Below are 115343 nucleotides of genomic sequence, written 5' to 3'. Positions count from 1 at the left end.
CAACGCTGTCCTGGCGGACGCGAGTTCGGCCGCCAGCACCTCCACCAGCTGCCCGGCCGGCAGCTCACGGGCGAGCCGGTGGCCCTGTCCCGCCCACAGCGCCATCCCCTGCGCGTCCCCGGCCTTGGCGGCCGCCTTGCGCAGCCCGGAGGTGAGGTGGTGCACCTCCGGGTAGGCGGCGGGCGCGTACGGCCCGTGCTCACGCATGAAGCGGTTCATCAGCCCCCGGGCGGGCCGGCCGGAGAACGCCCGCGTCAACTGGGTCCGTACGAAGAGGGGGTTGGTCAGCGCCTGCTTGTGGAGGGGGCTGGCGCCGGACTCCGGGGTGGCGAGGAAGGCCGTGCCCAGCTGGGCGGCGCTCGCGCCGGCGGCGAGCACGGCGGCGATCTGGCTGCCGCGCATGATGCCGCCGGCCGCGACGATCGGGATCTGCACGGTCTCGCGGACCAGCGCGACGAGCGACAGCAGCCCGATGCCGGAGCCGTCGGCCTCGGGGTTGTCGCGGTGGGTGCCCTGGTGCCCGCCGGCCTCGACGCCCTGCACGATCACGGCGTCGGCGCCCGCCCACTGCACGGCCTGCGCCTCCTCGGCGGTGGTCGCCGTGACCAGGGTCAGCGTGCCGGCCCGGCTCAGCGAGTCCAGGACGTCGCGCGTGGGGCAGCCGAAGTGGAAGGAGACGACCGGCACCGGGTTGTCGAGGAGGACGGCGAGCTTGGCGTCGTAGCCGTCGTCGCGTCCGCTGTCGGGATCGCCCAGTTCGGTCTGGTACCAGGAGGACTCACCGGCGAGCTGGTGGGCGTACACCTCGACGGCGGCCCGGTCGGCCTGCTCCGGCTGCGGCATGAACAGGTTCACGCCGAACGGCCGGCTCGTGGCCGCGCGCAGCTGCTTGATGTCCTGGTACATGCCGTCGGCCGTCTTGTACCCGGCGGCGAGGAAGCCGAGCCCCCCGGCCTCGGACACGGCCGCGGCGAGCTGCGGCACCGAGACGCCGCCGGCCATCGGGGCCTGCACGATCGGGAGGGGGAGGAGATCGGTCAGCGCGGAGGACATGACGGCATGTTGTCACGTCCTCCGTACAAGTCCGAATCCGGCCGACCGCCGGGCATAAGCCACGGGAGCCGTCCCGCGCCGAGCCCGGCGCCCGCCCCTCAGGAACGGCCGTTGAAGGCGTCCTTCAGCCGGGAGAACAAGCCCTGCTGACCGGGCTGGAACTGCCCCGTGGGCCGCTCCTCGCCGCGCAGCTGGGCCAGCTCCCGCAGGACGCGCTCCATCTCGGGATCGAGCTTCGTCGGCGTCATGACCTCGACGTGCACGATGAGGTCGCCGCGCCCGCCGCCGCGCAGATGCGTGACGCCGCGCGTGTGCAGCGGGATCGACTGCCCCGACTGCGTACCCGGACGGATGTCGACCTCTTCGAGCCCGTCGAGCGTCTCCAGCGGCACCTTCGTGCCCAGCGCCGCCGCGGTCATCGGGATGGTGACCGTGCAGTGCAGATCGTCGCCGCGCCGCTGGAACATGTTGTGCGGCAGCTCGTGGATCTCGACGTACAGGTCGCCGGCGGGGCCGCCGCCGGGGCCGACCTCGCCCTCGCCCGCGAGCTGGATCCGGGTGCCGTTGTCGACACCGGCCGGGATCTTCACGGTCAGGGTCCGGCGCGAGCGCACCCGTCCGTCGCCCGCGCACTCGGGGCACGGCGTCGGGACGACCGTCCCGAAGCCCTGGCACTGCGGGCACGGCCGGGACGTCATGACCTGGCCCAGGAAGGACCGCGTGACCTGGGACACCTCGCCGCGGCCGCGGCACATGTCGCAGGTCTGCGCGGAGGTGCCCGGCGCCGCGCCCTCACCGCTGCACGTGGTGCAGACGACGGCCGTGTCGACCTGTATGTCCTTCGTGGTGCCGAAGGCCGCCTCGTCGAGTTCGATCTCCAGCCGGATCATCGCGTCCTGGCCGCGCCGGGTGCGCGACCGCGGACCCCGCTGCGACGCCGTGCCGAAGAACGCGTCCATGATGTCCGAGAAGTTCCCGAAGCCGCCCGCGCCGAAGCCGCCCGCGCCGGCGCCGCCCGCCTGGGACAGCGGGTCGCCGCCGAGGTCGTAGACCTGCTTCTTCTGCGGGTCCGACAGGACCTCGTACGCGGCGTTGATCTCCTTGAAGCGCTCCTGCGTCTTGGGATCGGGATTGACATCCGGGTGCAGCTCGCGGGCGAGCCGCCGGAATGCCTTCTTGATCTCGTCCTGGGACGCGTCGCGGCGCACGCCGAGTACGGCGTAGTAGTCCGTGGCCACTTACGACTCCGCCAGGATCTGTCCTACGTACCGTGCCACCGCTCGTACCGCTCCCATCGTTCCGGGGTAATCCATGCGCGTCGGTCCGACCACGCCGAGTTTGGCGACTGCTTCGCCGCCCGAACCGTAGCCGACCGAGACCACAGAAGTGGAGTTGAGTCCCTCATGGGCGTTCTCGTGACCGATCCGTACGGCCATGCCCGAATCATTGACCTCACCGAGGAGCTTGAGGAGCACGACCTGCTCCTCCAGCGCCTCGAGCACCGGACGGATGGTGAGGGGAAAATCATGTCCGAAGCGCGTCAGGTTGGCGGTACCGCCGATCATCAGCCGCTCCTCGGTCTCCTCGACGAGGGTCTCCAGCAGGGTGGAGAGCACCGTCGCGACCGTCCCCCGGTCCTCCGCCTCGAAGGCGTCGGGGAGATCCTGCACCAGTTGCGGGACATCCGCGAAACGGCGCCCCGTGATCCGGCTGTTGAGCCGCGCGCGCAGATCCGCCGCGGAGGCCTCCCCGAAGGGGGCCGGGCAGTCCACCATGCGCTGCTCGACGCGCCCGGTGTCCGTGATCAGTACGAGCATGACGCGGGCCGGGGCCAGCGACAGGAGCTCCACGTGACGCACGGTCGAGCGGGTGAGCGAGGGGTACTGGACGACGGCCACCTGCCGGGTGAGCTGCGCGAGGAGCCGCACGGTCCGCCCGACGACGTCGTCGAGATCGACGGCGGCGTCCAGGAAGTGGTGGATCGCCCGCTTCTCCGGCGCGGTCATCGGCTTGACGCCCGCGAGTCTGTCGACGAAGAGCCGGTAGCCCTTGTCCGTGGGGATGCGGCCGGCACTGGTGTGCGGCTGCGCGATGTATCCCTCGTCCTCGAGGACCGCCATGTCGTTGCGGACGGTCGCCGGGGACACGCCCAGCCGGTGGCGCTCGGTGAGCGCCTTGGAACCGACCGGTTCCTCCGTGCCCACGTAGTCCTGGACGATGGCGCGCAGCACTTCGAGTCTGCGTTCACTGAGCATCGCGCACACCTCCCGTGGTCTTCCGCGCGGTCGTCGGTCGTCTGTCGGTCGTCTTCGGTGTCCTCGTCTGGCACTCAGCGAGCGCGAGTGCCAGCATCCCCGCGCCAAGTGTACGGCCGGTGGGTACGGCACGGGCAAGGGCGGGCCTGCGATGTGGTGACGCCGGGCACATCGGGGACGGCGACGTGTACGAGGCTGTCCCGCTCTGTCGGGAACATGCGGGTGCGCTCTGCCGCTAGCGTCGGCCCATGAGGGTGACATGGGAAGAGGGCGGGCGCGGCGGGTCCGGCTGGGAGGGGCTCTCCCCGGACGTGGGGCGGTGCCGGCTGCCGGTCTGGGACTGCACCGCCGGACTGGTGGCGGGCGAGGACGCGGCGCTGCTGGTCGACGCGGGGTCGAGCGTGCGGGAGGGCGCGTGGCTGCGCGCGCGGGCGCGCCGCCTGCTGGGCGGCGGGCACGTCACGCATCTCGCGCTCACCCACCCGCACTTCGACCACGTCTTCGGGGCGGCGGCGTTCCCGGGCGCCGAGGTGTTCGGCGCGGCGGGCATCGAGCGCGTCCTCGGCGACGGGCGGGAGGAACTGCGCGCGGACGCCGTGCGCAACGGCGCCGATCCGCGCGGGGCGGCCGACGCGGCCGGGCTGCTGGTCCGGCCGCGGCACCTCGTCGCCGACGAGCACGCGCTCGACCTGGGCGGCGGTCTGCGGGCCCTGCTGGCGAACGTGGGCCCCGGGCACACCGGCCACGACCTGGCGGTCCTGGTGACCGGCGGTGGTTCGCCGGCGATCGTCTTCTGCGGCGACCTGGTCGAGGAGTCCGGTGAGCCCCAGGCGGGACCCGACGCCGTGCCCGCCCACTGGCCCGCGGCGCTGGACCGCCTGCTGGCCCTCGGGGGCGAGGACGCGGTGTACGTGCCGGGGCACGGGGCGGTGGTGGACGCGGCGTTCGTCCGGGCCCAACGCGACGCGCTGGCACACCGCTTCGACGTGCCGTGAACCGGCGGCGCGGCATCGCGTGAGGCGGCGCCGCGGCGTGCCGTGGACGTCGCTCCGGCGTGTCGCGGGGGGTGTCGGCGCACCCGGCCGCGCACTTCTCCTATCGTCATCAGAATGCGCCAGTACTCAGCGGACCTGACCCCCGCGTGGAAGAAGTCCCGGCCCGTGCCCGAGGTCGCGGCGGAGCCGGGACTCGTGGTCGAGGAGCCCGGGACCGGGTTCTGCGGTGCCGTGATCCGCTGCGAGGCCGGCACGGTCACGCTGGAGGACCGCTTCGGCAAGCACCGGGTGTTCCCGCTGGAGCCCCGCGGCTTCCTCCTGGAGGGCCGCGTGGTGACCCTCGTGCGCCCGGCCGCCGCCGCGCCGGTACGCCCCACGCGCACGGCGTCGGGTTCGGTCGCCGTGCCCGGGGCGCGGGCCCGGGTGGCCCGCGCCGGGCGCATCTACGTCGAAGGCCGCCACGACGCCGAGCTGGTCGAACGGGTGTGGGGCGACGACCTCCGCGTCGAGGGTGTCGTCGTGGAGTACCTGGAGGGCGTCGACGACCTGCCCGCGATCGTCGACGAGTTCGGCCCCGCGGCGGACGCGCGGCTGGGGGTGCTCGTGGACCACCTGGTCCCGGGCACGAAGGAGTCGCGGATCGCGCAGGCCGTGACGAGCGAGTACGCGCTGGTCGTGGGCCATCCGTACATCGACGTGTGGGAGGCCGTGAAGCCGGCGTCCGTGGGCATTCCCGGGTGGCCGCGGGTGCCGCGGGGGCAGGACTGGAAGACGGGGGTGTGCCGTGCGCTGGGATGGCCTGAAAACACGGGTGCGGCGTGGCAGCGGATCCTCGGCTCGGTCCACTCCTACCGGGATCTGGAGCCGGAGCTTCTCGGACGGGTCGAGGAACTGATCGACTTCGTGACGGTGCCGGGGTGAGTGGCCGGGCCTTTCCTCGCCCCCGCCGCCCCTTCGGGGGCGCGGGGAACTGCGCGACCTGCCCCCGCCGGGGCCGCGGACGAAGTACCCGGCGGGGGTTCGGGGGCGGAGCCCCCGGGCTCGGGACGGGAAGGGGCGGCGGGGGCGGAAAAGCCCCTCAGTCCACCAGGTCGCGGACCACCGCGTCCGCCAGCAGCCGCCCCCGCAGGGTCAGGACGGCACGCCCCTCCTCGTACGGGCCGGCCTGAAGCAGCCCGTCCGCCAGCGCCCGGCGCGAAGCCGCGAGTCCCGCCGGCAGAAGCAGCGACAACGGACACCCCTCCAGAAGCCGCAGTTCCAGGAGGATGCGCTCGACCCGCCGGTCCTCCTCGGACAGCAGTTCCCGCCCGGCCCCGGGCGACCGCCCGGCCGCCAGCGCCCCCGCGTACGCCCCCGGGTGCTTGACGTTCCACCACCGCACCCCGCCCACGTGGCTGTGCGCCCCGGGCCCGGCCCCCCACCAGTCGGCCCCCCGCCAGTACAGCTCGTTGTGGAGGCACCGCCCGGCCTCGGAGGTCGCCCAGTTGGAGACCTCGTACCAGGAGAAGCCGGCCTGCGACAGACGTTCCTCGGCCATCAGGTACCGGTCCGCGTGGACGTCGTCGTCGGTCATCGGCACCTCCCCGCGCCGGACGCGCCGCGCGAGCTGCGTGCCCTCCTCGACGATCAGCGCGTACGCCGACACGTGGTCGGGCCCGGCGCCGACCGCCGCGTCGAGCGAGGCCCGCCAGTCGTCGTCGCTCTCCCCGGGGGTGCCGTAGATGAGGTCGAGGTTCACATGGTCGAAGCCGGCCGCGCGGGCCTCGGCGACGCAGGCCTCGGGCCGGCCGGGGGTGTGGGTGCGGTCGAGGATCCGCAGCACGTGCGGGCGGGCGCTCTGCATGCCGAAGGAGATCCGGTTGAACCCGCCGGCCCGGAGCGTGGCCAGGTAGGCCGGGTCCACCGACTCCGGGTTCGCCTCGGTGGTGATCTCCGCGTCGTCCGCGAGCCCGAACTCGTCGCGGACCGCCCCCAGCATCCGTACGAGGTCGTCGGCGGCGAGCAGGGTGGGCGTACCGCCGCCGACGAAGACCGTGCGGACGGGCCGCGGGTCGTCGCCGAGGACCTTGCGGGCGAGGCGGACCTCGTCGGCCAGGGTCTCGGCGTAGTTGTCGCGGGAGGCCAGTACACCGCCCGAGCCGCGCAGCTCCGTCGCTGTGTAGGTGTTGAAGTCGCAGTAGCCGCAGCGGGTCGCGCAGTACGGGACGTGGAGGTAGAACCCGAGCGGACGGTCGGCCGCGCCGGCCAGGGCGTGCGCGGGCAGCGCCCCGTCGTCGGGGACGGGCTCGCCGTCGGGAAGTGCGGAAGGCATGTCCTCCATTGTCCCGTACCCCCGGCGGTACCTGTTCCGCCCGGCCCCGTCGGCTCCGCCTGCCCCGTCTACTGCGCCTGCAGCACCAGCAGCGCCAGGTCGTCCTCCGGCGGTTTGCCGCCGAACTCGTGCACCAGGCGTCGGATGCGCTCCGCGATCAGTTCGGCGCTCAGCCCGTCGCAGCCGGCGAGCGCGGCCGCGAGTCCGTCGTCGTCGTCGAACTGCCGGTGTCCGTTGCGCCGCTCCGTCACGCCGTCCGTGACGCACAGGATGCTGTCGCCGGTCCGCAGTTCGAAGGTCCCGCAGCCGTAGGTGGCGTCCTCGAAGACGCCGAGGAGGGACTGCGGCGTGGCCACCTCGGAGACCTTCCCGCCGGCCTCCAGGAGCAGCGGCAGCGGGTGCCCGGCGGAGGCCATGGTGCAGCGCACCCCGCCCTCGACGGGCACGAGCTCGCCGTACAGGAGGGAGAGGAAGCGGGTCTGCGGGCCCTCGTCCGCGGGCCCCGCGCCGCCGGCGGCCACCAGGGCGCGGGCCGCCGCGTCGGCGGTCTCGGTGGCGTCGTCGAGGAGGAGGCGGTTGAGGCGGTCGAGGACCTCGGGCACCGCGTACCTCTCGCGGGCCAGCAGCCGCAGCCAGGGCCGGGCGAGGCCGATGACGACGGCCGCCTCGGGCCCCTTGCCCTGGACGTCGCCGAGGGCGAAGCACCAGCGCCCGTCCCCGGCGGGGAAGAGGTCGTAGAAGTCGCCGCTCGGTCCGCCCTTGTCGCACGGTTCGTAGACGAGCGCGCTGCGCACCCCGGGGATCTCGGCGACCGCCCCGGGCAGCAGCCCGCGCTGGAGCACGCGGCTGATGGTGGCCTGGCGCGCGTACTGGCGGGCCGCTCCGACGGCGAGCGCGACCCGGCGGCTGAGGTCCTCGACGAGCCCGGTGATCTCGTCGGGGAAGTGGTCCTGCCCGGCCCGCCCGATGACGAGGGTGCCGAGCGGCCTGCCGCCCGCGACCAGCCGGTACGCGAGGGCCGAGCCGACCTGCGCCCCCGGGCCCAGCGCCTCGGCGGGCCAGGGCACGGGGACGGGCCCGGAACGCGCCGACTCGGGCGGCTCGGGCGGTTCCTTCTCCAGGAAGCGGCGCAGTTCCTCCATGCGGTTCTCGCTGCCGTGCCAGACACGGGCGAGCCGCGGTCCGCCGACGGCACCCCCGTCGGAGCGGCCCGGCGCCTCGTCCTCGAGCCACACCGCGCACCAGTCGGCGAGGCGCGGCACGACCAGCTGGCCGGTGAGAGCGGCGACCAGGTCCTCGTCGAGCTGCCCGCCGAGCAGGTCGGAGGCCTCGGCGAGGAAGGAGAGGGCGCCGCGGTTGAGCCAGTCATGGTGCTGCACGTGGTGCCGGGGCGCGGGGGCGAGGATCTCGGCGGCCCGCTGTCCCCGCCGCAGGGCGTGCTCGCCCTCGTAGGCCTCCGTGGCCTCCGTCTTCCCGGCGGCCGCCCGGCCCTCGGCACCCTCGGCTTCCTCGGCGCCTTCGAGGGGCAGCCGCGCCCACACGGTCTTGACGCCGGTGCGGTAGGTGATGCCCCAGGCGTCGGAGAGCGCGGAGACGAGCCGCAGTCCGCGGCCGTACTCGACGGAGTCGCGCGGGCGTTCGGCGCCGTCGTCGCGGACGGCGCGTTCGGGATGGTGGTCGGAGACCTCCACGAGCAGGGCCCGCGCGACGGCGGGCCCGGCCTCGGCCGCGGTGCCCGCCGGGGAGGCCGTGCGGGCGGTCTCCGGAGCCGTCGCGGGAGCGCCCCTGCTGCCCGGGACGACCGCCGGGCACTCCTGGGAACAGGTGTCGAGGCGGCACAGCAGTTCGACGTCCGTGCCGGCGTGCACCACGGCGTTCGTCACGAGTTCACTGACGACCACCAGCACATCGGCCACGAGCTGATCGGTAATCAACTCCTGTCCGTCCAGGCCGAGTTCGGCCCATCCGGCGAGTGCCGAACGGACGAACCTGCGCGCCGCACCCGGCGCGAGAGGGTTACCCGGCAACGAGGTACGCGCCACCGCGTGCGGGCGTACCGTGGTGTCAGGAGCACGGGACTCGGACTCCCGTTGCGTCGGAATGGCCCCCACTGTGCGGCTCCATGAGCAGTTCGGACGAATAGGCCTCGGGCGATGCCGCCACAGTGACAGACTGGCTACGCCCATAAGCGCCGAGTTACCGAAGTGGGCCACCATGAGCGATAACAGTGCTATGCATGTGCTAGAGGACGGACAGGTCCGGGCATCCGATCTGCGGCCGCTCCTCGCCGCCATGACCTCCGCCCGGGACGGTGACTTCAGCAAGGTGCCCGAGACGGGGCACGGCATAGTGGCCGAGCTGGGCTCGGTGTTCAACCAGATCCTGGACCGGAGTGTGCACTTCAACACGGAGGCCCAGCGGGTCCGCCGGGAGATCGTGCGCCACGGCCGGCTGGACGAGCGGTTCTCCGCGAGCCCCGGCCAGGGCCACTGGACGACCCGCGTCGACAACGTGAACCAGCTGCTCGACGCCCTGGTGGCGCCGGCCGCCAACGCGACCCGGGTACTGGACGCCGTGGCGGGCGGCGATCTGACGCAGCGCGTCGACCTGCACGACGGCAATCGTCAACTCCGCGGCGATCTGCGCCGTATGGGTCAGGCCGTCAACAAGATGGTCGACCAGCTCTCCCTGTTCACCGGTGAGGTGACCCGGGTGGCGCGGGAGGTCGGCACGGAGGGGCGGCTGGGCGGCCGCGCCAAGGCGGCCGGCCTGTCGGGAAGCTGGCGGGACGTGACCGAGGCGGTCAACACGATGGCGGCCCGGCTGACCGCCCAGGTGCGTGACATCGCGCTGGTGACCACGGCGGTGGCGCGCGGCGACCTGACCCGCACGGTGACGGTCGAGGCGACCGGTGAGCTGCTCGAACTGAAACTGACCGTGAACACGATGGTCGACCAGCTCTCCGCCTTCGCCGACGAGGTCACCCGCGTCGCCCGCGAGGTCGGCACGATGGGCCAGCTGGGCGGCCGGGCCCAGGTGCGCGGCGTGTCCGGCGTCTGGAAGGACCTCACCGACAACGTCAACTTCATGGCCTCGAACCTCACCTCGCAGGTCCGCAACATCGCCCAGGTCACCACGGCGGTGGCCAACGGAGACCTGAGCCAGAAGATCACCGTCGGCGCCCAGGGCGAGATCCTGGAGCTGAAGTCGACCATCAACACCATGGTCGACCAGCTCTCCGCCTTCGCCGACGAGGTCACCCGCGTCGCCCGCGAGGTCGGCACCGAGGGCAACCTCGGCGGCCGGGCCCAGGTGCGCGGCGTCTCCGGCGTCTGGAAGGACCTCACCGACAACGTCAACTTCATGGCCGACAACCTGACCTCCCAGGTCCGCAACATCGCCCTGGTGTCCACGGCCGTGGCCCAGGGCGACCTCGGCAAGAAGATCACGGTGGAGGCGAAGGGCGAGATCCTGGAGCTGAAGTCGACCATCAACACCATGGTCGACCAGCTCTCCGCCTTCGCCGACGAGGTCACCCGCGTCGCCCGCGAGGTCGGCACCGAGGGCAACCTCGGCGGTCAGGCCCAGGTGCGCGGCGTCTCCGGCGTCTGGAAGGACCTCACCGACAACGTCAACTTCATGGCCCTGAACCTGACCTCCCAGGTGCGCAACATCGCCCAGGTGACGACGGCCGTCGCCAACGGCAACCTCTCCAAGAAGATCACCGTCGACGCGCGCGGCGAGATCCTGGAGCTGAAGGACACCGTCAACACGATGGTGGAGCAGCTGCGCGCCTTCGCCGACGAGGTGACGAGGGTGGCCCGCGAGGTCGGCACCGACGGCAGGCTCGGCGGGCGCGCCCAGGTCCTCGGCGTCTCCGGTGTGTGGCAGGACCTCACCGACAACGTCAACTACATGGCCGACAACCTGACCTCCCAGGTGCGCAACATCGCGCAGGTCGCCACCGCGGTGGCCCAGGGCGACCTGTCGAAGAAGATCGACGTCGACGCGCGCGGCGAGATCCTGGAGCTGAAGACCACCATCAACACCATGGTGGACACGCTGTCGTCCTTCTCCTCCGAGGTCACCCGGGTGGCCCGCGAGGTGGGTTCCGAGGGCCGGCTCGGCGGCCAGGCCCGGGTCGAGGGCGTCTACGGCACCTGGAAGCGCCTGACGACGAACGTGAACGAGCTGGCGTCCAACCTCACCACCCAGGTCCGCGCGATCGCCGAGGTGGCGTCGGCGGTGGCCCAGGGCGACATGTCCCGCTCCATCACGGTGGAGACCCAGGGCGAGGTCGACGAGCTCAAGGACAACATCAACCTGATGGTGGCCAACCTCCGCGAGACCACCCGCGCCAAGGACTGGCTGGAGTCGAACCTCGCCCGGCTCGCCGCGCTCATGCAGGGCCACCGGGATCTGATGGAGGTCGCCGACCTGATCCTGCGCGAGCTGACCCCGCTGGTGAACGCCCAGTACGGCGCCTTCTTCCTGGCCGACCCGGAGGAGGACAAGACGACCCAGCAGACGGCCCTGCCCACCAAGGGGCTCGCCTTCATCGCCGGGTACGGATCGGCGCAGAGCGCGACGGTCGACACGGTCAGCATGCCGGTGCACGGGCTCGTGCGGCAGGCCGCGCGCGAGAAGAAGCGGATCCTGGTGGAGGAGGCCCCGCCGGACTACATCAAGATCAACAGCGGGCTGGGCGAGGCGGCCCCCGCGAGCGTCGTCATCATCCCGATCCCCTTCGAGGACAAGCTGCTCGGCGTGATCGAGCTCGCCTCGTTCTCCCGCTTCTCCGACGTCCACCTGGCGTTCTTCGACCAGTTCGTGAACACCATCGGCGTCGCCATCAACACCATCATCGCCAACTCCCGCACGGAGTCCCTGCTGGGCGAGTCCCAGCGCCTCGCCATCCAGCTCCAGGACCGCTCCGACCAGCTCCAGTCCCAGCAGGCCGAGCTGCAGCGCTCGAACGCCGCGCTGGAGGAGAAGGCGGCGCTGCTCGCGACCTCCTCGCAGTACAAGTCGGAGTTCCTGGCGAACATGTCGCACGAGCTGCGCACCCCGCTCAACTCGCTGCTGATCCTCGCCCGGCTGCTCTCCGACAACCCGGACGGCCACCTCTCCGACCAGGAGGTGCAGTTCGCGACGACGATCCACCGGTCGGGCTCGGACCTGCTCCAGCTCATCAACGACATCCTCGACCTCTCGAAGATCGAGGCCGGCCGGATGGACGTGCGCCCCAAGAAGCTGCCGCTGATCAAACTGCTCGACTACGTGCACGCCACGTTCCGTCCGCTCACCATCGACCGCGGTCTCGCCTTCGAGGTGGCGGTCGGCGAGGACGTACCGCGCGAGATGTTCTCCGACGAGCAGCGCATCCAGCAGATCCTGCGCAACCTGCTCTCCAACGCGATCAAGTTCACCGCGTCGGGCCGGGTCGAGCTGCGCGTCAACCGCGTCAAGGACCCCGAGCCGCACTTCCCCCGGGAGGACAGCGACGACATGATCTCGTTCTCGGTCTCCGACACCGGCATCGGCATCGCCGCGGAGAAGCTCCCGGTGATCTTCGAGGCGTTCCAGCAGGCCGACGGCACGACGAACCGCAAGTACGGCGGCACCGGCCTCGGTCTCTCCATCAGCAGGGAGATCGCGGGTCTGCTGGGCGGCCGCATCGTCGCCGAGAGCATGCCCGGCAAGGGATCCACCTTCACCCTGTACGTGCCGGTCGTCAGCCCGGGGCACCCGACCGGGTCGAACATCGAGGACCGGCCCCTGCTCCTGCCCGAGCAGTTGTCGGACGAACCGTTCAGCGTCCACGACCAGGACGACAGCTGGCCGACGCCCACCAAACTGGAGGAGTGGAAGACGGGCCGCGCGGGGCAGGTCCTGCCGGGGCGGCGGGTGCTGATCGTGGACGACGACATCCGCAACGTGTTCGCGCTCACCCATGTCCTGGGCCGGGTCGGGATGCCCGTGCTGTACGCGGAGAACGGCCGCGAGGGCATCGAGTCCCTGGAGCGCAATCCCGACGTCGAACTCGTCCTGATGGACATCATGATGCCGGAGATGGATGGTTACGAGACCATCTCCGTCATCCGCCGCACCCCGCGCTGGGCCGGACTTCCCATCGTCGCCCTCACCGCCAAGGCGATGCCGGGCGACCGCGAGAAGTCCATCGCACGGGGCGCGAACGACTACGTACCCAAACCTGTGGACGTCGATCAGCTGCTGACCGTCGTCTGCGCCCTCCTGGACCCCGAGGGGACGGACGCCGAGGGGACGGACGCCGAGGAACAGGACCCGAAGGAGCCGGAGGGCTCCGCCCCGGCCGTCGTCGCGGGAGCCGGCACACCGGCGGAGCCCGCTGTCCCACCGCCCGATGAATGAGGCAGGCAATCGATCACCATGAGCTTTGAGGCATCGACCGACGAGCGCGCCAGCATCCTCCTTGTCGACGACATGGAGGACAACCTGGTGGCGCTGGAGGCCGTCCTGGGGTCCCTCAACGAACCGCTCGTACGTGCCCGTTCGGGTGAGGAGGCGATGAAGGCGCTGCTGCGGCAGCGGTTCGCGGTCGTCCTGCTCGACATCCGTATGCCGGGCATGGACGGGTTCGAGACCGCCGCGAACATCAAGCGGCTCGACCAGACCAAGGACGTACCGATCATCTTCCTGACCGGTACGGACTCCGACGCGGGCTACGCGTTCCGGGGGTACGCCACCGGGGCCGCCGACTATCTCACCAAGCCGTTCGACCCCTGGGTGCTGCGCGCCAAGGTGACCGTCTTCCTCGATCTGCACCGCAAGAACCGGCAGCTGGAGCGGATGCTCGCCCGTGAGCAGGCCCAGTTCGACGAGCTGGCCGACCGGCTGCGCGCGATCGAGACGCAGCTGGCGGCCGGCGGTGTCGCCGACGCGGCCGACCTGCACCGGCACGTGCGCCACATGGAGGACCTGCTCCGCGAGATGCGCAGGGGACGGGGCCTGTGACCCCGTCCCCGCACCAAACCGCCGCCCGGACGTCCAGGGCGGCGGCCGCACCGCCTACGCCTCCCGCGCGCCCGCGTACATCTCGTCGATCAGGTGCCCGTACTCCCGCTCCACGACCGGGCGCTTGAGCTTGAGGCTCGGGGTCAGTTCGCCGTGCTCGATGTCGAGGTCCCGGGGCAGGAGCCTGAACTTCTTGATGGTCTGCCAGCGCTGGAGGCCCTCGTTGAGCGTCCTGACGTAGCCGTCGATCAGCTCGACCGTCGCGGGACGGGCGACGACCTCGGCGTAGGACATGCCCTTCAGGCCGTTGTCCTCGGCCCAGCCGAGGATGGACGGCTCGTCGAGGGCGATCAGCGCGGTGCAGAAGTTCCGGTCGGCGCCGTGCACGAGGATGTTGGAGACGTACGGGCAGACGGCCTTGAACTGGCCCTCGACCTCGGCGGGCGCGATGTACTTGCCGCCGGACGTCTTGATGAGGTCCTTCTTGCGGTCGGTGATGCGCAGGTAGCCGTCCACGGACAGCTCGCCGATGTCCCCGGTGTGGAACCAGCCGTCGGACTCCAGGACCTCGGCGGTCTTCTCGGGCAGCCCGTGGTAGCCCTCCATGATGCCGGGACCGCGCAGCAGGATCTCGCCGTCGTCCGCGATACGCACCTCGGTGCCGGGCAGCGGCTTGCCGACCGTGCCCGTGCGGTACGCCTCGCCGGGGTTCACGAAGGAGGCCGCGGACGACTCCGTGAGCCCGTACCCCTCCAGGATGTGGATGCCGGCGCCCGCGAAGAAGTAGCCGATCTCCGGCGCGAGGGCCGCGCTGCCGGAGACGCAGGCGCGCAGCCGGCCGCCGAAGGCCTCCCGGATCTTGCCGAAGACGAGCGTGTCCGCGAGCTTGTGCCGGGTGGCCAGCGGGAAGGGCGCGGAGGCCACACCGGTACGGCGGAAGTTGTCCTGCGTGACCTTCGCGTACTCGCGGCCGACCCCGGCCGCCCACTGGAAAATCTTGTACTTGGCGCCGCCGCCGGCCCGGGCCTTGGCCGCGACCCCGTTGTAGACCTTCTCGAAGATGCGCGGCACGGCCGCCATGTACGTCGGCTGCACGACCGGCAGATTCTCGATGATCTTGTCCACGCGGCCGTCGACGGCGGTGACGTGCCCGACCTCGATCTGGCCGGAGGTGAGCACCTTGCCGAAGACGTGCGCGAGCGGCAGCCACAGGTACTGGACGTCGTCGCGGCTCACCAGACCGGTCGCGGAGATGGCCTTCGCCATGTACGACCAGTTGTCGTGCGGCAGCCGGACGCCCTTGGGGCGGCCGGTGGTGCCGGAGGTGTAGATGAGGGTCGCGAGCTGGTCCTTGGTGATCGCCCCGACCTTCGCCTTGATCAGGTCGGGGTTCTCCTCCAGGTACGCCGCGCCCCGCCGCTCCAGCTCGGCGAGACCGAGCACCCAGTCGCCCTCGTCGTCGAGGGACTCGGCACCGGCCGGGTCGATGACCACCACACGGGTGAGCTCGGGCAGCTCGGCGCGCTTCTCGCGGGCCTTGGCCAGCTGCTCCGCGTCCTCGGCGATCAGCACCCTGCTCCCGGAGTCGGAGAGGATGAAGGCCGACTCGTCCGACTTCGTCGACGGGTACACGGTGGTGGTCGCCGCGCCCGCGCACATGATGGCGAGGTCCGCGAGGATCCACTCGACGCGGGTGGAGGAGGCGAGCGCGACCCGCTCCTGCGGCCGCACGCCCAGCTCGATCAGACCGGCCGCGATCGCGTAGACCCGGTCGGCCGCCTGCGCCCAGCTCAGCGACCTCCACTCGTCGGGCCCCTCGCCCGAGGCGGCGGGTACCGGATAGCGGTACGCCTCCGCGTCCGGCGTGGCCGCAACGCGCTCCAGGAAGAGGGCCGCCACGGACGGCGGACGGTTCTCGATCAGGGTCTGTGTGTCGCTCACGACATCCTCCGGGGCCCGCGACAGCGCGTGTGACCGGCTCGTTGCGGTTGGCTGCGGTCGTTGTTTAACTCGCGAGTAACGTCGAGTGGTGATCAGCGTAAAGCCCGTCCGCCCGGTACGTAAGAGGCGGCGGCCTGTCACTTCGTACAGAGCGTGGCCGGAGCGAGGCGGTCCGTGGACGCCGCGGGCCCGCCGCACGGAAGCACGACGGGCCCACGATTTCGGGCCTGGCCCGATGGTTGCTGGGGGCTACTTCTTCCCCTTGGCGGCGGCGCCGTTGTCGTCACTGGACAGCACGGCGATGAAGGCCTCTTGCGGAACCTCCACAGAGCCCACCATCTTCATCCGCTTCTTGCCCTCCTTCTGCTTCTCCAGCAGCTTCCGCTTGCGGGAGATGTCACCGCCGTAGCACTTGGCGAGGACGTCCTTGCGGATGGCGCGGATGGTCTCGCGGGCGATCACCCGGGAGCCGATGGCCGCCTGCACGGGGATCTCGAAGGCCTGGCGCGGGATCAGCTCACGCAGCTTGGCCACCAGCCGTACGCCGTACGCGTAGGCGGCGTCCCGGTGCGTGACGGCGGAGAACGCGTCCACGCGGTCGCCGTGCAGCAGGATGTCGACCTTCACCAGCTGCGCGTCCTGCTCGCCGGTGGGCTCGTAGTCCAGGGAGGCGTAGCCGCGGGTCTTGGACTTCAGGTTGTCGAAGAAGTCGAAGACGATCTCGGCGAGGGGCAGCGTGTAGCGGATCTCCACACGGTCCTCGGAGAGGTAGTCCATGCCGAGCAGGGTGCCGCGACGGGTCTGGCAGAGCTCCATGATCGAGCCGATGAACTCGCTGGGGGCGAGGATCGTGGCCCGGACGACCGGCTCGAAGACCTTGTCGATCTTGCCCTCGGGGAACTCGCTCGGGTTGGTGACCGTGTGCTCCTTCCCGTCCTCCATGATCACGCGGTAGACCACGTTGGGCGCGGTGGCGATGAGCTCGAGGTTGAACTCGCGCTCCAGGCGCTCCCGGATCACGTCGAGGTGCAGCAGGCCGAGGAAGCCGACGCGGAAGCCGAAGCCGAGGGCCGCGGAGGTCTCGGGCTCGTAGACCAGGGCCGCGTCGTTGAGCTGGAGCTTGTCCAGCGCCTCGCGCAGGTCGGGGTAGTCGGAGCCGTCCAGCGGATACAGACCGGAGAAGACCATCGGCTTCGGGTCCTTGTACCCGCCGAGGGCCTCCGTCGCGCCCTTCTCCTTGCTGGTGATCGTGTCGCCGACCTTGGACTGACGGACGTCCTTCACGCCGGTGATGATGTAGCCCACCTCGCCGACGCCGATGCCGTCGGCCGGGGTCATCTCGGGGGACGAGACGCCGATCTCGAGCAGCTCGTGCGTGGCGCCGGTCGACATCATCTTGATGCGCTCGCGCTTGTTGAGCTGGCCGTCGATGACACGGACGTACGTGACGACGCCCCGGTAGGAGTCGTAGACCGAGTCGAAGATCATCGCGCGGGCGGGGGCGTCCGCGACACCGACCGGCGCCGGCACGTCACGGACCACCCGGTCCAGCAGCGCGTCCACGCCGACACCGGTCTTCGCCGAGACCCTGAGCACGTCCTCCGGCTGGCAGCCGATGAGATTCGCCAGCTCCTCGGAGAACTTCTCGGGCTGCGCGGCCGGAAGGTCGATCTTGTTCAGCACCGGGACGATGGTGAGGTCGTTCTCCATCGCCAGGTAGAGGTTGGCGAGGGTCTGGGCCTCGATGCCCTGGGCGGCGTCGACGAGGAGGACCGTGCCCTCGCAGGCGGCGAGCGACCGCGACACCTCGTACGTGAAGTCGACGTGCCCGGGGGTGTCGATCATGTTGAGGATGTGGGTCTCGCCCTTGCTGTCCCCGGCGGTCGGGGCCCAGGGCAGTCGCACGGCCTGGGACTTGATCGTGATGCCCCGCTCGCGCTCGATGTCCATGCGGTCGAGGTACTGAGCGCGCATCTGCCGCACGTCGACCACTCCGGTGAGCTGGAGCATCCGGTCGGCGAGCGTGGACTTGCCGTGGTCGATGTGCGCGATGATGCAGAAGTTGCGGAGCAGGGCCGGGTCGGTACGGCTCGGCTCGGGCACATTGTTAGGGATCGCGGGCACGCAGGGTCCTGTCTCTTGAGGCGCCTGTCGCCTCGGGTCGGATCGATACGTAGGCTCCATGGTCCCACGGGCGGCGACGTGCGACCGGTTTGGGCCGTCCGCGGGGTGACTGCTACCGTGGACAGCTGTGTCTCATGCCCTCTCTGCACGGGACACGCAGGACACGCACCATTCGGTTAAGAGAAATCACCGGCGCGCGAGACCTTCCGTCCCGTGCGCCTGAACCTGAGAAGGCTCATTTCGTGGCGAACATCAAGTCCCAGATCAAGCGGATCAAGACCAACGAGAAGGCCCGGCTGCGCAACAAGGCCGTCAAGTCCTCCCTGAAGACCGCGATCCGCAAGGCCCGCGAGGCCGCTGCCGCGGGTGACGTCGAGAAGGCCACCGCTGCCGCGCGCGAGGCGTCGCGGAAGCTGGACAAGGCCGTCTCCAAGGGCGTCATCCACAAGAACCAGGCCGCCAACAAGAAGTCGGCGCTTGCTTCGAAGGTCGCCACCCTCCAGGGCTGATCCCCTGCCGAGTCGCCGGGCTCCGGCCCAGCGCTCACTTGATCGAAAAGATCGAATCGCCGGAAGGACCCGAGCGGGCCCTCTCTCTCCGCTCCCGGCCGGCACCCCGACTCGTACACGACTGCGTTCGCCACGCGGGTACGGGTCCCCAGCGTGACCCGAGCCCCGGTTGCCGCCCTTTCGCAGGGCGGCCGACCGGGGCTTGTTCTTTCAGCCCGTCCGGCGTTCGTTCTTTCAGCCTGTCCGGCGTTTGAGGACGAGCGCGCCAGCGCGACAGGGGGGGGTCTGGGGGTCTGGGGCGCAGCCCCGGGAACGCGACCGGATCGGATCGGGTGGGGGCGGCAGGGGCGAAACCCGGTGGCGGGGGCTAGCCCCGGCCGGAGCGGGCCGCCCGGACGATCGCGACGACCGCCTTCTCCAGCGCGTACTCGGGATCGTCGCCGCCCCCCTTCACCCCCGCGTCCGCCTCGGCGACCGCCCGCAACGCGGCGGCGACCCCGTCGGGCGTCCACCCCCGCATCTGCTGCCGGACCCGGTCGATCTTCCAGGGCGGCATCCCCAGCTCCCGCGCCAGGTCGGCCGGCCGGCCGCCCCGCGCGGAGGACAGCTTCCCGATGGCCCGCACCCCCTGCGCCAGCGCGCTCGTGATCATCACGGGCGCGACGCCGGTCGACAGGGACCACCGCAGTGCCTCCAGGGCCTCCGCCGCCCGCCCTTCGACCGCCCGGTCGGCCACCGTGAAGCTGGAGGCCTCCGCCCGGCCGGTGTAGTACCGCCCGACGACGGCCTCGTCGATGGTGCCCTCGACGTCCGCGACGAGCTGCGTCACCGCCGAGGCCAGCTCCCGCAGATCGCTCCCGATCGAGTCGACGAGCGCCTGGCACGCCTCCGGCGTCGCCGACCGCCCCAGCGTCCGGAACTCACCGCGCACGAAGGCCAGCCGGTCCGCCGGCTTGGTCATCTTGGGACAGGCGACCTCCCGCGCCCCCACCTTGCGCGCGGCATCGAGCAGCCCCTTGCCCTTGGCCGCCCCCGCGTGCAGCAGCACGAGCGTGATCTCCTCGGCCGGAGCGCCCAGGTACGCCTTCACGTCCTTGATCGTGTCGGCCGACAGGTCCTGCGCATTGCGCACCACGACGACCTTGCGCTCGGCGAAGAGCGACGGACTGGTCAGCTCGGCGAGCGTGCCCGGCTGCAACTGGTCCGAGGTGAGGTCCCGTACGTCGGTGTCCGCGTCGGCGGCGCGCGCGGCGGCCACCACCTCCTGCACGGCACGGTCGAGCAGGAGGTCCTCCTGCCCCACGGCGATCGTGACGGGAGCGAGTGGATTGTCGTGTGCAGAGTTCCTGGCCATCGCGCCCAAGCATCCCACGCACCACCGACAACGGGCCCGCGGCTACGGTCTCCCTACGGCTCCTCGCGCCACCCGTCCCACTCCCCCGCGAACCCGTCCAGCTCGTCCGCGTCCAGCCGCCCGTTCTCGTCCCGCAGCACGAGGAGCCACTGGGCGTCCTCGGCGTCGTCCTCGCCGGCCAGGGCGTCCCGGACGAGCTGCGGCTCCTCGTCCAGGGCGAACCGTTCCCCGATGGCTTCCGCCGCCTCCCGCGCGGCATCGCGGTCGGGCAGCACCAGTACATGTCTCACGTCGCTCACCCGCCCATTTTCCGGCACCGGGACGAGACCCCGCACCGGGGGCACCCGGCACCGGAGGCCCGGGCCGGCGCGGGGCCGGCGCGGGGCCGGCGCGGGGCCGGCGCGGGGCCGGCGCGGGGCCGGCGCGGGGTCAGCCCTTGGGGACGATCTGGATGTCCAGGTCGACCGTGATGCTCGTGCCGACCATGGCGATGCCCTTCGCCAGCATCGACCGCCAGCTCATCGTGAAGTCGTCGCGCCGCAGCTCGGTGGTGGCCCGGCAGGCCGCCCGCACCTCGCCCTCCGCGCCGTTGCCGACCCCGAGATACTCCGTGTCGAGCGTGACCGTCCGTGTCACCCCGTGCAACGACAGCGCCCCGGCGACCCCCCACCGGCTGCCGCCCCGGTGCGTGAACCGGTCGCTGTAGAACTCGATCGTCGGAAACCGGTCCACGTCCAGGAAGTCCGCGGACTTCAGGTGCCCGTCCCGCATCCTGACGTTGGTGTCGATCGACGCGGCGTCGATCACCACGTGCATGGCCCACTGCTCCATGTCCTCGCCCATCCGGACGATCCCCGCGAAGGTGTTGAACCGGCCCCGCACCCGGGCCAGCCCGATGTGCCGCGCGGTGAAGCCGATCGAGGAGTGGGTCGGCTCTATCTCCCAGTCCCCCGGCCCGGGTAACGCGGGCGGTCTGGCGGGATTCAGCGTCACGTCACCGAGCGCCGCCACCTCGTTCTCGGGCACCGTGACGTTCGCCCGGTACGGGGCGTGCCCCTCCGCCGACACCGCGAGCCGGTACTCCCCTGCGGGGACCGTCACCAGGAACGACCCGAACGGATCGAGCTCCCCACCGACCACCTTGCGCTCCGCGGTGTCCGTGACCACGAACTCCGCGTCCGACACCGGCCGGCCGACCGGATCCAGCACCCGACAGCCGAGCCCTCCGGCACCGGCCGGCATGGACACGCTGGCGAGATTGCCCGCCTGCGCCCGGTTCGTACGGTTCCCCAGCCAGCTGCCGGCCATCTGCGACCCACCCTCGCGTCAACACACCGTGAAAACACTCGTTGTCGGGGAGGTATTCGACCACTGATGCGACTTTCGAGGCAACAGACGACCACATCGCAGTAAACCAGCGCATGTGCTGGTACTACGCACGAGTAGCCCGAATTCGCCGCTCCGTTTACGTTTTCCCCTCAGGCGTCCCCTTTCCCGACCACCGGGACGCGCTCCAGCACGATCCCGAACCGCTCCCGGTACGCCGCCAGCACCTCCTCGTCCGAAGCGAGCTCCGTCGTCCCCTTACCGCCCTCGGGGGCCGTGACCGTCAGCGTGCGCCCGCTGAGCGTGACCCGCCCGCCGTCGTCGGTGACCCGCGAGCAGACCGTCGACCGCGTGAAGTGCGACGCCGGCGAGGTGCTGTGCCACCAGGCGCCGGCCACGAAGTCCCCCAGCACCCGCGGCCTCGTCTCCAGCCGGTACCTCGACCCGCCGTCCCGCACCACCTCCAGGTCCCCGAACTCCCCGGCGCTCCCCCGCACCCCGGCCGGATCCGCCCCGGCCACGATCACCCGGAACGTACCCGCCGGATCCGCCTGCTCGCCCCGCTCCCCGAAGGCCAGCGGATAGTGGCTGTGCGCCCCGAACCCGACGTCGGCCAGCCAGTCACCGCCGTCCACCGTCCTGACCCGCAGCGCGAGATGGTCGTACGGGATCCCGAGCCGGTCCCCCTCCCCGTACACCCGGCCCGCGAGCAGCGTCACGTCGAAGCCCAGTGCCTTGAGCAACGCGCCGAACGCCCCGTTCAGTTCGTAGCAGAAGCCACCTCTGCGGGCGCCCACCACCTTGTCCAGGAGCCGTTTCTCATCCAGCGCGATCTCCTCCCCGAGATGGATCGACAGGTTCTCGAACGGCACCGTCAGCAGGTGTCGCAACTGCAGTTCACGGAGTACGTCGGTGGTGGGCCAGGCGGGGTGGGTGACGCCGATCCGGCGGAGGTAGGCATCGACCTGTGCGGGTTTCATACCTTCAGTCTCGCGTGACCAGCAGCCGATCGTCTCCTCCTCCCACCGCCACCGCCCCGTCCACATCAGTGCGCAGCACCTGCGCGCCCCCCGCTTCCAGTGCCAACACCGTGCTCGGTGCGGGATGTCCGTAGGGGTTGTCGGCGCCGCAGGAGATCAGCGCGAGGCGCGGCGCCACCCTGCGTATGAACTCCGGATCCTGATGGGCCGACCCGTGATGGGCGACCTTCAGGACGTCCACGGCCGCCAGGGCGGCCCCTGCCTCAGACCTCGACAACGCCTGCTGGGCAGGTGGTTCGAGGTCTCCGAGCATCAGCATCGTCAGTCCGGCCGACCGGACGAGCAGGGTGACGCTCGCGTCGTTCGGGCCCTCCGGCCGCAGAACCGGGCTCGGGCTCGGGCTCGGGCTCGGGACCGGGCTCGGGGCCGAGTCCGGAGGCGGGCTCGGGGGCGGCCACAGCACCTGCCAGTCGAGCCCTCCCGTACGGCGCCGTTCCCCCGCCGCCGCCCGCGTCACCGGGATGCCTCGGACCGCCGCCTGCCGGCGCACGAACTCCGCCTGAGCGAGCGGCTCCTCGAAATCCGTCGTCTCGATCGCCCCCACCGACCGGTCCCGCAGCACACCCGGCAGCCCCGCCACATGGTCCGCGTGGAAGTGGGTCAGCACGACGAGCGGGATCCGGGTGATGCCGAGTGCGCGCAGACAGCGGTCGACCAGTACCGGATCCGGCCCCGCGTCGACCACCACCGCGCTGCCGTCGCCCGCCGCGAGCACCGTCGCGTCCCCCTGGCCGACGTCGCACATCGCGAACCGCCAGCCGGGCGGCGGCCACCCGGTGATCACCCGGGTGAGGGGCGGCGGCTGCACCGTCACGAGCAGGAGCAGCACCCCGCAGGCACCGCACAGCCAGGGATTCCGCAGGACCCTGCGCCCGATGAGCACGAGGACCGCAATGACGCAGGCGAGCGACAGCGCCCCGGTCCAGCTCCCCGGCCAGTCCACGCCCGAACCCGGCAGGGCCGCACCCGCCCGGGCGATGTCCGCGATCCACCCGGCGGGCCAGCTCGCGCACCGGGCCAGCACCTTCGCGACCGGCATCGCCCAGGAAGCCGTCACCAGCGTCGCGAAGCCCAGCACCGTGGCCGGCGCCACCGCGAACTCCACGAGCAGATTGCAGGGCACCGCCACCAGGCTGACCCGCGCCGAGAGGACCGCGACGACCGGCGCGCACACCGCCTGCGCGGCCCCGGCAGCCGCCAGGGCCTCGGCCGCCCTCGGGGACACCCCTCGCGCACGGAGCGCCGCGCTCCACCTCGGGGCTAGCGTGAGCAGCGCGCCGGTGGCGAGCACGGAGAGCAGGAAGCCGTAACTCCGGGCCAGCCAGGGGTCGTACAGCACCAGCACGAGCACCGCCGTGGCCAGCGCCGGGATCAACGTCCTGCGGCGCCCGGTGGCGACGGCCACCAGGGCGATCGATCCGCAGGCCGCGGCCCGCAGCACGCTCGGGTCCGGCCGGCACACGATCACGAAGCCGATCGTGAGCGCCCCGCCGCACAGGGCCGTGGCCCGCAGCGGGAGACCGAGCCGGGGCGCCAGTCCGCGGCGCTCGATCTGCTGGGCCCGGCCCGCCGGCCCGATGAGCAGGGCGAGCACGATCGTGAAGTTGGCGCCGCTGACGGCGAGGATGTGCGTGAGATCGGTCGCTCTGAAGGCCCCGTCCAGCTCCGGGGTGAGCCGCGAGGTGTCCCCGACCACCAGCCCCGGCAGCAGCGCCCGCGCGTCCGGCTCCAGTCCGCCGGTCGCCTCGCGCAGCCCGCTCCGCAGCTCGCCGGCGAACCGCTGGGGGGCGGACGGCTGCCCGACCACCCCCGGTGGCCCGCTGCCGCGTACCCGGAGCACCGCAGCGATCCGGTCGCCGCCCCCGAGCGCGGGCACGACCCGCGCCGTCACCCGCACCCGGGTGGACGGCAGGAGGGAGAGCCAGGGCGACCGCGCCTTCCCCCGGGCCAGCCCCGGACCCGCGTCCACGATCAGCAGTACCGGTGTACGGATCCGCGCCTGTGCCCCGCCCGGCTCCTCGACCTGCCGGACCTCGGCGTCGAGCAGGACCGCGGTCGGAGCGGCGTGGTTCCCCTTGATCCGGGGGCGGGTGAGCCGGGGATCCGAGGTGACCTCCACCTCGGCGGTCACCTGTGCGTACCGTTCCGCCAGCTCGGGGATCGGCCCTCTGCGCAGATCGGCGCCGTGCAGCCCGGCGGAGGCGGCCGCGCCCGCGGCGCAGAGCAGCACGGCCGCGACGGAGGCCCTGGACCAGGGATGCCGACGACCTCCCCACGAACCGGCACGTCGGTCACCGGTCCGTCGGTCACCGGCACGGCCCCGCGCGGTGCCGCGTACCGTGATCAGGAGCCACCCGGCCGCGGCCACGCAGACACCCACCAGAGCGGCGGTCCACCCCGGCGGCATGTCCGGCGTCACCGCGGCCGTCGCCCATGCCGCCAGCGCCGGCGGGACCAGCCGCAGATCCGTGGGACCTTCCTGACGGGGATGCGCGGCCCCGAGCGGACTGCCGGCGCCCACGTGCACGGCCGGCCGGCCCGCGGAGAGCGTCACGCCCGTACGCGATTCTGCAGATCGGCGAAACGGCGGTCGCCGATCCCGTTCACCTCACGGAGCTCGTCCACCGAACGGAAACCGCCGTGCTGGGTTCGGTAGTCGATGATGTGCTGCGCGAGTACGGGTCCGACACCGGGCAGCGTGTCCAACTGGTCCAGGGTGGCGGTGTTGAGGGCGACCGGAGCCGTGAGAGCGGCAGCGGCTCCACTGCCGCCGGCGCCGCCCGGTGGCCCTGCGGCGCCGGGTCCTGCCACCGGCGGCGGCGCGCCGACCACCACCTGCTCGCCGTCCACCAGGAACCGGGCGCGGTTGAGGCCCTCGGTGTCCGCGCCGGAACGCAGCCCGCCCGCGGCCTCGATCGCGTCCGTGACCCGGGAACCAGCAGGCAGCCGATGGACACCGGGCTCGCGCACCTTGCCGCTGACGTCCACCACGATCACGGCCCCAGCACCGCTCCCGGCTCCTGCTCCGCTCCCGGCTCCTGCCCCGATGCCGGTCGCGCTCGCCGGGGTCCGTGCCGCGGCGTCGGTCCCGGCGGCGGTCCCGGCCGCCGTCCTCCGCCCGCCCTCGCCCTCCTTCCCGTACGGAACCGCGGCCCGTACGACCTCCGGGGCCCGCACCGGCTGGGTCCGTCCCGTCCAGAAGTGCTGGGCGGCGAAGGCAGCGGCGACGACCAGCACCACCGTGAGCGCGGCCACGCTCCTGCGCTCCAGCCCGCACCTCGACTGCAGCCACAACGGCAGCCGCTCCCGCACGGCCAGCCCGGCCCGCGCCCGCCACGCGCCCCAGGCGCCTCCGCCCCCGTCCTCACTCCCGCTCCCACCGGAACCGGAACCGGCATCGGCACCGGCACCGGCACCGGCAGCGCTCTCGTCCCGAACCGGTGGCCCGTGCCTAGAGTCCCCGCGCACCCTCGTCCGCTCGGCGGCGAAGAGCGTCTCGGCGCGCAGGCGCAGCACCTCCGCCGAGGCCTCCCGGCGCCGGCGTCGGTACCGGGACCTGCCTCGGCAGGGCAGGCGGCGGTGTCGGATACGGCCGTCGGAGGCCGGGGCGCGGCCCGGCCCACTGCTGACCGTCGTGGTCCGTGAACGTGATCGAAGTGCCATGCCACGAGGATCGGGCACAACTCCGATGCGCGATGATCTTGCTCGATTCCGGTGGATCACCGCCCAGTTGTGGACAACCCCACCACTCGTTCGAGTCACCGCGCATACAGGTCACCGTGTCCACGAGTCACCCCGCACAGGCACCTCACCGAGGTGAGACGACCGCCGCCAGCAGCCCCGGCCCGGTGTGCGCCCCGATCACCGCTCCGACCTCGCTCACATGCAGGTCGGCCAGTGACGGGATCCGCAGCCGCAGCCGCTCCGCGAGCGCCGAGGCGCGGTCGGGCGCGGCGAGATGGTGGACGGCGATGTCGACCTGGGCGCTGCCGGCCCGGTCGGCCACGATCTCCTCGAGACGGGCGATCGCCCTGGTGGCGGTGCGCACCTTCTCCATCATCTCGATGCGCCCGCCCTCCAGTTGCAGCAGCGGTTTGACGGCCAGGGCGGACCCGAGCAGCGCTTGGGCCGCCCCGATCCGCCCGCCCCGGCGCAGATAGTCGAGGGTGTCGACGTAGAAGTAGGCGTACGTGCCCGCGGCCCGTTTCTCCGCGGCGGTGACCGCGTCGTCGACCGTGCCGCCCGCTTCCGCGCACTCGGCGGCGGCCAGCGCGCAGAAGCCGAGGGCCATCGCGACCATCCCGGTGTCCACGACGCGCACGGGCACGGGGGCCTCGCGCGCGGCGAGGACCGCCGCGTCGTACGTGCCGGAGAACTCGGCGGACAGGTGCAGCGAGACGATGCCGGTGGCGCCGGAGTCGGCGACACGGCGGTAGGTCTCGGCGAAGACCTCGGGGCTGGGCCGCGAGGTCGTGACGGACCGGCGTTTCTGCAGCGCCAGGGCCAGGGAGCGGGCCGAGATCTCGGTGCCCTCTTCGAGTGCCTGGTCGCCGAGGACCACGGTCAGGGGCACCGCGGTGATGCCGTGGCGCTCCATCGTCCGTGGCGGCAGGTAGGCCGTTGAATCGGTGACGATCGCGACATGGCGGGACATGAGCTGGAGGTTACCCGTCGGCGGACACGGGCGGCAGCCCGGCCCCTTCCGCCCGCGGCCGGACCGGCGGGATCAAGTCGTGCCTCCGCGGGATCAAGTCGTGCTCTCCGGGCGGGGCTTCTTCTCCCAAGGGTAGGCGGGCCGTCGCGTGGGCGCGTCGATCGCGGGCCGGGTGGGCTCCTCGGTCCTGCGCGACTCGGCGTTCTCCGGCCAGGTCTGCCGGCCGGCGGCGGGAGCGGCCGGCGCCTCCGGCCACGGCGACGGGGATGGCGTCGAGGACGGCTGCGGGGACGACGCGGCGGCGGCCGGTCCCGTGGTCCGCGCGGTCCCGGGTTCCGTCGTCGGCCGCGGCGTCGGCGTGGGAGCCGGCTCCGTCGTCCAGTGCCGCAGCGCGCCCGCCTCCATGTCGATCTGGGTGCTCAGCGAGTCCAGGTCGTCGCCCCCGAAGCGCTGGGCACGGTCGCGCGCGGCCCAGCGCAGGGCGTCGGACGACTTCGTGATCTGCTCGGTGCGCTCGCGCAGCGCGGGCAGCCGCTCGGCGAGGCGCGCCCTGTCCGGTTCACGCTCCAGGCGCCGCAACTCGGAGTCCAGTTCCTGGCCGTGCGCGCTGAGCCGGTTGAAGAGGGCCAGGGACTCCTTCAGCGACTCGTCCTCGGTGACGCCCGCGTCCAGCGCGTCCTGGGTGGCCCGCATCGATGTGCGCAGGGAGAGCCGCAGTTGGGCGAGCTGGCCCTGGGCCCCCGGCTGGGCGAAGGTCTTTGCCCTGAGGGTGTGGTCCTCCACGGTGCGGCGGGCCTGTGCGACGGTGCGGTCCACACCGCGCTTGGCGGCGCCGACCGCCTTCACCGTGGCATACACGCCCAGTGTCACGAACAGCACGAAGATCAGCGCGACGATGGCGACCACGGCTTCCATGAAGGTCCTCTCGGGTGCTGCGTCCAGTGCCGGTCGGCTCCTTTCACGGTAAACGGAAAAGGCAGGCCGAGGGTTCCGACGGAACCCCCAACCTGCCCGTAGGGGACTACCCTGAGCCGGCCGGTCCGAGTGTCACCTACGCCGGAACGATGTTCACCAGCTTCGGCGCCCGCACGATCACCTTGCGGATGCCCGCCCCGTCCAGCGCCGCGACCACCTTGTCGTCGGCCAGTGCCGCCTTCTCCAGCTCCTCGTCCGAGATCGACGGGGAGACCTCCAGGCGCGCCTTGACCTTGCCCTTGATCTGCACGACGCAGGTCACGGTGTCGTCCACGACGTACGCCGGGTCGGCCACGGGGAAGTCCCGGTGGACGACCGAGTCGGCGTGCCCCAGCTTGCGCCACAGTTCCTCGGCGATGTGCGGGGCCAGCGGCGCGACCAGCAGCACCAGTGACTCGGCGACCGACCGCGGGACCGGGCCGCCCACCTTGGTCAGGTGGTTGTTCAGCTCGGTGACCTTGGCGATGGCGGTGTTGAAGCGCAGGCCCTGCAGGTCCTGGCGTACGCCGTCGATCGCCTTGTGCAGGGCGCGCAGCGTGTCCGGGTCGATGTCTGCGTCCGCCACGTCGACCACGGTGACGTCACCCGTCGTCTCGTCGACCACGTTGCGCCACAGCCGCTGCAGCAGCCGGAACTGGCCCACCACCGCGCGCGTGTCCCACGGCCGTGACACGTCCAGGGGGCCCATCGCCATCTCGTACAGGCGCAGGGTGTCCGCCCCGTACTCGGCGCAGATCTCGTCCGGGGTGACCGCGTTCTTCAGGGACTTGCCCATCTTGCCCAGCAGCCGGGAGACCTTCTCGCCCTCGAAGTAGTAGGCGCCGTCGCGCTCCTCCACCTCGGTGGCCGGTACGGCGATGCCACGGCTGTCGCGGTACACGAAGGCCTGGATCATGCCCTGGTTGTACAGCTTGTGGAACGGCTCCGCGGAGGAGATGTGCCCCAGGTCGAACAGCACCTTGGACCAGAAGCGCGCGTACAGCAGGTGCAGCACGGCGTGTTCGGCGCCGCCGACGTACAGGTCGACGCCGCCGTGCGGCCGGCCCTCGCGCGGGCCCATCCAGTACCGCTCGACCTCGGGGTCGACCAGCTTCTCGGAGTTGTGCGGATCCAGGTAGCGCAGCTCGTACCAGCAGGAGCCGGCCCAGTTGGGCATGGTGTTGGTCTCACGGCGGTACACGCGCGTGCCGCGGCCGTCGCCCAGGTCCAGGCTGACGTTCACCCAGTCCCCGTTGCGGGACAGCGGGGTCTCCGGGGAGGTGTCCGCGTCGTCCGGGTCGAAGGTGCGCGGCGAGTAGTCCTCGACCTCCGGCAGCTCCAGGGGCAGCATCGACTCGGGCAGCGGGTGGGCGATGCCGTCCTCGTCGTAGACGATCGGGAAGGGCTCGCCCCAGTACCGCTGGCGGCTGAACAGCCAGTCGCGCAGCCGGAAGTTGACGGTGCCGCGGCCGACGCCTCCGCGCTCCAGCCACTCGGTGATGCGCGCCTTGGCCTCGACCACGCCCAGGCCGTCCAGCGAGATCTCGTCGTTCGCGGAGTCGATGATCTTCGCGTCGTACGAGCCGAAGGCGTTCTCCCAGGTCGACGTGTCGGTGCCGCGGCCGTCGGTGGGCTCGACCACGCAGCGGATCGGCAGTTCGAAGGCGCGCGCGAACTCGAAGTCGCGCTGGTCGCCCGCCGGGACCGCCATGATCGCGCCGGTGCCGTAGCCCATCAGGACGTAGTCGGCGATGAAGACGGGGACCTGCTCGCCGTTGGCCGGATTGGTCGCGTACGCGCCGATGAAGACGCCGGTCTTGTCCTTGGCCTCGGCCTGCCGCTCGACGTCCGACTTCGAGGCGGCCTGCGCGCGGTAGGCGGCGACGGCCTCGGAGGGGGTGGCGTGGCCGCCGGTCCAGACGTCGTGGGTGCCCTCGGGCCAGGCGGCCGGGGTGAACTTCTCGACCAGCGGGTGCTCGGGGGCCAGCACCATGTAGGTCGCGCCGAACAGGGTGTCCGGGCGGGTGGTGAAGACCGTGATGGCCTCGTCGCCGACGGGGAAGTCGACGCGGGCGCCCTCGGAGCGGCCGATCCAGTTGCGCTGCTGCAGCTTGATGGCCTCGGGCCAGTCCAGCGCGTCCAGGTCGTCCAGCAACCTGTCGGCGTACGCGGTGATCCGCATGTTCCACTGGCGCAGCTTGGACTTGAAGACGGGGAAGTTGCCGCGCTCGGAGCGGCCGTCCGCGGTCACCTCCTCGTTCGCCAGGACCGTGCCCAGGCCGGGACACCAGTTGACGGGCGCCTCGGAGGCGTACGCCAGGCGGAAGTCGCTCAGGACGTCGGCGCGCTCGGTGTGGGACAGCTCACTCCAGGGACGCCCGCCGGGGACCTCGCGCTCACCGCTCTCGAACAGGGCGACCAGTTCGGCGATCGGGCGGGCCCGGTCGGCGTCGGCGTCGTACCAGGAGTTGAAGATCTGCAGGAAGATCCACTGCGTCCACTTGTAGTACTCCGGGTCGATCGTCGCGAAGGACCGGCGCTTGTCGTGGCCCAGGCCCAGGCGGCGCAGCTGGACCTTCATGTTGGCGATGTTGGCCTCGGTGGACACACGCGGGTGCGTGCCGGTCTGCACGGCGTACTGCTCGGCGGGCAGGCCGAAGGCGTCGAAACCCAGGGTGTGCAGGACGTTGTGGCCGGTCATCCGCTGGTACCGGGCGTACACGTCGGTGGCGATGTAGCCCAGGGGGTGGCCGACGTGCAGGCCCGCACCGGAGGGGTACGGGAACATGTCCATGATGAACTTCTTGGGCCGGGCGGCCAGCTCGGGGTCGCCGGCCAGGTCACCCTTCGGGTTGGGCGCCGCGTAGGTGTCGTCCGCGTCCCAGACGTCCTGCCAGCGTGCCTCGATCTGCTCGGCCATGGCGGCGGTGTAGCGGTGCGGCGCGACCACCTCGGAAGCGGCAGCGGTGTTCGTCTCGCTCATGATCCTCAAAGCTCCATCGATCGTCTCTGCCAGCGGCTCAGGAAATGAAAAAACCCCTCGCACAGGAGGGGGCGCCGCGCCGATGCCGGTCGCGGTTTTCCGGCGACCGGGTGTGATCAGCGCGGCTCACTAAGCAGAAGGCGTACGGCACGCATGACGTCAGGGTACCGCAGCGGCCGAGCGGGGCGCGACGCGGTTTCGGCTACGCTCCGGCACTGAGTGTCGCTCCCCGCGCCGCGTCGACACACGCTGGACAAAGGTCAAAGGTTACTTCGCGTAAGGGCCGCTAAGGGACATCACCACTCCCTCACCGCCCTTTGATAACAGCGAGATAACTCAAACCTCGTACTCCTCGGTATGGCTCGACCTAGAGTGCGGCAGCGGGACCGCTTTCCCGAACTGTTCGGAGTTGCCCCATGAACTCTCGCCGCAACAACAGCACGCTCTCCCGGCCGAGTCGCTCGGTCCAGGGCGGAGTGATGGCTGCCGTTCTGCTGCTCATACCCGTCAGCGTCGTGGTCGGAGGTGACGCATTCCGCGACTTCATCAACTTCGGCGCGGGCGTGCTGTCCCTCGTCGCCCTGACCTGCTCGGTGCTCTGGGGACTCGTCGCCACCGACCGGGTCTTCCTCAACACCCGTCAGCGCCTGATCGCCCAGGCCGTGCACCGCACCACCGCGGTGAGCTCGGTCGGCTTCCTGCTGCTGCACGTCTCGGTCAAGCTCTTCCTCGACCACGTCTCCGCGATCGCGGTCTTCGTCCCCTTCGGCCTGGGTGTCACCGGCACGGGCCAGCTCATCGGATTCGGCACCCTGGCCGGCCTCCTGATGATTTTCACCGCCCTCACCGGCGCGCTGCGCAGCAGGTTCGCGTCCCCCGCGGAGGTCGCCGCCCGCTGGCGCGCGGTGCACATGCTGGCCTACCCCGCCTGGTGCGCGGCCCTGGTCCACGGCCTCTTCGCGGGCCGCGAGGCCAAACCGGTCTTCGTGATCCTCTACAGCCTCGCCCTGGTCGCCGTCATGGGAGCGCTGGCCCTGCGGGCGGCCCCCCTGCCGTTCAAGCGGAAGTTCGCCAAGCGCGTGCTGGCCCTGCTCGACAACGGCAACAACAGGGCGTTCCGCGAGGAGCCCCCGGGGCGCCGCGCCGCCGAGGCCCCGCGGGGCGGCGGCAGGGGCGGCGGCCGGCCCGGCTTCCCCGACCAGCCGATCCCCCAGCAGCGGGGCGCGTCCCAGCAGCGCTCCCCCTTCCAGGACACCGGCGCTTCCTTCACCGACACCGGGTCGCTCACCGACACCGGCGGCTTCGCGGCCGCCTACCGGGCCACGTCCAGCCCGCGCGCGCAGGACCCGCTGGACGTCGACCCGGCCCGGCCCATGCAGTTCCCGATGGACATGCAGCCCACGCAGGCGGTACCGCGCGTCGACGGCGGCGACGGGTCCCGCTGGCCGTCCCCCTCGCCGCCTCTCTACGAGGCCCCGCCGCGCCCCGCCCAGACACCGAACTACGACACGGGCGCCTTCATCCCCGTCTACGACGGTTCTCCCCCCGGCAACGCCTCGTACGGCGGGAGTGACTTGTACAACACCGGTGAGACGAACGACCCTCTCGGTACGTACAACCCGAACGACACGTACAACAGCGGTCCCGCCACTGAAACGCTGCCCGGTTCCTTCGACGCACCGAGCAACGGCGAACCCTGGAACGCGCCTTCCGGAGGCTATTAGTGAACGAGGCCCTTCCCGACGTCCCCGAAGTCCGAGTGGTGGGCCTTCCCCAGCTCACCTCCGGATTCGACCTCGTCGAGAGACTCGACCTGCCCATGCACCTGAAGGTGCACGGGCCGCTCGAGCCCATGGGCGGAGAGCAGCTCGCGCAGCTCTCCGAGCGGATCAACCTGAAGGGCCGCGGGGGCGCGGGCTTCCCGTTCCACAAGAAGCTGCGGTCGGTCGCCGAGGCCGCGATCCGCCGGGGCGTACGGCCCGTGGTCGTCGTCAACGGCAGCGAGGACGAGCCCGCCTGCCGCAAGGACACGGTGATGATCAACCGTGCCCCGCACCTGATCCTGGACGGCGCCCTGCTGGTCGCGGAGGCCCTGGGCGCCCGCACCCTGGTCATCGGCGTGACCCGTGAATCCACCCAGCGGTCGATGGAGGCGGCGCTCTCCGAGCGCGGGCTGACCAACCGGCGCGGGGCCACCATCCGCGCGCGGGTGCAGCGCAATCCCGTACGGATGGTGACCGGGGCGGCCGCCTCGCTGGTCCGTTCCATCGACGGCGGCCCGGCGATCCCGCCCGGCCGCAAGACCAGCGCGTCGCAGAACGGTGTCGGCGGCGCTCCCACGCTGCTGTCGAACGCCGAGACCTTCGCCCAGCTGGCCATCGGCGCCCGCATCGGCGCCGAGCGCTACGGGAACACCGGCCTGTACGACGAGCCCGGCACCGTCCTGCTCACCGTCTCCGGGGCGGTCGCCCGCCCGATGGTGATCGAGGCCCCGACGGGCGTACCGCTGCGCTACATCCTGCAGCTGGCCGGCGCCCCGCCGGTCCCGCAGGGCGTCCTGACCGGCGGCTACCACGGCAAGTGGCTGGACTCCGCGACGGTCAACGAGGCGATCGTCTCGCGCAACTCCCTGGACGCGGTGGGCGGGGCGCTGGGCGCCGGCGCGATCCTGCCGATCAGCATGAACACCTGCCCGCTGGGCGAGTCGCTGCGCGTGGCCCAGTGGCTGGCCGAGGAGAGCGCCGGCCAGTGCGGTCCCTGCTACCTCGGTCTGCCGGCCGCGGCCCGCGGCATGGAGGACATCCTCAACGGCGGCGGCCCGGCCGCCCTCGAAGCGCTCAAGCAGGTCGCCAACGCCGTGAAGCGGCGCGGCGCGTGCTCCCACCCGGACGGCTCCGCGATGTTCCTGGAGTCGACCATCAAGGCGTTCACCGACGACCTCGCGGCGCACGTCCTCGGCAACGGCTGCGGCCGGCCCGTGGAGGGTGTCCTGCCGCTCTTCGAGGGCGGCCAGCAGCCCACCGGCATCCCGGGCGGCCAGCCGCCGGAGGAGGAGCAGGGCGCGCCCCGTCAGAAGATCTTCGTGGACTGGACGCTGTGCCGCGGGCACGGCCTGTGCGCGGACATCCTCCCGGAGGTCTTCCAGCTGGGCGGGGACGGCTTCCCGACCGTCGCCCAGGCGTCGGTGCCCCGCTACGCGGAGGCGAAGGCGATCCGGGCGGTACGGCGCTGCCCCGCGCTCGCCCTGCGTCTGGAGGAGGACACCCGCGGAGCGGCTCCCCGGCAGAACCTGCCCGCCGTGCGCGAGGGCGGCGGGGGCGGCCGTCGCGCCCTGGGCCGCGGCCGCTGACCGACACGAAAGAGCGGGCCGTCCTGATCGGACGGCCCGCTCTTGTCTGTTCCGCAGCCGGCTTGCGTGAAGCCGACTTCCGTGGAGCTAAGGAGAATTGAACTCCTGACCTCCTGCATGCCATGCAGGCGCTCTACCAACTGAGCTATAGCCCCTCGCGGTGTTCCACCGGGTTTCCCCGGCGGCGACGCCAACATTACCGGTCTCCCCGGCGCTCCACCAAATCGTTTCCGGCCGCCGCCGGCGGCGCCGCGTCCGGGCCGTACCCGGGCGGTACGCCGGCGGTGCTCAGGCGGTGGCGAACGAGTAGAAACGCTTGAGCGTGCAGTGCTCGTCGAGGAGCCGGCCGTAGATCGGCTCGCCCTCCAGCTCGCGGTACGTCTCGATCGGGTCGCCTTTTATGATCAGCGCCCGCGCGCATTCCTCGCACCAGTACTGATAGTCGTGGTTGACCGGTTCCATGTCGCGCACGATGGGCGTACCACTGCCGCACCAATCGCACTTGCGCCTGTGTGCACCCATCGATCAGCTCCAGCTGCGGCCGCAGGCCGTGCACACGTAGGAAACTCCTCCGTCGTCTCCGGACACGGGGGCTCGGAGGGCCTCGGACCCGGGGAGGTCGCCGACCTTCCCGAGCATGCTCGCAGGCATCGCCACTCCCTCCCGTCGGGCCGCGCTCCCTTCCGGTCGTTTGATTCTGCCACGGCCGGAGCGGGACGGTCAGCGACGCCTTCGTACCAGTCCGGACACGTCACCCGTCGCACCGCTCGTCGCGCCGGCCGCGGCCGGCGTCCGCACGCGGACGAGCAGCACGTCCGAAGAGGTATACGCCCGCGGAGCCCAAGTGACTCAACCGGGAGGAAGATGAGGATGACGAAAGATCCCGCCCCCTGAGGGGACGGGATCTTCGATGTGTGGAGCTAAGGAGAATTGAACTCCTGACCTCCTGCATGCCATGCAGGCGCTCTACCAACTGAGCTATAGCCCCTTGTTGCGTCCCGGCCGCTTTCCCGGCGGCGGAACAAGAAGAACTTTAGCCTGCGACCAGCCGGAAAGTGAAATCCGGTGCCGCGGGCCGCCGGGGCCCTCGACCGGAAGGACCACCGGGATCCTCCAGGGCCACCGGAATCCTCCGGCCGGTGCGGCGGCCCGCCCGCCGGGCGCACGCACGTCCTGCCGGCCGGAGGTCCTAGTCGTCGTCGCCCAGCACCGGCTCGGGCAGGGTGCCCGCGTTGTGCTCCAGGAGCCGCCAACCGCGGGCGCCCTCGCCGAGGACGGACCAGCAGCAGTTGGAGAGGCCGCCGAGGCTCTCCCAGTGCTGGGACTCCAGGCCGAGGAGGCGGCCGATGGTGGTGCGGATGGTGCCGCCGTGGCTGACGACCACGAGCGTGCCGTCGTCCGGCAGCTTGTCGGCGTGCCGGAGCACCACGGGGGCCGCACGGTCGGCGACCTCGGTCTCCAGTTCGCCCCCGCCCCGGCGCACCGGTTCACCGCGCTTCCACGCCGCGTACTGGTCGCCGTGGCGCGCGATGATCTCCTCGTGCGTCAGGCCCTGCCAGACACCCGCGTAGGTCTCGCGCAGACCCTCGTCGTACGTCACGTCGAGGCCGGTGAGCGCGGACAGCTCGCCCGCGGTGTTCGCCGCCCGCTGCAGGTCGGACGCGACGATCGCGTCGGGCTGCAGGGACGCGAGCAGCCGGGCGGCGCGGCGGGCCTGGCCCACGCCGGTCTCGGTGAGCCCGACGTCCGTGGTGCCCTGGAAGCGGCGCTCCACGTTCCACAGCGTCTGGCCGTGGCGCCAGAGGATGACGCGGCGCCCCCGGCCCGCCTTCTTCCCGGCCCCGGACGGCGGCCCGCCGTCCGCCGCGGGACGGTCCTCGCCCGCGCCGTCGGTCATCGCAGTTCTCCGCGCAGCTCGGCGGCGTCCTCCGTGTCCTGGAGCTCGGCGTGCTCGGCCGCCTTGCCGCGGGTGGCCTTGGCGTCCTCGGGCAGGTCGAGCTCGGGGCAGTCCTTCCAGAGCCGCTCCAGCGCGTAGAACACACGCTCCTCGCTGTGCTGGACGTGCACCACGATGTCGACGTAGTCCAGCAGGATCCAGCGGGCGTCGCGGTCGCCCTCGCGGCGGACCGGCTTCGCGCCGAGCTCCTTGTTCAGCCGCTCCTCGATCTCGTCGACGATCGACTTGACCTGGCGGTCGTTGGGCGCGGAGGCCAGCAGGAAGGCGTCCGTGATCGACAGCACGTCGCTGACGTCGTACGCGATGATGTCGTGCGCGAGCTTGTCGGCGGCCGCCTGCGCGGCGGTGGTGATGAGCTCGGTGGAGCGGTCAGTGGCGGTCACTACAAGGCTTTCCGTAGACGGTCAGGAAACCCCGGGGGGTCGTACCCCAAGGGTCTCACGTACCGCCGACAGCACCCCACGCGACGGATGGATCACCCCGCGGGCCCGGCCGGGCGGCCTACTCGTCCGTCTTGTAGTCCTGGCCCAGCACCACCGACACGTCGGCGTTCGAGGTGACCTCGCCCTTCTTCACCGCGCTCGTGGGCAGTCCGAGTGTCTTGGCGACCTCCACCGCGTCCCCCTTCTTCGCGGTGTCGGCGTAGGTGACCTCGGACACCGCCTGCGCGAGCTGGGCCGTACCGCCGTCGACGAAGGTGTAGCCGCCGTTGAGCAGGACGACGCGGGCCTGCTCGGTGGCGTCCTCATCGGCCGTGGCGTTGCGGATGCCGACCTGGACGGCCGCGCCCTTCCCGGGGCTCCTGGCGGCGCCGCCGAGCACGTCCTTGACCACGCTGTCGCTGGCCTCCGTACTGAGCCGGCCGTCCGTCCGGACCGGCAGCAGCGCCGTCTTGAAGTCACCCTCCTTGGCGCGGTCCGCGAGCTTGGCGAGGAACGTGCCCAGGTCCTTGTCGGTCAGCGAGGGGTCGAGAATCTGCGCGAGGGTCTGCACGGTGGTCGTCGCGGCCTGCGCGTCGGACGACAGCTTGCGCAGCACGCCCTGCACGACCTGACCGAACCGCTGCAACTGGGCGTTCTGCAACTCCCCGGAGGCGCGGTACGTGGCGTACGCGACGGCCATCCTGCCGCTCAGCGTCCGGTCTTCGCCCTTGTTGACGAGGGGGGCCTCGCCCTTCTTCTTCGCCTCGGGGTCCGGCACGTCCGTGTCGGTGTCGATCTCGATGTTGCCGACCAGCTCGACCAGGTTGTCGAGGTACGGGGTGTCCAGGCGCCAGGTGCCCTCGATGTCCGTCCCGAGGACGGTGTCGAGCTCGTCGCGCGTCCCCGAGGAACCGTCGTCGTCGACCGACTTGGAGAGCGTCGTGGCGGAGCCGTCGTCGTCCGTCAGGGCGAGGGAGTTGGGCAGCAGGACCGTGGTGCCCTGCTTGGTGGTGGTGTTGTTGACGAGCAGGACCGTGGAGGTGCCGCCGCCCTTGGTGTTGTGCAGGTGGACGACGATCACGTCGCGCTTCTGGGCGCCGGCCGCGGTGGTCGTGCCGGAGTCCTGGTCCGCGTGCGAGCCAGGCAGCTTCTGCGCGTACCAGAGGTAGCCGGCCCCGCCGACCACGACCAGTGCGAGGACCACGACGAGGGCGACGACCCGGCCGCGCGCCCGGCGCTTGGCCTCCTCGCGCCGCTCGGTGCGGTTCTCGGTGAACTTCAGCCAGTCGATGACGTCTTCGGAGTTCTCGGGCGGCTCCTCGACGAACGCGAACTGCTCGGTGCGGTAGTCGGATTCGCCCTGCTGCCCGTCCTGCGGCCCGTCCTGCGCAGGCGTCCGCTCCGGTGCCGGCGGGGACGGCTGCGCGGGGCCCGCCTGCTGCGGGATGTAGGCGGTCTGCTCGGCGACGGGGGCCTGTCGGCGGCCGGTGTCGTACGACCCCGCGGGCGGTGCCTGCCGACCCGTTCCGGCCGGGTCGCCCGCTTCCGTCGTCCCGGTCGTCCCTGCCGTCCCGGTCGCGTACGGGTCGTAGCCGTAGCCCTGCCCGTGATCCACCGGGCCGCTCCGGTCGTAGTCCTGCCCGTATCCCTGGCCGTAGTCCTGCCCGTACCCCGGGTCGTAGCCCTGCCCGTATCCCTGTGCGTGCGGCTGCCCCTGGGGCTGTCCGCCGTAGGGATCGTACGATCCGTACTCGTCCTGTCGCGCAGAGTGCTGTGGTGGCTGCGAGGACTGCCCCGGCTGCGGCACCTGGCGGTACACGGGCTGTCCGAACTCGTCGTAGCCGACGAGTTCGTACTGGTCGCCCCCGTACCCAGCGTCGTATCGGTCGTTCACCGGTGCCCCTCTCGGCTCACTCGCCGCGGTACAGCTCTCGCTTGTCGATGTAGCGCACCACACCGTCCGGCACCAGGTACCAGACCGGATCGCCCTTCGCGACCCGGACCCGGCAGTCCGTGGACGAGATGGCGAGCGCGGGGACCTCGACGAGCGAGACACCGCCCTCCGGCAGACCGCTGTCGGTCAGTATGTGGCCGGGCCGGGTGACCCCGATGAAGTGCGCGAGGGAGAACAGCTCGTCGGCGTCGCGCCAGGTGAGGATCTGGCCGAGCGCGTCGGCGCCGGTGATGAAGAACAGGTCCGTGTCGGGGTTGAGCATCCGCAGGTCGCGCAGCGTGTCCGTGGTGTAGGTGGGGCCGCCGCGGTCGATGTCGATGCGGCTCACGGAGAACTGCGGGTTCTCGGCGGTCGCGATGACCGTCATCAGGTAGCGGTCCTCGGCCGCGGACACCTTGCTGTCGGACTTCTGCCACGGCTGGCCGGTCGGCACGAACACCACCTCGTCGAGGTGGAACCGTACGGCGACCTCACTCGCGGCGACGAGGTGTCCGTGGTGGATCGGGTCGAACGTTCCGCCCATGACGCCGAGGCGGCGCCGGCCCGGGTTCGACGGGCCGTTTCCGGTGCCCCGTCGCAGACCGTGCGCCATGGCGCCCGCCGGACCGGTAGGCATGTCCTGCTCTCCCATGCGTGCAGACCCTACCGGCCCGCGCGGCGGGCCCGGTCGAACGGGCGTCAGCGGTCGCGGTTGAAGCGGGTGGTGACCCACAGCAGCAGCAGGAGCGCGACGAAGGCTCCGCCGCCGACGAAGAGGGGATTCAGGCTTTCGTGGTTGCCACCGTGCTCTCCGCCCTCGGCGGCGAGTGTGACCAACTGGGCAGCGGTGCTGTGGAGGCTCATCTTCGGCGGGACCTATCCGATGGAGGGCGGGACAACGACTTGCGCACATCGTAAGCGGGGGGCCCCTTGCGCATCACTTCGACTCCGCCGTTGGGGAATTCGGCTCCATCGGGCGGCAGGATGCGGAACGCCGGCGTCCGCCGGTCCGGCCCACCGGGCCGGGAACCTTCTGCGGGGTCTCAGTCGTCCCGCTTGTAGCCGCGCAACAGGAACCAGGCCGCCAGTCCACAGCCGACGACCATCACGATCAGCACGATGCGGAGGAGATTGCCCGCTCCTTGCTGCTGGGCGGCGCTCGCGGCCTCGGTGAGCCAGGGCCCGGGGACATGCTCCATGACGTACCACTCCTTCGCTGTACTGCCCGTCCACGGTATCTCCGCCTACGCTGGACCCCGTCCCGGGGGCAGGCAAGGCGACCAAACGCATGGGGGACCACATGCCGGAAGACAGCCACGAGAACGTACCGAGCAGGCAGCGCAGGCGCTTCGAGGGGATCTCCTCCCGGGCGTACGAGCACCCCGCGGACCGCTCGGCCCTGGTGGCCCTGCGCAAGCTCAGCGGCTTCGACACGGTCTTCAAGGCGCTCAGCGGCCTGCTCCCGGAGCGCAGTCTGCGGCTGCTGTTCCTGTCGGACTCGGTACGCGTCTCGGACGCCCAGTTCGCCCACCTGAACGTGATGCTGCGCGACGCCTGCTACATCCTGGACCTCGACAAGGTCCCGCCGATGTACGTGAACCAGGACCCTCAGCCGAACGCGATGTGCATCGGCCTGGACGAGCCGATCATCGTCGTCACCACCGGCCTCGTCGAGCTGCTCGACGAGGAGGAGATGCGGGCGGTCATCGGCCACGAGGTGGGCCACGCGCTGTCCGGGCACTCCGTCTACCGCACGGTCCTGCTCTTCCTGACCGGACTCGCGCTGCGCGTGGCGTGGATCCCGCTCGGCAACCTCGCGATCATGGCGATCGTGACCGCCCTGCGCGAGTGGTTCCGCAAGTCCGAGCTGTCCGCGGACCGGGCGGGCCTGCTGGTCGGCCAGGACCTGCGGGCCTCGATGCGCGGCCTGATGAAGATCGCGGGCGGCAACCACCTGCACGAGATGAACGTGGACGCGTTCCTCGCGCAGGCCGAGGAGTACGAGGCCGGCGGCGACCTGCGCGACTCGGTGCTCAAGATCCTGAACGTGATGCCCCGCTCGCACCCCTTCACCACGGTCCGGGCGGCCGAGCTGAAGAAGTGGGCGGAGTCCCGCGACCACCAGCGGATCATGGACGGCCACTACCCGCGCCGCGACGAGGACGGCGACACCTCGGTCACGGACTCCATCCGCCAGTCGGCGGCCAGCTACGCCAACGGCATGAAGAACAGCAAGGACCCGCTGATGAAGCTGGTCAGTGACATCGCGGGCGGTGCGGGCGACCTAGGCGGCCGGGTGCGGCGCGGCTTCGGCGGTTTCGCGGGCGGCGGCACCGCGGGGGGCGCCGACGGGGGGAATTCCGGCACCGCGACCAAGGAGCAGCCGCGCACCGACCGCCCGGAGGACGAGGGCCCCGGCGGAAGCGCCTGATCGCGGGCGGACACGTCCGCCCGGGACCGGCTGCGCCGCCGCCCGGGGCCGGGAGCTACAGCCTGGGCTGGGCACTGGCCGCCAGCGACCCGCACAGCGCCGTGGCACTGCCCGTGGCGAACGGGTCGGTGCCGGCCGGCCCGCCCGCCCTGGCCGTCTCGCCCGCCAGGAGCGGGCGCAGCCGGTTCGTGGCGTCCTCGGCGCAGGCCAGCGGCCCGGCCTGGAGGTAGGAGACGACGAGCTCGGTCTGGTGCATGCGCAGGTCGTCGCGGTCGAACCGGAAGTGCAGCTCGCGCCGCACGGTGAACAGCGAGGCCTCGGCCTTCTCGTCCGTGCCGGTCGGCCGCAGCGCGTAGACGAAGGTGTGGTCGGAGCTGACCTCCAGGGTGTCGGAGTCCGTCTCGGCGGCGGTCAGCGTGCCCTGCACCCGGATCCTGGCGTCGGCCAGCTCGCTGCGCGCCGGGTCGAAGCGCACCAGCCAGCCGGTGGGCGCGTGCCGCCCGTCCGCGGTGGGGTGCTGGAAGCTCTGGTCGAACTGGTCGAGCTGCTGCGGGTCGAGCAGTATCCGCACCGGCCGGTCGGCGCCGCCGGTGAGGACGTCCGGGTCGAGCGAGGACTCGACGAGGTAGTCCTTCGCCGTGGTCAGCGCGGTGACGACCTGGCTGTCGGAGAAGTGCGCGGTGCGCCGGGAGGCGGGCAGGGTGATGCCCTCGGCGCCCGTGCGGAACTGGTCGGCGGGGCTGTGCGCGTACAGGGCGTCCACATCGGCCGTGCCGGGCACCCGGCTCTGCGGCGCGAGCGGGATCACGGTCATCCGCAGCGGTTCGGGGTGCTTGGCGACGGGGGTCTGGTACGGATGGCGGACGCCCATGTAGATCGCCGTGCCGAAGGCCACGGTGATCAGGACGATGAGGACCAGCGCCTGCCGGGACAGCAGGCCGCGGCGCACCGGGGGGCGGCGGCGGACGGCCGGGGTGTGGTCGCCGATGCGCTCCCGCGCGGAGAATTCCTGGAGGCGGGCAGCGCGGACGAACGATTCGTCGAAGACGACGGATCGGTACTCCTCCTCGCCACCGCCGGGAGCACCTTCTGACGTTCCCTCAGGTGGCTCTCCAGGACCGTCCATACTTTCAGAGTAGGTCTCCCGGACCTCAGGTAAACGCCCGGCCGCAGGACAAGTTCTGACAGGCCCTCACCGGAATTCGCCACAAGGTGCCGAACCAGCCGTGACGGCGCCGTCACGGAGTGCGGGGCACCGCCGGGACGGCCGGCCGGGAGTAGTCGGCGGAGACCGAGGGCCCCACGCCGCCGCCCTGCTCGAGACCGGTGGAGGCGGGCGCCGGAACGTGGTCCCGGCTGCTCGACGAGGCGCCCCGGTAGACCGCCGCGAAGGCCAGCGCGACCATGCCGACACCCATCACGAGGGCGAGCATCCAGGCCACCGGCCGGTGCCAGCGGGCCTGCTTCCCGTACATGCCGGGGTGGGTGCGGCCGCCGTGCAGGACATCCCGGTCGTCCAGGTCGTCCAGGTCCGGGTCGTGGCCGAAACCGCCGGGGCCGAAACCGTCCTCGTAGTACTCGTCGTCCCCGTGCAGGCCCCGGGCCCGTCCCCGGCGCGCTTCGGCCTCGGAGGCCTCCGCTCTCGCCTGTGCGGCGGCCAGGAGGCGTTCGACGGCGGTCGGTTCGTGGAGCGTGGCCGCCTTGACGAAGGACTCGTCGAAGACCACGGAGGCGAACTCTTCGTCCGCACCCCCGCGGTCGCGGTCGTCGTCGGGCTCCCAGCCGTCAGGGAACGGCGCGCCCCCCACGTCCTCCGGCACGGTTCCAGGGTAGACCGGGGTGGTCGATTTGGGCAGACCGTACGGAAATTCTCCCGCCTGCCGAGACGGTCAGCGCCGGATGTGCCCGTCGCCCGTGACGATGTACTTGGTGCTCGTCAGCTCCGGCAGTCCCATCGGTCCCCGCGCGTGCAGCTTCTGCGTGGAGATCCCGATCTCGGCGCCGAACCCGAACTGGCCGCCGTCGGTGAAGCGGGTGGACGCGTTCACGGCCACCGTCGTCGAATCCACCAGCTGGGTGAAGCGGCGGGCCGCCTGCTGCGAGGTGGTGACGATCGCCTCGGTGTGCCCGGAGGTCCACAGCCGGATGTGGTCGACGGCCCGCTCCAGCGAGTCGACGACGGCCGCCGCGATGTCGTACGACAGGTACTCGGTCTCCCAGTCCTCGGTCGTCGCCTCGACGACCGTGGCCTCGGAGTCCTTCGCGTACGCGAGGACGCGCTCGTCGCCGTGCACCGTGACGCCGGCCTCCGCGAGGGCGTCGAGGGCGCGCGGCAGGAACCGGGACGCGATGTCCTGGTGGACGAGGAGCGTCTCGGCGGAGTTGCAGACGCTGGGCCGCTGCGCCTTGGAGTTGATCAGGATGTCGATCGCCATGTCGAGGTCGGCCTGCGCGTCGACGTACACGTGGCAGTTGCCGGTGCCCGTCTCGATGACCGGGACGGTGGACTCCTGGACGACCGTGCGGATCAGCGAGGCGCCGCCGCGCGGGATGAGCACGTCGACCAGGCCCCGGGCGCGCATCAGCTCCCGCACCGACTCACGGCTGTCGCCCGGCACGAGCTGGACGGCGTCGGCGGGCAGGCCCGAGCCGCCGACGGCGTCGCGCAGGACACGCACGAGGGCCGAGTTGGACTCGTACGCCGAGGACGAGCCGCGCAGCAGCACCGCGTTGCCGGACTTCAGGCACAGGGCGGCCGCGTCGACCGTCACGTTCGGGCGGGCCTCGTAGATGATGCCGACGACGCCGAGGGGGACCCGGACCTGGCGCAGGTCGATGCCGTTCGGGAGGGTCGAGCCGCGGACGACCTCGCCGACCGGGTCGGGCAGCGCCACCACGTCCCGTACGTCGGAGGCGATCGCGCGGATCCGCTCGGGCGTGAGCGTGAGCCGGTCGATGACGGTCTCGCTGGTGCCGGCCTCGCGGGCGCGGGCGGTGTCCTTGGCGTTGGCCTCAACGATCTCGCTCGTACGGACCTCGAGGGCGTCCGCGATCGCGAGCAGCGCGTCGTCCTTCTCGGCCCGCGGCAGCGGAGCGAGGTCGGCGGCGGCGCTTTTGGCCCGGTAGGCGGCCCGGGTGACCGGGGACATCGAGTCGTACGGCGAGAGCGTGGTCATAACCGGCAGGGTAGTGCGCCCGCGAGAGGTGTTCAGCCGTTGTCCCACAACGCGAGACAGGTCCCGAAATGGCCGCAGAAAGCGTGTCCCGGCGGCCCGGTGCCGGTGGCTCGGAAGTGGTGGTTCGCACCCGGAGGCCTAGAACGGATGTACGCCTACGGGGGTGGCGGGCAACGGCCCGTACCCCTCCGCGATCCGCTGGTGGTAGGTCTCGCGGTCGATGACCTCCAGGCCGACGATCTCCCACGGCGGCAGCTTCGCGGTCTGGCGGTGCTCGCCCCACAGCCGCAGCGCGACCGCGGCCGCGTCGTGCAGGTCGCGGGCCTCCTCCCAGTACCGGATCTCCGCGTGGTCGTTGGCGTACCGGCTGGTCAGCAGGAAGGGGTGGTCGTGGGCGAGCTGCTCCAGACCGCGCCTGACCTCTTTCAGCGGGGCCTCGCCGCCCGAGACGCTCAGCGTGACGTGCCACAGCCGCGGCAGGTCCTGGGGCTCCTCGGCCTCGTACGTGTCACCGGCCGCGACGCTGGTGAGCGTCCGCTCCTCGCCGGCCGCGCGGGGGCTTGCGACACCGCGGGACACAGCCGCCCCAGGGCGCACTCGTCTCACGACGGCCTCCTTTACGCAATGGGTCCGCTCGGACTCAGGGGGGTCTCCCTGAGACAAAGTTGAGCAGGTGGGAAGGCGCCGCGTGGCACTTTTACCGAAGGTCCACCTCCGGACCGGGGCTTTGTCCGGCGTTCCGCCCTGTTTTCGGCCGGGCTCGGGTACCCGGCCACCGCCGTGACCGGGCAGGGCTCCTCCGGCACAGGCGCACCACCGGGCGTACGCCGGCGTGGGCGCCCGCGCGCCTCATGGGTGCAGCAGCACCAGGTCGTCGCGGTGGACGACCTCGCGTTCGTACGCGGGGCCCAGTTCGCGGGCCAGTTCGTGCGTGGAGCGCCCGATCAGCTGGGGGATCTCCTTGGCGTCGAAGTTGACCAGGCCCCGGGCGACCGCCCGCCCCGTAGCGTCCCGCAGTTCGACGGGGTCGCCCGCGCCGAACTCGCCCTCGACGGCGGCGATGCCGGCCGGCAGCAGGGACGTACGGCGCTCGACGACCGCGCGCACCGCGCCGTCGTCCAGGACGAGGGCGCCCTGCGGGGTGGACGCGTGCTGGAGCCACAGCAGGCGGTCGGCGGAGCGGCGGCCGGTGGCGTGGAAGTACGTGCCGGTGTCGCGCCCCGCGAGGGCGTCCGCGGCGTGCACCGCGCTCGTGAGCACCACCGGGATGCCGGCCGCGGCCGCGATCCGGGCCGCCTCGACCTTGGTGACCATGCCGCCGGTACCGACACCCGCCCGGCCCGCGCTGCCGATGTCGACGTGGGCGAGGTCGGCCGGGGTGTGCACGTCCGCTATCCGCGAGGTGCCGGGCCTGCCGGGGTCGCCGTCGTAGACGCCGTCCACGTCGGAGAGGAGCACCAGCAGGTCCGCGCGGACGAGATGGGCGACGAGGGCCGCGAGGCGGTCGTTGTCGCCGAAGCGGATCTCGTCCGTGGCGACGGTGTCGTTCTCGTTGACGACCGGCAGGGCGCCCATCGCGAGGAGCTTGTCGAGGGTGCGCGAGGCGTTGCGGTGGTGGGCGCGGCGGCTCATGTCGTCCGAGGTGAGCAGCACCTGGCCGACGCGGATGCCGTAGCGGGCGAAGGAGGCGGTGTAGCGGGCGACGAGGAGTCCCTGGCCGACGCTGGCGGCGGCCTGCTGGCGGGCGAGGTCCTTGGGGCGGCGGCGCAGGCCCAGCGGGGCGAGGCCGGCGGCGATGGCGCCGGACGAGACGAGGACGACCTCGTGCGCGCCCTTGCCGCGGCTCTTGGCCAGCACGTCGACGAGGGCGTCCACCCGGTCGGCGTCGAGGCCGCCGGACGCGGTGGTCAGGGACGAGGAACCCACCTTGACGACGATCCTGCGGGCTTCCACCACGGCTTGCCTGCTTGCCCCTGACACGCTGTACCCCTATGTTCCGACCTGCCCGGTCCGTGCAATCTACGTGACGGTGGGTGGTCGCCGCCTTCGCGTTCCGAGTGGCGGACGCGGCGTGGACGCGCAGTGGCGGATCCATGGAGAACGGAAGAGGGGCCGTACGGGCTTTCGTCGTTTTAAACCCAAATCCGGTGATAGTTCTCACGCAAGATTGCTAGGCGGCCCGCAGAAGTCATACGGTCAGGGATCGGCCTCTTCCGTACGAGCCTCCAGGGAGGTACGGCGAGGTCCGACCTCCGCGCTTCCCCCCATCCGCCGCATCCCTCGCAGGAGCCCATTCCGTGCCCTCCGCCGGACTTGCCACCCGCCGCATCGTGCAACTGTTCGCACTGTTCTCGATGTTCGCGCTCTTCACGGCTCAGATCGTCTCCGCTCTGCTGCCGAACGTCCCGGTGTTCATCGTCGCGAGCGCCGCGGGCCTGGCCCTCGACGTGCTGCTGCAGTACCGGGACCCCGGGCTGCTCTCGCTGCTCGGCAAGGTCCGCTTCGACGCCACGGTCCGGCAGCTGCTGCGCGACATGATCATCCTGGTGGGGCTCCTGCGGATCGACGGGATCAGCCCGACGCACGAGCAGGCACCGCTGATGGTCGGGCTCTGCGTCTTCTACGCCCTGCACTTCGCCTGCCAGGCCGCCGCCGTCATGGTCCGCCGCACCCGCACGCTGCCGATCGTCACCCGGAACATCGACGCGTCCGCGCTGCGCCTGAGCGCCGCGCCGCCGCGCATACTGGCCCGCCGCCCCGGCCACCGGCTGCTCAGCTTCTCCGTGCCGACCACGGTGGGCCTGATGGTCACCGCGGCCACCGAGGACGCCCTGTTCGGCGCCGTCGGCCTCGGGATCGGCCTCGTGCTGATCGGCGGCGGCACGGCGTACCTCGCCACCTGGCTGCTGCCGAAGAAGCGCGCCCTGGGCGAGCAGCAGGTCATGGAGTGGCTGGACGCGTGGCTGGCCGACTACCGGCCGACCGTGGCCATGTACTTCTCCGGCGGCACGACCTCCGCGTACCAGGCGAACATGTGGCTCTCCACGGTCTCCGCCGTCGACGCGAAGCCGCTGATCGTGCTGCGCGAGCGGTTCATGGTGCAGAAGATCGACGCCACCGACGTGCCGGTCATCTGCTTCCCGAAGGTCGCGACGATGTTCTCGCTGGAGAACTCGACGCTGAAGATGATGCTGCACCCGGCGAACGCCGCGAAGACCTCGCAGGTCCTGCGCATCCCCACGGTCAAGCACGCCTTCATCAACCACGGCGAGAGCGACAAGCTGTCCTCCTGCAACCCGTACGCGAAGGCGTACGACCAGGTGTGGGTGGCCGGTCCCGCGGCCCGCGAGCGGTACGCGCTGGCCGAGGTCGGCGTCGAGGACAAGGACATCGTGGAGGTCGGCCGCCCGCAGCTCGCGCCGATCCGCCCGTACTCGGGAGCGCCGACGGGCGCGTTCACGAACGTGCTGTACGCCCCCACCTGGGAGGGCTGGGACGGCAACCCCGGCAACACGTCGGTGGTGCTGGCCGGCGAGAACATCGTGCGGCAGCTGCTGGCCGACGACGGTGTGCGGCTCCTCTACAAGCCGCACCCCATGACCGGTTCCGTCGACCCGCGCGCGGGCGCCGCGAACGAGCGCATCAAGGCGATGATCCGCGAGGCCGCCGCCAAGCGGTCGGGGGCCCGGCCGGCCGCCGGTGCGGCCGCCGAACTGGCGCGCCGTACCGCCGAGCTGGACAAGCTGACCTCCACCCACTTCCGTAAGAGCGCCGACGAGATGGAGCGGATGCTGCTCCAGGGCGCGCCCCGGGACGACCGCGAGGCCGCCATCGCCGAGGCCACGCTGGCCTGGGAGAAGGCGTACTGGGCGTCCTTCCCGGAGTGGGAGCACCAGATCGTCACGGAGGCGCGGCCGGCCATCTTCGCCTGCTTCAACCAGGCGGACCTGCTGGTCAGCGATGTCTCCTCGGTCGTCTCCGACTGGCTGTCGAGCGAGAAGCCGTACGCGGTGGCCAACACCTCGGGGATGTCCGAGGCGGCGTTCCGCACGGGGTTCCCGACGGTGTCCGCCGGCGTGGTGCTCACGCCCGGCGCGGAGGGGGTCGCGGCACTGCTGGAGTCGGTGCGCCGCCCTGAGAAGGACCTGTTCACCGCCGCCCGTGCCGCGCTGAAGGAACACCTGCTCGGTCCGTCCGACCCGCCGTCGATGGTCCGCTTCAACGCGGCGATCGAGGCGCTGTGCACGGCGGCCGACGAGCGCCGGGGGCGGATGGAGTCCCGGCTCGCGGCCGAGATTCCCTCACCGCGGTCGGCGGCGGAGGACGCGGCCGAGGAGGCCGCGCAGGATCCCAGCGAGGCGGAGGACGCGGTCAGCGCGTAGCGCTGCCGCGCGGCGAGCGACTTGCCGGTGAGGGCCCGGGAACACTCCCGGGCCCTCACCTTTTCGCTTTTTGCGGGCGCGTGTCCGGCTGCGGCCCGGTGGGGGCCGATCGCGCAGTTCCCCGCGCCCCTTCAGGGGCGCGGCGTACGTACGCGCCTCAGGGTGTCGGCGTCGGCCTCGGCTTGGTGTGGAGGATGTCGCGGGCCTGCTCCGCCGCGCGGGCCGTGCTCTCGGCGACGAAGCCGAGGAAGCGGGCGATGTTCTCCAGCCGGGTGGCCGCGGGCGTACCGGCGCCGAGGACCCCGACGCCCTCGCGCGCGGTGTCGACGACCTGCGTGATGGAACGGGCGCTGGCCATCATGGCCCGGTAGTACACGTCGTCGTCGACGACATAACGCTCACGCCGCCCCTCACCCCGCTCCCGGCGCACGAACCCCTGGCTCTCGAGGAACGCGATCGCCTTGGAGACGGCCGCCGGACTGACCTGGAGCCGCTGGACGAGTTCGGCGGCGGTGAGGCTGCCGGTGTCGGTGAGGATCAGACAGGCCATCACCCTGGCCATCATCGTCGGCATGCCCGACGCGATGATGACGGTGGTGAACACCTCCTCGTACACCCGCACCGCGTCGGCGTCGCGCCCGTAGGGCTGCGGAGGCGTCCGCGGATCCGGGGACGCGGCCGTCCTGCGGCGATGGGCCCGGTGTTCGGTCGCGCGGTGGGCCGCTTCGGCGCGGTACCCGGCCGGGCCGCCGTTGCGCGTCACCTCGCGCGTGATCGTCGAGGTCGGCCGCCCCAGACGGCGGGCGATCTCGGCGTAGGCGAGCCCGTCGGCCAGTCCCAGCGCGATCTGGCGGCGTTCCTGCTGGGTGAGCCTGCCTCCCGGCATCGCGGTCTCCTTCATGGCCTGCGGCGGCCCGTGGTGTCCCGGTGTCGGCCCGGTGGCGGCCGACGCTCCGACCATAGCGTTCACCCTCAACTCATTGCAACAATCCGCAATGAGGGCGTTGCATTTAGCGTGAAGCCATTGCATCAATATACCGGCGTCTAGCTGCGGTGATTAATTTGTGACGCAACAAGTTCGTTGCCAGCACTGTGAATGCAACGTAGCTTTTCCTTCATCGGAAACAGCGGGCCGAAGGGGTCCGCGCCACCGGAGAAGGAGTACGCCGTGCAGAAGTTCGACACCCCCGCCCCCGTCCGGGCCGTCCTCGACATCCCCGCGGGACGCATCCAGATCATCGCCGCCGACCGCACCGACACCACCGTCGAGGTCAGGCCGGCCGACCCCGCCAGGAGCCGTGACGTGGGGACGGCCGAACGGACCGAGGTCACCTACGCCGACGGCGTCCTGCGGATCAGGACCCCGGAAGCGACGAGCCGACTCGTCGGCGCCTCCGGCTCCGTCGAGGTCACCGTCCAGCTGCCCGTGGACTCCCGTGTGCAGGCGAAGGCCGCCGCCGCGGAGTTCCGCGGTGTGGGACGGCTCGGCGAGGTCGCCTTCGACGGCGGCCACGGTTCGGTCAAGCTCGACGAGGCCGCGAGCGCCCGCCTCACCGGCCTCGACGCCGACATCACGGTCGGCCGGCTGAACGGCCCCGCCGAGATCAGCACCCAGCGGGGCGACGTGCGCATCGCCGAAGCCGTACGCGGCGCGCTCACGCTCGACACCCGGCAGGGCAGCATCACCGTCGGCGCCGCCCACGGGGTCTGCGCCGCCCTGGACGCCGGCACCGGCCACGGCCGGATCGACAACTCGCTGAAGAACGCCGACGGGGCCGCCGTCCTGACCATCAGGGCGACCACCGCGCAGGGCGACATCACCGCCCACAGCCTCTGAGGCCCCGCACCCTCCCAAGCCCCGCAGCCCCGCGTCCCCGCAGCCCTGCATCCCCGTAGCCCGTAACGCCCGGAACCCATCGCCCCCAGAAGGAGCTCCCCTCATGACCGACCTGGCCGTCGCGGCGTACGGACTGCGCAAGTCCTACGGCGACAGGACCGTCCTCGACGGCATCGACCTGGCCGTCCCCGAAGGCACGGTCTTCTCCCTGCTCGGCCCGAACGGCGCCGGCAAGACCACCGTTGTCAAGATCCTCTCCACCCTCGTGTCGCCCGACCCGGACTCCGGACGGATCCACGTCGGCGGCCACGACCTCGCCACCCGCGCACAGGCCGCCCGCGCGGCGATCGGTGTCACAGGCCAGTTCTCCGCCGTCGACGGGCTGATCACCGGCGAGGAGAACATGCTCCTCATGGCCGACCTGCATCACCTGCCCAAGACCGAGGGGCGACGCGTCGCCGCCGGGCTCCTCGAACGCTTCGACCTCACCGGGGCCGCGCAGAAACCCGCCTCCACCTACTCCGGCGGCATGAGACGACGCCTCGACATCGCCATGACCCTGGTCGGCGGCCCGCGGATCATCTTCCTCGACGAACCGACCACCGGCCTGGACCCCCGCAGCCGTCACACCATGTGGGGCATCATCCGCGAACTCGTCACCGACGGGGTGACGGTCTTCCTCACCACCCAGTACCTGGAGGAGGCCGACGAACTCGCCGACCGCATCGCCGTGCTCCACGACGGCAGGATCGCCGCCGAGGGCACGGCCGGGGAGCTGAAGCGGCTCGTCCCCGGCGGGCACGTACGGCTGCGCTTCACCGATCCGGCCGCGTACCGGTCGGCCGCCTCCGCGCTGCACGAGGTGACGCGGGACGACGAGGCGCTGGCCCTGCAGCTCCCCAGCGACGGCGGTCAGCGCGACCTGCGCTCGATCCTCGACCGGCTGGACACGGCCGGCATCGAGGCCGACGAGCTCACCGTGCACACCCCGGACCTCGACGACGTCTTCTTCGCCCTCACCGCCACCTCCGTACCGGCCCGGTCCACCGCGGCCACCAGGTCCGCCGCGTCCACCGCGTCCACCGCGTCCGCCCAGCCGAACAAGTCCGAGGAGACCGTCCGATGAGTTCCCTGCCCCTGGCCGTGCGCGACTCCTCCACGATGCTGCGCCGCAACCTCCTGCACGCCCGCCGCTACCCGTCGCTCACCCTGAACCTGCTGCTCACGCCGGTGATGCTGCTCCTGCTGTTCGTCTACATATTCGGCGACACCATGAGCGCGGGCATCGGCGGCGGCGACCGCTCCGCCTACATCGCGTACCTCGTGCCCGGCATCCTGCTGATGACCATCGGCTCCACCGTCATCGGCACCGCCGTCTCGGTCTCCACCGACATGAACGAGGGCATCATCGCCCGCTTCCGCACCATGGCCATCCACCGCAGCTCGATCCTGCTCGGCCATGTCGTGGGCAGCGTCCTGCGGACCGTCGGCAGCGTCGTCCTGGTCGGCGCGGTGGGCGTCGCCATGGGTTTCCGCTCCACCGGTGCCGGCGTCCTGGAATGGCTCGCGGCGTTCGGGCTGCTCGTACTGGTCGCCCTCGCCTTCACCTGGATCGCGGTCGGCATGGGCCTGAGCAGCCCCAACGCCGAGGCGGCCAGCAACAACGCCATGCCGCTGATCCTGCTGCCGCTCGTCTCCAGCGCCTTCGTCCCGCTCGGTTCGATGCCGGGCTGGTTCCGGCCGATCGCCGAGTACCAGCCCTTCACCCCCGCCATCGAGACGCTGCGCGGACTTCTCCTCGGCACCGGGATCGGCAACAACGGCTGGATCGCCCTGGCCTGGTGCCTCGCCCTGACGCTCCTCGGCCACCGCTGGTCCAGGGCCCGGTTCGGCCAGGACCCCGAGTGAGCACCGTGCCCCACCGCACCGGCGGCCTCCCCGCGTCCCCGAAGGGGCGCGGGGAACCGCGCGACGGGCCCCCGCCGGAGCCGCGGTGGATTCCCGCGGCCCGGGACGGTGGCCGTCAGAACGGGTTGAACTCGTCGAACTCCTCGTCCGACTCGTCCCGCTCCGCCTGCTTGTCGCGACGCCGCTGCGAAGCGGGGCGCGGCGCGTCGAAGCGGTGGTCCTCACCACGGCGCCCGAGCATCTCGGCCCCGGCCATCACGGTCGGCTCCCAGTCGAAGACGACCGCATTCTCCTCGGGACCGATCGCGACGCCGTCGCCCGACCGCGCCCCCGCCTTCATCAGCGAGTCCTCGACCCCGAGACGGGCGAGCCGGTCGGCGAGGTACCCGACGGCCTCGTCGTTGCTGAAGTCGGTCTGGCGGACCCACCGCTCCGGCTTCTCGCCCCGTACGCGGTACAGCCCGTCCTCCTCCGGAACCACCGTGAAGCCGGCGTCGTCGACCGCCTTCGGGCGGATGACGATCCGGGTCGCCTCCTCCTTCGGCTTGGCCGCACGCGCCTTCGCGACCAGCTCGGCCAGGGCGAAGGACAGCTCCTTGAGGCCCATGTGGGCCACCGCGGAGATCGCGAAGACCTGGTAGCCGCGGGCCTCGAGGTCCGGGCGGACCATCTCGGCCAGTTCCTTGCCGTCCGGCACGTCGATCTTGTTGAGGACGACCAGCCGCGGCCGGTTCTCCAGCCCGCCGCCGTAGTTCCTCAGCTCCTCCTCGATCGTGTCGAGGTCGGAGAGGGGGTCGCGGTCCGACTCGAGGGTCGCCGTGTCCAGCACGTGGACCAGCACCTCGCAGCGCTCCACGTGCCGCAGGAACTCCAGGCCCAGGCCCTTGCCCTGGCTGGCCCCGGGGATCAGCCCCGGTACGTCGGCGATCGTGTAGACCGTCGAGCCGGCGGTGACGACGCCGAGGTTGGGGACGAGGGTGGTGAACGGGTAGTCGGCGATCTTCGGCTTCGCGGCCGACAGGACCGAGATCAGCGAGGACTTGCCCGCGCTGGGGTAGCCCACCAGCGCCACGTCCGCGACGGTCTTCAGCTCCAGGACGATGTCCTGCATGCCGCCGGGGACACCCAGCAGCGCGAAGCCGGGCGCCTTGCGGCGGGCCGAGGACAGCGCCGCGTTGCCGAGACCGCCCCTGCCGCCCTCCGCGGCCACGTACGTCGTGCCGTGGCCCACCAGGTCCGCCAGCACGTTGCCGGCCTTGTCCTGGACGACCGTGCCGTCCGGCACCGGCAGGATCAGGTCCTGCCCGTCCTTGCCGGACCGGTTGCCGCCCTCGCCGGGCCGGCCGCTGGTGGCCTTGCGGTGCGGGGAGTGGTGGTAGTCGAGGAGCGTGGTGACGGACTGGTCGACGACCAGGATCACGTCACCGCCACGGCCGCCGTTGCCGCCGTCCGGGCCACCGAGGGGCTTGAACTTCTCCCGGTGGACGGAGGCACAGCCGTGACCTCCGCTACCCGCGGCGACGTGCAGCTCGACGCGGTCCACGAAGGTGGTCATGGAATGTGCCTCCAGTTACGTACGGAAATCTCTCATCGATGACCACCGTCCGGTCGTCGGCAGTCGCCGTCGGACAATGATCACTACTCAGTTGAAACACGCGAAAGGCGGACCCGCTTCCCGTACGGGAAGTGAGGTCCGCCTCGCGAAAGATCCGGTCAGGCGACCGGAACGACGTTCACGACCTTGCGGCCACGGTGCGTGCCGAACTCGACCGCACCGGCGGCCAGCGCGAACAGCGTGTCGTCCTTGCCACGGCCGACGCTCGCGCCGGGGTGGAAGTGGGTGCCACGCTGGCGGACCAGGATCTCACCGGCGTTGACGACCTGACCGCCGAAGCGCTTCACGCCGAGCCGCTGAGCATTGGAGTCGCGACCGTTCCGGGTGGACGATGCGCCCTTCTTGTGTGCCATCTCTCCTCAGTCCCTTACTTCGCAGCCGCGGGGATCTCAGTGACCTTGATCGCCGTGTACTGCTGGCGGTGGCCCTGACGACGGCGGTAGCCGGTCTTGTTCTTGTAGCGAAGGATGTCGATCTTGACGCCCTTGTGGTGATCCACGATCTCGGCCTGGACCTTGATCCCGTCCAGCACCCACGGGTCGCTGGTCACGGCGTCGCCGTCGACCACGAGCAGGGTCGAGAGCTCGACGGTGTCGCCGACCTTGCCGGTGGAAATCTTGTCAACCTCAACGATGTCGCCGACAGCAACCTTGTGCTGGCGACCACCGCTGCGCACGATGGCGTACACGCGGATCTCACTCTCACTCGAAATCGGAATCCCCGCAGTCCAGCCGCCGAGGAAGCAGACGGCCTCTCCCGGGGCGCGAGCCACCGGGAGGAAGAGGTTTACGGGAATGCGGTGCGTCTACAAACACACCGATGGGCAAGGTTACGGGGCCCCGTCCCGGGGGTCAAACCGGGCTCCTGCAGCCCCGCGGCCCCTGCCCGGCCGGGCAGGAGAACTACGTGGGCTCGCCGTCCGCCGGCAGCGGCTTCACGCCCTTGCACAGGTCCGTGGTGTCCTTGGTGCCCGGGTAGGCGACCTTGGTCACCCGGTCGAAGTGGATCCTGTACATGTCGTGCACGGCGTCGTCGTCGACCTTCACGATCGACTCGTCGTTCTCGCGCAGCGCGGGGCCGGTGTAGTTGCCGGAGCCGGTGAAGCTGATCTTGTTCCGCACGCCGTCGTACACGCCGTCCACGAGGATGTACTTGGAGTGGATGATGTACGGCGTGACCAGTTTCGCGCCGGGGTTCAATGGGTCCCGGTCGTCGTTGTAGCAGCGCACGGTCGGGCCACCGGAGGTGTGCATCTTCTCCCAGGTGCCCTTCGTGCCGCCGCTGCTCCTGGCGCTGTCCGACTCCGCGTAGACGATGCTCACCGAGCAGCCCGCCTTCTTCAGGTCGACCAGCTTCTCCGCGATGGCCAGCCGCGTGATCTTGAAGATCGCCACCCGGACCTTGGTGGACTGCGTGACGCCCGCGGTGTCCTTGTACCTGCAGGTGACGTTGTTGAGGGTCGAGTACACCGTGTCGGTGGCCCGGGAGTTGCCCGTGCGGGGGAAGAAGTATGCCTTGTAGAGGCCGTTGCTCACCGTGCGGTAGTTCCAGGACTTCCAGTCCCGCGTGACCATCGTGTCGAAGTAGTCCGCGTACGCGTCGTACATCGTCGGGTTGTTCGGCAGCAGCAGCGCGTCGTTGAAGAAGCGCGTGTGCGCGGACGGCGTCGAGTTCGAGGTGGTCTCGACGACCACGTTCGTGGCACCCCGCACCGCCGAGAACAGCCAGAACTTGTTGTGCATGATCGACTGCCCGAACTGCGGGTCGCCCAGGCACGACTTCTTCTTCGGGCAGGTCGCCACGTACGAGCCCTGGGTGCGGTCGGTGCCGAGACCCGAGGCGAGCGTCCCGTACGCGGTGTTGGCCGGGCGGTCGCTGACGCTGGACTCGTCGAGCAGCACCTGCACGCGCACACCGCGGTTCTTGGCGGCGACGAGCGCGTCGACGACGCCGGCCTCCCAGACGTGGTAGACCGCGACCTTGATCGTGGAACCGGGCAGCGCGGAGTCCGTCAGCTCGATCAGCCGCGTACGGATCACGGCCTGCTGGTCGGCGGTGCCGAGCGGGTCGTTGAAGATCGGCCCCTCGGTCCACGTCGGGTTGTCGACGGCCTGCGCCGTCCCCGCCGACGCGACGCCCTGGACGCCCGCCGCGGACAGGACCGTCGCCAGCGCCACGGCCTGGCGGCCGCCCCTGACCGGCTTCACAGCACGGTGCCGCCCGGTGCCCTGCAGGCGCACGCGCGCCATGTGATCCCCTCCCCTGACACGTGCGAGCGTCTCCCCGACGCGCGCCCGCGTGTGCGTATCCATGTGCGTACCAACGATTGCATGAGTTTTACAGGTAAGTGATCGCCTTCCAAGAAGCAGGGGAGGAATGTGACGTCCCCGACGCCCCGAGAAACCGTCTCACGCCCCGTCAAAACGGGCGCCCGAAAGGCCGTTGCGGTAACCGCGCAGGTCGTACGGGTGACGGCGGCGCCTCCTCCTGACGGGCCGGCACCTTCCGGCGGATGCACGGACGCCCCCTCGCCCGGCTGTGAATCAGCCGGGCGAGGGGGCGTCCTCGGTACTACCTGACCCCCGTCAGTCCTCGTCGGTGGAGGCCGTGACGGTGGACGGCGTCAGCTGCTCGGCCGCCGCGGTCTTCTTGGACGTCGACTTCGCGGCCGTCTTGGCGGTCTTCGTCGCCTTCTTGGCCGTGGTCTTCTTGGCAGCCGTCTTCTTGGCGGCCGTCGTCGTCTTCTTCGCGGCGGCCTTCTTCGCCGGCGCCTTCTTGGCCGTCTTGCGGGCCGCCGTCTTCTTGACCGGCGCCTCCCCGCCCTCGCCGGACGACTCCGGCGACGGTTCGGCAGAGGCCTCGGCGGCCTGCGCCGGGGCTTCCGACGGCGTCGACGGGACGACCACGACGGCGGTCTCCGCGGACGAGGTCGGCGCGGTGGCCTTGCGGACCGCACGGCGCCGGGGACGGGCCGGGGCGGCGCTGTCGGCGACGGGCTGCTCCGCCGGGGCGGCGGCCCCGGACGCGGCGTCCTGCTGCACCGCGGACTCGGGCTGGGCCTCGGGCTTCGGTTCGGCGGGCGCGGCCACCGGCTCGGTGACCGTCACGACGGCCTCCTCGGCCGCGGCGGGCGAACCGGCCGGCGCGGACACCTTGCGGGTCGCCCGACGGCGCGTACGGCCCTTGGGAGCCGCGTCGTCGACGGCAGGGGCCTCGGTCTCGGGCTCAGCGGCGACCGGGGCCTCCACCACCGGGTCCTCGGCGGCGGCGGGCGCGGCCTGCGCGACCGCGGCCGGCTCCTGCCGCACGGGCCGCTCGGCCTCCTCCTCCGGCGTCACGGACTGCGCGGCCGGGGCCTCGCCGCGACGCTCGGAGCGGCGGGACTCGGACCTCGGCGCACCCGCGGGAGCGGACGCGCGCCGGCTCGCCCGGCGACGCGAACGCCCGCCACGGGTGGCCGCGGCCTCCGCCTCGGCGGCGCTGCTGTAGAGGTCCTCGTCCGGTACGAACTCGGGCTCGGGGAGCGCGACCGGCTCGGCGGCCTCCGCGGCCACCTCGGCAGCCGTCTCGACGTGCTCGGCCACCTCGTCGGTGTCCGCCTCGTGCTCGTGCGCGTGGTCGTGCTCGTGGGTCTGCTCGGCACCGCCGCGGCCGCGCTTCTTGCGCTTGCCGCCACCACCGCCACCGGCGGAGGTCGGCTGCTCCATGTGCACGATCACGCCACGCCCGTTGCAGTGGACGCAGGTCTCCGAGAACGACTCCAGCAGGCCCTGGCCGACCCGCTTGCGGGTCATCTGGACGAGACCCAGCGAGGTGACCTCGGCCACCTGGTGCTTCGTACGGTCGCGGCCCAGGCACTCCAGGAGGCGCCGCAGCACCAGGTCCCGGTTGGACTCCAGGACCATGTCGATGAAGTCGATGACGACGATGCCGCCGAGGTCGCGCAGCCGCAGCTGGCGCACGATCTCCTCGGCCGCCTCCAGGTTGTTCCTGGTGACCGTCTCCTCGAGGTTGCCGCCCTGACCGGTGAACTTGCCGGTGTTGACGTCGATCACGATCATCGCTTCGGTCTTGTCGATGACCAGCGAACCGCCGCTGGGCAGCCAGACCTTGCGGTCCAGCGCCTTGGCGAGCTGCTCGTCGATCCGGTACGACGCGAAGACGTCGACCTCGGAGGTCCAGCGCGACAGCCGGTTCGCCAGGTCGGGGGCCACGTGCGCGACATAACCGTGGATGGTGTCCCACGCCTCGTCGCCGCTGACGATGACCTTGGTGAAGTCCTCGTTGAAGATGTCGCGCACGACCCGGACGGTCATGTCCGGCTCGCCGTACAGCAGCGTCGGTGCGTTCGAGCTGCTGCCGCTCCTCGCCTTCTTCTCGATGTCCTCCCACTGCCCCTGGAGCCGCTCGACGTCGCGGCGCAGCTCGTCCTCGCTCGCGCCCTCGGCGGCGGTGCGCACGATGACGCCCGCGTCGTCGGGGACGATCTTCTTGAGGATGGTCTTCAGACGGGCGCGCTCGGTGTCGGGCAGCTTACGGCTGATGCCGGTCATCGAGCCCTCGGGCACGTAGACCAGGTAGCGGCCGGGGAGCGAGACCTGGCTCGTCAGCCGGGCGCCCTTGTGGCCCATCGGGTCCTTGGTGACCTGCACGAGGACCGACTGGCCGGACTTCAGGGCGCTCTCGATGCGACGGGGGCCGTTGGCCATGCCCAGCGCCTCGAAGTTCACCTCACCGGCGTACAGCACCGCGTTGCGGCCCTTGCCGATGTCGATGAAGGCGGCCTCCATCGACGGCAGCACGTTCTGGACCTTGCCCAGGTAGACGTTGCCGACGTACGAGGTCGACTGCTCCTTGTTGACGTAGTGCTCCACGAGCACGTCGTCCTCGAGGACACCGATCTGGGTGCGCTCGCCGCTCTGGCGGACGACCATCACCCGCTCGACGGCCTCGCGGCGGGCCAGGAACTCGGCCTCGGTGATGATCGGGACGCGCCGGCGGCCCTGCTCGCGCCCTTCGCGGCGGCGCTGCTTCTTGGCCTCGAGACGGGTCGAGCCCTTGATGGACTGCACCTCGTCCGAGCTGTCGTGGGTCCGCTCCTCCTTCTTGCGGGGCTCGCGGACCTTGACGACCGTGCGCTCGGGGTCGCTGTCGCCGGACTCGGCCTCGCCGGAGGAGTCACCGGCGCGGCGGCGACGGCGACGGCGGCGACGGCTGCTGCTGGAGCCGCCGCCGTCCTCGTGCTCGTCCTCGGCGTCCGTGTCGTCCTCTTCGGCCTGCTCGCCCTGTTCGGCGGTGTCCTCGGCGTCGGCGGCGGACCGGGCGGGCTGCTCGTCGCTCTCGGCCTGCTCCCCGGCGAAGTCGTCGTCGGCGTCGGCGGACTCGCCCCGGCGGCGGCGACGGCCACCGCGGCGGCGACGGCGGCGCGAACCGCCCTCCTCGCCGTCCTCGCCGTCGGCGGCGTCCTCGGCGGACTCCTCCTCGACGGGCTCCTCGTCGGCCGGCTCCTCGACCTCGGGGGCACGCTCCACGGGGGCGCGCTCGGCCGGGGCGGCGGGCTCCTCGGCCCTGCCGCGGCGACGGCGACGGCGCGGACCGCCGGTCTCCTCCTCGGCGGCCACGGGGGCGGTCTCCTGGACCTGCTCCGTGACCTGCTCCGTGACGTCCTCGGTCTCCTCGGCCGCCTCGGCAGCGGCGGCGGCCGCGGCGCGCTCCGGCGTCTGGAACATCGGCTCGGTGAAGACGGGGGCCTGGAAGACGGCGACCGCGGGGCGCGCGGGGCGCCGGGCCGACTCCTCGCCGGTCCTGCGCGGCGCGGGCGCGGAGAAGCCTCCGGCCGCCTTGCGGGTGGCCCGGCGGCGGGCGCGGCGCGGGGTGGCGTCCTCGGCGTCGGCGGGGGTCTCGGTCTCGGCGGACCGGTCGTTCCTGGCAGCGGCCACGGGGGCCTCCCTGCGCTCGTCGCGAGCGACGGCCTCGGCGGGCTCGGTCGCGGAGGGGGTCTCGGCGCGCGCGGTCCTCGACCGGGCGGCGCGGCGAGTGGGCTCGGCGGCGGCCTCGGCGGGCGCCGCCTCGGTGCCCTCGGTCTCCGCCTGCGGCGTACCGGCGGGTGCGGTGGCGCGGCGCGTCGCACGACGGCGCGCACGCGGGGCGGGAGCGGCCTCGGCGGCTGTCTCCGTGTCCGCCTCGACGGCCGGAGTCTCCTCGGCGGCCGGGGCGGTGACCGGGGTCTCCTCGGCCGCGGGTGTCTCGGCGGTCACCGCGGCGGCCTCGGTGCCGGCCGTCTGCGGCGCACCCGAGGGCGCGGTGGCCCGGCGCGTCGCACGACGGCGCGCACGCGGGGCGGGAGCGGCCTCGGCGGCCGGTGTCTCCTCCGTCGCGGGCTGCGCGGTGGCCGGGGCCTCGGCGGCCTCGTCGCTCTGCGCGGCAGCGGTGGGCACGGCGTCGTCCGCCGGGGCCGTGTCCGCCGGGGCCTGCGGCGCGCCCGCGGGAGCGGACGCGCGGCGGGTGGCGCGACGGCGTGCACGCGGGGCGGGGGCGGTATCGGCCGCCGCGTCCGTCGTCTCCTGGGTCTGCGGTGCCTCGTCCACGACGGAGTCGGAGTCAAGGCCGGAGTCGGAGGAGGTCGCGGCTGCCGTGGCCGGCGCCGTGGTCTCCGCCACGGCGGCGCCCTCGGCGTTCGCCGAGGGGGGTCCCGCGGGGCGGGAGGCGGCGCGGCGCCGCCGGCGCGGCGGCAGCGTGTCGCTGGGGGTGTCGTCTCGGCCCGTCGAGGAATCGGTGGGCTCGGTGGGTTCGGTCGGCTCGAGCATGCGGGTGGATCTCCCGTCAGGCTCCCGGGCGCCGCGGATCCGGTGACGTCCGCGGCTCGCGCGTTGCGCGGTGCCGCCGTCCGGGGCGCGGGCGCCGCACGGGAGCTCTCTGTGTCCTGTCTCGCCGGTTCCGTACGCCCTGTGTGCGCACGGCCTGGCGAAAGTCTTGTGGTCGGTGCGCTGCCCGACCCAGGTGGCTCCCGGATACGAGGGCGGCGCTTCGACGTACGTCCCTACGCGGGACCTTCCTTACGCCGACGCCTTCGCGGCGGCAACTGCGGTGTCCCCGGACGGAGCCGGAGAGGATGCTGCTGCCTCGCGGTCGGGCGCGAGCGGGTCGGTCACCGTGCCGGTCTCTTCATCGAACAGCCCCTGCGCCAGCCTGGTCACCGCTGCGGGGACCGGCGGCGCCAGGTCGGCCACGGCTCGAAGACCGGACAGGACGTCGTCAGGTCGAACGGCAGGCGTCACGTGCCGAACAACCAGCCGCAGTATCGCACAAGCCTGGTCGGTCGGCCTATCAGCCTGTGGTCCGGACGCCTCCGACGGCGTGCCGGACCGCATGCCGAGCGCCTCCAGGCTCGCGACGGCGCCGCGGGCGTCGAAGGTGCGGATGCCGTTCTTCGCCTTGCGCCGGACCTCGACGCTCTCGGCCGCCGTGAAGACGTCGACCGCGCGCTCCGCGTCCTCGGGGGACACGCCGTCGAGGCGCAGTTCCCACACGGACGCGGTGAGCCGGTCGGCGAGACCCGGGGTACGGGCCTCCACGGCGTCGATGATGTCGAGCCCGACGGGCATCGACTCGTCGAGGAGCAGGCGCAGCTTCTCGGGATCGCGCGCGTCGGTGAGCGCGATCTCCAGGTACTCGGCCTCACTGCCCGTGCCGGTGGGTGCGGCATTGGCGTACGACACCTTCGGGTGCGGCGTGAACCCCGCCGAGTACGCCATGGGCACCTCGGCTCGGCGCAACGCGCGCTCGAAGGCACGCTGGAAGTCACGGTGGCTGGTGAACCGGAGGCGGCCGCGCTTGGTGTAGCGCAGTCGGATGCGCTGCACCGCGGGTGCGGGCGGCGGGCCTTCGGGCTGTCGCTTGCCCAGTGTCGCTCAGTCCTTCGTGAGGTGCGGTCGTACTACTACCTAGAGTACGTGTCCCGGCGGCCGTCGGTTCCCCCCGGGAGCGGCCCGGTGCGCGCTACAGGGGTCCGCCGGGCTTGACCAGGCGCACCGGATCCGGTTCCGCGCGGGGTGCGGGCAGGGGTACGGGCTCGGGCTCGCGCGGCGCCCCGAAGAGCATGCGGCGGACGTCCGCCCGGGTCTGCCGGGCCGTCTCACGGGCGCTCGCCAGGGCCTGCCGGGTGGCGCGTCCCACACTGCGGGCAGCTTCCGCCGCGGGCCGCCAGAAGATGTCCCGCACCAGATGGCCCACCGGAGTGAACACGCTCCGGTACGCCCAGCGCACCGGCTCGACGAAGATCCACCGCAGGAGTCGCCCGAGGAACCGCCCGACGGCCAGTGACACGTACCCGGCGATCCGCCACGCGTGTCCGAGGGCCTCACCGATCTCCCGCGCGACGACGGCGAGGCCGCGCCCGACCGGGGCGAGCACCCGGCGCCACAGGGCGAGGAGGGGCACGACGAGCGTCCACCACAGCAGGGTCCCGGCGCCCCTGCCGAGCCAGGCGACGACGGCCCAGACCCCCCGTCCCACCCAGGCGAGGGCTGCCCACACTCCCCGCGCGACCCAGGCGACACCGGCCCACATCCCACGGGCGGCCCAGGTGACACCGGCCCACACGCCCCGCCCCATCCAGGCGACGGCGGCCCACACACCCTGCGCGACCCAGGCGACACCGCGGGCGACCCAGGTGACGCCGGCCCACGCTCCCCGCCCCACCCGGGCGACGGCGGCCCACGTCCCACGGGCGATCCACGCGGCACCGGCCCACCCTCCCCGAGCCAGCCAGGCGAGGGCCCGCCCGGCCGGTGCGAGCAACGCGCGGTGGAGCCAACCCGCCGGGGCCAGCACCGCGACCCGCCACAGCCAGGCGCAGCCGGACCCGATTCCCCGCAGCGTCCACACGATCCCGTGCCCGAGAGGCGTCAGCACCCGTGCGTACAGCCACAGCCCGGGGACGACGAGCAGCACGTACCCGAGCCGGCCCAGTACACGCCCCGCCGGCACGACCACGTACCGCCACAGTCCGACCCACGGCCAGACGAACACCAGCTTGGCGAGCCAGGTCAGGGTGTGCCCGACGGCGGCCGCGACGCCTCGCACCAGCCATGCGAGGGCCCGCCCGACGGGCACAAACACCCACTGCAGGGCGCGGCCCAGCGGCCGGAACACCAGGTCCTCGAGGAGCCGGCCCCCCACGACCAGCGCGTCCCAGACCATCCGCACCGGCACGACCAGCACGAAGACCACGATCCGCACCGGGATGCGGACGGCGACGGCGAGGCACCCTTCCGGGGCGGCATCCGGCTGCCGTGCGGGCGCCACGGAGACCGCGGGTGACGTCCCGGACGGTGCGGGCTGCGGCGACTTCTCGAGGTCCATGTCCATCAGGACGCGTCAGCGGCCTGTACGGATGCAGAATCGGAGCATTCCTCCGCGCTCCTCCTCGAACCGTCCTCGAACGGACCGCCGTCGGCCCCGACAGGGTTGGGTGCGCGGATCAGTCGTTCCGGAGCAGGAGGTCGGCGAGTTCCCCGGGGTTGGTGATCATGCAGTCGTGGCCGCTCCGCAGCTCGTGGACGCGAGACGGTTCGCCGTTGGGCTGGGTCCGCGGGACGGGCCGCCGGGTGACGCCCGCCGGCTCGTCGCCGACGCACAGGATGTGCGTCCTCGGGATCAGGGCCTGCGCGGGGTCGTCCAGTTCGACCGGCTGCTGGAAGCAGAGCACCGACTCGTCCGTGAGCATGGCCTTGAGCCAGGCGATGTCGTCGGGGTCGGTGACACCGAACAGGCCGAACGGCGCGGGGAGTTCCGGCAGCGGCGGAATGCGCCAGGGCTCGGGGGTGGCCGCGACGGCGTCGATCATGACCTGTGTGACGGGCATGACGTCGATGGCGTTCTCACCGTGCACCGGCACCATCGCGTCGAGATACACCAGGCGCGAGACGCGGTCCGGGATCCGGTTCGCCACACCGGAGACGACCATCCCCGCGTAGCTGTGCCCGACGAGCACGACGTCGCTCAGATCCTGGTCGAGGACGAGGCCGACGACGTCGTCGACGTGGGTGGTGAGCCCGACCCCGGGGCCGAGCAGAGGGGCCTTGTCACCGTGGCCGGTGAGGGAGGGGGTGAGGACACGGTGGCCGCCGGCGGTGAGCAGCGCGGCGACGCGGCTCCAGACCCGGCCGTCGTGCCAGGCGCCGTGGACGAGGACATAGGTGTGCTGCGTGGGCATGGCTCATCCCGAGAGGTGCGAGGGGGTCTGCTGACAGGTGCGGCTGCGCGCGTGCACGCGACACGTGCGATACGTGCGATACGTGCGTGCGTACGCGCGTCCCGGTTGGGCGCCGCACGTCTTCGACACTAGGGAGCCGTCAGGTACCGAAAGGTACCCTTCGGTCCATGAGCCTGCGCCCCGGGACGGTCTTCCTCGCCGACTGCCCCGCCAGGCTGGCCATCGAGATCATTTCCAGCAAGTGGGCCGTGGTCACGCTGTTCGCGCTGAGCGACGGTCCGCTGCGCCACGGCGAACTGGTCGAACTGATCGGCGGGGTCTCACGCAAGGTGCTGACGCAGACGCTGCGCCGGCTGCAGGCCCACGGGCTCGTCGAGCGGCGGGTGTTCGCGGAGGCGCCCCCACGGGTGGAGTACGCCCTGACCGAACTCGGCGGCACACTCAGGGAACCCATCGCCGCCCTGACCGTCTGGGCACGCTCCAACGGCGAGGCGGTCGTCACGTTCCACGAGGCCGCCGAGACGGCCGAGACCGCCGAGACCACTGAGACCGCCGGGACGACCGACGGGCCCTGAAAAGCCGCGGGACGGCAGCGCCGCTTTCTCGCTGCCGTCCCGCCGGGTCCCGCGCGCCGCATCACGACGCCCGCTCACCTCAGTGGACGTGCCCGCCCGCCACCGGCGTCTTCACCGTCAGCGGCAGCAACTTCTTACCCGTCGGACCGACCTGGATCTCGGTCTGCATGGCCGGGCACACGCCGCAGTCGAAACAAGGCGTCCAGCGGCAGTCGTCGACCTCCGTCTCGTCGAGCGCGTCCTGCCAGTCCTCCCAGAGCCAGTCCTTGTCGAGGCCGGAGTCCAGGTGGTCCCAGGGGAGGACCTCCTCGTACGTCTTCTCGCGTGTCGTGTACCAGTCGACGTCCACGCCGAAGGCGGGGAGCGTCTTGTCGGCGCAGCGCATCCAGCGGTCGTACGAGAAGTGCTCGCGCCAGCCGTCGAAGCGGCCGCCGTCCTCGTAGACGGCGCGGATGACGGAGCCGATGCGGCGGTCGCCGCGGGAGAGCAGGCCCTCGACGATGCCGGGCTTGCCGTCGTGGTAGCGGAAGCCGATGGAGCGGCCGTACTTCTTGTCGCCGCGGATCTTGTCGCGGAGCTTCGTCAGGCGGGCGTCCGTCTCCTCGGCGGAGAGCTGCGGCGCCCACTGGAAGGGGGTGTGGGGCTTGGGGACGAAGCCCCCGATGGACACCGTGCAGCGGATGTCGTTCTGGCCGGAGACCTTGCGGCCCTCGGCGATCACGTTCATCGCCATGTCCGCGATCTGCAGGACGTCCTCGTCCGTCTCGGTGGGCAGGCCGCACATGAAGTACAGCTTCACCTGGCGCCAGCCGTTGCCGTACGCCGTCGAGACGGTCCGGATCAGGTCCTCCTCCGAGACCATCTTGTTGATGACCTTGCGCATGCGCTCGGAGCCGCCCTCGGGGGCGAAGGTCAGTCCGGAGCGGCGGCCGTTGCGGGTCAGCTCGTTCGCCAGGTCCACGTTGAACGCGTCGACCCGGGTGGAGGGCAGCGACAGGCCGACCTTGTCCTCCTCGTAGCGGTCCGCGAGGCCCTTGGCGATGTCGGCGATCTCCGAGTGGTCCGCCGAGGAGAGGGAGAGCAGGCCGACCTCCTCGAAGCCGGTGGCCTTCAGGCCCTTGTCGACCATGTCGCCGATGCCGGTGATGGAGCGCTCACGGACCGGGCGGGTGATCATGCCCGCCTGGCAGAAGCGGCAGCCGCGGGTGCAGCCGCGGAAGATCTCCACCGACATGCGCTCGTGGACCGTCTCCGCGAGCGGCACGAGGGGCTGCTTCGGGTAGGGCCACTCGTCCAGGTCCATGACCGTGTGCTTGGACACGCGCCACGGGACACCCGACCTGTTGGGTACGACGCGGGCGATACGGCCGTCCGCGAGGTACTCGACGTCGTAGAACGCCGGGATGTAGACCGCGCCCGTCTTCGCGAGGCGCAGGAGGACCTCCTCGCGGCCGCCCGGCCGGCCCTCGGCCTTCCAGGCGCGGATGATGTCCGTCATGTCGAGCACGGCCTGCTCGCCGTCGCCGATGATCGCCGCGTCGATGAAGTCGGCGATCGGCTCGGGGTTGAAGGCGGCGTGTCCGCCGGCCAGGACGATCGGGTCGTCGAGGCCGCGGTCCTTCGACTCCAGCGGGATGCCGGCCAGGTCGAGCGCCGTCAGCATGTTCGTGTAGCCCAGCTCCGTGGAGAAGGACAGGCCGAACACGTCGAAGGCCTTCACCGGGCGGTGGGCGTCCACCGTGAACTGCGGGACGCCGTGCTCGCGCATCAGGGCCTCGAGGTCCGGCCAGACGCTGTAGGTGCGCTCGGCGAGCACGCCCTCGCGCTCGTTGAGGACCTCGTAGAGGATCATGACGCCCTGGTTGGGCAGCCCGACCTCGTACGCGTCCGGGTACATCAGCGCCCAGCGGACGTCGCAGTCCTCCCAGGGCTTGACCGTGGAGTTGAGCTCTCCGCCGACGTACTGGATCGGCTTCTGCACATGCGGGAGCAGAGCTTCGAGCTGTGGGAAGACCGACACAGCGGATTCGGCAGGCATCTCGCGAACCTTCGTGAGCTGACAAGGGATGACTGTCAAGCCTAACGTGCCCGCGGGTGCGCCCCGTCCGCCGTTCGCAGTTCCCGCCCGCCCCGGCGCTCCGCCGGAGGCCGGAGGCCGGAGGATCCGCACCGGGGTGTCGTGCGTCCGCGGGTCCGTCGTGGCCGGCCGCGCGGCGTTCGGCCGCGCGGTTCCCCGTGCCCCTAGAAGGCGCTGCCGCTCCGGATCGTCTCCCATGCCGCCGGCAGCCCGGCCTCCACGGAGGCCGCGTTGTGCTCCTCGCGTCCGTACAGGACCCCGTACGTGAAGCCGCTCTCCCCCGCCGCGTGCGCCTGGGCCGCCAGGCCGCACAGGGCCTGCCTGGCCATCACGCTGTCCTGGTGCTCGCCGAGCAGCCCCTGCAGGGACTTCATGCCGGCCGCCAGGTCCTTCGCGGGCCCGCCCAGGACGGGAGCGGCGAGCTCGGCCGCGTAACGGGTGCGCTTGGTCTTCTTGCGAGCCTCGTGGATCGCGAGGTCGCGGCCCTCCCCGGGCGGCAGGTCGACGGCCTGTCCGACCAGCCCGGACAGTGTGCCGAAGTCCTTGCGCACCGCCTTCGCGACCGTCCGCTCCGTGGTGTCCGCGGCGGCCCTGCGCAGGGGCGGGGTGGCGAGCAGCGCGTCGACGGAGACGAGGAGGTCCAGGTAGCGCCCGCCGTCGAGGACCGCGACCAGCCGGCGCCGGGAGCCGGTCCGGCGGGCGTGCGCCCAGGTGCGCAGCCGGCCGCGGACGGGTCCGGCGAGCAGGGGGCGCGGCAGGTCGCCGAGGGCCGCCGTGAGCCGTTCGGTGAGGACCTCCTGGTCGCGGTCGATGCCCAGTTCCCCGGCCAGCCACTTCAGTTCGTCGCGGATCGGGTCGGTGACGGTCCGGTCCAGGACGTTGTCGTACGAGCGGAACGTGCTGCGCAGCCGGCGGGTGGCGACGCGCATGCCGTGCACGGCGTCGTGGACGTCGCGGCGGACGGCGGGGTCGAGCTCGACGATCGCGTCGCGCTGGGCGCGGACGTACGCGAGGACGTGGTCGCCGGCGGTGACCGGCGGTGCCGCCACGACGGCTTCCTTGCGGGGTTTGCGGCCGGTCTCGCTCAGCGCCCTGGCCAGCTTGGACGCCGATGCGGACCGGGAGACCCCGGCCTTGCGCAGTTTCTTCTCGACCTTGTCGAGGAAGGCGGGGTCGCCCTCGTCCGCCAGCTCGACCTCGATCTCGGTCCACCGCGCGGTGCCGTCGCCGCCGCTGAGCCGTTCGGCCCGTACGCGGTCGACGCTGACCTCGGCGAGCAGTCCCCCGGACGCGTCGACGAGGTGGCGGACGTCCCGGGCGGACAGCAGCCGTACGACGGGGACGAGTTCGGCATCGCGCACCCGGGAGCGGACCAGGCCGATGAGGGTGCGGGGCACGGTGTCGGACAGCGGGGCGCGGATCTCGTCCCGTACGCCGTCGGAGACGGGAAGTTTCAGGTGCCAGCCGGCGTCGCCGCCGCCGGTGCGGCGGCGCAGGGTGAGGGACGCGGCGGCCAGGCGCTGGTCGGCCGTGTCGTAGTAGACCGCGTCCAGTTCGGCGACGCCCTTGTCGATGACGGCCGCGACGCCCGGCACCCGGGTCAGATCCGGCAGGTCCGACAGTCCGGCATTCTCATCGGCTTCGTACTTACGCTCGATCTCACGCTTGATGTCCGCCATGCCCTGAATTTAGATGCAGCACCCCGCCCCCCGTAAGGGCCGCGGCACCCGGAGGACAACCGCCCCCTCCGGGCAACGCCGGACCCGGTGGAACGGCTACGCCGACATGGGTCGCTGCACCCTGATCGACTGCAGCAGTCCCACGGCCACCCACACCGCGAACATCGACGACCCCCCGTACGAGACGAAGGGCAGTGGCAGTCCGGCGACCGGCATGATGCCGAGGGTCATGCCGACGTTCTCGAAGGACTGGAAGGCGAACCAGGCGATGATCCCGGCGGCGACGATCGTGCCGTACAGCTCGGTCGTCTCGCGGGCGATCCGGCAGGCGCGCCACAGGACGACGCCGAGCAGGAGCAGGATGAGCCCGGCGCCGACGAAGCCGAGCTCCTCGCCCGCGACCGTGAAGACGAAGTCGGTCTGCTGCTCGGGCACGAACTGTCCGGTGGTCTGCGAGCCCTTGCCGAGGCCGGTGCCGAACAGGCCGCCGGAGCCGATCGCGATCCGTGCCTGATTGGTGTTGTAGCCGACGCCGGCCGGGTCCAGTTCGGGGTTGGCGAAGGCGGCGAAGCGGTTGATCTGGTACTCGTCGAGGATCTTGAGCTGCCAGACCGCGATCGCGCCGAGCGCGCCGGCCCCGATCAGGCCGAAGATCCAGCGGTTGGAGGCGCCGGAGGCGAGCAGCACACCGAGCACGATGATGACCATGACCATGACCGAGCCGAGGTCGGGCATGAGCAGGACGACCAGTATCGGTACGACGGCGAGGCCCAGCGCCTGCATGACCGTGCGGTGGTCGGGGATCTCCTTGTCGCCCGCGTCGACCCGGGCCGCGAGCAGCATCGCCATGCCCAGGATGATCGTGATCTTCACGAACTCGGAGGGCTGCAGCGAGAAGCCGCCGCCGACGATGATCCACGCGTGCGCCCCGTTGACGGTCGCGCCGAGCGGGGTCAGCACCAGCAGGACCAGGAAGACGGAGAGCCCGTACAGGATCGGTACGGCCGTGCGCAGGGTGCGGTGGCCGAGCCAGACCGTGCCGATCATCAGGGCGAAGCCGATGCCCGTGTTGAGCAGGTGCCGGAACAGGAAGTAGTACGGGTCGCCCTGGTTGAGCTCGGTGCGGTTGCGGGTCGCCGAGTAGACGAGGGCCGCGCCGATGAAGGAGAGCGCGAGGGCCGAGAACAGTATCGGCCAGTCGAGCCTGCGGGCCAGCGAGTCGCGGGCGAACACCCGTGTCCAGCTGCCGCGTTCGGGTCCGTATCCGGAGACGGAGAAGCCGTTCGCGCCGGTCATGCGAGCGACCTCCGCCGCTTCTTCGGGCGGCGCGCGGAGCGCCTGCGGGTGTCCCGGCTGGTGCCGGTGGCGGTGTTCGCCGTGGTGGCGGCCGGGGTGTCGTACGCCGCCTGCTGCTGCTCCTCGGTGGCCTGCTCCTCGGCCTTGGGCGGGTAGACCTCGGCCTTCGGGGCGTCGATCGACCCGTCCTTCTCGATCTTCGGCAGGTTCTTCTGCGGCGTGTAGAGGAGGGCCTTCTTCTTGTCGATCCTGCCGTCCTCGGAGACTCCGTACAGCGCGTTGTAGATCTTGCGCACGGCGGGGCCCGAGGCGCCGGAGCCCGTACCGCCCTGGGAGATGGTCATGACGACCGTGTAGTCCTTGGTGTACGTGGCGAACCACGAGGTCGTCTGCTTGCCGTAGACCTCGGCCGTGCCCGTCTTGGCGTGCATCGGGATCTCGTCCTGCGGCCAGCCGCCGAACCTCCAGGCGGCCGATCCCCGGGTCGCGACTCCCGCGAGGGCACCGTCTATCTCGTCGCGGGTCTTCTTCGTCATCGGCAGCTTGCCGTGCGACGTCGGCTCGATCTCCTGGACGCTCTTGCCGTCCGGGCTGACGATCGCCTTGCCGACGGTCGGGTCGTAGAGCGTGCCGCCGTTGGCGATGGCCCCGTAGATCGTCGCCATCTGGATCGGTGTGACGAGGGTGTCGCCCTGGCCGATCGAGTAGTTGACGGAGTCACCGGCGCGCATCCTGTTGCCCTCGAGGCAGTTCTCGTACGCGATCTGCTGGGCGTACGAGCCGCCCTTCTTGCCGTACTTGCACCAGGCGTCCTTGTTGGCCTTCCAGTAGTCCGTCTTCCACTGGCGGTCGGGGACGCGGCCGGTGACCTCGTTCGGCAGGTCGATGCCGGTCTCCTTGCCGAGGCCGAACTGGTGGGCCGTCCGGTAGAACCAGTCCTTGGCGTTCTTCTTGGGCTTGATGCCGCCGTCCTTCTTCCACTCCTCGTGGGAGAGGCTGTAGAAGACGGTGTCGCAGGAGACCTCCAGGGCGCGGCCGAGGCTGATCGGGCCGTACCCCTTGGACTCGAAGTTCTTGAAGACCTGGCCGCCGATGGAGTACGAGGCTCCGCACTGGTAGGGGCCGTTGAAGGAGTAGCCCGCCTTTATGGCGGCGGCCGTCGAGATGACCTTGAAGATGGAGCCGGGGGCCGACTGGCCCTGGATGGCGCGGTTCAGCAGCGGGTAGTTGGACTTCTTGCCGGTGAGCTCCGTGTAGTCCTTGCCGGAGATGCCGCCGACCCAGGCGTTCGGGTCGTAGGAGGGGTTGGACGCCATCGACACCACGCGGCCGGTCTTGTTCTCCATGACGACCACCGCGCCGGAGTCGGCCTTGTAGTTCACCCCGGTGTTCCTGTCGAGCTCCTTGCGGGCCGTCTTCATGGCCTCGTTCAGCTCGTACTCGGCGACGCGCTGGACGCGGGAGTCGATGCTGGTGACGACGTTCGCGCCGGGCTGGGCCTCGTCGCTCTCGGCCTGGCCGATGACGCGGCCGAGGTTGTCGACCTCGTAGCGGGTGACGCCGGCCTTGCCGCGCAGCTGCTTGTCGTACTGGCGCTCCAGGCCCGAGCGGCCCACCTGGTCGGAGCGCAGGTACGGCGAGTCGGTGTCCTCGGCCTTGGTGATCTCCTCGTCGGTGACGGGCGAGAGGTAGCCGAGGACCTGCGCGGTGTTGGCCCCGCCGGGGGCGGCGTAGCGGCGTACGGCCTGCGGTTCGGCGGAGATGCCGGGGAAGTCCTCGGCGCGCTCGCGGATCTGCAGGGCCTGCTTGGGCGTGGCCTCGTCGGTGATGGGGATCGGCTGGTAGGGCGAGCCGTTCCAGCAGGGCTGCGGGGTCTTCGCGTCGCAGAGCCGGACCTTGTCGAGCACGTCCGAGGCCTTCATGCCGAGGACGTCCGCGAGCTTGGTGAGGACGGCGTCGCCGTCGTCCTTCATCTTCAGCAGGTCGGTGCGGGAGGCGGAGACCACGAGCCGGGTCTCGTTGTCGGCGATCGGCACCCCGCGGGCGTCCAGGATCGAGCCGCGCACGGCGGGGCTGACGACCTGCTGGACGTGGTTGCCGGAGGCCTCCTTGGCGTACTCGTCGCCGTTGCGGATCTGGAGGTACCAGAGGCGGGCGCCGAGGGTGCCGAGGAGGGACAGGACGAGGATCTGGATGACGACGAGCCGGATCTGGACCCGCGGGGTCCGGCCGGTCTCGGGAATGTTGGTCACTGCGCTGCTCCCCCTCCCTCAGCTGGTTCGGTGTGCTGTCGCCGTGCGGTCCGTACGCGCTGCCGTCGTCGTGCGGTGTGTACGGTGTGCCGTCGCCGTGCGGTGTGTACGGAGTACTGTCGCCCGCTGTGTACGGAGTGCCGTCGTCGTGAGCGCCGCTGTCACAGCCGCTTGACCCCCTTGATGCGTCCCGCGCGGGCCACCCGGGCCTTCACGGCCTTCGCCCTCAGTCCGCCGCGCTGGCTGCCGATGCGCAGGCCCGTGCCGGAGGACAGCAGGCCCGCGCCGACGTCGGCCGACTTCCCGGAGCCGCCCGTCTCGGCGAGCGGGTCGTTCTCGGCGCGCCGGGCCAGGGCCATGAGCCCGGGGACCACGAACGGCGCGAGCAGCAGGTCGTACAGGGTGGCCGTGAAGAGCAGGTTGCCGAGGCCGACATGGCGGGCGGCGGTGTCGCCGACGAGGGCGCCCACTCCGGCGTACAGGAGGGTGGAGCCGATCGCGGCGGCCACGACCACGGCCATGGGGCCCGTCGCGGACTTGAGCTGGCCGTTGTCGGGCTTGGCGAGTCCGGCGAGGTAGCCGATGACGCACAGCACGAGGGCGTAGCGCCCGGCGGCGTGGTCGGCGGGCGGGGCCAGGTCGGCGAGCAGGCCCGCGCCGAAGCCGACGAGGGCGCCGCCGACGTGGCCGTAGACCAGGGCGAGGCCGAGGACGGTGAGCAGCAGGAGGTCCGGTACGGCGCCCGGCAGGTGCAGGCGGGCGAGGACGCTGACCTGGATCACCAGGGCGACGATCACCAGGGCCGTGGAGAGCAGCATTCGGTTGAAGCGCATGGGGAAGTCAGCTCCTACTGCTCTTGCCGCAGGCCGTCGGCGGGCGCGTCGGCCGAGGGAGTGACGGTGACGGTCACGGTCGGCCTGGGCGTGGGCTTGGGTTTGGGCGGCAGCACCTCGTCGCGCGGGTCCTTGCGGGGGGCTTGGACGACGACGCCGACGATGTCGAGCTTGGAGAAGGAGACGAACGGCGTGACGTAGATCGTGCGGGTCAGGTCGCCGCCGGAGGGGTCGACGCGGGAGACCAGACCGACGGGGACGCCGGGCACGAAGGGCTTGTCGGCCTGGGAGCCGAAGGTGACCAGCCGGTCGCCCTTCTTGATCTTGGCCTTGCCGTTGAGCAGTTCCACGCGCAGCGGGCGGTCGCCCTGTCCGGAGGCGAAGCCCAGCTCGTCGCTGGACTCCATGCGTGTGCCGACCGTGAAGTCGGGGTCGTTGGCGAGCAGCACCGTGGCGGTGGAGGGCCCGACGGTGGTGACGCGCCCGACCAGTCCGTCCCCGTTGAGGACGGTCATGTCGCGCTTGATGCCGTCGTCGGCGCCCGCGTCGATGGTGACGGTCCAGGAGAAGCCCTGGGCCGCCCCTATGGCGATGACCTCGGCGCCTTTGATGCCGTACTGCCCGGCGCCCGCCGTCCTGAGCATCTTGTCGAGCTGCCTGCCCCGGCTGCGGTTGCGGTCGTCGCTGCCCAGTCTCGCCTTCAACTCGGCGTTGTCGCGCTCCAGCCGGGTGACCCGGTCGTGGCGGTCACCGGAGTCCCGCACGGCCTGGATCGCGTTGCCCACGGGGTCGACCGCGGTCGACACCCCGTCCTCGATCGGGCCGAAGACCGTGGCGGCGCCACGGCGGGCACCGTCGACCGGGGAGTCCTCACCCCCGCGGATGTCCACCGTGATCAAGGCGAACGCGATGGCGATCAGCAGCACCAGGAGCAGCCGGCTCTCTCGTGTGTCCCTCACGTGCGACGGCCGTGCCTTCCTCGTCGGAATTCGTGTATGGCTCACCCAACAGGGTCCCGGAAGTCCCGGAGAACTCCGGAAAACCCTGGAGGACCCCGGAGGGCCCCGGATCGCCCGATCGGACGAAACCCGTGGTGGTCCGGGGGAGCTTATGCCTCGATATCAACGATCCGCCGTACGAGAAGGGATCGTCTCGTACGGCGGAATCGAAGAGTTACCTCATCTGCGCGGCTGGGCGTCCAGCACCTGCTGGAGCGCCTCGAACTCCTCGACGCACTTGCCGGCGCCGAGCGCCACGCTGTCCAGCGGGTCCTCGGCGATGTGGATCGGCATGCCCGTCTCGCGGCGCAGCCGCTCGTCGAGGCCGCGCAGCAGGGCGCCGCCGCCGGTCAGGACGATCCCGCGGTCCATGACGTCGCCGGACAGCTCCGGCGGGCACTTGTCGAGGGTGGTCTTGACGGCGTCGATGATCGCGTTGACCGGTTCCTCGATGGCCTTGCGCACCTCGGCCGCCGAGATGACGACGGTCTTCGGCAGACCGGAGACCAGGTCCCGGCCGCGGATCTCGGTGTGCTCGTCCTTGTCCAGGTCGTACGCGGAACCGATCGTGATCTTGATCTGCTCGGCCGTCCGCTCACCGAGGAGGAGCGAGTACTCCTTCTTGATGTGCTGGATGATCGCGTTGTCCAGCTCGTCGCCGGCCACCCGGATGGACTGTGCCGTGACGATTCCGCCGAGCGAGATGACCGCGACCTCGGTGGTGCCGCCGCCGATGTCCACCACCATGTTGCCCGTGGCCTCGTGGACCGGCAGGCCTGAGCCGATGGCCGCGGCCATGGGCTCCTCGATGATGTGCACCTGACGGGCGCCGGCCTGGGACGACGCCTCGATGACGGCACGGCGCTCGACGCCCGTGATACCGGAGGGCACGCAGACGACGACGCGGGGACGGGCCAGGTAGCGCCGCTTGTGGATCTTCAGGATGAAGTAGCGAAGCATGCGCTCGGTGATCTCGAAGTCGGCGATGACGCCGTCCCGCAGCGGGCGCACGGCGACGATGTTGCCCGGTGTCCGCCCGATCATCTTCTTCGCCTCCGCGCCGACCGCGAGGATGCCACCGGTGTTGGTGTTGATCGCGACGACGGACGGCTCGTTGAGTACGATCCCGCGACCCCTGACGTACACCAGCGTGTTGGCGGTCCCGAGGTCGACAGCCATGTCACGGCCGATGAACGACATTGAGTTCCCCATCAGGATTCGTCTGGCCTTCCCAAGTGGAGCTTTTGATGGCTTTTCAGGATGGCGAGGGTGAGCGCTGTGACGTGAAGACTTCCATCGTAGTCTCGCCTGCACGAACACTGCGCGAGGGTCTCCGCCATTGTCACCAGATGACGTGCCGCCCCGCTCCTGGAGACGGGCGATCGGGGGAATGCGTTCCCCCGATCGCCACGCGCATGCCGGTGAGAGGTCACCATTGTGCGCAGACCGCAGGTCGGACGCCTACTGGTCTGACGGGGTATCAGAAAATTCTCACTACCCTCACGCGGTGCCGCGCGCGGTCCCTCAGGCGAGACCAGGGAAGAAGATCTTCAGTTCGCGCTCGGAGGACTCCTCGGAGTCCGAGGCGTGGATCAGGTTCTCGCGGACGATCACACCGAAATCACCGCGGATGGAGCCGGGCGCGGCGGCGATCGGGTCGGTCGGGCCCGCGAGCGCCCGTACGCCCTCGATGACGCGCTCGCCCTCGACGACCAGCGCCACGACCGGGCCGGAGGCCATGAAGGCGACCAGTGGCTCGTAGAAGGGCTTGCCCTTGTGCTCGCCGTAGTGCTGCTCCAGCGTGTCCTGGTCCAGCGTGCGCAGCTCCAGCGCGGTGATCTGCCAGCCGGCCTTGCGCTCGATACGGCTGATGATCTCGCCGGTCAGGCCGCGACGGACCGCGTCGGGCTTGAGGAGGACGAGGGTGCGCTGGCTCACGGTGGTGGCTCCTTCAGGTCACAGATGTGCGGATGACGAGGCTACAGGGCGTGTCCGGACACGCGTCACGCAGCGCCAGGTGGTACGGGGGAAGGCAGGGGCGGAGCCCCGCCTTCCAGGGGCGCGGGGAACTGCGCGACCGGCCCCACCGAACCCGCGGACGAAGCCCCCGAGCAACCCCACCGGGACTACCCCCCGGCACCCGCCTGCGCGGCGAACCGCGCCTTCGCCTCCTCCACCTTCCGCCCGTAGTGGACCGAGGCCCACCACAGCGCGGCGAACACGGCACCGAGGAAGAACATCACCGGCACCACGAACCCGCTCGCGATCAGCGCGATCTGCAGCGCCCAGCCGAACTGGACACCTCCCGGCCGCGTGATCACCCCGCACAGGAGCAGACACAGCACCATCGCGACCCCGCACACCGTCCAGACCGTGGTCATGGACAGGTCGGGGTCCTTCATCGCCACGAGTCCGGCGAACCCGATGACGAAGAACTCACCGATCAGCGTCGAAGCACACAGGGTCCGCACGGCTCAGCTCCCTCCCAGCAGCAGCCGGGCCTCGCCGACCGTGATGACGGAACCGGTCACGAGGACACCGCCACCCGCGTACTCGGCCTCTTCCTCGGCCAGCGTGATCGCGGCCTCCAGCGCGTCGTCCAGCCGGGGCTCGACCTGTACGCGGTCGTCCCCGAACACCTCGACGGCGATCGCGGCCAGCTCGTCCGCGTCCATCGCGCGGTGGCTGGAGTTCTGCGTCACGACGACCTCGGTGAAGATCGGTTCGAAAGCCTCGAGAAGTCCCCGTACGTTCTTGTCCCCGCTCGCCCCGACGACACCGATCAGCCGGCTGAAGTCGAAGACCTCCCGCACCGCCTCGGCGGTCGCCCGGGCGCCCGCCGGATTGTGCGCGGCGTCCAGCACGACGGTCGGCGACCGGCGCACGATCTCCAGGCGCCCCGGCGAGGAGACCGACGCGAAGGCCTTGCGGACCGTGTCGATGCCGAGCGGCTCCGGCCGCTGGGACCCGACGCCGAAGAACGCCTCCACGGCGGCGAGCGCCACCGCGGCGTTGTGCGCCTGGTACGCCCCGTGCAGCGGGAGGTACACCTCCTCGTACTCCCCGCCGAGGCCGCGCAGCGTCAGCAGCTGTCCGCCGACCGCCACCCGGCGGCTCACCACGCCGAACTCGAGCCCCTCGCGGGCCACGGTGGCGTCGGCCTCCACGGCCTTCTTGAGCATCACCTGGGCGGCGTCCACGGGCTGCTGGGCCAGGATCACCGTGGCGCCGGGCTTGATGATCCCGGCCTTCTCCCGGGCGATCTCCCCCGTGGTCCCGCCGAGGCGGTCCGTGTGGTCCAGGTCGATGGGGGTCACCACGGCGACGTCGCCGTCGAGCACGTTCGTGGCGTCCCAGCTGCCGCCCATCCCGACCTCCACGACGGCCACGTCGACGGGGGCGTCCGCGAAGGCCGCGTACGCCATGCCCGTGAGCACCTCGAAGAAGGAGAGGCGGAACTCCTGCTGCCCGTCGACCATCTCGACGTACGGCTGGATGTCCCGGTACGTCTCCACGAACCGCTCCGCGGGGATCGCCGCCCCGTCCAGGCTGATCCGCTCGGTGATCGACTGGACGTGCGGCGAGGTGTACCGCCCGGTGCGCAGGTCGAAGGCGCCGAGCAGGGTCTCGACCATGCGGGCCGTCGACGTCTTGCCGTTGGTCCCGGTGATGTGGATCGAGGGGTACGCGCGCTGCGGTTCGCCCAGCAGGTCCATGAGCGCGGCGATGCGGGCCACGGACGGCTCCAGCTTGGTCTCGCCCCACCGGGAGGCGAGCTCGGTCTCGACCTCGCGCAGCGCCTTGTCGGTCTCCGGGTCGTCCGGGCGCGCGGGGACGTCGGACTGCGGCGCCGCGCCCCGCGTGCGCAGGGTACGGCTGCCGGCCTCGATCACGGCGAGATCGGGGTCGCGCTCGGTCTCGGCCTCGACGATCTCGTCGAACGGGTCGGACCCACTGCTGTCCTGCGGAAGCTCACTCACCCCCCCAGTCTACGGAGCCGACCGGGCACCCCGGGAAAGGGCACGGCCCCCAGGCGCCCGGCCCCGGGGAGGGCGCAGCCCTCCAGGCGCGCCGGGGGCCGGTCGACGAACGCGCCCCCGGGGAGGGCGCAGCCCTCTCAGGGGCGCGGGGAACTGCGCGACCAGTCCCCACAGACCCGCACCCGGCAGACACACCGGCACAAGCACAAGCACGAGCACAGGTACAGACGCAAGAGGGCCCCGGAACCTCCACGGTCCCGGGGCCCTCCGAAAAACCTACGCCTGCGGCAGCCCCTCCAGCTGCGCCCGCAACCGCGCGATGTCCTCGTCGGCCTTGGCCAGCCGCCCCCGGATCTTGTCCACGACCTGGTCCGGCGCCTTGGCGAGGAACGCCTCGTTGCCGAGCTTCGCCTCCGCCTGGGCCTTCTCCTTCTCGGCCGCGGCGAGGTCCTTGGCCAGCCGCTTGCGCTCGGCCGCGACGTCGATCGTCCCGGAGAGGTCGAGCGCGACCGACGCCCCGGCGACGGGCAGCGTCGCCGTCGCCGCGAACGACTCACCCTCCGGCTGCAGCCGCAGCAGCTGCCGGATGGCCGCCTCGTGCGGAGCGAACGCGGTCCCCTCCAGGGACAGCCGCGCCGGCACCCGCTGCCCCGGCTGCAGCCCCTGGTCGGCACGGAAGCGGCGGACCTCCGTGATCACCTGCTGCAGCGCCTCGATCTCCCGCTCGGCGCCGGCGTCACGGAACCCGCTGTCCGCGGGCCAGTCGGCGATCACGACCGACTCGCCCCCGGTGAGGGTCGTCCAGAGCGTCTCCGTGACGAACGGCACGACCGGGTGCAGCAGCCGCAGCGTGACGTCCAGCACCTCGCCGAGGACCCGCTTGCTGACGTCGGCGGCCGGGCCGCCCGCCATGAACGTCGTCTTCGACAGCTCGACGTACCAGTCGAAGACCTCGTCCCACGCGAAGTGGTAGAGCGCGTCGGAGAGCTTCGCGAACTGGAAGTCCTCGTAGAACGCGTCGACCTCCGCGACCGTCGCATTGAGGCGGGACAGGATCCACCGGTCCGTCGCCGACATCGCGGACGCGTCCGGCAGAGGCCCCTCGACCGTCGCGCCGTTCATCAGCGCGAACCGCGTCGCGTTCCAGAGCTTGTTGGCGAAGTTGCGGGACGCCTGGACCCAGTCCTCGCCGATCGGCACGTCCGTACCGGGGTTGGCGCCCTTGGCCAGGGTGAAGCGGACGGCGTCGGCGCCGTACGCGTCCATCCAGTCGAGCGGGTCGACGACGTTGCCGAACGACTTCGACATCTTCTTGCCGCGCTCGTCGCGGACCAGACCGGTCAGGGCGATGGTCTTGAACGGGGCCTCGCCGTCCATCGCGTACAGGCCGAACATCATCATCCGGGCGACCCAGAAGAAGATGATGTCGTGGCCGGTGAGCAGGACGTCGGTCGGATAGAACTTCCGCAGGCTCGGGGTCTGTTCGGGCCAGCCGAGCGTGGAGAACGGCCACAGGCCGGACGAGAACCAGGTGTCGAGGACGTCCGTGTCCTGCTTCCACCCCTCGGCCTCCGTGCCGGGCGGCTGCTCGTCGGGGCCGACGCAGACCGTCTCGCCGTTCGGGCCGTACCAGATCGGGATGCGGTGGCCCCACCACAGCTGACGCGAGATGTTCCAGTCGTTGAGGTTGTCGACCCAGTCGAAGTACCGCTTCGACATGTCCTCGGGGTGGATCCTCACGCGGCCGTCGCGGACCGCGTCACCGGCGGCCTGCGCGAGCGGGCCGACCTTGACCCACCACTGCAGGGACTGCCGTGGCTCGATGGTCGTGCTGCAGCGCGAGCAGTGCCCGACGCTGTGGACGTACGGACGCTTCTCGGCGACGATCCGGCCCTGCGAGCGCAGTGCGCCGACGACGGCGGAACGGGCCTCGTAGCGGTCAAGTCCCTCGAAGGGGCCGTGGACGGTGATGACCGCCCGCTCGTCCATGATCGTGAGCGACTCCAGGCCGTGGCGCTGCCCGATGGCGAAGTCGTTCGGGTCGTGGGCGGGGGTGACCTTGACGGCACCCGTGCCGAACTCGGGGTCGACGTGGGTGTCCGCGACGACCGGGATGGTGCGGTCGGTCAGCGGGAGCTTGATGCGCCTGCCGACGAGGTGGCGGTAGCGCTCGTCGTCGGGGTGAACGGCGACGGCGGTGTCACCGAGCATGGTCTCGGCGCGCGTGGTGGCGACGACGAGGGTCTCGTCGCCCTCGCCGTACGTGATGGAGACGAGCTCGCCGTCGTCCTCCTGGTAGTTCACCTCGATGTCGGAGATGGCCGTCAGACAGCGGGGACACCAGTTGATGATGCGCTCGGCGCGGTAGATCAGCTCGTCGTCGTACAGCTTCTTGAAGATGGTCTGGACGGCCTTGGACAGGCCCTCGTCCATGGTGAACCGCTCGCGGTCCCAGTCGACGCCGTCGCCGAGCCGTCGCATCTGGCCCAGGATCTTGCCGCCGTACTCCTCCTTCCACTGCCACACCCGCTCGACGAACTCCTCGCGCCCCAGGTCGTGCCGCGACCTGCCCTCCTCGGCAAGCTGCTGCTCGACCTTGTTCTGCGTGGCGATACCGGCGTGGTCCATGCCGGGCAGCCACAGCGCCTCGTAGCCCTGCATGCGCTTGCGGCGGGTCAGGGCGTCCATGAGCGTGTGCTGGAAGGCGTGCCCCAGGTGCAGGGACCCGGTGACGTTCGGCGGCGGGATGACGATGGTGTACGGGGGCTTGTCGCTGTTCTCGTCGGCGGCGAAGTAACCCCGCTCGACCCAGCGCTCGTACAGCTTCCCCTCTACCTCGGCCGGCGCGTACTGGGTCGGCAGTTCGGGGGCGTTGGCTGGCGGCTGCTGCTGAGCGTTGTCGGTCACCCCTCCAGTTTAGAGGTGTCACGGACCCGCTCCGAAACTCGATTAATTGGTAACGGTGCAGCCCCCGATGCTCCGGCGGTGCTCGCACTGGGTCAGGATGTTCGGAACACATAAGCATCCGGAGGGGAACCCAGGAATGAGCTACAACCAGCCGGGCCCGTACGGCGGGCAGCCCCAGCAGCCCGGACCGTACGGTCAGCCGGGTCCTTACGGCCAGCAGCCGCAGGCCCCCCAGCCCGGCTACGGCTACCCGCAGCAGGCTCCCGGGCAGCAGCCCGGCTACGGGTACCCCCAGCAGGCCCCGCAGGGAGTCCCTCCGCAGCAGCCCGGCTACGGCCAGCAGCAGCCGCCGTACGGTCAGCAGCCGCCCGGCGCCCCCTACGGCGCCCCGGCGCCGCCGGCGCCCGGCGGGGGCAGGAAGAAGACGGGCCTCGTCGTGGGCGCGGTGGCGGTCGTGGCCGCGATCGCGGTCGGCGCGTACTTCGTGCTCGGCAGCGGCGACGGCGGCTCCGCGGCCGTCGCGGACGACGGCCCCCACAAGCTGACGACGCCGGCGACCGTACTCACCGAGTACAAGAAGGGCAACGGCGCCGAGGACGGCATGAGCAAGTCCGACCTGAAGGACGCCGAGTCCTGGGGCGTGAAGAACCCCAAGGACGTCAGCGCCTCGTACCAGGCGGGCGACAAGGACAACCCGCTGGCCGGGAAGCTGCTCTCCTTCGGCGGTGTCTACGGCGACATCGAGGACCCGGAGAAGGTGGTGGACGAGTTCTTCACCTACATGGAGAAGGACGCCAAGGAGGAGGACGACGTCACCTTCGTCGGCAGCCCGAAGGCGTACGAGCCCAGTTCGCTGGAGGGTGCCGTCCTGAAGTGCCAGCAGGCGAAGATCGACAACTCCGACGGCGGCACGGGGGAGCCGAAGGCGATGAACGTGACGTACTGCGCCTGGGCCGATCACAGCACGCTCGGCTTCGTGCTGCCCATCGAGTTCTCCGACGCCGCGGCGGGCAAGAGCTCGGACCCCGCCGAGGTGGCCGAGACCACCGCCAAGCTCCGCAAGGAAGTCCGCGTCAAGATCTGAGCGACGTACGCGACGGCGAAGGGCCCCGGTCGGTGACCGGGGCCCTTCGCCGTGACTCGTGCCGTGGTGCGCGTCCGCGCTCGGCGGCTACGCCGTCTTCTGCTCCCCCGGGCCGCGTCCGTTGCGGGCGTCGCGCGGGATCAGGGTCGGGTTGACGTTCGAGCGGACCACCTCGGAGGTGATGACGACGCGGGCCACGTCCTTGCGGGACGGGACCTCGTACATCACCGCCTGGAGGACCTCCTCCATGATGGCGCGCAGGCCGCGCGCGCCGGTCTGGCGCAGGATGGCCTGGTCGGCGATGGCCTCCAGCGCCTCGCGCTCGAAGTCCAGCTCCACGCCGTCCAGTTCGAACAGCTTCTGGTACTGCTTCATCAGCGCGTTGCGCGGCTCCACCAGGATCTGGAGGAGGGCCTCGCGGTCGAGGTTGTGGACCGACGTGATGACCGGGAGGCGGCCGATGAACTCGGGGATCATGCCGAACTTCACCAGGTCCTCGGGCATGACGTCCTCGAAGCGGTCCTTCGCCTCGAGTTCCTTCTTGGAGCGGATCGTCGCGCCGAAGCCGATGCCCTTGGCACCCGCGCGGGACTCGACGAGCTTCTCCAGGCCCGAGAAGGCGCCGCCCACGATGAACAGGACGTTCGTCGTGTCGATCTGGATGAACTCCTGGTGCGGGTGCTTGCGGCCGCCCTGCGGGGGCACGGAGGCCGTGGTGCCCTCCAGGATCTTGAGCAGGGCCTGCTGGACGCCCTCGCCCGACACGTCACGCGTGATCGACGGGTTCTCGCTCTTGCGGGCCACCTTGTCGATCTCGTCGATGTAGATGATGCCGGTCTCGGCCTTCTTGACGTCGTAGTCCGCCGCCTGGATCAGCTTCAGCAGGATGTTCTCGACGTCCTCGCCGACGTATCCCGCCTCCGTGAGCGCCGTCGCGTCGGCGATGGCGAACGGGACGTTCAGCATGCGGGCCAGGGTCTGGGCCAGCAGCGTCTTGCCGGAGCCCGTGGGGCCGAGCAGCAGGATGTTGGACTTCGCCAGCTCGATGGCGTCCTCGCGGTTCTGCCCCGCGCTGTTCTCGCCGGCCTGGACCCGCTTGTAGTGGTTGTACACCGCGACCGAGAGCGCCTTCTTGGCCGACTCCTGGCCTACGACGTACCCCTCGAGGAACTCGTAGATCTCGCGAGGCTTGGGCAGTTCCTCCCAGCGCACCTCGCTCGTCTCCGCGAGTTCTTCCTCGATGATCTCGTTGCAGAGATCGATGCACTCGTCGCAGATGTACACACCAGGGCCTGCGATGAGCTTCTTGACCTGCTTCTGGCTCTTGCCACAGAACGAGCACTTGAGCAGATCGCCGCCGTCACCGATGCGTGCCACGGTGTGCTTCCCCTTCGCCTGGGAGACGCCTAGGTCCAGCGGCTCCTGGTGCTGCCTTATGTCCGACGGTACCTTGCCGAGCCCCCCGTTCGGGCCCCCCTTGGCGTGGTTCACTTTGTCGTGGGCCACGCCAAGGAGCGGCAGACGATACAGCGATGCGTCACGCGACCGCGGCGTTGTTCATCTTCCGGGTCGAGATGATCTGGTCGATCAGGCCGTACTCGAGCGCGTCCTCGGCCGTGAGGATCTTGTCGCGCTCGATGTCCTCGCGGATCTTCTCGATCGGCGTCGTCGAGTGCTTGGCCAGCATGTCTTCCAGCTGGGCGCGCATCCGCAGGATCTCGTTGGCGGCGATCTCGAGGTCCGAGACCTGGCCGCGGCCGGTCTCGCTGTAGGGCTGGTGGATCAGCACACGGGCGTTCGGAAGCGCCATGCGCTTGCCCGGCGTTCCGGCCGCCAGCAGGATCGCGGCGGCCGAGGCGGCCTGACCCATGCAGACCGTCTGGATGTCCGGCTTCACGAACTGCATCGTGTCGTAGATCGCGGTGAGGGACGTGAAGGAGCCGCCGGGGCTGTTGATGTAGACCGAGATGTCACGGTCGGGGTCCATCGACTCCAGGCACAGCAGCTGCGCCATGACGTCGTTGGCGGAGGCGTCGTCGATCTGCACGCCGAGGAAGATCACGCGCTCCTCGAACAGCTTCGCGTACGGGTCGTACTCACGGACGCCCTGCGAGGTGCGCTCGACGAAGCGCGGGATGACGTAGCGGGACTCCGCGCGAGGACCCGTGTACTCGGCCTGCGCGCGGGCGTACAGTCCGCTGCCGGGGAAGTCGTTCACTGTGTCTCCTGAAGAGCCTGATAAGGGCTGAGGCGGTCGGCTGGGGGCTCGGAGTGGCTGGCGTCGGCCTGCGCCGACCCCAGGGTCGGCGCTGAGCCGCCCTACGCCGCCCCGGTACCGCCGCCGCCCGGCATGTCGGCAGCGGTGGGCATGATGTCGTCGATGAGGCCGTACTCCTTGGCCTCGATCGGGTCGAACCAGCGGTCGCGGTCCGAGTCGCGGGTGACCTGCTCGACCGTCTGACCGGTGTGGAAGGCGGTCAGCTCCGCCATCCGCTTCTTGGTGTGCAGCAGCCGCTCGGCGTGGATCTTGATGTCCGACGCGGAACCGGCGAGACCGGCCGAGGGCTGGTGGATCAGGATCTCGGCGTTCGGCAGCGCGAAGCGCTTGCCGGGGGTGCCGGCGCTCAGCAGGAACTGGCCCATGGAGGCCGCCATGCCCATCGCGATCGTCACCACGTCGTTCTTGATGTACTGCATGGTGTCGTAGATCGCCATGCCGGCGGTGATCGAGCCGCCGGGGCTGTTGATGTAGAGGTAGATGTCCTTCTCCGGGTCGGAGGCAAGGAGCAGCAACTGTGCGGTGATCTTGTTGGCGATGTCGTCGTCGACCGCCTGGCCGAGGAAGATGATCCGCTCGCCGAGCAGCCGGTTGTAGACCTGGTCGCCGAGGCCACCACCGATGGGGTCGCCGGCGGCTGTGGGCATCAGATTCGTCACGTATCCACCTGCTCGTCTTACGACGGCGCCGGGCCGTCTACACGTCTTCTGCTGGGGGCGTGGGACCCCGTGTGCGTGCCGTGTCGGACGGCTCCGGGGACTCCCCTGCCCTCGTACTCATGGACCCTAACGCGCGGGTCCCTCCGGGGAATCCCGCAGAAGGAACTGTTCGCTGTGAGCGCATGCGCTCCGCCGGGTTCAGCAGGGAATTCACCGGGCCCGGCCCCCACTGCCGGGGGCGCGGGGAACCGCGCGACAAGCCCTCACGGGGCCGCGGTCGCGTCTGCCTCCGGCGGTGCGGCGGCGGGTGCGGGTCCGTGGTCGGTCGCTCGCGGTTCCCCGCGCCCCTGGAAGGCCCTGCGGGCCCCCAGGAGATCTCCTGGGGGCCCGCAGTACGTACTACTGGCGAGGCGATCAGGCCTCGGGCTTGGCCTCGGGCTCGGCGGCCTCGGCCTCGGGAGCCTTCTCGTCGGAGGTCTCGACGGCGTCCTCGGTCGAGGCCTCGGCGGAGGTCTCGACGGAGGTCTCGTCCTCTTCCTCGTCGTCGAGGTCCACGACCTCGCCGTTCGTGTCCTTGACGGTGGCGGCCTCGACGACCACGGCAAGAGCCTTGCCGCGGGCGACCTCGCCGACCAGCAGCGGGACCTGGCCGCCCTCGACGACCTGCTGGGCGAACTGGTCGGGGGACATGTTGGAGGAAGCAGCCCGCCGCATGAGGTGCTCGGTGAGCTCCTCCTGGTTGACGTTCAGCTTCTCCTTGTTGACGAGCTCGTCCAGGACGAACTGCGTCTTGATGCCCTTGACCGCGGCTTCCTTGGTCTCGGTGTCGAACTCCTCGGCCGTCTTGCCCTGGATCTCGAGGTACTTCTCGAGGTCGAGGCCCATCTGGCCGAGCTGGTGGTGCTCCAGGTTGTGCTTGCGGGTGTTGATCTCGTCCTCGAGGAGCTTCTCGGGGACGGGCACCTCGACGAGCTCCAGCAGCTTCTCCAGGACTCGCTCCTGGGCCTGCGTGGCCTGGTCGTACTGCTTCATGTTCTCGAGGCGCTTGCGGCTGTCGGCGCGGAGCTCTTCGAGGGTGTCGAACTCCGACGCGAGCTGCGCGAAGTCGTCGTCCAGCTCGGGCAGCTCGCGCTTGGCGACCTGGCTGACCTTGACGGTGACCTCGGCCTCCTTGCCGGCCGCCGAGCCGCCCTTGAGCTCGGAGGCGAAGGTGGCCTCGCCACCGGCCTCCAGGCCCTTCACGGCGTCGTCGATGCCGTCCAGCAGCTCACCGGAGCCGATGGTGTAGGAGACGCCGCTCGCGACGCCGTCCTCCAGCACCTCTCCGTCGACCTTGGCCTCCAGGTCGAGGGTGACGACGTCACCCTCCTCGGCGGCACGCTCGACGGGGGCGGTCGAGGCGAAGCGCTCACGCAGCTCCTCGACGGCCTTGTCGATGTCCTCCTCGCCGACCTCGACGGCGTCGACCTCGACCTCGATGCCGGAGTAGTCCGGGATCTCGATGGTCGGGCGGACGTCGACCTCGGCGGTGAAGTTCAGCGTCTCGCCGTCCTTCAGCTCCGTGATGTCGACCTCGGGCTGGCCGAGGACGTTCAGCTCGGCCTCGTTGACCGCGTCGGTGTAGAACTTCGGGAGCGCGTCGTTGACCGCTTCCTCGAGGACCGCACCGCGGCCGAACCGCTGGTCGATGACGCGCGCCGGAATCTTGCCCTTCCGGAACCCCTTCACCGTGACCTGCTGGTTGATCTTCTTGTACGCCGCGTCGAGGCTGTCCTTGAGCTCCTCGAAGGGCACCTCGATGCTGAGCCGAACCCGGGTCGGGTTCAGGGTCTCCACGGCGCTCTTCACGGTTCGGTCTCCTTGGGGGCTGACTTCTTCGGGTTCTGCTGACGGTCTCCACCGGTACGGCGGAGCCCCAGCGGATCTGGCGGCCCTTGAGGGACGTAAAAATGCAGACACACGGGCGCGCAGTTTGCATACTAGCCGCAGGCGGTACACGCCCCAAAAGCGATCTTCTCGATGTCCGGCGCGACGCTCCGGCACGGTGGTCGGGGTGGCGGGATTTGAACCCACGGCCTTCCGCTCCCAAAGCGGACGCGCTACCAAGCTGCGCCACACCCCGTCTGGTGCGACACGTAGGGTACATGCCCGGGGACCGCGCGGCGCCCGCATTCTCCGTGGCGTCCGCACCCACCGGAACCGGGTGTGCGACGAGCGGGTGCGACCCGCTACGATGCTCCAGTGCCGCGCGTCACTGACCTGCGGTGCGTACTGTGCGGGCGTAGCTCAATGGTAGAGCACTAGTCTTCCAAACTAGCTACGCGGGTTCGATTCCCGTCGCCCGCTCTCGGCAGTTCGGGGCCAGGTCGGAGGGTCACTCCTCCGAGCTGGCCCTTGCTCGTTCCCGGGGCACGGGTGGGCCGGGGAGGATGTCCGGGCGCGGGGTCGGCCGGGCGGCGGGTCCGGGCAGTGTTGCCCCGTCCGCTTCCGTGCCGCGCGCCCGCGGATCGCCGGGCCCCGCGGGACCACTCAGAACTGGATCGAGTTGATGGTCTCCGCTATCGAGTCGAGGAAGCGCTGGATGTCGTCCGCCATGCCGGTGGAGGCAAGGAAGAAGCCGAAGAGCACGGCGACGATCGCCGGCCCCGGCTTGATCGATCCTCCCCTGATCAACACCACCAGGACGATCGCCAACAGCAGCACCACTGACAGCGAAATGGCCACAACTGATCACACCCTACGGTCGGTCCGCTCTCCCGGCCCGGAGGTGCAGCCCCGCACACCCCCGCCAGGACCATCGTGCCACCAACAGGGCCGCCGTATGCGGCAGGTGGGGCACCCGTTGGTCACAGGAGCCAACGGCCGGGCCCCGTACGGCAATTCGAAGGGGCCCCGCACGGGAAATAGAAATGATCATTTCCATGCCCACGCACCCGTTCGCACAACTTGTTCGCAGGTAATTCGAATTGTCGGCACGGACACACCGACGGGCACACCGACCGGCTCCGCGGGCAGGGCGCCAACAGCCCACTAAAGACGACTCAACCGGACATTCCGTCAGAGTCGCCCGCGGGCGTTATGAACCGCTTAGTCGGTAGATAGGTGGTCGTAACGCCCGGGACACGTGTGGTGATCGCCATAGTGATTGCGATGTCAACTTCTCTGAATTCTGGGTACCCGCAGGACCATGAGCAGGTATCGCCCCAGGGGTTTTACCGAATCCCACAGACAACGCTAGGGTGCCTCAGATGTCCCACGCTGCCTCGTCCCCCGCATGTGCAGCGAGGTCGCGGATCGACTTCCCCAGCTCGTGGTGGGAGGGTCTGTGACGAACTCGCTCCGTCCGCACGGCCAACAGAGGGCTCCCCTGCCGCCGGTCGCGTCACCGGCGCCCGGCGTACCGGGTCCGAGACCGCCCGGACCACCGCAGACGGGGACCGTCGGCGCCGGGCCGGGTGCCGCACCCGTCAAGCAGCGTGACGCGTTCTTCGACAACGCCAAGTACCTCGCGATCGTCTTCGTCGCGATGGGCCACGCGTGGGAACCGCTGACCGACCACAGCCGCGTCGCCGAGGCGCTCTACATGGTCGTCTACACCTTCCACATGCCGGCCTTCATCCTCATCTCCGGCTACTTCTCCCGCAGTTTCGACATGCGCCCCGACCGGCTGCGGCGGCTGATCACCGGTGTCGCCGTGCCGTACGTCCTCTTCGAGGTGGCGTACTCCCTCTTCAAGAGGTGGGCCGACGACGATCCCGGCCACCCGATCAGCCTGCTGGACCCCTGGTACCTCACGTGGTTCCTGGTCGCGCTGTTCGTGTGGCGGATGACCGTCCCGCTGTGGAAGGTCGTGCGCCGGCCCGTGCCGCTCGCACTCGCCGTCGCCGTCCTCGCCTCCGTCTCCCCCGACATCGGCGACGACCTGGACCTCCAACGCGTCCTGCAGTTCCTGCCGTTCTTCGTCGTGGGCCTGTTCATGAAGCCCGAGCACTTCCAGCTGATGCGGCGCCGCGAGGTGCGGATCCTGTCGGTGCCGGTCCTCGCGGCGGCCCTGGCCCTCGCGTACTGGCTGGGGCCGCGCATGAACTCGGCGTGGTTCTACCACCGCGACAGCGCCCAGGAACTGGGGGCGCCCTGGTGGGCCGGGGTGGTCATGACCCTCGCGCTGTTCGGCAGCTCGATGGTGCTCACGTCGTGCTTCTTCGCCTGGGTGCCGCGCCGCAGGATGTGGTTCACGGTGCTCGGCGCGGGCACGCTGTACGGCTACCTGCTGCACGGCTTCCTGGCCAAGGGGTCGCGCTTCTGGGGCTGGTACGACGACTACACCTGGCTCAGCCGTCCGGTGGGCGAGGTCTTCGTGTCCGTCTTCGCGGCGGCGCTCATCACCGCGCTGTGCACGCCGCCCGTGCAGCGGATGTTCCGGTTCGCCATGGAGCCGAAGATGGAGTGGGCGTTCAAGAGGGACGCCACCGAGATCGCCCGGGAGCGGGCCAGGTCCTGACCCTGCCCGTCCCGCTGTCCCGTCACCCTGTTGTCCCGCGGCCCCGTCGGCCTACGCACCGACGGGGCCGCGGTCTTGCGGCAGGTGCCCGGCTGTCGGCCGGTGAGGCCGGGCGCGCAGCTCCCCGCGCCCCTCACCGGGCGGGGGCGTCAGTCCTCGGGCAGGCCCAGGAGTGAGCGCATTTCGGCGTACTTCCGCGTCAGGCGGGCTCTCGTGCCGGGGTCCAGGGCCGCCAGGCGGGCCGGGTCCGTGTTGTGGGACAGGTCCGACCGCTTGACCAGGAGGGCCCCCGGGGTCGACAGGACGCGGTCCGCGTAGGCCTCCGCGGGCTCGCCCGGGCGTTTGGTCACGGCCAGGACGATGGCCTTCGTACGGGGCGACAGCGCCGCCTCGCGCAGCCAGTCCTCCGACAGTGCGTCGTCCTCCACCGCGTCGTGCAGCCAGGCGGCGGCGATCTGTTCCTCGTCGCCGCCGCGGGCCCGTACCCCCTCGGCCACCGCCCGCAGATGCTCGGCGTACGGGCGGCCCGCCTTGTCGGTCTGGGCGGCGTGCGCGTCGCGGGCCAGGGCCTCGACCTGAGTGAGGGTCAGCGGCGGGCCGCTCTCGTTGCCGGTCATGCGTCGAGTGTGCCCGTACCGCCTGCCCAGTCACCCCTCCGTGATCGTTTGGTAAACTAATTACTGACGATTTCTTGACGTTCCCTTGACCCACTCGACCGAAGGAACGGACCCATCGGACACGCAGAGCTCCTGATCGCCATGGGCGGCGCCTTTCTGGCCGCCGCCGTCCTCGCCCGCGCAGGTGCCCGTATCGGGCTCCCCACCATCCCCCTCTTCATCCTGGCCGGCATCCTCCTCGGCCCCCACACGCCCGGCTTCGTACTCGTCTCGGACCCCCACGAGATGGAGATGCTCTCCGCGCTCGGCCTGGTGCTGCTGCTCTTCTACCTCGGCCTCGAGTTCCACATGGACGACCTCAAGGCGGGCGGACGCCGGATGGCGCTCGCCGGGGGGACCTACCTCGCACTGAACGTCGGCGCGGGCCTGGGCTTCGGATTCGCCCTCGGCTGGGGGACGTCCGAGGCGCTGGTCCTCGCCGGGGTGCTCGGCATCTCCTCGTCGGCGATCGTGACGAAGGTGCTCGTCGACACGGGGCGGCTCGGCAATCCCGAGACCAAGCCCATCCTCGGCATCATCGTCGTCGAGGACATCTTCCTCGCCCTCTACCTGGCGGCCCTCCAGCCGATCCTGTCCGGCTCCGACTCGCTCGGCTCGGCGGTGCTGGACGGCGGCAAGGCTTTCGCCTTCCTGCTGCTGCTGGCGCTCGCCGCGCGGTTCGGTACCCGGATCGTGGGGCGGCTCTTCGACACCCGGGACGACGAACTGCTGGTCATCTCCTTCCTCGGCGCGGCCGTGTTCATGGCCGGGGTCTCGGAGTGGTTCGGGGTCGCGGACGCGATCGGGGCGTTCATGGTCGGTCTGATGCTCGGCAGCACGACGTCGGGCGAGCGGATACTCAAGCTGGTGCATCCGCTCCGAGACGCCTTCGGAGCGATGTTCTTCTTCGCCTTCGGTCTGTCCATCGACCCGGGGGACCTCATGACCGTGCTGTGGCCGGTGGTGGCCGCGGTGGCCGTGACGCTCGTCATGAACGTGCTGGCAGGGCTGGGGGCGGCGCGGATCTACGGGTTCGGGCCCGGGCCCGCCGCCAACATCGCCACCACGCTGCTGGCCCGCGGGGAGTTCGCGCTCATCCTCGCCACGATGGCCGCGGCGGCGGGGCTCGACGAGCGGCTGTCGCCGTTCATCGCGGGGTACGTGCTGCTGCTGGCCGTGCTCGGGCCGCTGGCCGCGGGACGGTCGGGATGGCTGGCCAGGATCCTGCCGGGTGGGCGGGACCGGCCGGGGACGGAGCTGCGGGAGCCGGCGCAGGTCGGCTGAACCGCCCCTGGGAAGCGGGGCGCAGCCCCTGCTCCTCAGGGGCGCGGGGAACTGCGCGGCCGGCCCCCACCGGCCCGCACGCGGCACCCGCACCCGTACCCGTACCCGCAGAGAACCCGTACCCGTACCCGCAGAGGACCCGCACCCGAGCGGAGCTCAGAGCGTGGCGGGGCCCGTCGTCGCGCCCTCCCGGCAGATCAGCAGGAGCGCCCGGTCGTCGTTGACGTCCTTCGCGACCGCCTCGATCAGGTGCCACGCCGCCCCGTGGAAGCCGCCGGCCACATACCGGTCGGCTTCCCCGGTCAGGCGGTCGATGCCCTCGACGATGTCGCGGTCGGACGTCTCGACGAGGCCGTCCGTGAACAGCATCAGGACGTCACCGGGACGCAGCGACCCCTTCACCGGGTCGAACTGCGCGCCGTCGTACACCCCGAGGAGCGGCCCGTCCGCGGCCATCTCCTCCCAGCGTCCGTTGCCCGCGCTGAGCTGCAGGCCCGGCGGGTGCCCTGCGGTGAACAGCTCGTAGTCCCCGGAGTCCAGGTCCAGCACGAGGTGGGTCGAGGTGGCGAACCCCTCGTCCCAGTCCTGCCGCAGCAGATATCCGTTCGCCGCGGGCAGGAAGGCGTGCGGCGGCAGGGAACCCAGCAGGCCCCCGAAGGCGCCGGACAGCAGCAGGGCCCGCGACCCCGCGTCCATCCCCTTGCCGGAGACGTCGGTGAGGACCACCTCCAGGGTGCGCCCGCCGTTCGTGCGGGCCGCGACGACGAAGTCACCGGAGAACGACTGGCCGCCGGCCGGCCGCAGCGCCATCTCCCGGTGCCAGCCCGCCGGCAGCATCGGCAGCTTGCTCTGCACCCGGATCCGCTCGCGCAGGTCGAACAGCATGGTGCCGCCCCGCCGCCACGGCACCCCGACCCGGCTGCGGAACTGGGCGATCAGCAGCCCGAAGAACCCGCACGCGGCGACGACCAGCACGATGCCCGGCGTCACCCGGGAGGGGCCTTCGGTGTAGGGGCCGAGCTTCACGGATTCGACGATCAGCGCGGTGGCGGCCGCGGCGTACAGCCCGAGCAGGCTGGAGGGCCGCAGCAGCAGCCCGCCCGCGACGATCGGCAGGACGAGCATCGCCGGGGAGCACCAGACGGAGTTCATGAGTGTGACGCAGGCGATCACGGGAATGGTCATCAGGAGCCCGGCGAGGGCGACCCAGTCGGATCCGTCGCCGCGGAAGTAGTCGACGGCGGATCTGCGCAGCCCGGTGCGGACCCGGTGTACCTGCTTCTTCAACCGGGCCGTGAACGTATCGGCCGCCGCGCGCCGCTCTCGTCCTGCTGCCATTAGTTCGGGACCCTATCCATCGGACCAGGTGCTTGGCACGGGAGGTCCCACTTGTCCCCCGTCCGGGGACGGAAGTCACAGGGAAACCCGGTCCTCGCAGAGCGTACGGCCGCAGGGGGGTCCGGCACCGCACGGCCGGGAGAAATCCGGTCGCTGATCCCGGATTGCCCTGGTAGGCATGGGGACATGACGACAGACTTGCGTGTGCTGCGTCCGGCGGAGTGGGACGAGTGGTACGGGAAACTGGAGCTGGCCTTCGGCGGGGTCGCGGAGCCCGCCGAGGAGCGGGCCCTGTGGCGCGACCTCACGGAGTTCGACCGTTCCCTCGGGGTCTGGGAGGGGGAGGAGTGCGTGGGCACGGCCGGCGCGTTCACCTTCCGGGTCACGGTCCCGGGCGGCGCCGCCGTGCGGGCCGCGGGCGTCACGATGGTCAGCGTCGCCCCGACGCACCGCAGGCGCGGGGTGCTGGCGTCGATGATGCGGCGCCAGCTGGACGACGTACGGTCCTGGGGCGAGCCGCTCGCCGTGCTGACGGCATCGGAACCGGCGATCTACGGCCGCTTCGGCTACGGCATCGCGACCCATCAGATGCGGGCCGAGATCGACACGGCCCGGGTGCGCCTCGCGGTGCCGGACGGTACGGACGACGTACGGCTCCGGCTCGTCGACCCGCAGGCGCCGGACGTACGCGATGCCTGCGAGGCGCTCTACGCGCGCCGGGTGCCGACCCGGCCCGGGATGCTGGAGCGCCGGCCCGGCTGGGAGCGGCTGCCGCTGCTCCAGCCGGACGGCGGCGGCGGCAGGAGCACCTCGCCGCTGCAGTGCGTGCTCGCGCGGCGCGACGGCGAGGTCGTGGGATACGCGCGCTACTACAACCGGCCGGACTGGGACGCGGCCGGGCCGAAGGGCACGGTCGAGCTGCGCGATCTGGAGGCGCTCGACCCGGCGGCGTACGCGGCGCTGTGGCGGCACCTGTTCGACATCGATCTGACGTCGAGCGTGAAGACGTACAACAGGCCGGTGGACGACGCCTGGCTGCATCTCGTCTCCGACAACCGACGGTGCGCCGTGACGTCGCGGGACTCCCTCCACGTGCGCCTGGTCGAGGTCGGGGCGGCGCTCGAGGCCCGGACCTACCAGGCGCCGCTGGACCTGGTGCTCGACGTCGAGGACGCCTTCTGCCCCTGGAACGAGGGGCGGTGGCGGCTCACCGGCGACGCGAAGGGCGCGTCCTGCACCCGGACCACCGACTCGCCGGATGTCCGGTTGTCGGTGAGGGAGTTGGGGGCGGCCTACCTCGGTGGCGTGTCCCTCGCCTCGCTGGCCGCGGCGGGGCGCGTGCGGGAGCTGCGCCAGGGTGCCCTCGCGGAGGCCTCGCTCGGCTTCGCGTCCGTCGTCGCCCCCTGGCTGCCGCACGGTTTCTGAGCCGGTTCCCTGTGCCGTCGTGAACCTCCCACCGGGCAGGCCGAGTTCGGCCGCGTACGGTCCGTCGGGGCCCCGCGTACCCCGCCGGACCGGACGTATGCGGGCCTGATCGGGCCCGTCGGCGGGCGCGGGATTTTTCACGGGCCCGTGCGCCGTCGTGGGCCGCTCCGGACGGGCGCGCCGGTCCGGGCCGGCGGACACCGTCCCGCCACCTCCGCGACCTGCGGAAATCTCCGCCGCACACCCCTTCCGCACCCCCGCGCCACGCCGTCGCGGGGGTGCGGCCGTGTCCGGGCACGGGCGGGCGGACACCCCTGGCCGGCGCCACGACATGCCCTTGACACATCGCGACGGGCCACTTGTATGGTCTAGGCCAACAGAACGCGCCGTTCCGTTCGGGGAGTTGGCTCTTCGCGTGAGCAACCCATCCTGTGCGGACGGCCGGAGCGCGTCACCTTCGCGCCTCTTGGCCCCACCCGAGAGGCCGGTCCCGTCACGTGCGGTCCCCCACACAACCGTGCGTGCCAGGGAAGGCCTGATGTGAAGGAGTCCCCATGCACGCCAGCAGGAAGACGGCTGCCCTCATAGGCGCCGTGCTCGCCCCCGTCGTCGCCGTGAGCCTGCCCGCCGGGTCGGCGAGCGCCCACGGCTACATCTCGGATCCGCCCAGCCGCCAGGCGCAGTGCGCCGCGGGCACGGTGTCCTGCGGAGACATCACCTACGAGCCCCAGAGCGTCGAAGGCCCCAAGGGGCTGACCAGTTGCAGCGGCGGCAACAGCCGCTTCTCGGACCTGGACGACGACGGCAGGGGCTGGACCGTCACCCCGGTGCCGAAGAACACGACGTTCTCGTGGAAGCTCAGCGCACGGCACTCCACCAGCACCTGGGAGTACTACGCCGGCGGCTCGCGGATCGCCGTGTTCGACGACGGCGGCGCCCAGCCGGGCGCGGTGGTGAACCACCAGGTCGACTTCGGCGGCCTCAGCGGCAAGCAGAAGGTGCTGGCCGTCTGGAACGTGGCCGACACCGACAACGCCTTCTACGCCTGCATCGACGTCAACGTCGGCGGCTGACCGGCCGGGGCCGGTCCCGACGGGGACCGGCCCGCATCCCGGCCGTACCCCGGCGTGTCCGCGTACGCACGGCGGAAGTCCCCCACCTTCCTCCGCCGTCCCGCCCTGCGCGCCGCCCCTCCACACCCCACCCCCCACAGGAGTCGACACCGTGCACCGACGCATCCTCGGGCTGCTGACCGCCACCGGCGCGGCCGCCGCCCTCTGCACGCTCACGCTCGCCCCGACGGCCTCCGCGCAGAAGGCCGGCGAGGAAACCGCCGCCGCTTTCGTGGTCAGCCAGGCGCAGTTCGACGAGATGTTCCCCGGCCGGAACTCGTTCTACACGTACGACGGCCTCACCGCCGCACTCGACGCCTACCCCGGCTTCGGCAGCACCGGCAGCGACACCGTGAGGAAGCAGGAGGCCGCCGCCTTCCTGGCCAACGTCAGCCACGAGACCGGCGGCCTGCAGTACGTGGTGGAGCAGAACACCGCCAACTACCCGCACTACTGCGACACCGCCCAGCCCTACGGCTGCCCGGCCGGCAACGACAAGTACTACGGCCGCGGGCCCGTCCAGCTCAGCTGGAACTTCAACTACAAGGCCGCGGGCGACGCGCTCGGCATCGACCTGCTCAACAACCCGGACCTCGTGCAGAACGACGCGGCCGTCGCCTGGAAGACCGGCCTCTGGTACTGGAACACCCAGAGCGGCCCCGGCACCATGACGCCGCACGACGCCATGGTCGACGGCGCCGGGTTCGGCGAGACCATCCGCTCCATCAACGGCAGCCTGGAGTGCGACGGCGGCAACCCGGGCCAGGTCCAGAGCCGTATCGACAACTACCAGCGCTTCACGCAGCTGCTCGGCGTCGAGCCCGGCGGAAACCTGAGCTGCTGAACCGAGTCTCCCTCCCCCACCCCTCACCTCCCAGCAACGAGGACCGCATGCATCTGCTCTCCCCCCGCAAGTTGACGGCGTCCCTGGCCGTGGCGGCCGCGCTCGGCGCCGGTGCCGTCGTCGTCGGACCGGCCGAACACGCCTCGGCCGTGGCGGACACCATCCCGCTCACCCTGAAGAACACCTCGGGCAGCGGGGAACAGGTGTACGTGTACGTGATCGGCACCGAGCTCGCCTCCGGCAAGCAGGGGTACGCCGACGAGAACGGCACCTTCCACGCCTGGCCGGCCGGTGGCGCCCCGCCGGTCCCGGCGCCCGACGCCTCGTTCGCCGGGCCCGCCGACGGCGCGTCCAAGACCGTCCGGCTGCCGAAGTTCTCCGGCCGCGTCTACTTCTCGTACGGCCAGAAGCTGGACTTCCGGCTCGCCGACGGCGGACTCGTGCAGCCCGCCGTGCAGAACGCCTCCGACCCCAACCACGACATCCTGTTCAACTGGACCGAGTACACGCTCAACGACTCCGGCCTGTGGCTGAACTCCACCCAGGTGGACATGTTCTCCGCGCCCTACTCCGTGGGCCTCACCGCCGGCGACGGCTCCACCAAGGAGACCGGCAAACTCAAGCCGGGCGGCTACCAGGCCGTCGTCAACGGGCTGAAGTCGCAGGGCGGCGGCTGGGAGGGACTGGTCGAGTCCCGCGGCGACGGCACGCCGCTGCGCGTACTGGCCCCCGGGCACGGCATCTCCTCCGGCGCCATCCCGGCCGGTGTGATGGACGACTACATCGACCGGGTGTGGTCCAAGTACGCCACCGACACCCTGACGGTGACCCCGTTCAAGGACCAGCCCGACAAGAAGTTCCAGGGCCGGGTCAACGGCGGCAAGATGGACTTCACCGACGGTACGGGTGCCGTCGTGACGTCCTTCGACAAGCCCGACTCGGACTCCGTCTTCGGCTGCTACAACAAGCTGGACGCACCCAACGACCAGGTGCGCGGCCCCATTTCACGGACCCTGTGCGCCGCGTTCAACCGGTCGACCCTGCTCAGCAACCCCGAGCAGCCCGACGCCGACGCATCCGGCTTCTACCGGGACGGCGTCACCAACCACTACGCCCGGCTGGTCCACGAGCAGATGCAGGACGGGCAGGCGTACGCCTTCGCGTTCGACGACGTCGGCAACCACGAGTCGCTGGTGCACGACGGCGACCCGAAGGACGCGACCATCTCGCTCGACCCGTTCGAGTGAGCGCCGGTCCTCATGCCTTCTGACACGTAGGGCACCAGAAGAGGTTGCGGGCGGCGAGACCGGCGGTGCGGATCTCGCCGCCGCAGATGTGGCAGGGCATGTGCGCCCTGCGGTACACGTAGACCTCGCCGCCGTGGTCGTCCTTGCGCGGCGGGCGGCCCATCGCCTCCGGCTCGTGCTCCGGGCGGACCGTGTCGATGCGGTTGTTGCGGACCCCCTCGCGCATCAGCGCCACCAGGTCCGCCCACATCGCGTCCCACTCGGCGCGCGTGATGTCCCTGCCCGGCCGGTACGGGTCGATGCCGTGCCGGAAGAGGACTTCCGCGCGGTAGACGTTGCCCACGCCCGCGATGACCTTCTGGTCCATCAGGAGGGCGGCGATCGTCGTACGGCTGCGGGACACGCGTGCGTACGCGCGGGCCGGGTCGGCGTCGTCGCGCAGCGGATCGGGGCCCAGGCGGTCGTGCACCGCCTGCTTCTCCGGGTCCCCGACGAGGGTGCAGGTGGTGGGGCCGCGCAGGTCCACGTACGCGGTGTCGTTCTCGAGCCTGAGGCGGACCGTGTCCGTGGGCGGGGGCGCGGGGGCGTCGCCGAAACCGACCTTGCCGAAGAGGCCCAGGTGGATGTGGACCCAGTCCGCCGTCCCGAAGCCCAGGAAGAGGTGTTTTCCGTGGGCTTCCGCCTCGGTGAGGACCGTGCCGTCCAGGAGGGCGGCGGCGTCGGCGAACTTGCCCTGCGGGCTGGTCGCGCGGACCGTGCGGCCGCCGAATGCGCCGAGGTAGTCCTCGGCGAGCCGGTGGATGGTGTGCCCTTCCGGCACGGGGACCTCCGGTCGGGTGGGGTGGGTACACGCCTTTGGGGCCGCGCCCTCGGACCCCGTCCCGTCCGCGGGTGCGTGGGGGCCTGTCGCGCGGTTCCCCGCGCCCTCGGGTAGCCGGGGGTGCGGGGAACTGTGAAGTCAGCCCTGCGGGTGGTGCGCCGGGATGGGCGGGAGGGTGCCCGTCGTCTCGTACGACGCCAGCATGTCGATCCGGCGGACGTGCCGCTCGTCGCCGGAGAACGGCGTGTTCAGGAAGGTCTCGACGAACTTCGTCGCCTCCTCCTCGGAGTGCATCCGCGCCCCGACGGCCACCACGTTCGCGTCGTTGTGCTGCCGCCCGAGCGCGGCGGTCTCCACGCTCCACGCGAGGGCGGCCCGTACGCCCTCGACCTTGTTCGCGGCGATCTGCTCACCGTTCCCGGAGCCGCCGATCACGACGCCCAGCGCCTCGGGGTCGGCCGCCGCGCGCTCGGCGGCGCGCAGGCAGAACGGCGGGTAGTCGTCCTGGGCGTCGTAGACGAGCGGCCCGCAGTCGACGGGCTCGTGCCCCGCGGACGTGAGCCACTCCACGAGGTGGTTCTTGAGTTCGAAACCGGCATGGTCGGAACCGAGGTACACGCGCATGGTCCGAGTGTGACACGGCTGTTTCGCATCGGGCCCGTCGGGGCACGCGCAGGGACACCCGGAAGTGAACACGGGAAAAGATTGAGTAAAACTATGGAACCTCAAGGAAACCTCAAGTAACGATCTGGATTCAAAGGTTCAAGAATCCATTCACCTGGGATTCACTGGACCGGCTCGCCGCAGCCCACCCCACAGTTCCCGGCGCAAAGGAATCCCCCATGACCTCGCAGCCGACCCTCACCGAGGCCGGTAACGGCCCCGAGGGCTCCCGAGAACCCGACGGCGGCCTCCAGGCCGGACTCAAGAACCGTCACCTGTCGATGATCGCGATCGGCGGGGTCATCGGCGCCGGCCTCTTCGTCGGCTCCAGCTCCGGCATCGCCACCGCGGGCCCCGGCATCCTGCTGTCGTACTTCCTCGTCGGGACGATGGTCGTCCTCGTGATGCGGATGCTCGGCGAGATGTCCGCCGCCAATCCGACCTCGGGCTCGTTCTCCGCGCACGCCGACCGGGCGCTCGGCCGCTGGGCGGGCTTCTCGATCGGCTGGCTGTACTGGTTCTTCTGGGTCGTCGTGCTCGCGATCGAGGCCACCGCCGGCGCGGTGATCCTGGAGAGCTGGGTCCCGGCCGTGCCCCAGTGGGGCTGGGCGCTCATCGTGATGCTGGTCCTGACCGCGACGAACCTGGTCTCCGTGGGCTCGTACGGCGAGTTCGAGTTCTGGTTCGCCGGTATCAAGGTCGTCGCGATCGGCGCCTTCATCGTCATCGGCGGGCTCGCGGTCTTCGGCGTACTGCCGGGTGTCGACAGCGACACCGCCGGCCTCGGCAACCTCACGGACCACGGCGGCTTCCTGCCGAACGGGCCCGGGCGCGATCCTCACCGGCATCCTGCTCGTCGTCTTCTCCTTCATGGGCAGCGAGATCGCCACCCTCGCCGCGGGCGAGTCCGAGAACCCGCAGCGCGCCGTGACCAAGTCCACCAACAGCATCATCTGGCGGATCGGCGTCTTCTACCTCGGCTCGATCCTCGTCGTCGTCACGCTGCTGCCCTGGGACTCCAAGGCCATCCAGAAGGACGGCTCGTACGTCGCCGCCCTCGACTCGCTCGGCATCCCGAACGCCGGCGAGATCATGAAGTTCATCGTGCTGACGTCCGTCCTGTCCTGTCTCAACTCCGGCCTCTACACGGCCTCCCGCATGGCCTTCTCGCTCGGCCGCCGCGGTGACGCGCCCAGGGCCTTCGCCCGCACCACGAACCGTGGTGTCCCGATGGCCGCGATCCTCGCGTCGGTCGCCTTCGGCTTCGTCGCGGTGTTCTTCAACTACGAGTTCCCCGACTCGGTCTTCCTCTTCCTGGTCAACTCCTCCGGCGCCGTCGCCCTGTTCGTCTGGCTCGTCATCTGCTGCTCCCAGCTGCGGATGCGGAAGATCATCGAGCGCGAGTCGCCGGAGAAGCTGGTCGTACGGATGTGGCTGTACCCGTACCTGACGTACGCGACGATCGCGCTGATCGTCTTCGTCCTCGGCTACATGCTCACCGACACCGAGCACGACGGCCGCCAGACCGTTCTGCTGTCGCTGCTGGTGGCCGCCGTCGTGGTGGGCATCTCGCTGGTGCTGGAGAAGGTGCGCCGCGGCCGTCGCGGACGGGACGCGGTCACAGCGGAGTGAAGGTGTCCCGGATGTTCTCGTAGACGCCGACCGCCCGGTCCTCGACCTCCGGGCGGTACCAGGTGGTGATCTCGTAGGACGTGCCGCCCTCGTCGAAGCCGAGCAGACGGGCGTGCCAGGGCAGCCCCTTGACCGTGACCGTGTACTCCCACACGACGGCGGGCCTCTTGCGGAACGTGGTCTCCTCCAGCCTGATCAGCCGGTAGTCCAGGGCCTTCCGGGTGCTCCTCTCCGTCTTCTCCCACTGCCCCGTCAGGTCGCCGCGGGCCGGGGACGCGTTGGCCAGGACCTCCTGCCTGCGGTCGGGCGAGGTGTAGTGCACCTCGGCGCCGCTCTGCACCACCCGGGTCCAGCCGTCGGGCGGCACCCAGGCGTACATGCCGGCCTCCGTACGGGAACCGGCCGGGAGGCTCGGCGGGCGTGCGGTGCCCGCGACGGTCGGGGACGCGGAGCCCGTGCCGGCGGAGGGGGACGAGGAGGCCCCGTCCTTGTCGCCGGACGAGCCGCCGAGCAGCGGGACGAGCAGGCCGACGAGCGCCCCGGCGACGACCACGCCCACGGCGGCCACGAGGCTCTTGCGGCCGCGCGTCCGGTTCCCGGCGCGGGGCGGCGCGGACGGTACGGCGGGGCCCAGCGGTTCGCCCGGCGGCACCGGGGTGGCCCGGGTGCTCGTGGGCGGCCCGGCGGGGCCGCCGGGCCGCGGGCCGGGTGCCTCCGGTGGTTCCGCGGGGTCCGGTACGGGGGTCTGCGACAGCTCCGGTGCCGGGTGCCGCTCCGGCCGGACGCCCGGTGCGCGGAAGGCGTGCCCCGGGGTCGCGCCCTCGGAGGGGAGCTCGGGGGTGCCCTCGTGCGGGGCTTCGGAGGACGTGTTCTCGACGCCGACGCCCCCCTCGACGCCTACGCCGCCGTCGAGGTGGGCGGCCTCGGCCTCGGCTTCGGTGGTGGGGTCCGGCACCGGGGTCAGGGGGGTTCCGGGTGCTGCCGCCTCCGCCGGTACGGCGTCCTCCGTCGGCTCCGGTGCCGGGATGCGGGTGAGCAGGGGCGTCGGGCGTTCGGCCGGTGGCGACTGCGGCTCCGGCGCGGTGACCGGAACCGTCCTCGGCGCCGTCGCCCCCGTGCTGCCGTCCGCCACCGGGGCCAGGAGCGTGACCAGTTCCCCCAAGGCGGGACGTTCCGCCGGTTCCTTGCGGAGCAGGGCCGTGAGCGTGTCCGTCAGTTCCCCCGCGGCGGCGGGGATCTCGGGCTCCTCGTACAGCACGGCGTGCAGGGTCGCGAGGGTCGTCGCACGCGAGAACGGGGAGCGTCCGCCCAGCGCCGCGCAGAGGGTGGCGCCCAGAGACCAGAGGTCGGACGGCGGGCCCTGGGGGCGGCCGGAGACCCGCTCCGGCGCCATGTAGTCGGGGGAGCCGACCAGCATGCCGGCCATCGTCAGGGCCTCCGTGTCCTGGATGGCGGCGATGCCGAAGTCGGTGAGCACGATGCGGCCGGCCCGCCGCTCGACCAGGACGTTGCCCGGCTTGATGTCCCGGTGCAGAACGCCCCCCGCGTGCACCTGGCCGAGCGCCGCCGCCAGTTCGAGCCCGATCCTGGCCGTGTCGCGCGGGCTCAGCGGTCCGTCCTCCGCCACGACCCGTTCGAGGGAGCGGCCGTCGACCAGCTCCATCACGATCCACAGGCGCTCGCCCTCGTCCACCACGTCGTACACACGCACCACGTTGGGGTGGTCGATCCGGGCGGTGGCCCTGGCCTCGCGCAGGGTCCGTTCACGGCGGGTCCTGGCGTCCTCCTGGTCCATGCCGTCTATGCGCATCTCCTTGACGGCGACCGGCCGGTCGAGCGTCTCGTCGGCGGCGCGCCACACCCGTCCCATCCCTCCCTGGCCGATGCTCTCGGCCAGCCGGTACCGCCCCGTCACCAGCAATCCCGGAATACCGCCCCTCGTTATTCCCGGCACCCCCATGCCCCCCTTCAACACCTGCCACATATGAATCGCAAGAAACGCAAAGAAGCACGATGTGCACAATCTTGTGCCGCACCAGCATAGTGCGGAGAAATCTTGTGGTACCTCTTCAAGTACTGCGAATTCAGGCGCAGTCACGGGGTTACCAGGGGGACGAACATGAGTTCACGTCACATGACGATCGCCACGGGATCGCTGCTCACGGCATCTTTCTCGGCGGTGATGATCTTTTCCTTCTCCGCCGTCGCGGACGATCCGGGGCCGATGAGCGGCAAAGGGGGGAAAGTCGTCGACGAAGCGCCCGCGGGCGTAAAGCTGACGACCTCGCTGCCCGAGAAGATCAACGTCGACAACAGTTCGGAGAAAACGGCGATCACTGCGACCGTGAAGAATGGAGGAACGAAGGACAGCGGCGCAATTCGACTGCTCGTGGTCGGTTTCGACGGCCTCGCGGTCAAGGGTGTCGAGGGATGCGCGAAAATCGCCGAGTCGGATCTCCCCGACGGTTCGAACAGCGGCTACGCCTGCGCCATCGACAACCTGGCGGCCGGCAAGTCGGCGTCGTACGCCGTGAACGCGACGTTCGACCTGGGGAAGGAGGGCAAGATCTGTCTGCCCGTCCAGGACACCGGCGGCAAGAAGACGTTCTGGCAGCAGGGCCCGGTGCCGTTCGGTGCGAACAACCCCTCGCCGAACGCCCCGGCGACGCCCCTCCTGCTCGGCACCGACAACAGCCCGGTGACACCGGGCGGGGACAAGGCCGGCGGGGACAAGGCCGGCGGCGACGCGGGCGACAGGTCCGGCGGCGAGGAGCTGCCCAGGACCGGTCCTACCGACCAGGTCCTGCCGCTCGGCGCGGTGGGCGCGGCGCTCATCTGCGCGGGAGCGGCGGGTCTGTGGTGGACTCAGCGACGCCCGGGGCGGAGCGGATCCTGACGGCTCGACCGTCCGACGGAGGGCCTTCACGGTCCCTGGACGCGGAAAGAGGCTCGCCGGGCGGAGTCGGTGGACGACCCGGCGAACCTCTTCCGCGGAACCACGGCCCCGCCGTCAGCTCTCGTGCTGGACGAACTTCCAGGCGGCCGGGAGCAGGCCCATCGCCAGGGCGGCCTTCACGGCGTCGCCGATGAGGAACGGGGTGAGGCCCGCCGCCACGGCCTGGGCCGTCGTCAGGTCGGCGGCCAGGGCCAGGTACGGGACGCCGACCGCGTAGATGATCGCCTCGCCCAGCAGCATCGCGCCCGCCATGCGGAGCATCGAGCGGTCGGCGCCGCGGCGGGCGAGCGCGCCCACCACGGTCGCCGCGAGCAGCATGCCGAGGATGTAGCCGAAGGAGGCGGTGGCGCCGGAGCTTCCCGCGGCGAACCACGGGAGACCGGCCAGGCCCAGCAGGGCGTACAGGGCGAGGGAGGCGAGGCCGCGGCCGGCGCCGAGTGCGGTGCCGACCAGGAGGGCCGCGAAGGTCTGGCCCGTCACCGGCACCGGGGAGCCGGGGACCGGTACCGCGATCTGGGCGGCGAGGCCGGTGAGCGCGGCGCCGCCCGCCACGAGTGCGATGTCCCTGACGCGGGAGGCGGGCAGGAGGTCGGCGAGGACCTGGCGCGGGCGGGTGGTCGCGACGGCGGTGGTCATGGGGGCTCCGGCGGGGGTGTGGGTGGCGGGACCCGTCGACGCTATCCCAGCGGGGCCGGGTCGATCACCGTCAGCGGTCGACAAGGGGGCCGCCGGGGGTTGGTCCACCTCCGACAAAGGGTGTGCCGTACACCCGTGGGGGCGTGATGCTGGTCACGGGGGGCGGCGCACCGGTTCCCGCCCCCGGACGGGCCGGAGGCGGACCGCTCTGGCCGGACGGGGCCGCAGCCCCTACCCTCGACCCATGGTCCCCCAAGCCCGGAACTTCGCGTCGCGTCGCTACGTCGACCTGCGGCGCCAGGGCACGGCCACCTGTCGCCACCGCTGAGGCGGGCGGAGTATTCCGGCTCGCCGAGACGAGACAGATGCCGGCGCCGGACGTCAGGCGCCGGCGCCGTGTCGGACCAGCCTCCGAGGAAGTTCCCCATGCCCAGCTCCTCCCTCGCCCCCGTACGCCCGCACCCCCGTCCCCGCCCCGGTGCCGTCGACAGCGACCGCCGCAGGACCAGCGCCAGCGTCATCCTCCGGTCCGTCCTGGACCACGGCCCGGTCGCCCGCAGCACCATCGCCCGTCTGACCGGCCTCTCCCCGGCGTCGGTCACCGACCACTGCGCCCGGCTCACCGGACTCGGCCTGATCCGGGAGGCCCCCGAACCCCGGCGGCCGGCCGGGACCGGCCGCGTCGGCCGCCCCCACGTCCCCGTCGACCTGGACGGCTCCCGCTTCGTGGTCGGCGGCGTCCACGTGGCGGTGCCGTACACCACGGTCGCCCTCCTGGACCTGCGCGGCCGGGTCGTCGCCGAGCGCCGGCTGGACCACGACGGTGCCGTCGTCGAGCCCGCCCGGGTCCTGGCCGACGCCGCGGCCGGTCTGCGCGCGCTCCTGGCCCACCACCGGACCCGTACCCCGCTCGCCGTGGGCATCGCGGCCGGCGGCTGGGTCGACCGGGACTCCGGGAGCGTCGTGGAGCATCCCCTCCTCGGCTGGCGCGACGTGCCCGTACGGGAACTGCTGCACGCGCACACCGGTCTGCCGGTCCATGTGGACGGTCACGCACGGGCGCTGGTCAACGGGGAGCGGCTCTTCGGCGGGGCGGCACGCGGCAGCCCGAGCGTGCTGCACCTCTTCGCCGGCAACGTCGTCGACGCTGCCTTCGCCACCCACGACGAGGTCCACCACGGTCCCCGTTCGCAGGCCGGGTCGATCGCCCACCTGCCCGTCGCGGGCGGCACCGAGCGCTGCGACTGCGGCCGGACCGGGTGCCTGCAGGTGGAGCTCAGCGAGCGGACGCTGTGCCGGCGGGCGCGGGAGGCGGGGGTCGTCCACACCTCGAACCCCCTGCGCGTGCTGGCCGCCGCGGCCGGCGGTGACGCAACCGCCGTACGCCTGCTGCTGCACCGCTCCCGGATGACCGGCCGCGCGGTGGGGCTGCTGCTCGACGTGCTCAACCCGGACACGGTCGTCGTCACCGAGGCGGGCGCGATCCACCGCGAGGACTGCCTCGCCGCGCTGCGCGAGGAGGTCGGGCCCGACCGGGCGGCGGCCGTCGTGCCGACCAGTTTCCCGGACTCGGTCCTGGCCGTCGCGGGCGGTTCGGTGGCCCTGGACGTGCTCTACCGGGATCCGCTCGGCATGTCTCCGGAAGGGTTCCCGGCCCTGTCACCGGGACCGATTTAATTCAGAAGATCCGAATGTTGACAGGCCCTCCACCAGGCCAGGAGCATCGTGCCCATGAGCTGCCGCACCTTCTGTTGTTGACACATCGAAGCGTTGACACGACGTTGACGCGCTGACGATCCGTCCGCGTCCGTCGGTCACCTCCCGCCGCGCTCCGCGCGTGTGTCCGGCTTCTTCCTCCCCTTTCTCCGTCTTCTCCGCGTTCTCCCCTTTTCCTCGCTTTCCTCTTCGGCGCGTCCTCTCCCCGGCTCCGCCCGCGGTACTTCCCCGTGCCCCGCCCCATGACTCAGCCATGACATCAGGGAGTCCTCCCATGCCACCTCTGTCCCCGTCCGGAGCCGACCGGCGGCTCTTCCTCTCCTCCCTGCTCGGCGCCGCCGCCGCTGCCGGGCTCAGCGGTTGCGCGGGCAGCAGCGCCGCCGACACCGGGAGCAGGAAGGCGGCGACCGCCCCGCTGTCCGACGAGGTCCCGTCGGGCACCAGCCTGAAGATCTCCTCGTACCAGGGCGTCCAGCAGTTGCAGTTCAAGCTCGCGGGGCTGACCGACCTGCCGTTCGAGGTCTCCTCCTGGGCGAACATCGGCGCCGGTCCCGATGTCATCAACGCCTTCCGCTCCAAGTCTCTGGACGTCGCCAACAACGCGGGCATCCCGCCCATCCAGGCGCACTACCAGGGCTTCGACGCGAAGATCGTCGCCGTCAACCTCACCCGCAGGCCCAACTACCTCTTCGCCACCAAGCCGGGCAGCGACATCCGGTCGGTGAAGGACTTCGAGGGGAAGAAGCTGGCCTTCTCCCAGGGGCAGGCCCAGGGGGTCGTCCTGCTGCGGGCGCTCAAGCAGGCCGGGCTGGCGTACGACGACGTGAAACTGGTGCCGCTGACCAGCAACCAGTTCCTCACCGCGCTGCAGGCGGGCCAGGTGGACATCGCCCCGCTCGCCAACCAGCAGTCCCCGGCCTACCTCAAGCAGTACGGGCCCAAGGGCGCCCGCACTATCCCCACCGACGTCGTGGACCTCCTGAGCCTGCTGTGGGCGCCCACCACCGTGCTGGCCGACAAGGCGAAGGCCGCCGCCGTCGCCGCGTACATCCCGCGCTGGGCCAAGGGCCAGGTGTGGGCGTACGAGCACCCCGACGAGTGGAACAGGGAGTTCTACGTCGGGACGCAGAACCTGAGCCTCGCCCAGGCGGAGGCGATCACCGAGCTCGCCAACAAGCCGCTGTTCCCGCCGAGCTGGGACGAGGCCGTGAAGTGGGAGCAGGAGACCGCCGACCTGCTGGCCGAGGGCGGCTTCGTGAAGGAGTTCGAGGTCGGCCAGCTCTTCGACCGTCGCTTCGAGGGCATCGCGGCGCAAGCCGTCCCCGCCGGGTACCGGAGGTGAGCGCCGTGACCACCACCGCGACCACCCCCGTCGTCACCGAGGACACCGCGGCCGCCGAGGACACCGCGGCCGGCTCCGCCACCCGGCCGGCCCGGCGCGGCAGGCGGCGCCGCGGGCTCGCCCCCGGCAAGCGGCTGCCCGCGTCCCGGCTGATCGGTCCCGCCCTGTTCTTCGTGCTCTGGGCGGCCGCCTCAGCCGCCGGGCAGCTGGACCCGAACGCGATCCCCGCGCCCTGGACGGTCCTGCGCACCACCGGGCGGTTGTGGAGCGACGGCACACTGTCCACGGACGTCCTCACCTCGCTGCGGCGCGCCGGATCCGGCTTCGCCCTCGGGCTGACCGCCGGGGTGGCCCTGGCATTGCTGGCCGGGCTCAGCCGGATCGGCGAGGCGCTGGTCGACGGGACGGTCCAGCTCAACCGGGCGATCCCGACCCTCGGTCTGATCCCGCTGTTCATCCTCTGGCTGGGCATCGGCGAGACCTTCAAGATCGCGATCATCGCCATCGTCGTCTACATCCCGATCTACCTGAACCTGTACTCCGCGCTGTCCGGCATCGACCACCGGTTCGTCGAACTCGCCGAGGTGCAGGGGCTGTCGAAGTTCCGGTTCATCCGGGAGATCGTCATCCCCGGAGCGCTGCCCGGGTTCTTCGTGGGACTGCGGCTCGGTGTGACCGGTTCCTGGCTCGGCCTGGTGGTGCTGGAGCAGATCAACGCCACCAGCGGGCTCGGCTACCTGATGTTCCAGGCCCAGAACTACGGCCAGACGGACGTCATCCTCGTCGGTCTGCTGATCTACGGAATCTTCGGCCTGGTCTCCGACAGCGCGGTCCGCATCATCGAACGGAGGGTGCTGTCGTGGCGACGCACACTGAACGGCTGACGCACACCGGACAGCCCTCGTCCCAGGCGGCGCCGGCCGTCCGGATCCGGGGCCTGACCCGCTCCTTCGACGGGCGGACCGTCCTCGACGACGTCGACCTGGACCTGCCGGCCGGGCAGCTCACGGCCCTGCTCGGGCACAGCGGCTCCGGCAAGAGCACCCTGCTGCGCGCCGTCGCGGGCCTCGACCACGAGGTCGCCGGCAGCGGCACGCTGAGCGCCCCGGACCGGGTGTCGGTCGTCTTCCAGGACTCCCGGCTGCTGCCCTGGCGGCGCGTCCTCGACAACGTCCTGCTCGGCACCGAGGGCAAGGACGCGGCGCGGCGGGGCCGCGCCGCCCTCGCCGAGGTGGGTCTCGCCGGGCGCGAACGGGCCTGGCCCAACGAGCTGTCCGGCGGCGAGGCCCAGCGTGCCGCGCTGGCCAGGTCCCTGGTGCGGGAACCCGAACTCCTGCTGGCCGACGAGCCGTTCGGCGCCCTGGACGCGCTCACCCGGATCCGGATGCACGGCCTGCTGCGCGAGCTGTGGGAGCGCCACCGGCCCTCGGTGCTGCTGGTCACGCACGACGTGGACGAGGCGATCGTGCTGGCCGACCGGGTGCTCGTGCTCGACGAGGGCCGGATCGGCCTCGACCTGGCCATCGACCGCCCGCACCCGCGCTCGTACCGCGATCCGCTGCTGGGCGAGTACCGCGAGCGGCTGCTGGCCGCGCTCGGTGTGACGGAGGACCACGGGGGCCACGGCCCGGCGGCCGGCACCCCCGCGCACCAGGAAACCCCCACGGACCAGGAGGACCACCAGTGACGACCCGGCGCCGGCTGCACCTCAACGCCTTCCTCATGAACACCGGCCACCACGAGGCGTCCTGGCGGCTCCCGGAGAGCGACCCGTACGCCCACGTGGCACTGGACCACTACATCCACCTGGCCCGGATCGCCGAGCGCGGCACCTTCGACTCGCTCTTCCTCGCCGACGGACCGCAGCTGTGGAGCAACCTCGCGCAGCGGCCGGCCGGCGCCCTGGAGCCGCTCACCCTGCTCACCGCGCTGGCGACGGCCACCGAGCACATCGGGCTGATCGCCACCGCCTCCACCTCGTACAACTCTCCCTACAACCTGGCGCGCAGGTTCGCCTCGCTGGACATCATCAGCGGCGGCCGGGCGGGCTGGAACATCGTCACCACGGCCGGTGCGGAGGCGGCCCGCAACTTCGGGCTCGACGCGGAGCCCGCGCACGCGGAGCGGTACGCCCGGGCCGCCGAGTTCCTCGACGTGGCGCTCAAGCTCTGGGACAGCTGGGAGGACGACGCGATCGTCGCCGACAAGGCGGCCGGCGTCTGGGGCGACGACACGAAGATCCATCCGCCCCGCCACCGGGGGAAGTACTTCAACGTCGAGGGCGCCCTGAACGTGCCGCGCTCGCCGCAGGGCTATCCGCTGCTGGTCCAGGCGGGCTCGTCGAAGGACGGCAAGGCGTTCGCGGCCCGCTACGCGGAGGCGGTGTTCACCGCCCAGCAGACCTTGCGGGACGCCCAGGACTTCTACGCCGACCTCAAGTCCCTGACGGCGGCGGCCGGCCGCGACCCGGACCACGTCAAGGTGCTGCCCGGCATCGTCCCGGTGATCGGTTCGACGGAGGCGGAGGCGCGGGCGAACGAGCAGGCGCTGGAGGACCACCTCGTGTACGCGCACGGCGTGGACCGGCTGGAGGGGCTGCTGCAGTTGCCGCCGGGCACGCTGGAGCTGGACGGACCGCTGCCCGCCGACCTGCCGCCGGAGAGCTCCGTCGAGGGCGCCAAGAGCCGCTACACGCTCGTGGTGGAGCTCGCCCGGCGCGAACGGCTCACCGTGCGGCAGCTGATCGGCCGGCTCGGCGGCGGGCGCGGGCACCTGACCTTCACCGGGACGCCCGAGCAGGTCGCCGACGCCGTCGGGGAGTGGTTCACGCTCGGCGCCGCCGACGGCTTCAACATCATGCCCGCGGTCCTGCCGTCCGGCCTGGACGCCTTCGTGGACCACGTCGTCCCGATCCTGCGCGCCCGCGGCCTGCTGCGCGAGGAGTACGGCCCGCGCCGGACCCTGCGCGAGAGGTACGGCCTCCCGCGCCCCGCCAACCAGCACGTCGCCCCGGCACTCGCCCGCATCTGAGAGGAATCACCATGCCCGGCATCGAGATCCGCAAGGTCACCGCGAGGATCGGCGCGCAGGTTTCCGGCGTCGACATCGGCAAACCGCTCGACGAGGAGACCGTCACCGTCCTGCGGGCCGCCCTCGACGAGCACAAGGCGCTGGTCTTCGACGACGTCGGCCTGGACGACGAGGGCCAGCAGGCGTTCGCCCGCCACTTCGGCGACCTGACGACCGCCCATCCGACCGTGCCCGCCGTGGCGGACGCCCCGAACGTGCTGCCCGTCGACAGCGAGCGCGGGCGGGCCGCCAACCACTGGCACACCGACGTCACGTTCGTCCTCAACCCGCCGCAGGCCAGCACCCTGCGCAGCATCACGGTCCCGCCGTACGGGGGCGAGACGCTGATCGCCAACTCGGCCGCCGCCTACCGGAACCTGCCCGAGCCCCTGCGGCGGTTCGCGGACACGCTGTGGGCCGAGCACACCAACGACTACGACTACGCGGTGCCCGAGGAGGAGGTCGACGAGGCGCAGGCCGCGCAGCGCGCCCAGTTCACGTCCGTCACGTACCGCACCGTCCACCCCGTGGTCCGGGTGCACCCGCTGACCGGCGAGCGCGGGCTGTTCATCGGCGGCTTCGCCCAGCGGGTCACCGGCCTGTCGGTGACCGAGTCCCGCAAGGTCCTCGACCTGCTCCAGGCGTACGTCGTACGGCCCGAGAACGTCCTGCGGCACCGGTGGTCGCCGAACCAGCTGGTGCTGTTCGACAACCGCATCACCCAGCACTACGCCGTCGACAACTACGACGGCCTGCCGCGCCGCCTGAACCGCGTGACGGTGGCCGGGGACGTCCCGGTCGGCATCGAGGGCAAGGAGAGCCACTCGATCACGGGCGACGCGTCGCACTACACACCGGTGGCCTGACCTGCGCCTCCTGCGGCACACACGACCCACGGCCCCCGCAAGCACTGGCTTGCGGGGGCCTGTCGGTACGGAGGCCTCCGGTGCACGGCGCCGGAATGCCCCATCCGAGGAACATGCGGTGCATCACCTGCAAACGGGACGGACCGCCGCACTCCTACAGGTTGCTGAAGTCCGGGCCCTTCGTGCGGGTGCGCTTCAGTTCGTAGAAGCCCGGGACCGAGGCCACGAGCAGCGTGCCGTCCCAGAGCCTGGCGGCCTCCTCGCCCTTGGGTGCCGGGGTGACGACCGGGCCGAAGAAGGCGATCTGCTCGCCGTCGGCGCCGGGCACCGCGATGACGGGCGTGCCGACGTCCTGGCCGACCTTGTCGATGCCCTCCTTGTGGGAGGCGCGCAGCTCGGCGTCGAACTCGAAGTCCGCCTGGTCGGCGTAGTCGATCAGGTCGGCGGGCAGGCCGACCTCGTCGAGCGCGCCGGCGATCGCCTCCTTCGTCGGGCCGAGACCGTCGTTGTGGATGCGGTTGCCGAGCGCGGTGTAGAGCGGGCCGAGGATGTCGGCGCCGTGCTTCTGCGCGGCCGCGGTCACCACGCGGACCGGCTGCCAGGCCGTGGTGGACAGCATCTCGCGGTACTCGTCGGGCAGCTCGTCCAGCTTCGGCTCGTTCAGCACCGCAAGGCTCATGATGTGCCAGTGGACCTCGATGTCCCGGACCTTCTCCACCTCCAGGACCCATCGCGAGGTCATCCATGCCCAGGGGCACAGCGGGTCGAACCAGAAGTCGACAGGAGTCTTGGCGGACGTCTGCTCGGACATGCTTCTCCTCGGTCGGGGTCGGTCGGGGTCCGTCGGGTGTAGAGGGGTCCTGGATGCTGCTTCAAGGGTCAACGCGATCGGCCGCCCGCGCCATTCCCGGGTACCCCGCGTCAGGGGCGCATGGCAGGATCGGTCCTGTTCACACGTATGCGACCCGTATCCATGACGCCACGAGGGAGTGCCGCCCGTGCCCGGTGAGAATCTGTCCCGCGACGAGGCCCGCGAGCGGGCGGCACTGCTGTCCGTCGAGGAGTACGAGGTGTCCCTGGACCTGCGCTCCGCGGTGGGCGGTACGGACACCGGGACCGGGCCGCGTACCTTCCGGTCGGTGACGACCGTCCGGTTCCGCAGCGCCGAGCCGGGCGCCACGAGCTTCGCGGACCTGGTCGCGCCGGCCGTCACGGCCGTCTCGCTGAACGGCAGGGACCTCGACCCGGGCGCGGTCTTCGACGGCTCGCGCATCCTCTTGGAGGACCTGGCCGAGGACAACGAGCTGGTGGTCGACGCCCAGTGCGCGTACAGCCGCACCGGTGAGGGCATGCACCGCTTCGTCGACCCGGAGGACGGCGAGGTCTACCTCTACACGCAGTACGAGCCGGCCGACGCCCGCCGGGTCTTCGCGGGCTTCGAGCAGCCCGACCTCAAGGCGCCCTTCCGCTTCGAGGTGCGGGCCCCCGAGGGCTGGGTCGTGTGGAGCAACGGCGTGGGTGAACTGGTCGACGGGGTCTGGCGGTTCGCCGGGACCAAGCCGATCTCGACGTACATCACGGCGGTCGTCGCGGGCCCCTACCACTACGTGACCGACCTGTACGAGCGTGTCCTGGACGACGGCAGCCGGCTGGAGATCCCACTCGGCGCGCTCTGCCGCAAGGGCCTCGCCAGGCACTTCGACGCCGACGACGTCTTCCTGGTCACGAAGCAGGGCCTGGACTTCTTCCACGACCACTTCGACTACCCGTACCCGTTCGGGAAGTACGACCAGGCGTTCGTGCCCGAGTACAACCTCGGCGCGATGGAGAACCCGGGCCTCGTGACCTTCCGCGAGGAGTTCATCTTCCGCGGCAACGTGACCCAGGCGTCGTACGAGCGCCGGGCGAACGTCATCCTGCACGAGATGGCCCACATGTGGTTCGGCGACCTGGTGACCATGGTGTGGTGGGACGACCTGTGGCTCAAGGAGTCCTTCGCGGACTTCATGGGCACGTTCTCGATGGTCGAGGCGACCCGCTTCACCAACGGCTGGACCACCTTCGCCAACAACCGCAAGGCGTGGGCGTACCGCGCCGACCAGCTGCCCTCCACGCACCCGGTCACGGCCGACATCCGCGACCTGGAGGACGCCAAGCTCAACTTCGACGGGATCACGTACGCCAAGGGGGCCTCGGTCCTCAAGCAGCTGGTGGCGTACGCGGGCCGGGACGCCTTCCTGGAGGGCTCCCGCCGCTACTTCAAGCGGCACGCGTACGGGAACACCCGTCTCGGTGACCTGCTGGCGGCGCTGGAGGAGACGAGCGGGCGCGACATGACGGCCTGGTCGCGGTCCTGGCTGCAGACGGCCGGGGTCAACTCCCTCACCCCGCAGGTGATCCTCGACGCGGAGGGCCGCGTCGCCGAGCTGACGGTCCTGCAGGACGCCGCCGAGTCGCACCCCGAACTGCGTCCGCACCGGGTCGCGGTGGGCCTCTACCGCAAGGAGGACGCGGACGGCCCGCTCGTGCGGTACGCGCGCGCCGAGGTGGACGTCGACGGTCCGCGCACGGTCGTCGGCGAGCTGGCCGGCGCGGACGCCCCCGAGCTGGTCCTCGTCAACGACGACGACCTCACGTACTGCAAGATCCGCTTCGACGAGGGGTCGCTGGACACGCTGCGCGCCCACCTCGGCGACATCACCGACCCGCTGGCCCGCGCCCTGTGCTGGTCGGCGCTGTGGAACCTGACCCGGGACGCGCTCATGCCCGCGCGGGACTTCGTCGGCCTGGTGCTGCGCTTCGCGGGCCGCGAGTCGGACATCGGCGTGCTGCAGACGCTGCACGCCTGGGCGGACTCCGCGCTCACCTTCTACGCGGCGCCCGGGTGGCGGGAGACCGGCGGGCGGCTGCTCGCCGAGGGCGCGCTGCGGGAACTGCGGTCCGCCGAGCCGGGCGGCCAGCACCAGCTGACGTGGGCGCGGTTCTTCGCGGCCGTCGCCACCGGCGGGGCCGACCTGCAGATGCTCTCGGGTCTGCTGGAGGGCACGGAGAAGATCGACGGGCTCGAGGTGGACCAGGAGCTGCGGTGGGCGTTCCTGGAGCCGCTCGCCGCGCACGGGGCGGCGGACGAGGGCGTGCTCGCCGCGGAGCTCGCCCGCGACGACACCGCCTCCGGCAAGCGGCACCAGGTGCGGTGCCTGGCGGCCCGGCCGTCCGCGGCGGTCAAGGCGCAGGCGTGGGCCGCCGTGGTGGAGTCGGACGCGCTGTCCAACGCGCTGGTGGAGGCGACGATCTCCGGGTTCGCGCAGGCGTCGCACCGGGAGCTCTGCGCGCCGTACGCGTCGAAGTACTTCGAGGTGATCGAGCGGGTGTGGGAGGAGCGGTCGATCCAGATCGGGATGGACGTGGTGCGCGGGCTGTTCCCCTCGCTGCAGGACTCCCGGGAGACGCTGGACGCGGCCGACGCGTGGCTCGCCTCCCACGGGGAGGCCGCGCCCGCGCTCCGGAGGTTGGTGCTGGAGGCCCGGGACGACCTCGCGCGGGCGCTGCGGGGGCAGGTGTGCGACGGGGGCTCCGCCGGGTGACCGTTGTCGGATGCGGGCGCGGGTGCGGGTGCGTCGTGGCTTGTCGCGCAGTTCCCCGCGCCCCTGAAGGATTGCGCCGTTCCCCGCGCCCCTAATGGGGGGCGTGCGCTTGGAGGTTGACGTCGGGACCGTTCGCAACGGTTACGGAATTCGGGTGGTCCATGCCGTGACCCCCGGTGGACCAGGGGGTTTCGGCAGTCGGGCGGCCGGACTTTAGGGCAGGGTTGTCCGGTTTTGACGACGGGCTTGTAACAGCGGTTAGCGGGGCGGCCGGGCGCGGCAGATTCGAGGTCATGAACCACAACACCCCGCTCTCCCCCCGCCCCCTGCGCCACCTCGCCGACGTACAGCAGCGTGTCCTGACCACCGCCCAGCTGCGGGCGCGGGGCGTGAGCGGCGCCGACGTCACCACCCGGTGCCGGCCCGGCGGCTCCTGGCAGCAGCTGCTGCCGGGCGTCTTCCTGCTCCGGCCGGGCCCCGCCACCACGGAGGAGCGGCTGCACGCCGTCCTGCTGTACGCGGCCCGCTCCCCCGTCACCGAGCCGGGCGTCCCCCTCCAGCCCGGCGGTGACGGACCGCACGCCCCGCAGCGGTACGCCGACGCGATGGTCACCGGTCTCGCGGCGCTCGCCCTGTACGGCTTCCCGTCGGCTCCCCCGCCGGGGTCCCTGGACCGCGTCGACGTCCTCGTCCCGCGGCTGCGCCGGCTGCGCTCGACGGGCTGCGTCCGCATCGTCCGTACGCCCGCCATGCCGCAGCCCGTGGAGCTCGCCGGTGTCCCGGTGGCGCCCGTCCCGCGCGCGCTGGCCGACGCGGTCGCCGACCTCACGGACGCGGGGGTGGTGCGCCGGCTGCTCACCGAGGCGGTACGCGGCGGCCACTGCGAGCCGGCCGCCGTCGTACGGGAGCTGACGCAGGCCCGGCTGCTGAGCCGGCCCCACGTGGTGGACGCGGTCGACTCGCTGCTCGCCGAGGGCCGGGCCATCGCCGAGGACCGGCTCTACCGGATGGTCGCGGAGCACGGTCTGCCCGACCCGGTCTGGAACGTGGACCTGCGGCTGCCCGGCGGGCCGTCGCTCGGCGGGCTCGACGCGTACTGGCCCGACCACGCCGTCGCCCTCGAACTGGACACGCGGGCGCCGCGCCACGACGACGACATCTGGTCCGAGTACGCCCGCAAGCGTGAGCAGCTGGAGCGGCTCGGGATCACCGTCGTGCACGTCACGCCGAAGAAGCTGCGGGACTCGGCCGAGCAGCAGGCGACGGTGGTGCGTACGGCTCTGATGGCGGCCGGGGACCGTGAACCCGCCGCG

90 protein-coding genes, 4 tRNA genes and 1 pseudogene (2 of these 95 only partly in view) are annotated in these 115343 nt (G+C 71.4%); 31 read left to right on the top strand and 64 right to left on the bottom strand.

Going from position 1 to position 115343, the window contains the following annotated elements; genetic code table 11:
- The 3 genes from QFZ75_RS25810 to hrcA form a co-directional block, all read right to left on the bottom strand.
- On the bottom strand, nt 1-1053 hold the 5' portion of the coding sequence (locus QFZ75_RS25810) for a nitronate monooxygenase (protein WP_307540559.1). It extends 39 nt beyond the left edge of the window; only the first 1053 of its 1092 coding nucleotides appear in the window; it begins with the start codon at nt 1051-1053; the stop codon falls past the left edge of the window.
- A gap of 98 nt (nt 1054-1151) precedes the next feature.
- Complete coding sequence (dnaJ, locus tag QFZ75_RS25805; RefSeq protein WP_307540557.1) at nt 1152-2291, bottom strand: molecular chaperone DnaJ; 1140 nt, start codon at nt 2289-2291, stop codon at nt 1152-1154.
- Nucleotides 2292-3308, bottom strand: coding sequence for a heat-inducible transcriptional repressor HrcA (gene hrcA / locus QFZ75_RS25800; protein ID WP_307540555.1), 1017 nt, complete (start codon nt 3306-3308; stop codon nt 2292-2294).
- Nucleotides 3309-3556: 248 nt separating this feature from the next.
- Between hrcA and QFZ75_RS25795 the strand changes: the two genes are divergently transcribed.
- Together QFZ75_RS25795 and QFZ75_RS25790 are read left to right on the top strand one after the other, a co-directional pair.
- The gene (locus QFZ75_RS25795; RefSeq protein WP_307540554.1) at nt 3557-4303 is read left to right on the top strand and encodes an MBL fold metallo-hydrolase; all 747 of its coding nucleotides are present in this window, start codon (nt 3557-3559) and stop codon (nt 4301-4303) included.
- A gap of 114 nt (nt 4304-4417) precedes the next feature.
- Complete coding sequence (locus tag QFZ75_RS25790; protein WP_307540552.1) at nt 4418-5224, top strand: DUF3097 domain-containing protein; 807 nt, start codon at nt 4418-4420, stop codon at nt 5222-5224.
- A gap of 157 nt (nt 5225-5381) precedes the next feature.
- On the opposite strand, the gene hemW is transcribed toward QFZ75_RS25790, so the two are convergent.
- On the bottom strand, nt 5382-6614 hold the full coding sequence (gene hemW / locus QFZ75_RS25785; protein WP_307540550.1) for a radical SAM family heme chaperone HemW: 1233 nt from the start codon (nt 6612-6614) through the stop codon (nt 5382-5384).
- A gap of 68 nt (nt 6615-6682) precedes the next feature.
- Entirely contained in the window at nt 6683-8725 is a 2043-nt protein-coding gene (locus QFZ75_RS25780; RefSeq protein ID WP_307540548.1) for an ATP-binding SpoIIE family protein phosphatase, read from the bottom strand.
- A 121-nt stretch (nt 8726-8846) separates the two neighbouring features.
- Here QFZ75_RS25780 and QFZ75_RS25775 point away from each other — a divergent pair, with 121 nt between their 5' ends.
- Nucleotides 8847-13007 (top strand): HAMP domain-containing protein, encoded by a 4161-nt coding sequence (locus QFZ75_RS25775; protein WP_307540546.1) that lies wholly within the window; start codon nt 8847-8849, stop codon nt 13005-13007.
- An 18-nt stretch (nt 13008-13025) separates the two neighbouring features.
- Complete coding sequence (locus tag QFZ75_RS25770) at nt 13026-13610, top strand: two-component system response regulator (protein WP_307540544.1); 585 nt, start codon at nt 13026-13028, stop codon at nt 13608-13610.
- Nucleotides 13611-13664: 54 nt separating this feature from the next.
- Here the strand turns inward: QFZ75_RS25770 and QFZ75_RS25765 are convergent, their stop codons facing one another.
- Both QFZ75_RS25765 and lepA read right to left on the bottom strand, forming a co-directional pair.
- On the bottom strand, nt 13665-15551 hold the full coding sequence (locus QFZ75_RS25765; protein ID WP_307540542.1) for a long-chain fatty acid--CoA ligase: 1887 nt from the start codon (nt 15549-15551) through the stop codon (nt 13665-13667).
- Between the two features lie 249 nt (nt 15552-15800).
- Entirely contained in the window at nt 15801-17675 is a 1875-nt protein-coding gene (gene lepA / locus QFZ75_RS25760; RefSeq protein ID WP_307540541.1) for a translation elongation factor 4, read from the bottom strand.
- 242 nt (nt 17676-17917) lie between these two features.
- Here lepA and rpsT point away from each other — a divergent pair, with 242 nt between their 5' ends.
- The gene (gene rpsT / locus QFZ75_RS25755; RefSeq protein ID WP_307540538.1) at nt 17918-18184 is read left to right on the top strand and encodes a 30S ribosomal protein S20; all 267 of its coding nucleotides are present in this window, start codon (nt 17918-17920) and stop codon (nt 18182-18184) included.
- Nucleotides 18185-18551: 367 nt separating this feature from the next.
- Here the strand turns inward: rpsT and holA are convergent, their stop codons facing one another.
- The 9 genes from holA to leuS form a co-directional block, all read right to left on the bottom strand.
- On the bottom strand, nt 18552-19538 hold the full coding sequence (gene holA / locus QFZ75_RS25750; protein ID WP_307540536.1) for a DNA polymerase III subunit delta: 987 nt from the start codon (nt 19536-19538) through the stop codon (nt 18552-18554).
- A 53-nt stretch (nt 19539-19591) separates the two neighbouring features.
- On the bottom strand, nt 19592-19837 hold the full coding sequence (locus QFZ75_RS25745) for a hypothetical protein (RefSeq protein ID WP_307540534.1): 246 nt from the start codon (nt 19835-19837) through the stop codon (nt 19592-19594).
- Between the two features lie 130 nt (nt 19838-19967).
- Entirely contained in the window at nt 19968-20846 is an 879-nt protein-coding gene (locus QFZ75_RS25740) for a YceI family protein (RefSeq protein WP_307540532.1), read from the bottom strand.
- Nucleotides 20847-21016: 170 nt separating this feature from the next.
- Nucleotides 21017-21844 (bottom strand): arylamine N-acetyltransferase, encoded by an 828-nt coding sequence (locus QFZ75_RS25735; RefSeq protein ID WP_307540530.1) that lies wholly within the window; start codon nt 21842-21844, stop codon nt 21017-21019.
- A gap of 4 nt (nt 21845-21848) precedes the next feature.
- Nucleotides 21849-24431 (bottom strand): ComEC/Rec2 family competence protein, encoded by a 2583-nt coding sequence (locus QFZ75_RS25730; RefSeq protein WP_307544781.1) that lies wholly within the window; start codon nt 24429-24431, stop codon nt 21849-21851.
- A gap of 23 nt (nt 24432-24454) precedes the next feature.
- Nucleotides 24455-25567 (bottom strand): ComEA family DNA-binding protein, encoded by a 1113-nt coding sequence (locus QFZ75_RS25725; RefSeq protein WP_307540528.1) that lies wholly within the window; start codon nt 25565-25567, stop codon nt 24455-24457.
- A gap of 145 nt (nt 25568-25712) precedes the next feature.
- Complete coding sequence (locus QFZ75_RS25720) at nt 25713-26558, bottom strand: DegV family protein (RefSeq protein ID WP_307540526.1); 846 nt, start codon at nt 26556-26558, stop codon at nt 25713-25715.
- 93 nt (nt 26559-26651) lie between these two features.
- Nucleotides 26652-27473 (bottom strand): hypothetical protein, encoded by an 822-nt coding sequence (locus QFZ75_RS25715; protein ID WP_307540524.1) that lies wholly within the window; start codon nt 27471-27473, stop codon nt 26652-26654.
- Nucleotides 27474-27609: 136 nt separating this feature from the next.
- On the bottom strand, nt 27610-30495 hold the full coding sequence (gene leuS / locus QFZ75_RS25710) for a leucine--tRNA ligase (protein ID WP_307540522.1): 2886 nt from the start codon (nt 30493-30495) through the stop codon (nt 27610-27612).
- A 416-nt stretch (nt 30496-30911) separates the two neighbouring features.
- On the opposite strand from leuS, the gene QFZ75_RS25705 reads away from it, so the two are divergent.
- Both QFZ75_RS25705 and QFZ75_RS25700 read left to right on the top strand, forming a co-directional pair.
- A complete protein-coding gene (locus QFZ75_RS25705; RefSeq protein WP_307540520.1) occupies nt 30912-32219 on the top strand; it encodes a ferric reductase-like transmembrane domain-containing protein in 1308 nt (435 codons plus the stop codon).
- A complete protein-coding gene (locus QFZ75_RS25700; protein ID WP_307540518.1) occupies nt 32219-33844 on the top strand; it encodes an NADH-quinone oxidoreductase subunit NuoF family protein in 1626 nt (541 codons plus the stop codon). The genes QFZ75_RS25705 and QFZ75_RS25700 overlap by 1 nt, the downstream gene beginning before the upstream one ends.
- A gap of 82 nt (nt 33845-33926) precedes the next feature.
- Here QFZ75_RS25700 and QFZ75_RS25695 read toward each other — a convergent pair.
- The 9 genes from QFZ75_RS25695 to QFZ75_RS25655 all read right to left on the bottom strand — a co-directional run bounded on the left by QFZ75_RS25695 (nt 33927) and on the right by QFZ75_RS25655 (nt 39355).
- Nucleotides 33927-33999 (bottom strand) — tRNA-Ala (locus tag QFZ75_RS25695).
- A gap of 133 nt (nt 34000-34132) precedes the next feature.
- Nucleotides 34133-34366: a hypothetical protein gene (locus QFZ75_RS25690; RefSeq protein WP_010986886.1), complete on the bottom strand. Its 234-nt coding sequence runs from the start codon at nt 34364-34366 to the stop codon at nt 34133-34135.
- 393 nt (nt 34367-34759) lie between these two features.
- Nucleotides 34760-34832: transfer RNA gene (locus QFZ75_RS25685), tRNA-Ala, on the bottom strand.
- 201 nt (nt 34833-35033) lie between these two features.
- Entirely contained in the window at nt 35034-35741 is a 708-nt protein-coding gene (locus tag QFZ75_RS25680; protein ID WP_307540516.1) for a histidine phosphatase family protein, read from the bottom strand.
- The gene (rsfS, locus tag QFZ75_RS25675) at nt 35738-36184 is read right to left on the bottom strand and encodes a ribosome silencing factor (protein ID WP_307540515.1); all 447 of its coding nucleotides are present in this window, start codon (nt 36182-36184) and stop codon (nt 35738-35740) included. The genes QFZ75_RS25680 and rsfS overlap by 4 nt, the downstream gene beginning before the upstream one ends.
- A gap of 118 nt (nt 36185-36302) precedes the next feature.
- On the bottom strand, nt 36303-38117 hold the full coding sequence (locus QFZ75_RS25670) for an LCP family protein (protein ID WP_307540513.1): 1815 nt from the start codon (nt 38115-38117) through the stop codon (nt 36303-36305).
- 16 nt (nt 38118-38133) lie between these two features.
- On the bottom strand, nt 38134-38808 hold the full coding sequence (gene nadD, locus QFZ75_RS25665) for a nicotinate-nucleotide adenylyltransferase (RefSeq protein WP_307540511.1): 675 nt from the start codon (nt 38806-38808) through the stop codon (nt 38134-38136).
- Between the two features lie 47 nt (nt 38809-38855).
- Nucleotides 38856-39020 (bottom strand): hypothetical protein, encoded by a 165-nt coding sequence (locus QFZ75_RS25660; protein ID WP_307540509.1) that lies wholly within the window; start codon nt 39018-39020, stop codon nt 38856-38858.
- A gap of 179 nt (nt 39021-39199) precedes the next feature.
- Complete coding sequence (locus QFZ75_RS25655; RefSeq protein ID WP_307540507.1) at nt 39200-39355, bottom strand: hypothetical protein; 156 nt, start codon at nt 39353-39355, stop codon at nt 39200-39202.
- 101 nt (nt 39356-39456) lie between these two features.
- Here QFZ75_RS25655 and QFZ75_RS25650 point away from each other — a divergent pair, with 101 nt between their 5' ends.
- A complete protein-coding gene (locus tag QFZ75_RS25650; RefSeq protein ID WP_307540506.1) occupies nt 39457-40587 on the top strand; it encodes a M48 family metallopeptidase in 1131 nt (376 codons plus the stop codon).
- Between the two features lie 55 nt (nt 40588-40642).
- On the opposite strand, the gene QFZ75_RS25645 is transcribed toward QFZ75_RS25650, so the two are convergent.
- The 5 genes from QFZ75_RS25645 to proB all read right to left on the bottom strand — a co-directional run bounded on the left by QFZ75_RS25645 (nt 40643) and on the right by proB (nt 45719).
- The gene (locus tag QFZ75_RS25645; protein WP_307540504.1) at nt 40643-41713 is read right to left on the bottom strand and encodes a hypothetical protein; all 1071 of its coding nucleotides are present in this window, start codon (nt 41711-41713) and stop codon (nt 40643-40645) included.
- A 112-nt stretch (nt 41714-41825) separates the two neighbouring features.
- On the bottom strand, nt 41826-42407 hold the full coding sequence (locus tag QFZ75_RS25640; protein ID WP_307540503.1) for a hypothetical protein: 582 nt from the start codon (nt 42405-42407) through the stop codon (nt 41826-41828).
- 69 nt (nt 42408-42476) lie between these two features.
- A complete protein-coding gene (locus QFZ75_RS25635) occupies nt 42477-43763 on the bottom strand; it encodes a glutamate-5-semialdehyde dehydrogenase (RefSeq protein ID WP_307540501.1) in 1287 nt (428 codons plus the stop codon).
- A 138-nt stretch (nt 43764-43901) separates the two neighbouring features.
- Nucleotides 43902-44360 carry a hypothetical protein gene (locus tag QFZ75_RS25630; protein ID WP_307544779.1) on the bottom strand — a complete coding sequence of 153 codons (459 nt, stop codon included), beginning with the start codon at nt 44358-44360 and terminating at the stop codon, nt 43902-43904.
- A gap of 252 nt (nt 44361-44612) precedes the next feature.
- Nucleotides 44613-45719 carry a glutamate 5-kinase gene (proB, locus tag QFZ75_RS25625; protein WP_307540499.1) on the bottom strand — a complete coding sequence of 369 codons (1107 nt, stop codon included), beginning with the start codon at nt 45717-45719 and terminating at the stop codon, nt 44613-44615.
- A 341-nt stretch (nt 45720-46060) separates the two neighbouring features.
- Here proB and QFZ75_RS25620 point away from each other — a divergent pair, with 341 nt between their 5' ends.
- Nucleotides 46061-48145 carry a hypothetical protein gene (locus QFZ75_RS25620; protein ID WP_307540497.1) on the top strand — a complete coding sequence of 695 codons (2085 nt, stop codon included), beginning with the start codon at nt 46061-46063 and terminating at the stop codon, nt 48143-48145.
- Between the two features lie 157 nt (nt 48146-48302).
- On the opposite strand, the gene QFZ75_RS41200 is transcribed toward QFZ75_RS25620, so the two are convergent.
- Nucleotides 48303-49031 (bottom strand): helix-turn-helix domain-containing protein, encoded by a 729-nt coding sequence (locus QFZ75_RS41200; RefSeq protein ID WP_373466062.1) that lies wholly within the window; start codon nt 49029-49031, stop codon nt 48303-48305.
- Between the two features lie 282 nt (nt 49032-49313).
- Here QFZ75_RS41200 and QFZ75_RS25605 point away from each other — a divergent pair, with 282 nt between their 5' ends.
- The 3 genes from QFZ75_RS25605 (at nt 49314) to QFZ75_RS25595 (ending at nt 51890) form a co-directional block, all read left to right on the top strand.
- Nucleotides 49314-49982 carry a DUF4097 family beta strand repeat-containing protein gene (locus tag QFZ75_RS25605; RefSeq protein ID WP_307540495.1) on the top strand — a complete coding sequence of 223 codons (669 nt, stop codon included), beginning with the start codon at nt 49314-49316 and terminating at the stop codon, nt 49980-49982.
- 103 nt (nt 49983-50085) lie between these two features.
- A complete protein-coding gene (locus QFZ75_RS25600; protein ID WP_307540493.1) occupies nt 50086-51108 on the top strand; it encodes an ATP-binding cassette domain-containing protein in 1023 nt (340 codons plus the stop codon).
- Entirely contained in the window at nt 51105-51890 is a 786-nt protein-coding gene (locus QFZ75_RS25595) for an ABC transporter permease (RefSeq protein ID WP_307540491.1), read from the top strand. Before QFZ75_RS25600 ends, QFZ75_RS25595 begins: the two co-directional genes overlap by 4 nt.
- Nucleotides 51891-52005: 115 nt before the next feature.
- On the opposite strand, the gene obgE is transcribed toward QFZ75_RS25595, so the two are convergent.
- The 8 genes from obgE to QFZ75_RS25555 all read right to left on the bottom strand — a co-directional run bounded on the left by obgE (nt 52006) and on the right by QFZ75_RS25555 (nt 63721).
- On the bottom strand, nt 52006-53445 hold the full coding sequence (obgE, locus tag QFZ75_RS25590; protein WP_307540489.1) for a GTPase ObgE: 1440 nt from the start codon (nt 53443-53445) through the stop codon (nt 52006-52008).
- A 158-nt stretch (nt 53446-53603) separates the two neighbouring features.
- Nucleotides 53604-53858 carry a 50S ribosomal protein L27 gene (gene rpmA, locus QFZ75_RS25585; RefSeq protein WP_307540488.1) on the bottom strand — a complete coding sequence of 85 codons (255 nt, stop codon included), beginning with the start codon at nt 53856-53858 and terminating at the stop codon, nt 53604-53606.
- Nucleotides 53859-53872: 14 nt separating this feature from the next.
- Nucleotides 53873-54193 carry a 50S ribosomal protein L21 gene (gene rplU, locus QFZ75_RS25580; protein WP_307540487.1) on the bottom strand — a complete coding sequence of 107 codons (321 nt, stop codon included), beginning with the start codon at nt 54191-54193 and terminating at the stop codon, nt 53873-53875.
- 214 nt (nt 54194-54407) lie between these two features.
- Entirely contained in the window at nt 54408-55754 is a 1347-nt protein-coding gene (locus QFZ75_RS25575; protein ID WP_307540486.1) for a phospholipase D-like domain-containing protein, read from the bottom strand.
- 336 nt (nt 55755-56090) lie between these two features.
- A complete protein-coding gene (locus QFZ75_RS25570; RefSeq protein WP_307540484.1) occupies nt 56091-60311 on the bottom strand; it encodes a ribonuclease E/G in 4221 nt (1406 codons plus the stop codon).
- 249 nt (nt 60312-60560) lie between these two features.
- Nucleotides 60561-61367: a TIGR03936 family radical SAM-associated protein gene (locus QFZ75_RS25565; protein ID WP_307540482.1), complete on the bottom strand. Its 807-nt coding sequence runs from the start codon at nt 61365-61367 to the stop codon at nt 60561-60563.
- Nucleotides 61368-61503: 136 nt separating this feature from the next.
- Nucleotides 61504-62868, bottom strand: coding sequence for a hypothetical protein (locus tag QFZ75_RS25560; RefSeq protein WP_307540480.1), 1365 nt, complete (start codon nt 62866-62868; stop codon nt 61504-61506).
- 118 nt (nt 62869-62986) lie between these two features.
- Nucleotides 62987-63721 carry an alpha/beta fold hydrolase gene (locus QFZ75_RS25555; RefSeq protein WP_307540478.1) on the bottom strand — a complete coding sequence of 245 codons (735 nt, stop codon included), beginning with the start codon at nt 63719-63721 and terminating at the stop codon, nt 62987-62989.
- A 167-nt stretch (nt 63722-63888) separates the two neighbouring features.
- On the opposite strand from QFZ75_RS25555, the gene QFZ75_RS25550 reads away from it, so the two are divergent.
- Nucleotides 63889-64296, top strand: a complete 408-nt coding sequence (locus QFZ75_RS25550; protein WP_307540476.1) for a helix-turn-helix domain-containing protein — start codon at nt 63889-63891, stop codon at nt 64294-64296.
- A gap of 79 nt (nt 64297-64375) precedes the next feature.
- On the opposite strand, the gene QFZ75_RS25545 is transcribed toward QFZ75_RS25550, so the two are convergent.
- From QFZ75_RS25545 to QFZ75_RS25495, 11 genes are all read right to left on the bottom strand, one after another.
- The gene (locus tag QFZ75_RS25545) at nt 64376-66334 is read right to left on the bottom strand and encodes a TIGR03960 family B12-binding radical SAM protein (RefSeq protein ID WP_307540475.1); all 1959 of its coding nucleotides are present in this window, start codon (nt 66332-66334) and stop codon (nt 64376-64378) included.
- 203 nt (nt 66335-66537) lie between these two features.
- Nucleotides 66538-68052, bottom strand: a complete 1515-nt coding sequence (locus QFZ75_RS25540) for a CYTH and CHAD domain-containing protein (RefSeq protein WP_307540473.1) — start codon at nt 68050-68052, stop codon at nt 66538-66540.
- 96 nt (nt 68053-68148) lie between these two features.
- Nucleotides 68149-69348 carry a rod shape-determining protein RodA gene (gene rodA, locus QFZ75_RS25535; RefSeq protein ID WP_307540471.1) on the bottom strand — a complete coding sequence of 400 codons (1200 nt, stop codon included), beginning with the start codon at nt 69346-69348 and terminating at the stop codon, nt 68149-68151.
- On the bottom strand, nt 69345-71600 hold the full coding sequence (mrdA, locus tag QFZ75_RS25530; protein WP_307540469.1) for a penicillin-binding protein 2: 2256 nt from the start codon (nt 71598-71600) through the stop codon (nt 69345-69347). The genes rodA and mrdA overlap by 4 nt, the downstream gene beginning before the upstream one ends.
- Before the next feature lie 161 nt (nt 71601-71761).
- On the bottom strand, nt 71762-72433 hold the full coding sequence (gene mreD / locus QFZ75_RS25525; protein WP_307540468.1) for a rod shape-determining protein MreD: 672 nt from the start codon (nt 72431-72433) through the stop codon (nt 71762-71764).
- A 14-nt stretch (nt 72434-72447) separates the two neighbouring features.
- Nucleotides 72448-73392: a rod shape-determining protein MreC gene (gene mreC / locus QFZ75_RS25520; protein ID WP_307540466.1), complete on the bottom strand. Its 945-nt coding sequence runs from the start codon at nt 73390-73392 to the stop codon at nt 72448-72450.
- Nucleotides 73393-73611: 219 nt separating this feature from the next.
- A complete protein-coding gene (locus tag QFZ75_RS25515) occupies nt 73612-74631 on the bottom strand; it encodes a rod shape-determining protein (RefSeq protein ID WP_055509957.1) in 1020 nt (339 codons plus the stop codon).
- A 324-nt stretch (nt 74632-74955) separates the two neighbouring features.
- Complete coding sequence (gene ndk, locus QFZ75_RS25510; protein WP_307540464.1) at nt 74956-75369, bottom strand: nucleoside-diphosphate kinase; 414 nt, start codon at nt 75367-75369, stop codon at nt 74956-74958.
- A 188-nt stretch (nt 75370-75557) separates the two neighbouring features.
- Nucleotides 75558-75902 (bottom strand): DUF4233 domain-containing protein, encoded by a 345-nt coding sequence (locus QFZ75_RS25505; protein WP_307540462.1) that lies wholly within the window; start codon nt 75900-75902, stop codon nt 75558-75560.
- Between the two features lie 3 nt (nt 75903-75905).
- Nucleotides 75906-77411: a folylpolyglutamate synthase/dihydrofolate synthase family protein gene (locus QFZ75_RS25500; protein WP_307540460.1), complete on the bottom strand. Its 1506-nt coding sequence runs from the start codon at nt 77409-77411 to the stop codon at nt 75906-75908.
- A gap of 276 nt (nt 77412-77687) precedes the next feature.
- Nucleotides 77688-80318, bottom strand: a complete 2631-nt coding sequence (locus QFZ75_RS25495) for a valine--tRNA ligase (RefSeq protein ID WP_307540458.1) — start codon at nt 80316-80318, stop codon at nt 77688-77690.
- A gap of 136 nt (nt 80319-80454) precedes the next feature.
- Here QFZ75_RS25495 and QFZ75_RS25490 point away from each other — a divergent pair, with 136 nt between their 5' ends.
- Nucleotides 80455-81402: a hypothetical protein gene (locus tag QFZ75_RS25490; protein ID WP_307540456.1), complete on the top strand. Its 948-nt coding sequence runs from the start codon at nt 80455-80457 to the stop codon at nt 81400-81402.
- 87 nt (nt 81403-81489) lie between these two features.
- On the opposite strand, the gene clpX is transcribed toward QFZ75_RS25490, so the two are convergent.
- The 5 genes from clpX to QFZ75_RS25465 all read right to left on the bottom strand — a co-directional run bounded on the left by clpX (nt 81490) and on the right by QFZ75_RS25465 (nt 86461).
- Entirely contained in the window at nt 81490-82779 is a 1290-nt protein-coding gene (clpX, locus tag QFZ75_RS25485; RefSeq protein ID WP_307540454.1) for an ATP-dependent Clp protease ATP-binding subunit ClpX, read from the bottom strand.
- Between the two features lie 160 nt (nt 82780-82939).
- On the bottom strand, nt 82940-83620 hold the full coding sequence (locus tag QFZ75_RS25480; protein WP_307540452.1) for an ATP-dependent Clp protease proteolytic subunit: 681 nt from the start codon (nt 83618-83620) through the stop codon (nt 82940-82942).
- A 101-nt stretch (nt 83621-83721) separates the two neighbouring features.
- Nucleotides 83722-84327 carry an ATP-dependent Clp protease proteolytic subunit gene (locus QFZ75_RS25475; RefSeq protein ID WP_307544775.1) on the bottom strand — a complete coding sequence of 202 codons (606 nt, stop codon included), beginning with the start codon at nt 84325-84327 and terminating at the stop codon, nt 83722-83724.
- A gap of 426 nt (nt 84328-84753) precedes the next feature.
- Nucleotides 84754-86187, bottom strand: coding sequence for a trigger factor (gene tig / locus QFZ75_RS25470; protein WP_307540451.1), 1434 nt, complete (start codon nt 86185-86187; stop codon nt 84754-84756).
- Nucleotides 86188-86384: 197 nt separating this feature from the next.
- A tRNA-Pro gene (locus tag QFZ75_RS25465) sits at nt 86385-86461 on the bottom strand.
- Between the two features lie 153 nt (nt 86462-86614).
- Between QFZ75_RS25465 and QFZ75_RS25460 the strand changes: the two genes are divergently transcribed.
- Nucleotides 86615-86685, top strand: a tRNA-Gly gene (locus QFZ75_RS25460).
- A gap of 183 nt (nt 86686-86868) precedes the next feature.
- On the opposite strand, the gene QFZ75_RS25455 is transcribed toward QFZ75_RS25460, so the two are convergent.
- Nucleotides 86869-87063 (bottom strand): hypothetical protein, encoded by a 195-nt coding sequence (locus QFZ75_RS25455; RefSeq protein ID WP_149513662.1) that lies wholly within the window; start codon nt 87061-87063, stop codon nt 86869-86871.
- A 601-nt stretch (nt 87064-87664) separates the two neighbouring features.
- Here QFZ75_RS25455 and QFZ75_RS25450 point away from each other — a divergent pair.
- Nucleotides 87665-88840 carry an acyltransferase family protein gene (locus QFZ75_RS25450; RefSeq protein ID WP_307540448.1) on the top strand — a complete coding sequence of 392 codons (1176 nt, stop codon included), beginning with the start codon at nt 87665-87667 and terminating at the stop codon, nt 88838-88840.
- Between the two features lie 149 nt (nt 88841-88989).
- Here QFZ75_RS25450 and QFZ75_RS25445 read toward each other — a convergent pair whose 3' ends face one another.
- Nucleotides 88990-89457, bottom strand: a complete 468-nt coding sequence (locus tag QFZ75_RS25445; RefSeq protein WP_307540446.1) for an HD domain-containing protein — start codon at nt 89455-89457, stop codon at nt 88990-88992.
- Between the two features lie 141 nt (nt 89458-89598).
- On the opposite strand from QFZ75_RS25445, the gene QFZ75_RS25440 reads away from it, so the two are divergent.
- On the top strand, nt 89599-90780 hold the full coding sequence (locus tag QFZ75_RS25440) for a cation:proton antiporter (protein WP_307540444.1): 1182 nt from the start codon (nt 89599-89601) through the stop codon (nt 90778-90780).
- 156 nt (nt 90781-90936) lie between these two features.
- Here QFZ75_RS25440 and QFZ75_RS25435 read toward each other — a convergent pair whose 3' ends face one another.
- Nucleotides 90937-92118, bottom strand: coding sequence for a PP2C family protein-serine/threonine phosphatase (locus tag QFZ75_RS25435; RefSeq protein ID WP_307540442.1), 1182 nt, complete (start codon nt 92116-92118; stop codon nt 90937-90939).
- Nucleotides 92119-92304: 186 nt separating this feature from the next.
- Between QFZ75_RS25435 and QFZ75_RS25430 the strand changes: the two genes are divergently transcribed.
- The 4 genes from QFZ75_RS25430 to QFZ75_RS25415 all read left to right on the top strand — a co-directional run bounded on the left by QFZ75_RS25430 (nt 92305) and on the right by QFZ75_RS25415 (nt 96746).
- Complete coding sequence (locus QFZ75_RS25430) at nt 92305-93543, top strand: GNAT family N-acetyltransferase (protein ID WP_307540440.1); 1239 nt, start codon at nt 92305-92307, stop codon at nt 93541-93543.
- Between the two features lie 554 nt (nt 93544-94097).
- Nucleotides 94098-94616 carry a lytic polysaccharide monooxygenase auxiliary activity family 9 protein gene (locus QFZ75_RS25425; protein ID WP_307540438.1) on the top strand — a complete coding sequence of 173 codons (519 nt, stop codon included), beginning with the start codon at nt 94098-94100 and terminating at the stop codon, nt 94614-94616.
- Nucleotides 94617-94767: 151 nt separating this feature from the next.
- Nucleotides 94768-95499 (top strand): chitinase, encoded by a 732-nt coding sequence (locus QFZ75_RS25420; protein WP_307540437.1) that lies wholly within the window; start codon nt 94768-94770, stop codon nt 95497-95499.
- A 47-nt stretch (nt 95500-95546) separates the two neighbouring features.
- Nucleotides 95547-96746 (top strand): glycoside hydrolase family 64 protein, encoded by a 1200-nt coding sequence (locus tag QFZ75_RS25415; protein ID WP_373465943.1) that lies wholly within the window; start codon nt 95547-95549, stop codon nt 96744-96746.
- Nucleotides 96747-96756: 10 nt separating this feature from the next.
- Here the strand turns inward: QFZ75_RS25415 and QFZ75_RS25410 are convergent, their stop codons facing one another.
- Both QFZ75_RS25410 and QFZ75_RS25405 read right to left on the bottom strand, forming a co-directional pair.
- Nucleotides 96757-97566 (bottom strand): Fpg/Nei family DNA glycosylase, encoded by an 810-nt coding sequence (locus QFZ75_RS25410; RefSeq protein ID WP_307540435.1) that lies wholly within the window; start codon nt 97564-97566, stop codon nt 96757-96759.
- Between the two features lie 138 nt (nt 97567-97704).
- On the bottom strand, nt 97705-98190 hold the full coding sequence (locus QFZ75_RS25405; RefSeq protein ID WP_307540433.1) for a ribose-5-phosphate isomerase: 486 nt from the start codon (nt 98188-98190) through the stop codon (nt 97705-97707).
- A gap of 218 nt (nt 98191-98408) precedes the next feature.
- Here QFZ75_RS25405 and QFZ75_RS25400 point away from each other — a divergent pair.
- Nucleotides 98409-99861 (top strand): annotated as a pseudogene (locus QFZ75_RS25400) (amino acid permease).
- On the opposite strand, the gene QFZ75_RS25395 reads toward QFZ75_RS25400, so the two are convergent.
- Together QFZ75_RS25395 and QFZ75_RS41195 are read right to left on the bottom strand one after the other, a co-directional pair.
- Nucleotides 99848-101776 (bottom strand): serine/threonine-protein kinase, encoded by a 1929-nt coding sequence (locus tag QFZ75_RS25395; protein ID WP_307540431.1) that lies wholly within the window; start codon nt 101774-101776, stop codon nt 99848-99850. The pseudogene QFZ75_RS25400 and the gene QFZ75_RS25395 sit on opposite strands and share 14 nt — an antisense overlap.
- Nucleotides 101777-101991: 215 nt before the next feature.
- Nucleotides 101992-102198 (bottom strand): hypothetical protein, encoded by a 207-nt coding sequence (locus QFZ75_RS41195; RefSeq protein WP_373465942.1) that lies wholly within the window; start codon nt 102196-102198, stop codon nt 101992-101994.
- A gap of 7 nt (nt 102199-102205) precedes the next feature.
- Here QFZ75_RS41195 and QFZ75_RS25390 point away from each other — a divergent pair, with 7 nt between their 5' ends.
- Entirely contained in the window at nt 102206-102757 is a 552-nt protein-coding gene (locus QFZ75_RS25390; protein ID WP_373465941.1) for a hypothetical protein, read from the top strand.
- A gap of 114 nt (nt 102758-102871) precedes the next feature.
- Here the strand turns inward: QFZ75_RS25390 and QFZ75_RS25385 are convergent, their stop codons facing one another.
- Complete coding sequence (locus QFZ75_RS25385; protein ID WP_307540427.1) at nt 102872-103453, bottom strand: biotin transporter BioY; 582 nt, start codon at nt 103451-103453, stop codon at nt 102872-102874.
- Between the two features lie 426 nt (nt 103454-103879).
- Between QFZ75_RS25385 and QFZ75_RS25380 the strand changes: the two genes are divergently transcribed.
- The 6 genes from QFZ75_RS25380 (at nt 103880) to QFZ75_RS25355 (ending at nt 110446) form a co-directional block, all read left to right on the top strand.
- Complete coding sequence (locus tag QFZ75_RS25380) at nt 103880-105130, top strand: ROK family transcriptional regulator (protein WP_307540425.1); 1251 nt, start codon at nt 103880-103882, stop codon at nt 105128-105130.
- Nucleotides 105131-105443: 313 nt separating this feature from the next.
- The gene (locus tag QFZ75_RS25375) at nt 105444-106511 is read left to right on the top strand and encodes an ABC transporter substrate-binding protein (protein WP_307540424.1); all 1068 of its coding nucleotides are present in this window, start codon (nt 105444-105446) and stop codon (nt 106509-106511) included.
- Nucleotides 106508-107395, top strand: a complete 888-nt coding sequence (locus QFZ75_RS25370) for an ABC transporter permease (protein WP_307540423.1) — start codon at nt 106508-106510, stop codon at nt 107393-107395. The genes QFZ75_RS25375 and QFZ75_RS25370 overlap by 4 nt, the downstream gene beginning before the upstream one ends.
- Nucleotides 107371-108198, top strand: coding sequence for an ABC transporter ATP-binding protein (locus QFZ75_RS25365; protein ID WP_307540421.1), 828 nt, complete (start codon nt 107371-107373; stop codon nt 108196-108198). The genes QFZ75_RS25370 and QFZ75_RS25365 overlap by 25 nt, the downstream gene beginning before the upstream one ends.
- 35 nt (nt 108199-108233) lie before the next feature.
- Nucleotides 108234-109541 carry an LLM class flavin-dependent oxidoreductase gene (locus QFZ75_RS25360; protein ID WP_373466061.1) on the top strand — a complete coding sequence of 436 codons (1308 nt, stop codon included), beginning with the start codon at nt 108234-108236 and terminating at the stop codon, nt 109539-109541.
- Between the two features lie 11 nt (nt 109542-109552).
- Nucleotides 109553-110446 carry a TauD/TfdA family dioxygenase gene (locus QFZ75_RS25355; protein ID WP_307540417.1) on the top strand — a complete coding sequence of 298 codons (894 nt, stop codon included), beginning with the start codon at nt 109553-109555 and terminating at the stop codon, nt 110444-110446.
- Between the two features lie 154 nt (nt 110447-110600).
- On the opposite strand, the gene QFZ75_RS25350 is transcribed toward QFZ75_RS25355, so the two are convergent.
- The gene (locus tag QFZ75_RS25350; RefSeq protein ID WP_307540416.1) at nt 110601-111257 is read right to left on the bottom strand and encodes a DsbA family protein; all 657 of its coding nucleotides are present in this window, start codon (nt 111255-111257) and stop codon (nt 110601-110603) included.
- Between the two features lie 187 nt (nt 111258-111444).
- Between QFZ75_RS25350 and pepN the strand changes: the two genes are divergently transcribed.
- Both pepN and QFZ75_RS25340 read left to right on the top strand, forming a co-directional pair.
- The gene (gene pepN, locus QFZ75_RS25345) at nt 111445-114030 is read left to right on the top strand and encodes an aminopeptidase N (RefSeq protein ID WP_307540414.1); all 2586 of its coding nucleotides are present in this window, start codon (nt 111445-111447) and stop codon (nt 114028-114030) included.
- A 293-nt stretch (nt 114031-114323) separates the two neighbouring features.
- A protein-coding gene (locus tag QFZ75_RS25340; RefSeq protein WP_307540412.1) for a hypothetical protein crosses the window boundary here: on the top strand, nt 114324-115343 show its 5' portion. 24 nt of this gene lie beyond the right edge of the window; 1020 of the gene's 1044 nt are visible here — the first part of the coding sequence; it begins with the start codon at nt 114324-114326; its stop codon lies off the right edge, out of view.

This window comes from Streptomyces sp. V3I8, from assembly GCF_030817535.1.
Taxonomy (GTDB): Bacteria; Actinomycetota; Actinomycetes; order Streptomycetales; family Streptomycetaceae; genus Streptomyces.
The sequence above is the reverse complement of the archived record's forward strand: the minus strand, read 5'-3'. Positions and strand labels throughout refer to the sequence as shown.

What these genes read in the sequence shown, in the direction of transcription:
- QFZ75_RS25540 (WP_307540473.1), bottom strand. Translation starts at nt 68,052, where the DNA reads ATGGCGGACATCAAGCGTGAGATCGAGCGTAAGTACGAAGCCGATGAG.
- hrcA (WP_307540555.1), bottom strand. Translation starts at nt 3,308, where the DNA reads ATGCTCAGTGAACGCAGACTCGAAGTGCTGCGCGCCATCGTCCAGGAC.
- rodA (WP_307540471.1), bottom strand. Translation starts at nt 69,348, where the DNA reads ATGACCGGCGCGAACGGCTTCTCCGTCTCCGGATACGGACCCGAACGC.
- hemW (WP_307540550.1), bottom strand. Translation starts at nt 6,614, where the DNA reads ATGCCTTCCGCACTTCCCGACGGCGAGCCCGTCCCCGACGACGGGGCG.
- QFZ75_RS25795 (WP_307540554.1), top strand. Translation starts at nt 3,557, where the DNA reads ATGAGGGTGACATGGGAAGAGGGCGGGCGCGGCGGGTCCGGCTGGGAG.
- QFZ75_RS25350 (WP_307540416.1), bottom strand. Translation starts at nt 111,257, where the DNA reads ATGTCCGAGCAGACGTCCGCCAAGACTCCTGTCGACTTCTGGTTCGAC.
- rpmA (WP_307540488.1), bottom strand. Translation starts at nt 53,858, where the DNA reads ATGGCACACAAGAAGGGCGCATCGTCCACCCGGAACGGTCGCGACTCC.
- QFZ75_RS25555 (WP_307540478.1), bottom strand. Translation starts at nt 63,721, where the DNA reads ATGCCCACGCAGCACACCTATGTCCTCGTCCACGGCGCCTGGCACGAC.
- QFZ75_RS25545 (WP_307540475.1), bottom strand. Translation starts at nt 66,334, where the DNA reads ATGCCTGCCGAATCCGCTGTGTCGGTCTTCCCACAGCTCGAAGCTCTG.
- QFZ75_RS25375 (WP_307540424.1), top strand. Translation starts at nt 105,444, where the DNA reads ATGCCACCTCTGTCCCCGTCCGGAGCCGACCGGCGGCTCTTCCTCTCC.
- QFZ75_RS25385 (WP_307540427.1), bottom strand. Translation starts at nt 103,453, where the DNA reads ATGACCACCGCCGTCGCGACCACCCGCCCGCGCCAGGTCCTCGCCGAC.
- QFZ75_RS25405 (WP_307540433.1), bottom strand. Translation starts at nt 98,190, where the DNA reads ATGCGCGTGTACCTCGGTTCCGACCATGCCGGTTTCGAACTCAAGAAC.
- QFZ75_RS25705 (WP_307540520.1), top strand. Translation starts at nt 30,912, where the DNA reads ATGAACTCTCGCCGCAACAACAGCACGCTCTCCCGGCCGAGTCGCTCG.
- QFZ75_RS25650 (WP_307540506.1), top strand. Translation starts at nt 39,457, where the DNA reads ATGCCGGAAGACAGCCACGAGAACGTACCGAGCAGGCAGCGCAGGCGC.
- QFZ75_RS25720 (WP_307540526.1), bottom strand. Translation starts at nt 26,558, where the DNA reads ATGTCCCGCCATGTCGCGATCGTCACCGATTCAACGGCCTACCTGCCG.
- QFZ75_RS25550 (WP_307540476.1), top strand. Translation starts at nt 63,889, where the DNA reads ATGAGCCTGCGCCCCGGGACGGTCTTCCTCGCCGACTGCCCCGCCAGG.
- QFZ75_RS25680 (WP_307540516.1), bottom strand. Translation starts at nt 35,741, where the DNA reads ATGACCGACGGCGCGGGCGAGGACCGTCCCGCGGCGGACGGCGGGCCG.
- mreD (WP_307540468.1), bottom strand. Translation starts at nt 72,433, where the DNA reads ATGCGCTTCAACCGAATGCTGCTCTCCACGGCCCTGGTGATCGTCGCC.
- QFZ75_RS25790 (WP_307540552.1), top strand. Translation starts at nt 4,418, where the DNA reads ATGCGCCAGTACTCAGCGGACCTGACCCCCGCGTGGAAGAAGTCCCGG.
- QFZ75_RS25570 (WP_307540484.1), bottom strand. Translation starts at nt 60,311, where the DNA reads ATGCTCGAGCCGACCGAACCCACCGAGCCCACCGATTCCTCGACGGGC.
- nadD (WP_307540511.1), bottom strand. Translation starts at nt 38,808, where the DNA reads ATGGGAGAGCAGGACATGCCTACCGGTCCGGCGGGCGCCATGGCGCAC.
- QFZ75_RS25380 (WP_307540425.1), top strand. Translation starts at nt 103,880, where the DNA reads ATGCCCAGCTCCTCCCTCGCCCCCGTACGCCCGCACCCCCGTCCCCGC.
- QFZ75_RS25645 (WP_307540504.1), bottom strand. Translation starts at nt 41,713, where the DNA reads ATGGACGGTCCTGGAGAGCCACCTGAGGGAACGTCAGAAGGTGCTCCC.
- QFZ75_RS25600 (WP_307540493.1), top strand. Translation starts at nt 50,086, where the DNA reads ATGACCGACCTGGCCGTCGCGGCGTACGGACTGCGCAAGTCCTACGGC.
- QFZ75_RS25595 (WP_307540491.1), top strand. Translation starts at nt 51,105, where the DNA reads ATGAGTTCCCTGCCCCTGGCCGTGCGCGACTCCTCCACGATGCTGCGC.
- holA (WP_307540536.1), bottom strand. Translation starts at nt 19,538, where the DNA reads ATGGCCAGGAACTCTGCACACGACAATCCACTCGCTCCCGTCACGATC.
- QFZ75_RS25775 (WP_307540546.1), top strand. Translation starts at nt 8,847, where the DNA reads ATGCATGTGCTAGAGGACGGACAGGTCCGGGCATCCGATCTGCGGCCG.
- QFZ75_RS25770 (WP_307540544.1), top strand. Translation starts at nt 13,026, where the DNA reads ATGAGCTTTGAGGCATCGACCGACGAGCGCGCCAGCATCCTCCTTGTC.
- QFZ75_RS25475 (WP_307544775.1), bottom strand. Translation starts at nt 84,327, where the DNA reads ATGCCCACAGCCGCCGGCGACCCCATCGGTGGTGGCCTCGGCGACCAG.
- QFZ75_RS25445 (WP_307540446.1), bottom strand. Translation starts at nt 89,457, where the DNA reads ATGACCGGCAACGAGAGCGGCCCGCCGCTGACCCTCACTCAGGTCGAG.
- QFZ75_RS25415 (WP_373465943.1), top strand. Translation starts at nt 95,547, where the DNA reads ATGCATCTGCTCTCCCCCCGCAAGTTGACGGCGTCCCTGGCCGTGGCG.
- QFZ75_RS25560 (WP_307540480.1), bottom strand. Translation starts at nt 62,868, where the DNA reads ATGGACCTCGAGAAGTCGCCGCAGCCCGCACCGTCCGGGACGTCACCC.
- QFZ75_RS25575 (WP_307540486.1), bottom strand. Translation starts at nt 55,754, where the DNA reads ATGGCGCGCGTGCGCCTGCAGGGCACCGGGCGGCACCGTGCTGTGAAG.
- QFZ75_RS25360 (WP_373466061.1), top strand. Translation starts at nt 108,234, where the DNA reads ATGAACACCGGCCACCACGAGGCGTCCTGGCGGCTCCCGGAGAGCGAC.
- QFZ75_RS25440 (WP_307540444.1), top strand. Translation starts at nt 89,599, where the DNA reads ATGGGCGGCGCCTTTCTGGCCGCCGCCGTCCTCGCCCGCGCAGGTGCC.
- QFZ75_RS25690 (WP_010986886.1), bottom strand. Translation starts at nt 34,366, where the DNA reads ATGGGTGCACACAGGCGCAAGTGCGATTGGTGCGGCAGTGGTACGCCC.
- QFZ75_RS25715 (WP_307540524.1), bottom strand. Translation starts at nt 27,473, where the DNA reads ATGGAAGCCGTGGTCGCCATCGTCGCGCTGATCTTCGTGCTGTTCGTG.
- leuS (WP_307540522.1), bottom strand. Translation starts at nt 30,495, where the DNA reads ATGAGCGAGACGAACACCGCTGCCGCTTCCGAGGTGGTCGCGCCGCAC.
- QFZ75_RS25740 (WP_307540532.1), bottom strand. Translation starts at nt 20,846, where the DNA reads ATGGCCGGCAGCTGGCTGGGGAACCGTACGAACCGGGCGCAGGCGGGC.
- QFZ75_RS25355 (WP_307540417.1), top strand. Translation starts at nt 109,553, where the DNA reads ATGCCCGGCATCGAGATCCGCAAGGTCACCGCGAGGATCGGCGCGCAG.
- QFZ75_RS25490 (WP_307540456.1), top strand. Translation starts at nt 80,455, where the DNA reads ATGAGCTACAACCAGCCGGGCCCGTACGGCGGGCAGCCCCAGCAGCCC.
- QFZ75_RS41200 (WP_373466062.1), bottom strand. Translation starts at nt 49,031, where the DNA reads ATGCCGGGAGGCAGGCTCACCCAGCAGGAACGCCGCCAGATCGCGCTG.
- QFZ75_RS25660 (WP_307540509.1), bottom strand. Translation starts at nt 39,020, where the DNA reads ATGAGCCTCCACAGCACCGCTGCCCAGTTGGTCACACTCGCCGCCGAG.
- QFZ75_RS25635 (WP_307540501.1), bottom strand. Translation starts at nt 43,763, where the DNA reads ATGACCACGCTCTCGCCGTACGACTCGATGTCCCCGGTCACCCGGGCC.
- QFZ75_RS25515 (WP_055509957.1), bottom strand. Translation starts at nt 74,631, where the DNA reads ATGTCGTTCATCGGCCGTGACATGGCTGTCGACCTCGGGACCGCCAAC.
- QFZ75_RS25655 (WP_307540507.1), bottom strand. Translation starts at nt 39,355, where the DNA reads ATGGAGCATGTCCCCGGGCCCTGGCTCACCGAGGCCGCGAGCGCCGCC.
- QFZ75_RS25725 (WP_307540528.1), bottom strand. Translation starts at nt 25,567, where the DNA reads ATGGCACTTCGATCACGTTCACGGACCACGACGGTCAGCAGTGGGCCG.
- QFZ75_RS25425 (WP_307540438.1), top strand. Translation starts at nt 94,098, where the DNA reads ATGCACGCCAGCAGGAAGACGGCTGCCCTCATAGGCGCCGTGCTCGCC.
- QFZ75_RS25735 (WP_307540530.1), bottom strand. Translation starts at nt 21,844, where the DNA reads ATGAAACCCGCACAGGTCGATGCCTACCTCCGCCGGATCGGCGTCACC.
- obgE (WP_307540489.1), bottom strand. Translation starts at nt 53,445, where the DNA reads ATGACCACCTTCGTGGACCGCGTCGAGCTGCACGTCGCCGCGGGTAGC.
- QFZ75_RS25430 (WP_307540440.1), top strand. Translation starts at nt 92,305, where the DNA reads ATGACGACAGACTTGCGTGTGCTGCGTCCGGCGGAGTGGGACGAGTGG.
- QFZ75_RS25435 (WP_307540442.1), bottom strand. Translation starts at nt 92,118, where the DNA reads ATGGCAGCAGGACGAGAGCGGCGCGCGGCGGCCGATACGTTCACGGCC.